This is a genomic window from Streptomyces sp. NPDC043427 (assembly GCF_056436655.1).
This window is the reverse complement of sequence record NZ_JBWKCC010000002.1, coordinates 249,367-363,398: the sequence shown is the minus strand read 5'-3', so window position 1 is coordinate 363,398 and position 114,032 is coordinate 249,367. Positions and strand designations below refer to the sequence as shown.

The 114,032-nt window shown below is 70.2% G+C and carries 102 protein-coding genes and 1 pseudogene (1 of these 103 running past the window's edge); 59 read left to right on the top strand and 44 right to left on the bottom strand.

The genetic code is table 11. From position 1 onward, the window contains the following. The 3 genes in view from AC067M_RS05520 to AC067M_RS05510 are tightly spaced (at most 42 nt apart) and all read left to right on the top strand, a layout consistent with a single transcriptional unit that may run on beyond the window. Window positions 1-575 carry the 3' portion of a MarR family transcriptional regulator gene (locus tag AC067M_RS05520; protein WP_478695655.1) on the top strand. 328 nt of this gene lie to the left of the window's left edge, so only the last 575 of its 903 coding nucleotides appear in the window; its start codon lies off the left edge, out of view; it ends in the stop codon at window positions 573-575. Window positions 576-617: 42 nt separating this feature from the next. After that, window positions 618-1,004, top strand: coding sequence for a roadblock/LC7 domain-containing protein (locus AC067M_RS05515; protein ID WP_478695654.1), 387 nt, complete (start codon window positions 618-620; stop codon window positions 1,002-1,004). Window positions 1,005-1,008: 4 nt separating this feature from the next. Continuing rightward, window positions 1,009-1,437, top strand: coding sequence for a hypothetical protein (locus AC067M_RS05510; protein WP_478695653.1), 429 nt, complete (start codon window positions 1,009-1,011; stop codon window positions 1,435-1,437). Between the two features lie 82 nt (window positions 1,438-1,519). Here the strand turns inward: AC067M_RS05510 and AC067M_RS05505 are convergent, their stop codons facing one another. From AC067M_RS05505 to AC067M_RS05485, 5 genes are all read right to left on the bottom strand, one after another. Next, window positions 1,520-3,850 (bottom strand): ABC transporter permease, encoded by a 2,331-nt coding sequence (locus AC067M_RS05505; RefSeq protein ID WP_478695652.1) that lies wholly within the window; start codon window positions 3,848-3,850, stop codon window positions 1,520-1,522. After that, window positions 3,847-4,536 carry an ABC transporter ATP-binding protein gene (locus AC067M_RS05500; protein ID WP_478695651.1) on the bottom strand — a complete coding sequence of 230 codons (690 nt, stop codon included), beginning with the start codon at window positions 4,534-4,536 and terminating at the stop codon, window positions 3,847-3,849. The genes AC067M_RS05505 and AC067M_RS05500 overlap by 4 nt, the downstream gene beginning before the upstream one ends. Next, window positions 4,533-5,057 carry a PadR family transcriptional regulator gene (locus AC067M_RS05495; RefSeq protein ID WP_478695650.1) on the bottom strand — a complete coding sequence of 175 codons (525 nt, stop codon included), beginning with the start codon at window positions 5,055-5,057 and terminating at the stop codon, window positions 4,533-4,535. The genes AC067M_RS05500 and AC067M_RS05495 overlap by 4 nt, the downstream gene beginning before the upstream one ends. A 104-nt stretch (window positions 5,058-5,161) precedes the next feature. Then, on the bottom strand, window positions 5,162-5,410 hold the full coding sequence (locus AC067M_RS05490; protein WP_478695649.1) for a type II toxin-antitoxin system antitoxin: 249 nt from the start codon (window positions 5,408-5,410) through the stop codon (window positions 5,162-5,164). After that, on the bottom strand, window positions 5,407-6,330 hold the full coding sequence (locus AC067M_RS05485; RefSeq protein WP_478695648.1) for an SPFH domain-containing protein: 924 nt from the start codon (window positions 6,328-6,330) through the stop codon (window positions 5,407-5,409). The genes AC067M_RS05490 and AC067M_RS05485 overlap by 4 nt, the downstream gene beginning before the upstream one ends. Window positions 6,331-6,573: 243 nt before the next feature. Here AC067M_RS05485 and AC067M_RS05480 point away from each other — a divergent pair, with 243 nt between their 5' ends. Then, window positions 6,574-8,940: a transglycosylase domain-containing protein gene (locus AC067M_RS05480; RefSeq protein ID WP_478695993.1), complete on the top strand. Its 2,367-nt coding sequence runs from the start codon at window positions 6,574-6,576 to the stop codon at window positions 8,938-8,940. A 68-nt stretch (window positions 8,941-9,008) separates the two neighbouring features. Here the strand turns inward: AC067M_RS05480 and AC067M_RS05475 are convergent, their stop codons facing one another. The 4 genes from AC067M_RS05475 to AC067M_RS05460 all read right to left on the bottom strand — a co-directional run bounded on the left by AC067M_RS05475 (window position 9,009) and on the right by AC067M_RS05460 (window position 15,645). Continuing rightward, on the bottom strand, window positions 9,009-11,228 hold the full coding sequence (locus AC067M_RS05475) for a SpoIIE family protein phosphatase (RefSeq protein ID WP_478695647.1): 2,220 nt from the start codon (window positions 11,226-11,228) through the stop codon (window positions 9,009-9,011). 295 nt (window positions 11,229-11,523) lie between these two features. Beyond that, window positions 11,524-12,213, bottom strand: coding sequence for a cytidylyl-2-hydroxypropylphosphonate hydrolase (fomD, locus tag AC067M_RS05470; RefSeq protein WP_478695646.1), 690 nt, complete (start codon window positions 12,211-12,213; stop codon window positions 11,524-11,526). Between the two features lie 83 nt (window positions 12,214-12,296). Beyond that, window positions 12,297-13,703 (bottom strand): class II fumarate hydratase, encoded by a 1,407-nt coding sequence (locus tag AC067M_RS05465; RefSeq protein ID WP_478695645.1) that lies wholly within the window; start codon window positions 13,701-13,703, stop codon window positions 12,297-12,299. Window positions 13,704-13,953: 250 nt separating this feature from the next. Continuing rightward, window positions 13,954-15,645, bottom strand: a complete 1,692-nt coding sequence (locus tag AC067M_RS05460) for a fumarate hydratase (protein WP_478695644.1) — start codon at window positions 15,643-15,645, stop codon at window positions 13,954-13,956. 230 nt (window positions 15,646-15,875) lie between these two features. Between AC067M_RS05460 and AC067M_RS05455 the strand changes: the two genes are divergently transcribed. Both AC067M_RS05455 and AC067M_RS05450 read left to right on the top strand, forming a co-directional pair. Continuing rightward, complete coding sequence (locus AC067M_RS05455; protein ID WP_478695643.1) at window positions 15,876-16,571, top strand: DUF1707 SHOCT-like domain-containing protein; 696 nt, start codon at window positions 15,876-15,878, stop codon at window positions 16,569-16,571. Window positions 16,572-16,685: 114 nt separating this feature from the next. Further along, window positions 16,686-17,063: a WhiB family transcriptional regulator gene (locus AC067M_RS05450; protein ID WP_478695642.1), complete on the top strand. Its 378-nt coding sequence runs from the start codon at window positions 16,686-16,688 to the stop codon at window positions 17,061-17,063. A 201-nt stretch (window positions 17,064-17,264) separates the two neighbouring features. Here the strand turns inward: AC067M_RS05450 and glpX are convergent, their stop codons facing one another. Next, window positions 17,265-18,299, bottom strand: a complete 1,035-nt coding sequence (glpX, locus tag AC067M_RS05445) for a class II fructose-bisphosphatase (RefSeq protein WP_478695641.1) — start codon at window positions 18,297-18,299, stop codon at window positions 17,265-17,267. A 127-nt stretch (window positions 18,300-18,426) separates the two neighbouring features. Between glpX and AC067M_RS05440 the strand changes: the two genes are divergently transcribed. Further along, window positions 18,427-18,951, top strand: coding sequence for a DUF4245 domain-containing protein (locus AC067M_RS05440; protein ID WP_478695640.1), 525 nt, complete (start codon window positions 18,427-18,429; stop codon window positions 18,949-18,951). Window positions 18,952-19,035: 84 nt separating this feature from the next. Here the strand turns inward: AC067M_RS05440 and AC067M_RS05435 are convergent, their stop codons facing one another. From AC067M_RS05435 to xseA, 3 genes are all read right to left on the bottom strand, one after another. Further along, window positions 19,036-19,626, bottom strand: coding sequence for a malonic semialdehyde reductase (locus AC067M_RS05435; protein ID WP_478695639.1), 591 nt, complete (start codon window positions 19,624-19,626; stop codon window positions 19,036-19,038). A 140-nt stretch (window positions 19,627-19,766) separates the two neighbouring features. Then, entirely contained in the window at window positions 19,767-20,000 is a 234-nt protein-coding gene (locus AC067M_RS05430; protein ID WP_478695638.1) for an exodeoxyribonuclease VII small subunit, read from the bottom strand. Window positions 20,001-20,009: 9 nt separating this feature from the next. After that, the gene (gene xseA / locus AC067M_RS05425; RefSeq protein WP_478695637.1) at window positions 20,010-21,218 is read right to left on the bottom strand and encodes an exodeoxyribonuclease VII large subunit; all 1,209 of its coding nucleotides are present in this window, start codon (window positions 21,216-21,218) and stop codon (window positions 20,010-20,012) included. 71 nt (window positions 21,219-21,289) lie between these two features. Here xseA and AC067M_RS05420 point away from each other — a divergent pair, with 71 nt between their 5' ends. Continuing rightward, window positions 21,290-22,315 carry a 4-hydroxy-3-methylbut-2-enyl diphosphate reductase gene (locus AC067M_RS05420; RefSeq protein WP_478695636.1) on the top strand — a complete coding sequence of 342 codons (1,026 nt, stop codon included), beginning with the start codon at window positions 21,290-21,292 and terminating at the stop codon, window positions 22,313-22,315. Between the two features lie 29 nt (window positions 22,316-22,344). Further along, on the top strand, window positions 22,345-23,091 hold the full coding sequence (gene ppgK / locus AC067M_RS05415) for a polyphosphate--glucose phosphotransferase (RefSeq protein ID WP_478695635.1): 747 nt from the start codon (window positions 22,345-22,347) through the stop codon (window positions 23,089-23,091). Window positions 23,092-23,384: 293 nt separating this feature from the next. Here the strand turns inward: ppgK and AC067M_RS05410 are convergent, their stop codons facing one another. Beyond that, window positions 23,385-23,798, bottom strand: a complete 414-nt coding sequence (locus AC067M_RS05410; RefSeq protein ID WP_478695634.1) for a DUF6542 domain-containing protein — start codon at window positions 23,796-23,798, stop codon at window positions 23,385-23,387. Window positions 23,799-24,425: 627 nt separating this feature from the next. Here AC067M_RS05410 and ychF point away from each other — a divergent pair. Further along, complete coding sequence (gene ychF, locus AC067M_RS05405; protein WP_393620590.1) at window positions 24,426-25,514, top strand: redox-regulated ATPase YchF; 1,089 nt, start codon at window positions 24,426-24,428, stop codon at window positions 25,512-25,514. A gap of 154 nt (window positions 25,515-25,668) precedes the next feature. On the opposite strand, the gene AC067M_RS05400 is transcribed toward ychF, so the two are convergent. Together AC067M_RS05400 and AC067M_RS05395 are read right to left on the bottom strand one after the other, a co-directional pair. Then, window positions 25,669-26,310, bottom strand: a complete 642-nt coding sequence (locus tag AC067M_RS05400; protein WP_478695633.1) for a DedA family protein — start codon at window positions 26,308-26,310, stop codon at window positions 25,669-25,671. A 39-nt stretch (window positions 26,311-26,349) separates the two neighbouring features. Then, on the bottom strand, window positions 26,350-26,493 hold the full coding sequence (locus AC067M_RS05395) for a hypothetical protein (RefSeq protein ID WP_478695632.1): 144 nt from the start codon (window positions 26,491-26,493) through the stop codon (window positions 26,350-26,352). A 243-nt stretch (window positions 26,494-26,736) separates the two neighbouring features. Here AC067M_RS05395 and AC067M_RS05390 point away from each other — a divergent pair, with 243 nt between their 5' ends. From AC067M_RS05390 to AC067M_RS05375, 4 genes are all read left to right on the top strand, one after another. Then, window positions 26,737-27,897, top strand: a complete 1,161-nt coding sequence (locus AC067M_RS05390) for a sensor histidine kinase (protein WP_478695631.1) — start codon at window positions 26,737-26,739, stop codon at window positions 27,895-27,897. Further along, window positions 27,894-28,562, top strand: a complete 669-nt coding sequence (locus AC067M_RS05385) for a response regulator (protein ID WP_478695630.1) — start codon at window positions 27,894-27,896, stop codon at window positions 28,560-28,562. Before AC067M_RS05390 ends, AC067M_RS05385 begins: the two co-directional genes overlap by 4 nt. Window positions 28,563-28,760: 198 nt before the next feature. After that, on the top strand, window positions 28,761-28,976 hold the full coding sequence (locus AC067M_RS05380; RefSeq protein ID WP_478695629.1) for a hypothetical protein: 216 nt from the start codon (window positions 28,761-28,763) through the stop codon (window positions 28,974-28,976). An 8-nt stretch (window positions 28,977-28,984) separates the two neighbouring features. Continuing rightward, window positions 28,985-31,171, top strand: a complete 2,187-nt coding sequence (locus AC067M_RS05375) for an MMPL family transporter (protein ID WP_478695628.1) — start codon at window positions 28,985-28,987, stop codon at window positions 31,169-31,171. 157 nt (window positions 31,172-31,328) lie between these two features. On the opposite strand, the gene AC067M_RS05370 is transcribed toward AC067M_RS05375, so the two are convergent. The 6 genes from AC067M_RS05370 to AC067M_RS05345 all read right to left on the bottom strand — a co-directional run bounded on the left by AC067M_RS05370 (window position 31,329) and on the right by AC067M_RS05345 (window position 40,791). Beyond that, complete coding sequence (locus AC067M_RS05370; RefSeq protein WP_478695627.1) at window positions 31,329-34,523, bottom strand: RICIN domain-containing protein; 3,195 nt, start codon at window positions 34,521-34,523, stop codon at window positions 31,329-31,331. Window positions 34,524-34,607: 84 nt separating this feature from the next. Then, window positions 34,608-36,371, bottom strand: coding sequence for an amylo-alpha-1,6-glucosidase (locus AC067M_RS05365; protein WP_478695626.1), 1,764 nt, complete (start codon window positions 36,369-36,371; stop codon window positions 34,608-34,610). A 99-nt stretch (window positions 36,372-36,470) separates the two neighbouring features. Then, complete coding sequence (locus AC067M_RS05360) at window positions 36,471-37,313, bottom strand: carbohydrate ABC transporter permease (protein WP_478695625.1); 843 nt, start codon at window positions 37,311-37,313, stop codon at window positions 36,471-36,473. Further along, complete coding sequence (locus tag AC067M_RS05355; protein ID WP_478695624.1) at window positions 37,310-38,293, bottom strand: carbohydrate ABC transporter permease; 984 nt, start codon at window positions 38,291-38,293, stop codon at window positions 37,310-37,312. Before AC067M_RS05355 ends, AC067M_RS05360 begins: the two co-directional genes overlap by 4 nt. A 19-nt stretch (window positions 38,294-38,312) precedes the next feature. Further along, complete coding sequence (locus AC067M_RS05350; RefSeq protein WP_478695623.1) at window positions 38,313-39,557, bottom strand: sugar ABC transporter substrate-binding protein; 1,245 nt, start codon at window positions 39,555-39,557, stop codon at window positions 38,313-38,315. A 163-nt stretch (window positions 39,558-39,720) separates the two neighbouring features. Continuing rightward, a complete protein-coding gene (locus AC067M_RS05345) occupies window positions 39,721-40,791 on the bottom strand; it encodes a LacI family DNA-binding transcriptional regulator (RefSeq protein ID WP_478695622.1) in 1,071 nt (356 codons plus the stop codon). 387 nt (window positions 40,792-41,178) lie between these two features. Between AC067M_RS05345 and AC067M_RS05340 the strand changes: the two genes are divergently transcribed. Beyond that, window positions 41,179-41,769 carry a hypothetical protein gene (locus tag AC067M_RS05340; RefSeq protein WP_478695621.1) on the top strand — a complete coding sequence of 197 codons (591 nt, stop codon included), beginning with the start codon at window positions 41,179-41,181 and terminating at the stop codon, window positions 41,767-41,769. Here the strand turns inward: AC067M_RS05340 and AC067M_RS05335 are convergent. After that, complete coding sequence (locus AC067M_RS05335) at window positions 41,753-42,664, bottom strand: LysR family transcriptional regulator (RefSeq protein WP_478695620.1); 912 nt, start codon at window positions 42,662-42,664, stop codon at window positions 41,753-41,755. The genes AC067M_RS05340 and AC067M_RS05335 overlap by 17 nt on opposite strands. Before the next feature lie 101 nt (window positions 42,665-42,765). On the opposite strand from AC067M_RS05335, the gene AC067M_RS05330 reads away from it, so the two are divergent. Together AC067M_RS05330 and AC067M_RS05325 are read left to right on the top strand one after the other, a co-directional pair. Then, window positions 42,766-43,596 (top strand): oxidoreductase, encoded by an 831-nt coding sequence (locus tag AC067M_RS05330; protein WP_478695619.1) that lies wholly within the window; start codon window positions 42,766-42,768, stop codon window positions 43,594-43,596. A gap of 142 nt (window positions 43,597-43,738) precedes the next feature. Next, complete coding sequence (locus AC067M_RS05325) at window positions 43,739-46,006, top strand: DEAD/DEAH box helicase (protein ID WP_478695618.1); 2,268 nt, start codon at window positions 43,739-43,741, stop codon at window positions 46,004-46,006. 3 nt (window positions 46,007-46,009) lie between these two features. On the opposite strand, the gene AC067M_RS05320 is transcribed toward AC067M_RS05325, so the two are convergent. Then, window positions 46,010-46,489: a hypothetical protein gene (locus AC067M_RS05320; RefSeq protein WP_478695617.1), complete on the bottom strand. Its 480-nt coding sequence runs from the start codon at window positions 46,487-46,489 to the stop codon at window positions 46,010-46,012. Window positions 46,490-46,702: 213 nt separating this feature from the next. Here AC067M_RS05320 and AC067M_RS05315 point away from each other — a divergent pair, with 213 nt between their 5' ends. The 6 genes from AC067M_RS05315 (at window position 46,703) to AC067M_RS05290 (ending at window position 53,281) form a co-directional block, all read left to right on the top strand. Continuing rightward, window positions 46,703-47,914, top strand: coding sequence for a DUF4190 domain-containing protein (locus tag AC067M_RS05315; protein WP_478695616.1), 1,212 nt, complete (start codon window positions 46,703-46,705; stop codon window positions 47,912-47,914). A 147-nt stretch (window positions 47,915-48,061) separates the two neighbouring features. Further along, window positions 48,062-48,814, top strand: a complete 753-nt coding sequence (locus AC067M_RS05310; protein ID WP_133927299.1) for a GntR family transcriptional regulator — start codon at window positions 48,062-48,064, stop codon at window positions 48,812-48,814. 317 nt (window positions 48,815-49,131) lie between these two features. Further along, the gene (locus AC067M_RS05305; protein ID WP_478695992.1) at window positions 49,132-49,323 is read left to right on the top strand and encodes an SPOR domain-containing protein; all 192 of its coding nucleotides are present in this window, start codon (window positions 49,132-49,134) and stop codon (window positions 49,321-49,323) included. Window positions 49,324-49,354: 31 nt separating this feature from the next. After that, a complete protein-coding gene (locus AC067M_RS05300; RefSeq protein WP_478695615.1) occupies window positions 49,355-49,765 on the top strand; it encodes a (deoxy)nucleoside triphosphate pyrophosphohydrolase in 411 nt (136 codons plus the stop codon). Window positions 49,766-49,929: 164 nt separating this feature from the next. After that, entirely contained in the window at window positions 49,930-50,337 is a 408-nt protein-coding gene (locus AC067M_RS05295; protein WP_478695614.1) for an ATP-binding protein, read from the top strand. Between the two features lie 331 nt (window positions 50,338-50,668). Further along, entirely contained in the window at window positions 50,669-53,281 is a 2,613-nt protein-coding gene (locus AC067M_RS05290; RefSeq protein WP_478695613.1) for a SpoIIE family protein phosphatase, read from the top strand. A 168-nt stretch (window positions 53,282-53,449) separates the two neighbouring features. On the opposite strand, the gene AC067M_RS05285 is transcribed toward AC067M_RS05290, so the two are convergent. After that, window positions 53,450-55,009, bottom strand: coding sequence for a hypothetical protein (locus AC067M_RS05285; protein WP_478695612.1), 1,560 nt, complete (start codon window positions 55,007-55,009; stop codon window positions 53,450-53,452). A gap of 95 nt (window positions 55,010-55,104) precedes the next feature. On the opposite strand from AC067M_RS05285, the gene AC067M_RS05280 reads away from it, so the two are divergent. Genes AC067M_RS05280 through AC067M_RS05270 form a run of 3 tightly spaced genes read left to right on the top strand, consistent with a single transcriptional unit; the run spans window position 55,105 to window position 57,728 of the window. Further along, window positions 55,105-56,379, top strand: a complete 1,275-nt coding sequence (locus AC067M_RS05280; protein ID WP_478695611.1) for a glycoside hydrolase family 18 protein — start codon at window positions 55,105-55,107, stop codon at window positions 56,377-56,379. A gap of 45 nt (window positions 56,380-56,424) precedes the next feature. After that, entirely contained in the window at window positions 56,425-57,417 is a 993-nt protein-coding gene (locus tag AC067M_RS05275) for a phosphotransferase family protein (protein WP_478695610.1), read from the top strand. A 5-nt stretch (window positions 57,418-57,422) separates the two neighbouring features. Beyond that, window positions 57,423-57,728, top strand: a complete 306-nt coding sequence (locus tag AC067M_RS05270; protein ID WP_478695609.1) for a hypothetical protein — start codon at window positions 57,423-57,425, stop codon at window positions 57,726-57,728. On the opposite strand, the gene AC067M_RS05265 is transcribed toward AC067M_RS05270, so the two are convergent. From AC067M_RS05265 to AC067M_RS05250, 4 genes are read right to left on the bottom strand one after another with little or no spacing between them, the layout of a single operon-like run. Beyond that, a complete protein-coding gene (locus AC067M_RS05265) occupies window positions 57,709-58,479 on the bottom strand; it encodes a succinate dehydrogenase/fumarate reductase iron-sulfur subunit (RefSeq protein ID WP_478695608.1) in 771 nt (256 codons plus the stop codon). The two genes, AC067M_RS05270 and AC067M_RS05265, sit on opposite strands and share 20 nt — an antisense overlap. Then, a complete protein-coding gene (locus AC067M_RS05260; protein WP_478695607.1) occupies window positions 58,476-60,407 on the bottom strand; it encodes a fumarate reductase/succinate dehydrogenase flavoprotein subunit in 1,932 nt (643 codons plus the stop codon). The genes AC067M_RS05265 and AC067M_RS05260 overlap by 4 nt, the downstream gene beginning before the upstream one ends. A 17-nt stretch (window positions 60,408-60,424) precedes the next feature. After that, window positions 60,425-61,246: a hypothetical protein gene (locus AC067M_RS05255; RefSeq protein WP_478695606.1), complete on the bottom strand. Its 822-nt coding sequence runs from the start codon at window positions 61,244-61,246 to the stop codon at window positions 60,425-60,427. 18 nt (window positions 61,247-61,264) lie between these two features. Next, the gene (locus AC067M_RS05250) at window positions 61,265-61,555 is read right to left on the bottom strand and encodes a hypothetical protein (RefSeq protein ID WP_478695605.1); all 291 of its coding nucleotides are present in this window, start codon (window positions 61,553-61,555) and stop codon (window positions 61,265-61,267) included. A gap of 346 nt (window positions 61,556-61,901) precedes the next feature. Here AC067M_RS05250 and AC067M_RS05245 point away from each other — a divergent pair, with 346 nt between their 5' ends. The 8 genes from AC067M_RS05245 to AC067M_RS05210 all read left to right on the top strand — a co-directional run bounded on the left by AC067M_RS05245 (window position 61,902) and on the right by AC067M_RS05210 (window position 72,973). After that, on the top strand, window positions 61,902-64,016 hold the full coding sequence (locus tag AC067M_RS05245; RefSeq protein WP_478695604.1) for an ABC transporter family substrate-binding protein: 2,115 nt from the start codon (window positions 61,902-61,904) through the stop codon (window positions 64,014-64,016). 138 nt (window positions 64,017-64,154) lie between these two features. Then, complete coding sequence (gene typA / locus AC067M_RS05240; protein ID WP_478695603.1) at window positions 64,155-66,062, top strand: translational GTPase TypA; 1,908 nt, start codon at window positions 64,155-64,157, stop codon at window positions 66,060-66,062. A gap of 212 nt (window positions 66,063-66,274) precedes the next feature. Next, on the top strand, window positions 66,275-67,255 hold the full coding sequence (locus AC067M_RS05235; protein ID WP_478695602.1) for an ABC transporter permease: 981 nt from the start codon (window positions 66,275-66,277) through the stop codon (window positions 67,253-67,255). Between the two features lie 24 nt (window positions 67,256-67,279). Then, the gene (locus AC067M_RS05230; protein ID WP_478695601.1) at window positions 67,280-69,094 is read left to right on the top strand and encodes an ABC transporter substrate-binding protein; all 1,815 of its coding nucleotides are present in this window, start codon (window positions 67,280-67,282) and stop codon (window positions 69,092-69,094) included. An 89-nt stretch (window positions 69,095-69,183) separates the two neighbouring features. Next, window positions 69,184-70,164, top strand: a complete 981-nt coding sequence (locus tag AC067M_RS05225; RefSeq protein WP_478695600.1) for an ABC transporter permease — start codon at window positions 69,184-69,186, stop codon at window positions 70,162-70,164. A 10-nt stretch (window positions 70,165-70,174) separates the two neighbouring features. After that, window positions 70,175-71,257: an ABC transporter ATP-binding protein gene (locus AC067M_RS05220; protein ID WP_478695599.1), complete on the top strand. Its 1,083-nt coding sequence runs from the start codon at window positions 70,175-70,177 to the stop codon at window positions 71,255-71,257. 13 nt (window positions 71,258-71,270) lie between these two features. Next, on the top strand, window positions 71,271-72,425 hold the full coding sequence (locus AC067M_RS05215; protein WP_478695598.1) for an ABC transporter ATP-binding protein: 1,155 nt from the start codon (window positions 71,271-71,273) through the stop codon (window positions 72,423-72,425). 41 nt (window positions 72,426-72,466) lie between these two features. After that, window positions 72,467-72,973: a DinB family protein gene (locus tag AC067M_RS05210; protein ID WP_478695597.1), complete on the top strand. Its 507-nt coding sequence runs from the start codon at window positions 72,467-72,469 to the stop codon at window positions 72,971-72,973. Window positions 72,974-73,122: 149 nt separating this feature from the next. Here AC067M_RS05210 and AC067M_RS05205 read toward each other — a convergent pair whose 3' ends face one another. Further along, a complete protein-coding gene (locus tag AC067M_RS05205) occupies window positions 73,123-74,031 on the bottom strand; it encodes an aldo/keto reductase (RefSeq protein ID WP_478695596.1) in 909 nt (302 codons plus the stop codon). Window positions 74,032-74,293: 262 nt separating this feature from the next. Beyond that, on the bottom strand, window positions 74,294-74,833 hold the full coding sequence (locus tag AC067M_RS05200) for a GNAT family N-acetyltransferase (protein WP_478695595.1): 540 nt from the start codon (window positions 74,831-74,833) through the stop codon (window positions 74,294-74,296). A 132-nt stretch (window positions 74,834-74,965) separates the two neighbouring features. Between AC067M_RS05200 and AC067M_RS05195 the strand changes: the two are divergent. Then, window positions 74,966-75,333, top strand: a pseudogene (locus tag AC067M_RS05195) (transposase); the annotation flags it as partial. 57 nt (window positions 75,334-75,390) lie between these two features. Next, window positions 75,391-76,257 carry a GNAT family N-acetyltransferase gene (locus AC067M_RS05190; protein WP_478695594.1) on the top strand — a complete coding sequence of 289 codons (867 nt, stop codon included), beginning with the start codon at window positions 75,391-75,393 and terminating at the stop codon, window positions 76,255-76,257. A gap of 770 nt (window positions 76,258-77,027) precedes the next feature. Here the strand turns inward: AC067M_RS05190 and AC067M_RS05185 are convergent. The 5 genes from AC067M_RS05185 to AC067M_RS05165 form a co-directional block, all read right to left on the bottom strand. Then, the gene (locus AC067M_RS05185) at window positions 77,028-78,074 is read right to left on the bottom strand and encodes an ABC transporter ATP-binding protein (RefSeq protein ID WP_478695593.1); all 1,047 of its coding nucleotides are present in this window, start codon (window positions 78,072-78,074) and stop codon (window positions 77,028-77,030) included. 26 nt (window positions 78,075-78,100) lie between these two features. Continuing rightward, window positions 78,101-79,135 carry an ABC transporter ATP-binding protein gene (locus AC067M_RS05180; protein ID WP_478695592.1) on the bottom strand — a complete coding sequence of 345 codons (1,035 nt, stop codon included), beginning with the start codon at window positions 79,133-79,135 and terminating at the stop codon, window positions 78,101-78,103. 60 nt (window positions 79,136-79,195) lie between these two features. Further along, entirely contained in the window at window positions 79,196-80,176 is a 981-nt protein-coding gene (locus AC067M_RS05175; protein ID WP_478695591.1) for an ABC transporter permease, read from the bottom strand. A 123-nt stretch (window positions 80,177-80,299) separates the two neighbouring features. Further along, window positions 80,300-82,063: an ABC transporter substrate-binding protein gene (locus tag AC067M_RS05170; RefSeq protein ID WP_478695590.1), complete on the bottom strand. Its 1,764-nt coding sequence runs from the start codon at window positions 82,061-82,063 to the stop codon at window positions 80,300-80,302. Between the two features lie 82 nt (window positions 82,064-82,145). Beyond that, window positions 82,146-83,174 (bottom strand): ABC transporter permease, encoded by a 1,029-nt coding sequence (locus AC067M_RS05165; RefSeq protein WP_478695589.1) that lies wholly within the window; start codon window positions 83,172-83,174, stop codon window positions 82,146-82,148. Between the two features lie 486 nt (window positions 83,175-83,660). Here AC067M_RS05165 and AC067M_RS05160 point away from each other — a divergent pair, with 486 nt between their 5' ends. The 5 genes from AC067M_RS05160 to AC067M_RS05140 are packed head-to-tail and all read left to right on the top strand — an operon-like array spanning window position 83,661 to window position 89,083. After that, window positions 83,661-85,289 (top strand): peptide ABC transporter substrate-binding protein, encoded by a 1,629-nt coding sequence (locus AC067M_RS05160; RefSeq protein ID WP_478695588.1) that lies wholly within the window; start codon window positions 83,661-83,663, stop codon window positions 85,287-85,289. 6 nt (window positions 85,290-85,295) lie between these two features. Continuing rightward, complete coding sequence (locus AC067M_RS05155) at window positions 85,296-86,219, top strand: ABC transporter permease (RefSeq protein WP_478695587.1); 924 nt, start codon at window positions 85,296-85,298, stop codon at window positions 86,217-86,219. Further along, the gene (locus AC067M_RS05150; protein WP_478695586.1) at window positions 86,212-87,126 is read left to right on the top strand and encodes an ABC transporter permease; all 915 of its coding nucleotides are present in this window, start codon (window positions 86,212-86,214) and stop codon (window positions 87,124-87,126) included. Before AC067M_RS05155 ends, AC067M_RS05150 begins: the two co-directional genes overlap by 8 nt. Window positions 87,127-87,132: 6 nt before the next feature. After that, window positions 87,133-88,107: an ABC transporter ATP-binding protein gene (locus AC067M_RS05145; protein ID WP_478695585.1), complete on the top strand. Its 975-nt coding sequence runs from the start codon at window positions 87,133-87,135 to the stop codon at window positions 88,105-88,107. Then, a complete protein-coding gene (locus tag AC067M_RS05140; RefSeq protein WP_478695584.1) occupies window positions 88,100-89,083 on the top strand; it encodes an ABC transporter ATP-binding protein in 984 nt (327 codons plus the stop codon). The genes AC067M_RS05145 and AC067M_RS05140 overlap by 8 nt, the downstream gene beginning before the upstream one ends. 162 nt (window positions 89,084-89,245) lie before the next feature. Here AC067M_RS05140 and AC067M_RS05135 read toward each other — a convergent pair whose 3' ends face one another. Further along, window positions 89,246-91,363 carry a S9 family peptidase gene (locus AC067M_RS05135; protein WP_478695583.1) on the bottom strand — a complete coding sequence of 706 codons (2,118 nt, stop codon included), beginning with the start codon at window positions 91,361-91,363 and terminating at the stop codon, window positions 89,246-89,248. A 178-nt stretch (window positions 91,364-91,541) separates the two neighbouring features. Here AC067M_RS05135 and AC067M_RS05130 point away from each other — a divergent pair, with 178 nt between their 5' ends. The 8 genes from AC067M_RS05130 (at window position 91,542) to AC067M_RS05095 (ending at window position 99,367) form a co-directional block, all read left to right on the top strand. Further along, window positions 91,542-91,736 (top strand): hypothetical protein, encoded by a 195-nt coding sequence (locus AC067M_RS05130; RefSeq protein ID WP_030783885.1) that lies wholly within the window; start codon window positions 91,542-91,544, stop codon window positions 91,734-91,736. 28 nt (window positions 91,737-91,764) lie between these two features. Beyond that, a complete protein-coding gene (gene mshB / locus AC067M_RS05125; RefSeq protein ID WP_478695582.1) occupies window positions 91,765-92,634 on the top strand; it encodes an N-acetyl-1-D-myo-inositol-2-amino-2-deoxy-alpha-D-glucopyranoside deacetylase in 870 nt (289 codons plus the stop codon). Beyond that, window positions 92,634-93,050: a DUF6113 family protein gene (locus AC067M_RS05120; RefSeq protein WP_478695581.1), complete on the top strand. Its 417-nt coding sequence runs from the start codon at window positions 92,634-92,636 to the stop codon at window positions 93,048-93,050. The genes mshB and AC067M_RS05120 overlap by 1 nt, the downstream gene beginning before the upstream one ends. A gap of 156 nt (window positions 93,051-93,206) precedes the next feature. Beyond that, a complete protein-coding gene (locus AC067M_RS05115; RefSeq protein ID WP_478695580.1) occupies window positions 93,207-95,729 on the top strand; it encodes a hypothetical protein in 2,523 nt (840 codons plus the stop codon). A gap of 137 nt (window positions 95,730-95,866) precedes the next feature. Then, on the top strand, window positions 95,867-96,820 hold the full coding sequence (locus tag AC067M_RS05110) for an ABC transporter ATP-binding protein (RefSeq protein ID WP_478695579.1): 954 nt from the start codon (window positions 95,867-95,869) through the stop codon (window positions 96,818-96,820). After that, complete coding sequence (locus tag AC067M_RS05105) at window positions 96,817-97,557, top strand: ABC transporter permease (protein ID WP_478695578.1); 741 nt, start codon at window positions 96,817-96,819, stop codon at window positions 97,555-97,557. The genes AC067M_RS05110 and AC067M_RS05105 overlap by 4 nt, the downstream gene beginning before the upstream one ends. 5 nt (window positions 97,558-97,562) lie before the next feature. After that, complete coding sequence (locus AC067M_RS05100) at window positions 97,563-98,756, top strand: sensor histidine kinase (protein ID WP_478695991.1); 1,194 nt, start codon at window positions 97,563-97,565, stop codon at window positions 98,754-98,756. Further along, window positions 98,753-99,367, top strand: a complete 615-nt coding sequence (locus tag AC067M_RS05095; RefSeq protein ID WP_478695577.1) for a response regulator transcription factor — start codon at window positions 98,753-98,755, stop codon at window positions 99,365-99,367. The genes AC067M_RS05100 and AC067M_RS05095 overlap by 4 nt, the downstream gene beginning before the upstream one ends. Window positions 99,368-99,473: 106 nt before the next feature. Here AC067M_RS05095 and AC067M_RS05090 read toward each other — a convergent pair whose 3' ends face one another. Further along, window positions 99,474-100,340: a transglutaminase family protein gene (locus tag AC067M_RS05090; RefSeq protein ID WP_478695576.1), complete on the bottom strand. Its 867-nt coding sequence runs from the start codon at window positions 100,338-100,340 to the stop codon at window positions 99,474-99,476. Window positions 100,341-100,356: 16 nt separating this feature from the next. Next, window positions 100,357-101,412, bottom strand: coding sequence for a GNAT family N-acetyltransferase (locus tag AC067M_RS05085; protein ID WP_478695575.1), 1,056 nt, complete (start codon window positions 101,410-101,412; stop codon window positions 100,357-100,359). Window positions 101,413-101,552: 140 nt separating this feature from the next. Here AC067M_RS05085 and fdxA point away from each other — a divergent pair, with 140 nt between their 5' ends. Next, window positions 101,553-101,873, top strand: a complete 321-nt coding sequence (gene fdxA / locus AC067M_RS05080) for a ferredoxin (protein WP_030929316.1) — start codon at window positions 101,553-101,555, stop codon at window positions 101,871-101,873. A 114-nt stretch (window positions 101,874-101,987) separates the two neighbouring features. Beyond that, window positions 101,988-103,154, top strand: coding sequence for a bifunctional succinyldiaminopimelate transaminase/glutamate-prephenate aminotransferase (locus AC067M_RS05075; protein WP_478695574.1), 1,167 nt, complete (start codon window positions 101,988-101,990; stop codon window positions 103,152-103,154). Between the two features lie 92 nt (window positions 103,155-103,246). On the opposite strand, the gene AC067M_RS05070 is transcribed toward AC067M_RS05075, so the two are convergent. Both AC067M_RS05070 and AC067M_RS05065 read right to left on the bottom strand, forming a co-directional pair. Next, window positions 103,247-103,681: an ATP-binding protein gene (locus AC067M_RS05070; protein ID WP_478695573.1), complete on the bottom strand. Its 435-nt coding sequence runs from the start codon at window positions 103,679-103,681 to the stop codon at window positions 103,247-103,249. A gap of 274 nt (window positions 103,682-103,955) precedes the next feature. Beyond that, complete coding sequence (locus AC067M_RS05065) at window positions 103,956-104,951, bottom strand: VldE C-terminal domain-containing protein (protein WP_478695572.1); 996 nt, start codon at window positions 104,949-104,951, stop codon at window positions 103,956-103,958. 83 nt (window positions 104,952-105,034) lie between these two features. Between AC067M_RS05065 and dapE the strand changes: the two genes are divergently transcribed. Together dapE and AC067M_RS05055 are read left to right on the top strand one after the other, a co-directional pair. Beyond that, a complete protein-coding gene (gene dapE / locus AC067M_RS05060) occupies window positions 105,035-106,114 on the top strand; it encodes a succinyl-diaminopimelate desuccinylase (RefSeq protein WP_478695571.1) in 1,080 nt (359 codons plus the stop codon). Between the two features lie 92 nt (window positions 106,115-106,206). Continuing rightward, on the top strand, window positions 106,207-106,965 hold the full coding sequence (locus AC067M_RS05055; RefSeq protein ID WP_478695570.1) for an LOG family protein: 759 nt from the start codon (window positions 106,207-106,209) through the stop codon (window positions 106,963-106,965). 97 nt (window positions 106,966-107,062) lie between these two features. Here the strand turns inward: AC067M_RS05055 and folP are convergent, their stop codons facing one another. Further along, a complete protein-coding gene (folP, locus tag AC067M_RS05050; RefSeq protein ID WP_478695569.1) occupies window positions 107,063-107,923 on the bottom strand; it encodes a dihydropteroate synthase in 861 nt (286 codons plus the stop codon). 145 nt (window positions 107,924-108,068) lie between these two features. Here folP and AC067M_RS05045 point away from each other — a divergent pair, with 145 nt between their 5' ends. After that, entirely contained in the window at window positions 108,069-108,419 is a 351-nt protein-coding gene (locus tag AC067M_RS05045) for a DivIVA domain-containing protein (protein ID WP_478695990.1), read from the top strand. Then, complete coding sequence (locus tag AC067M_RS05040) at window positions 108,416-108,994, top strand: DNA-3-methyladenine glycosylase I (protein ID WP_478695568.1); 579 nt, start codon at window positions 108,416-108,418, stop codon at window positions 108,992-108,994. Before AC067M_RS05045 ends, AC067M_RS05040 begins: the two co-directional genes overlap by 4 nt. A gap of 94 nt (window positions 108,995-109,088) precedes the next feature. Here the strand turns inward: AC067M_RS05040 and chcB are convergent, their stop codons facing one another. Further along, window positions 109,089-109,880: a 2-cyclohexenylcarbonyl CoA isomerase gene (gene chcB, locus AC067M_RS05035; protein WP_478695567.1), complete on the bottom strand. Its 792-nt coding sequence runs from the start codon at window positions 109,878-109,880 to the stop codon at window positions 109,089-109,091. A 67-nt stretch (window positions 109,881-109,947) separates the two neighbouring features. On the opposite strand from chcB, the gene AC067M_RS05030 reads away from it, so the two are divergent. Then, window positions 109,948-110,112, top strand: coding sequence for a hypothetical protein (locus tag AC067M_RS05030; RefSeq protein ID WP_478695566.1), 165 nt, complete (start codon window positions 109,948-109,950; stop codon window positions 110,110-110,112). 146 nt (window positions 110,113-110,258) lie between these two features. After that, on the top strand, window positions 110,259-110,426 hold the full coding sequence (locus AC067M_RS05025) for a DUF3117 domain-containing protein (RefSeq protein WP_003966491.1): 168 nt from the start codon (window positions 110,259-110,261) through the stop codon (window positions 110,424-110,426). Window positions 110,427-110,561: 135 nt separating this feature from the next. On the opposite strand, the gene AC067M_RS05020 is transcribed toward AC067M_RS05025, so the two are convergent. Then, window positions 110,562-111,260, bottom strand: coding sequence for an O-methyltransferase (locus AC067M_RS05020; protein ID WP_133927252.1), 699 nt, complete (start codon window positions 111,258-111,260; stop codon window positions 110,562-110,564). 163 nt (window positions 111,261-111,423) lie between these two features. Here AC067M_RS05020 and sigE point away from each other — a divergent pair, with 163 nt between their 5' ends. Then, window positions 111,424-112,197: an RNA polymerase sigma factor SigE gene (gene sigE / locus AC067M_RS05015; RefSeq protein ID WP_478695565.1), complete on the top strand. Its 774-nt coding sequence runs from the start codon at window positions 111,424-111,426 to the stop codon at window positions 112,195-112,197. Continuing rightward, on the top strand, window positions 112,194-113,192 hold the full coding sequence (locus AC067M_RS05010) for an anti-sigma factor family protein (protein WP_478695564.1): 999 nt from the start codon (window positions 112,194-112,196) through the stop codon (window positions 113,190-113,192). The genes sigE and AC067M_RS05010 overlap by 4 nt, the downstream gene beginning before the upstream one ends. Window positions 113,193-114,032 lie beyond the last annotated feature (840 nt).

Below are 114,032 nucleotides of genomic sequence, written 5' to 3'. Positions count from 1 at the left end.
CCGTGGGCCACGTCGACGCCTGCGAGGCCGTCCCCGGCGCCGAGCCGCCCGCCGCCCCGGTCGCCGTCGGCGAGACACCCACCCGGCTGCTCCAGGACACGGCCCGCAAACTCGCCGCGATCGCCGCCCTGCCGTACCCCGTGCGCCCCGACCGCGAACGCCCCGTGCCCGCGTCGGTCTCCTGTGTCGGAGCCCGGCTGACCGCCCTGCAGAACGAGTTGCTCGCGCACGCCGACGGCCGCCGCACCGCCCGTGACCTCGCCTTCCGTACCGGGCGTGGGGTCTACACCGTCACGGTCGAGGTCGCCCGGATGCTGACCGAGGGGTTCCTGGAGTGCGCGGAGGCGCCCGTGCCGATCCCGGTGCGGCTGCCGGCCGACGGCCACGGCGTACGTCCGCGCGAGCCGGCCCCGCCGCCCGCGCCGGCTCCGGGGCCCGAACCGCCCCTCACCGCCCCCGCCGCGCTGCCTCGGCGGCAACCCGGTGCCAGCGGCATCGGCGAAGCGCTGGACCCGCCGAAGGGCGGGGCCGGCTGGAAGGAGTTCTTCCGCCTCAGGAACCCCACCACGAAGTGACGCATGCCAGTTGCAGCACACAGAACCACGGGAGTTGCGTACATGGACCACAAAGCCCTCGCGCTGGAAATGCGCGGCCTGCGCGAGCAGGTGGCCGGAATCACCGACACGGCGGTCGCCGCCGCCGACGGACTGCTCATCGCGGCCGACACCGCCGACTCCATCGACCCGGAGGGCCTCGCCGCCCTCGCCGCGGCCGGACTCGGGCTCGCCCGCCGTACCGCCGAGGCGACCGACCGCGGCGCCCTGCACCGGACGGTGACCTACGGCAGCCACGGCTGCGCCGCCTTCTACGCCGTCGGCAACACCGCGCTGATGGTCGTACTCGGCGACGAGGGACTGGATGTGGAGCGCCTGCACCGGGCGACCCAGCCGGCCCTCGACCGGATCGGATCGATCCTCACTCAGAGGGCCCCCGAGGGGGTGTGAAGGGATGGCGACGAAGCGAATGTCCACCGGTTTCTCCGACCAGGTGATGAGCCTGGTCAAGTCCCTGCGCGCCGACGCCCCCGACTGCGTGGCCGCCGGCCTGGTCGACATGTCCACGGGCATGCTGCTGTCGTACGAGACCGTCGACACCCACCCGCCCGAGGTGCTGGACCTGCTGGCGGGCGCGACCCTCGACCTGTTCCAGGGCCGTACGGTCGTGATGATCGAGGACGTGTTCAAGGAGCGTCGCGGGATCACCAGCGACAACCACTTCTTCCAGGAGATCCTCGTCAACAGCGACAACCTCACCCACCTGTTCGTGAGGATGAACGATCAGCAGGACGTCGTCGCCGTGGTCGTGTGCCGCAAGTCGGTGAACGTGGGCATGCTCTTCGCCCAGGTACGGCGCGTGGTGAAGGAGTACAGCTTCTGAACGGGCCGCTGAAGCGGGCCTTGCGAAACGGGCGAGGGCCCCTCCCGGCGTCAGGGGGAGGGGCCCTCGGCTCACTCGGTGCTCACTCGGTGCGCAGGCCTTCCGGCCGCATCAGCCGCAGCAGCGGCGGCAGGCTGAGCAGGGTCACCACCAGGACGACGGTGGCGCCGATGCCGGTCATCGACAGCACGCTCGCCCAGTCCACACTCACCGCGGTGTTGGTCATCCGCAGCAGGACCGCGCCCAGGGTGAGACCGACCGTCGAGGCCAGGGCCAGGCCGAGGCCGATGGGGATCGCCGTCTGCCACAGCACCGACAGACTCAGCGTGCGGCGCCGGGTGCCGAAGGCGACCAGCGACGACAGCAGCTTCTTGCGCTCGCGCAACTGCTCCAGCTGCGACACCAGCAGACTCGCGCCGATCAGCGCCAGCACACAGGCGGCGCCGACGAAGAGGCCGGTGCGGATCTTGTCGAAGGACTCCGCGCGCGTGCTGGACGACCACATCATCGGGTCGGTGGCCGGGCCGATCCGCTGGGACGTGTTCCGTACGTACTCGGGTGCGTCCGCCAGCGCCTGGTCGAGCCCGAGGTAGATCTGGCCGCGGACGCCCTGGTCGGCCCCCGCGGGCAGCGCGCTCGGCGTCAGCAGGAAGCCGCCGCGTTTCATCCCGGTCGGGTCGTCGATCGGTCGCGCCTTCTTCACGTCCGCCGGCACCTTCCAGGCGACCGGTTTCTCGCCGCCGTCGCCATCGACCGGGTCGAACCACAGCGTCGTGCCGGGCTTCGCCAGATCGGGCGTCTCCGCTTGGTACCCGTCGTACGGCACGGCGAAGGCGTCACCCTCCTCGCACGAGGGCAGGGAAGCCACCTCGCGCAGGGACGCGCAGTCGGCGACGGTGACCGGGGTGAAATCGTCGGCGTCCTTGCGCCGGTCGCCGAGGTAGCCCTCGTCGAAGGCGAAGACCTTCTCCACCCCCTTGGTCGCCTCGAACGCGGCCGCAGCCTTGGCGAGCGGGGTCCCGTCCGGCAGGGACACCTGCATCTGGGCGCGGTTGAGGTCGTTGGTGGACTGCTTGGTGTACTGGCCCTCCACCCCGGAGAACAGCATCTGCAGCGCGATGGCGCCCGCCACCGCGACCGCGATGCCGTTGACCATGCGGGCGGCCGTGCCGCTGCTCAACTGAAGCCGTCGGATGGCCAGTTGCCAGGCGACCCCGCCCGAGTCGAGCCGGGCGACGACCGCCTCCACGACCCACGGCAGCAGCGCGGTCACCCCGATGAGCAGCAGCAGGACGCCACCGGTGACCAGGTATTCGTTGAACTCCCCGCTGTCCCGGCCGTTGCCGATCATCGGGTAGAGCAGCCCGAGCCCGCCCAGCGGCAGCAGCAGCCGCCACCACAGCCGGCGGCGCGGGGGCTTCGCCGTACGCACCACGCCGAGCGGCTCGATCACCACGCCCCGCAGCGCGAAAAGGGTGACCAGCACGGCGGCGGCCGGGACCGCGACCGCGACCAGCAGGGCCAGCGTGGGGGAGGGGTTCAGATAGCTGGGGAACACGCTCACGTCCTCCAGCTCCATGGAGCCGGCGGCCTCCCGGCCGATCAGGAAGAAGACCGTGCCGAGGACCAGGCCCACCACGGAGCCCGCGAGGGCCTCGCCCGCGGCGATCCGCCGGGTCATCCGGCTGTCCGAGCCCACCAGCCTGAGGGCCGCGAGCCGCCGGTCCCGCCGCTCGCCGCCGAACCGCACGGCCGCGGCGATGAAGACGCCGACCGGCATCAGCAGCACCACGAACACCACGAGGACGAGCAGGAGAAGGACGGGGTCCGTCCGCTCCTCAGTCCGCTCGATGTCGCCGAAGTGGTCGATGCGGGCGATCCGGTAGGTCTCGTCCGAGAGCGCGAGGTTGTCCACGCCGCGGAAGAAGGCGAGTTCCTGGGAGCCGATCAGGCCGGGCTCGCCGATGGTGCCGACGATCCGGTCCGACAGCCGCTCCCGCAGCAGCTTCCCGTCGTCCGACTCCAGCAGCCGCTTCAGCGCGGGGGAGACCACCATCTCGCCCACCCCGGGGTACTTCGCGACTCCCGGCGGCAGCGGCGTCCGGGGGCCCTCGGGCTGCACCTCACGCCCGCGCACGTTCTTCTCGCGGAAGGTCGTGGGAACGTCGGCGACCAGCAGCGTGTTGTCCGCCTTCGGTATTTTCGCGTTGTTGTAGGTGACGTCCGTGCGCGCCTCCTCCCGGTCGTGCCGGACGGCCAGTGCGTTCGGGATCGCGGTGGTGAGCAGCAGCAGTGCCACGCCGAGTCCCACACCGACGGCGGTGAGCAGCATCCGCGCCCACCCCTCCCGACCGCCGGCGAAGGCGAACCTGGCCCCCATGCCCAGGTCCCTGGACCACAGGCGCAGTCTCATACGACGCGCTCCATGTCCCGGGACTTGCCGTCCCGTACGACGATCTCGCGGTCGGAGTAGGCGGCGACCCGCGCCTCGTGCGTGACGAGCACGACGGCCGCGTTGGTGGAGCGGGCCGCGTCCGTCAGCAGCTCCATCACACGCTCGCCGTTGAGCGAGTCGAGCGCGCCGGTCGGCTCGTCGGCGAACAGCACCCGCGGGTTGGTGACCAGCGCCCGGGCCACGGCCACCCGCTGCCCCTGACCGCCGGAGACCTCGCCGGGCCGCTTCTTGCGCAGGTCGTCGACATCGAGCCGCTCCATCCAGGTGAGCGCGGCCCGTTCGGCTTCCTTGCGGGAGGTGCCGTTCAGCCTGAGCGGCAGCGCCACGTTCTCCACGCAGGTCAGCTCGGGCACCAGCTGCCCGAACTGGAAAACGAACCCGAACTCGGACCGGCGCAGCGCACTGCGCTGGGCGTCGCTCATGGTGGCCAGCTCGCGCCCGTTGTACATGATCGACCCGGAGTCGGGCGTCACGATCCCTGCGAGGCAGTGCAGCAGCGTCGACTTGCCGGACCCGGAGGGGCCCATCACGGCGACGACCTCACCGGGGTGGATGGAGAACGCGGCGCCGTCGAGTGCGGTGGTCGGCCCGTACGCCTTGCGCAGGTCCTGCGCGGCGAGCAGGGAGCCGGGGGGAAACGTCATTCGGAAACCACCTCACGGAGCTTGTCGAGACGCGCGGCTGTCAGCTCCAGCCAGCGCAGGTCCGCCTCCAGGTGGAACAGCGCGTGGTCGCAGATGAGCTGGTCGGCGAGATCACCCTTGCGCTTGCGGTCGGTGAGGATGCGCATGCTGCGCAGGTGCTCCGAGCGCTGTGCGTCGAGGATCTCGGCCGCGTTGCGCTGGGTGAGCAGCGCGAGGACGACCTTGGTGTACAGGGTCGACTGGAGGTACGGCTCGGGCTTCTCCGGCGTCGCGAGCCACCGCTCCACGTCGGTGATCCCGGCGTTGGTGATGGCGTAGCGCTTCCGCTCCGGGCCGCCGCCCGCCTCGATCCCGTCGACCTCGACGAGCCCGTTCTTCAGCAGTCGCGACATCGTCGAGTAGACCTGGCCGTAGTGCAGCGGCCGGTCGTGACCGAACTTCTCGTCAAAGGCCCGCTTGAGGTCGTAACCATGGCGGGGCCCGGACTCCAGGAGTCCCAGGAGGGTGTGACCGATGGACATGGGAGCACCGTACACACGGTGTATACGCCGTGTGTATACGCGGGGTGTGCAGGGGGTGGCGTGGCGTACGACCGCGCAGGTGGCAGCCGTTTGTCACGGTTCTGCTACATGCCGCCGCCGCCGTCGCTCGGCGGTCGGCCGCGCCGGGGCAGTGGACCGGCGTCCCCCGGCAGGCGCCCGGCCTCCTTCAGGGCCTTGCGCAACAGAAACTCGATCTGTGCGTTCGCCGAGCGCAGATCGTCCCCGGCCCACCGGGCCAGTGCCTCGTACACCAGCGGGTCCAGCCGCAGCAGCACCTGCTTGCGCTGCTGCGGCCGACGCTGAGGGCCGCCGCCCTCGGAAGGAGCCGTCACTGGTAGAGGGTCCCGGTGTTCAGCACGGGCTGCGGCGCCCGGTCCCCGCACAGCACGACCATCAGGTTGGACACCATCGCTGCCTTCCGTTCCTCGTCCAGTTCCGCGATGCCCTGCTCGGTGATCCGGGCCAGCGCGGCCTCGACCATCCCGACCGCCCCGTCCACGATCTGGCGCCGGGCCGCGACCACCGCACCGGCCTGCTGGCGCTGGAGCATCGCCGAGGCGATCTCGGGAGCGTACGCGAGGTGGGTGAAGCGGGACTCGATGATCTGTACCCCGGCCGCCTCCACGCGCGCGTGGAGTTCGACGGCGAGCTTCTCGGTGATCTCCTCGGCGTTGCCGCGCAGCGAGAGTCCGTCCTCGTCATGGGCGTCGTAGGGGTACTCGATGGCGATGTGCCGCACGGCCGCCTCGGTCTGGGTGGAGACGAACTCCAGGAAGTCGTCCACCTCGAAGCTGGCCTGAGCGGTGTCCTCGACCTTCCACACCACGACCGCGGCGAGCTCGATCGGGTTGCCGTAGGCGTCGTTGACCTTCAGGACGGCGGTCTCGTGGTTGCGGACGCGGGTGGAGATCTTCGTACGCGAGGTGAGCGGGTTCACCCAGCGCAGCCCGTCCTCGCGGATCGTCCCCCGGTAGCGCCCGAAGAGCTGCACCACCCGCGCCTCGCCCGGTGCCACGGTGTTCAGGCCGCACATGGCTATGAAGGCGGCGAGGGCGACCAGGGCGCCCAAGGTGATCAGTCCGACCTTGACGCCGGTCGCTGCGACAGTCGAGCCGACGACGAACAGCCCCGCCGCCACTGCCAGTCCGACCAGGCTCAGCAGCAGGGCGAGTCCGCCGCCGATGCTGTGGGCGGCGAACTCCCGCACACGTGGGGCGGGCATCTCGGGTGCGTCGGATGCGTGAGTCGACATGGTGTCCCCCGTTTCGTTCACTAGCTTGTCTCTAGCTAAGTGATATCACATTAACGCTCGGGGCAACCCTCTGTCCTCCTCACTCGTCGGTTCCTTTGGGCGGGGTGCTGATTGTCACGCCCGCAAAACACGTGATCGACGGACCTTTGTCACATCTCCCGGTGTTAGCTTTCTGAGCTGACCTGACGGGCGAACCTGTGTGACACATGAGCACACATGAACGAAGCGGAGCAGATCGGACTCATGGGACGAGCGGAAGAGAGAAGAGCGCGACAGCGTGGTGGCCGCCGCGCGGCGCCCAAGAACCGCCGTTCGTCGCGGGCAGCGGTCGCGGAGACGAGCACGCAGAGTGCGGAGAGCGCGGGCAGGAGCGCCAAGAGGGGCGCGGAGAAGAAGAGCCTCATACGCCGGCTGTTCACCTGGAAGAAGATCCTCGGCACGTTCCTCGGTGTGTGCCTGCTCGGCATCGGCGGCTTCATCGTGCTGTACCTGCTGACGCCGATCCCCCCGGCCAACGCCGAGGCCAAGCTCCAGAGCAACATCTACAAGTACAGCGACGGCTCGATCCTCACCCGCGACGGCGACGTCAACCGTGAGGTCGTGGACCTCGCCGAGATCCCCAAGCCCGTCCAGCACACCTTCGTCGCCGCCGAGAACAAGTCCTTCTACAACGACTCCGGCGTCGACCTCAAGGGCACCGCCCGCGGTCTGCTCAACACCCTCTCCGGCAAGGGCGCCCAGGGTGGTTCGACCATCACCCAGCAGTACGTCAAGAACTACTACCTGACGCAGGAACAGACCGTCACGCGCAAGCTGAAGGAACTGGTCATCTCGCTGAAGCTGGACCGGGAGGAGTCCAAGGACTACATCCTCGCCGGCTACATCAACACCAGTTACTACGGCCGCAACGCCTACGGCATCCAGGCCGCCGCCCAGGCCTACTACGGCGTCGACGCCGACAAGCTCTCCGTCGAACAGGGCGCCTACCTCGCCGCGCTGCTCCAGGCGCCCAGCCAGTACGACTGGCAGGCCGCCGGCCCGGTCGGCAGGAAGCTGGTCAAGCAGCGCTGGAACTACGTCCTGAACAACATGGTCGAGAAGGGCTGGCTCGACAAGACCGAGCGGGAGTCCATGACGTTCGAGGAGCCGAAGGATCCCAGGCCCTCGCCCGGCATGAAGGGCCAGATCGGCTACCTGGTCAACGCCGCCAACACCACCCTGGAGAAGCAGCTCGTCGCCCAGGGCGTCGCCGAGAACACCAAGCAGGCCGAGGCCATGGTCGGCGCCGGCGGCTGGACGATCACGCTCAACATCGACAAGAAGAAGCAGGCGGCGCTGGAGAAGTCCGTCAAGCAGCAGCTCACCAGCAAGCTCGACCCGAAGAAGCGCAAGGTCGACGGGGACGTCCAGGCCGGTGCCGCCTCGGTCGACCCGAAGACGGGCGCGGTCGTGGCGATGTACGGCGGCACGAACTACTTCGACCACTACACCAACAACGCCACCCGCCGTGACTACCAGCCCGCGTCCACCTTCAAGCCGGTGATCCTCGCCGCGGCCTTCGACGAGGACGCCAAGACCCAGGACGGCGACCCGATCACGGCGAACACCATCTACGACGGCACCAGCAAGCGGCCCGTCGTGGGCAGCGACATCGGCTTCGCCCCGGAGAACGAGGACGACCGCGACTACGACGACGTCACCGTCCAGACGGCGATGAACAAGTCCATCAACTCCGTCTTCGCGCAGATGGGCGTCGACGTCGGCATGGACAACGTGCTGAAGGTCGCCAAGGACCTCGGCATGGACACCGAGGGCCTGAAGGCGGTCCCGGCGCAGACCCTCGGCACCATGGGCGCGAGCCCCCTGGAGATGGCCGGCGTCTACGCGACCCTCGACAACCACGGCAAGAAGGTCACCCCGGCCCTCATCAAGTCGGTGGAGAACAGCGCCCACACGGTCACCCAGCCGAACCCGATCGGGGACGAGGTCATCAGCCGGGACGCCGCCGACGGAGTCACCTCGGTACTCACCGGGGTGGTCGACGACGGTACGGCGCAGGAGTCGGTCCGGGACAACCCCGAGCGCAACGGCCAGAAGGTCGCCGGCAAGACGGGCACGTCCGACAACAACAAGTCCGCCTGGTTCACCGGCTTCACACCGAGCCTGGTCACCTCCGTCGGCCTCTTCGGCGAGGGCGCCAAGCCCCCGCACGCCCAGGTCACCCTGACCGGCGCCACCGGCCTCATCCAGAGCCCCGGCCGCATCAACGGCGGCGGCTACCCGGCGAAGATCTGGGCGCAGTACACCTTCGGTGTCCAGACCAAGGTCACCAAGTTCGACCTGGAGACCGACCAGGGCGCCGCGGTTCAGCAGCCCTCCAAGTCGCCGTCTCCCTCGGCGACGCCCACGGAGTCCGAGAAGCCGTCGCAGTCACCGTCGCCACAGTCCCCGTCGCCCTCACAGTCGTCACCGTCGCCCTCGGTGTCACAGTCACCCCAGAAGCCCTCACAGTCTGCGTCCCAGTCCCCCCAGCCCCCCTCCCCGTCCCTGCCGTCGCCGTCGGACTCGGAAGAAAACCCCTTGGACCCCCAGAACAGAGAGCAACAGTGACCTGAGCACGCGAGAGGGGCGCCCGGTGATTTCCACCGGGCGCCCCTCTCGCGTTGCTCAGGGGCGTCTCACCCCCTGTTGAGCTCGAACCACACAACCTTCCCCGTACTCAACCGAGTGGCCCCCCACCGCCGGGCCAACCGATTCACCAGGTACAGCCCACGCCCACCCTCATCAGTCGCCCGAGCCTGCCTCAACCGAGGCAGCTGCGGCACATCGTCTCCGACCTCGCACCGCAGCACATCCGTCCGCAGCAACCGCAACGTGATCGGCCGAGAGGCATACCGCACCGCGTTGGTCACCACCTCACTGACCAACAGCTCCACCGAGTCACTCATGTCTTCAAGCCCCCACCGCGACAACGCCCGCCGCGCCAACCGCCGCGCACGCCCCGGTGCCATCTCCTCCGGCTCCAGGAACCAGTACGCCACATCACTCGGCGCGATCCCGTCGAAACGCGCGGCAAGCAGCGCGATGTCGTCGTCCCGGTCACCAGGACCGAGCATGTCGAGCACCTCGTCGCACAGGGCCTCCAGGGGCGGCGGATGGTCCGGCCCGGTCAGCTGCGCGGTCGCGGCCAGCTTCTCGCGCAGCTGCTCTATGCCGGTCCACACGTCCCGCAGCCGCGACTCGACGAGCCCGTCCGTGTACAGCAGCAGCGTCGCCCCGGCGGGCGCGTCCAGCTCCACCGCCTCGAAGTCGACGCCGCCCACACCGATCGGCGCGCCCGGCGGCACCCGCAGCACCTCCGCCCGGCCGCCCAGGTGCAGCAGGACGGGCGGGGGATGGCCGGCGTTGGCGATCGTGATGCGGTGCGATACGGGGTCGTAGACGGCGTACAGGCAGGTCGCCATGCGGTCGGTGCCCAGCCGCTGGGCCTGCTCGTCGAGGTGGTGCAGCACCTCCTGCGGGGGCAGGTCGAGCCCGGCGAGGGTCTGCGCGGTCGTGCGCAGCTGGCCCATGATCGCCGCGGACGTCATGGAGTGACCCATGACGTCGCCCACCACCAGCGCCACCCGGCTGCCCGGCAGCGGGATCGCGTCGTACCAGTCGCCGCCGACCCGCGCGGTCTCGGCGGCCGGCAGATAGCGGGACGCCAGCCGCACACCCGTCGGCCGGGGCAGGGTCTCGGGCAGCATGGTGCGCTGGAGCTCGTCGGCGATGTACGCCTCACGTCCGTACAGCACCGCCTTGTCGATGCCGAGCGCGCTGTGCGTGGCGAGCTGGGCGGCGACCAGCAGGTCGTCGGCCTCGAAGGCCATGCGCTCCGGGCGGCGCAGGAAGACCGCGGCACCGATGACGCGGCGTCGGCCGCGCAGCGGCGCGAGGATCGCCCGCTGGCCCTCGGGAACGACGAAGTCGGGGCTGTCGCCGAGGAGTTCCGGCAGCGCTGCCAGGGCGCCCGGGGAGTCGGCGAAGACCGGCCGCACCCCGCGCAGGACCTCCGCGAGCGCTCCGCCGTTGCGCACCTCGCACAGCTCGGCGGTGACGGCCGACAGCTCGGACGGCTCCGGCTGCGGCGCGGGCAGCGCGAAGCCGAGTTCGGTGTCCCGTTCGGTCGGGATGCGGTCGGTGCGGCGCAGCCGCAGCAGAAGGGGGCCTGTGGGCCGTTCGTCGCCGACCGGCAGCGGGTCGCGCAGATAGACGAGGATCGCGTCGGAGAAGGTCGGCACGGTGGCCCGGCACAGCCCCATCACGATCTCGTCCAGGTCGATGCCACGGGCGATCCGGCGGGTAGCGGCGCCGACGAAGCGCAGCCGGTCGCCGTCCCGGCGCATAGGCGTGGGCCAGCCGGGCGGCAGCCCCTGCCCGGTGCGCCGCTCCTGCGCCTCCTGCGCCTCCAGTTCGTCCTGCCCGTCCTGGATGTTCAGACCGTCCCGTCCGTCGTGGATGTTCTGTTCACCTTGTTCATCCCGCCTGCCCTGTCCGTCCTGCTTCGGTTCACCGCCCGCGGTCGCCTGCGCGCCGTCGGCCGGCTGGGCCGGGATCGTCTCGGGCGCGGGGCGCGGCCGGTGGGTGTCGGGTTCGACGACGGCGGCCGGCTGGGAGTGCTCGGGGCCGGCGGCGACCGGGTCCGCACCCGTACCGCCCGGTGTCGTCGTACCGGAGGGCTCACCGGTACGGGCCTGTGCTGTCTGCGAGGTCTGCGAGCACGGTGCGGCCTGTGGTGGTAAGGCGGCCGCGCCGGGCGCGTGCGCCGGCGTGGAGGTGTGCAGGAGCGCCCCGCGGGGGTCCGTGGGGTCGACGCCCGCCTCGGGGCGTTCGTAGGAGATGGGGTGCTCCGTCACGCGTGTCGAATCCGTCCGTCCGGGGCTGCGCGCCGTGCGTGCAGTTGGTCCCGCAGAAATCCCGATACCCGGAATGTATGCCCCAGGAACGGAATTCCCGCGTGGTCAGAGGTTGTTCCTGTGCCGCCGGTGGACCGGGCGCGGCCCGTACCGGTGTTGCCCTCGTACCCGTCGCTCACGTCCTGCCGCCCCTCGGTGACGTTAGGTCAGACTCGGCGCTTGCTCCGGGAGTTGCCGCTGTGCGCCCTTGCGGAGGACGATCCTACGTTTGTTGCCCCGGGGCGCATCAAGGGTCTCATGAGGACACGTGCGCGGGCGTACGGTCCCAGTCCTCCGGCAACAACGGTACGTCCCAGGACGGATCCGGGCGCCAGTGCTGCCAGCCGTCCGAGAACGGCTGGCCCCAGGCGCGGATCACCTCCACCGCGGCCCGCCCCGCCTCCCGCACCCGTTCGGCCAGTTGTTCGTCCACCAGTCCGTCCCGCTGGGCCTGCGCGAACTCGTCCTCGTCACGCCAGTGCCAACTGCGGTCCGGGTGGACGGAGATGTCCAGGAAATGGTCCTCGGAATCGACCCCGCCCTCCCAGCGGACCAGCGGTTCCTCCAGGTTCACGTACCAGTTCTTGAACCGCCAGCCCGGGTCCCAGAACAGCCACACCGACCACGGCTCACCGGGCCGCGCGACCTTCAGCACACCGGTGCCGAACCACCGGTCGCGCTGCACCGTGCGCGGCTTGGTGTACCGCGTCTCCAGCGGTTCCAGATGCACGGGCGTACCGTCGGCGAGCACGGGCTTCATGCACTCCGTCCCCGGCGCCAGCCACACCGCGAGCAGTTCGTCGTCGTCGCGGACGACGGTCACGGGACGCGCGATGTGGAACCGCTCACCGGCGTTCTCCCGGTACCGCCACAGGATTTGACTCCCTGGCGCCCACTGGTGCGCAGGACCCGCTTCCACTCGTCTCACCGCTCCGCCGTCTGCCATGCACAGATATTAGGTGCCATGGGCATACGACGCTGCGGTGCGTGTCACGGTTCACGCCGGGGGCGTACGGATGACATCAACGGTCACGGGTGCGTCATCCGCAGGACATCCAGGGCCTCGTCGAGCTGCTTGAGGGTGAGGTCGCCGCGCTCGACGTACCCGCTCTCCTGGACCACCTGACGGATCGTCTTCTGCTCGGCGAGCGCCTTCTTGGCGACCTTCGCGGCCTCCTCGTACCCGATGTACTTGTTGAGCGGGGTCACCACCGACGGCGACGACTCGGCGTACTCGCGGGCCCGCTCGCGGTTGGCGGTGACACCGTCCACGGTGCGGTCGGCGAGGAGCCGGGAGACGTTGGCGAGCAGCCGGATCGACTCCAGCACGTTCTTGGCGATCACCGGGAGCATGACGTTGAGCTCGAAGTTCCCGGCGGCTCCTGCGGTGGCCACGGTGGCGTCGTTGCCGATGACCTGCGCGCACACCATGAGGACGGCCTCGGGGATGACGGGGTTGACCTTGCCGGGCATGATCGAGGACCCCGGCTGGAGGTCGGGGAGGGCGATCTCGGCGAGGCCGGTGCGCGGCCCCGAGGACATCCAGCGAAGATCGTTGGCGATCTTCGTCAGGCCCACGGCGATCGTGCGCAGCTGCCCGCTGGTCTCCACGATGCCGTCCCGGGCACCCTGCGCCTCGAAGTGGTCGCGCGCCTCGGTGAGCGGCAGCCCGGTGGTGCGGGCGACCTCCTCGATGACGGCGGCGGAGAAGCCGGGGGGCGTGTTGATGCCGGTGCCCACCGCCGTGCCGCCCAGGGGCAGCTCGGCGAGCCGGGGGAGGGAGGCCTGGAGCCGTTCGATGCCGTATCGCACCTGGGCCGCGTAACCGCCGAACTCCTGCCCCAGGGTGACCGGCGTGGCGTCCATGAGGTGGGTGCGCCCGGACTTCACCACGTCGGCGAACTCCTCGGCCTTGCGCGTGAGGGAGTTGGCCAGCTGGTCCAGGGCCGGGACGAGGTCGCGGGCGACGGCGGCGGTGGCGGCGATGTGGATCGACGACGGGAAGACGTCGTTGGAGGACTGCGAGGCGTTCACGTGGTCGTTGGGGTGCACGCCCCGGCCGAGCCGCTCGCTCGCCAGCGTGGCGATGACCTCGTTGGTGTTCATGTTCGACGAGGTCCCGGAACCGGTCTGGAACACGTCCACGGGGAAGTGCTCGTCCCACTTCCCCTCGACGACCTCGGCCGCCGCCTCCTGGATCGCCTCGGCCACGTCCTTGTCGAGCACGCCGAGCCGCGCGTTCACCTTCGCGGCGGCGGCCTTGATCCGGGCGAGCGCCTCGATGTGGGCCCGCTCGAGACGCTGCCCCGACACGGGGAAGTTCTCGACGGCACGCTGCGTCTGCGCCCGCCACTTGGCATGCGCCGGGACGCGGACCTCGCCCATGGAGTCGTGCTCGATGCGGTACTCGGCCGCCTTGTCCTGCTCGTCGCTCATCGACGATCACCTCCACGTCTCACAGCACTCGCGATGCGATCACTGTTCCCCCCGGAGGCGAATCGTCACAGGAGGAGGACAGGGAAGGCGGACCGGGCGAGCCGGTGTGTGATCCCGGAGTCGGCTCCGGGCCGAAGCACCCAGGGGTCCATGAGGCGGAGAACCCGGCGGGGCGAAGGGGCGCGGACCCTGGGGATGGGACGGGCAGGGGCGGCGGGGGCGAAATCCATCCCCGCCGCCACCGAAGGCACTACGCCAGCCCAGGCCCGCGCACCGGGATCGACGTGAACGTCGGCGCGGGTGCCGGGTCCTTGAAGAAGTCGTTGCCCTTGTCGTCGACGACGATGAACGCCGGGAAGTCCTCGACCTCGATCTTCCAGACGGCCTCCATGCCGAGCTCCTCGTACTCGACGACCTCGACCTTCTTGATGCAGTCCTGGGCGAGACGGGCGGCGGGCCCGCCGATGGAGCCGAGGTAGAAACCGCCGTGCGTGCCGCACGCGTCGGTGACCTGCTGCGAGCGGTTGCCCTTGGCCAGCATCACCTTGGAGCCGCCCGCGGCCTGGAACTGCTCGACGTAGGAGTCCATGCGCCCGGCGGTGGTCGGACCGAACGAACCCGACGCGTAGCCCTCGGGGGTCTTGGCGGGGCCGGCGTAGTACACCGGGTGGTCCTTGAGGTACTGCGGCATCTCCTCGCCCGCGTCCAGCCGCTCCTTGATCTTGGCGTGCGCGATGTCACGCGCCACGACCAGCGGGCCGGTCAGCGAGAGCCGGGTCTTCACCGGGTACTTCGTCAGCTCGGCGAGGATGTCGTCCATCGGCTGGTTCAGGTCGATCTTCACGACGTCGCCGGCCCCCGCGGCGGAGCCGCTGTTCGACTCGGTGAGGTGCTCGTCCGTCGTGTCCGGCAGGAAGCGCGCCGGGTCCGTCTCGAGCTGCTCGAGGAAGACGCCCTCCGCCGTGATCTTCGCGACGGCCTGGCGGTCGGCCGAGCAGGACACGGCGATGGCGACCGGGCAGGACGCGCCGTGCCGGGGGAGGCGCACCACCCGCACGTCGTGGCAGAAGTACTTGCCGCCGAACTGCGCGCCGATCCCGATCTTCTGCGTCAGCTCGAAGACCTTCTCCTCCAGCTCCTTGTCCCGGAAGCCGTGACCGAGCGGCGAACCCTCGGCCGGGATCTCGTCCAGGTAGTGCGCGGAGGCGTACTTCGCGGTCTTCAGGGCGTACTCGGCGCTCGTACCGCCGACGACGATCGCCAGGTGGTACGGCGGGCAGGCCGCCGTGCCCAGCGAACGGATCTTCTCCTCCAGGAACTTCATCATGGAGGCCTCGTTCAGGACGGCCTTCGTCTCCTGATAGAGGAACGACTTGTTGGCGGAGCCGCCGCCCTTCGCCATGAACAGGAACTTGTACGCGCCGCCGTCGGTGGCGTACAGCTCGATCTGGGCCGGGAGGTTGGAGCCGGTGTTCTTCTCCTCCCACATGGTGAGCGGAGCCATCTGCGAGTAGCGCAGGTTGAGGTTCAGGTACGCGTCGTAGATGCCCCGGCTGAGCGCCGCCTCGTCGCCGCCCTCGGTCAGCACGTTCTGCCCGCGCTTGCCCATCACGATCGCCGTGCCGGTGTCCTGGCACATCGGCAGCACGCCCGCGGCCGCGATGTTCGCGTTCTTCAGCAGGTCCAGCGCCACGAACTTGTCGTTGCTCGACGCCTCGGGGTCGTCGATGATCCGGCGCAACTGCGCGAGGTGGGCCGGGCGCAGGTAGTGCTGGATGTCGTGGATGGCCTCCTCGGCGAGCTTGCGCAGTGCCTCCGGCTCGACCTTGAGGAACGTCCGTCCGTCGGCCTCGAAGGTGGAGACACCCTCGGAGGTCACCAGCCGGTAGGGGGTGGTGTCCTCTCCCATGGGGAGCAGATCGGTGTACTCGAACTCAGGCATCTCAGCCCATTCCTCACTCGACAGACGGCGGCCCGCCTCCGTTGGCGGGCGCCCACCAGCGTAGAACCTGCCGCCGACGGGGAGCTTGTGAGGTAAGGCTCAGTTCTGGGCCTCGGACTTGTCCACAGCCCTAGGGCCTCTCGTCTGGGTCATGCCGGGCTCGCGGGGTCCGGCCTGATTCAAACGAAAGACCCTAGTCGCGATCTATCGCGTTTGGGTACGCTGCTGCCGTGGACCTTCACAAGCAAGCCCAGCAGCAGGACACGGCGGCGCGCCCCTCGGAACTGCGCGCGTCGGACGCCGACCGTGACCGCATCGCCGACATCCTGCGCGACGCCCTCGCCGAGGGCCGCCTGACCGCCGAGGAGCACGCCGAGCGCGTCGAGGGCGTGCTGGCCGCCAAGACGGTCGGCGAGCTGGAGGTGTTCATACGGGACCTGCCCGCCGCCCACCGCACCACCCCGGCGTACACGGCCGCACCCCACCGCCCCACGGCCGGCGCGATACCGGCCGACCCGGACGAGAACGTGGTGGCGGTGTTCAGCAGCGCGATGCGCAGGGGCCGCTGGCGCGCCGGGCGCCGCATCCACGCGTACGCGATCTTCGGCAGCGTCGAGATCGACCTCAGCGAGGCACTGTTCGAGTACCAGCAGGTCGTGATCAAGGCGATCTCGGTCTTCGGCAACGTCGAGGTGCGCGTCCCGGAGAACGTGTCGCTGCGCGGCACCGGCGGCGGAGTCCTGGGCAACTTCGAGGTCGACACGATCGACGCGCCCGACCCGGACGCCCCGGTCGTCTATCTCGACGGCTGGGCCGTACTGGGCAACATCGAAGGCAGGCCGAAGCGCGGCAGGCTCGTCGCGGACATCCTCGATCGTGTTCAGCGCAAGGTCGACAGGAGTTTGCACAAGCATCTGGATCGTTGACGGTTGCGAATCCTATAAAACCAGCGGTTGGGAACTCAGTGCATAGGCGCGCGCACAGCGGGTAGGGCTTGCTCCATCGTCTCTCGCTCGCGAAGCCGTCGTCAGGAGTAGACCGTGCTGCAACCGCCGCATTCGTCCCTGCAGGTAGCCGCCGTTCCGGCCCAGCGGGTGCCAGCGCGAGAAAGGGACCAAGACGCCCCCTGGCACACCGAGGCGGTGTGCCGCCGCGACGAGGCCGGCCTCTTCTTCGCCCCGTCCAAGGAGCCCACCGCCGCCCGTCTCTCCCGCGAGGAGGCCGCCAAGCGGGTCTGTGCCCAGTGTCCCGTGATGGTCGAGTGCCGCGAGCACGCCCTGCTCCAGCCCGAGCCCTACGGCGTCTGGGGCGGCCTCACCGCCGCCGAGCGCCGAGTGGTCCTGGCCAGGCGCCGCCGCCGTGACCTCGAGTTGAAGAAGGCGTCCCGCTCAGCTGACCGCATAGCGGCAGCGGGCTGACCACGAACACAGACGGGGCGCCCCCTCCGCACCGGGGGCGCCCCGTCTTCGGTGGACGCCGGGGCGTCCTTGCATCAGGGGGCGCGGTGAGCCACCTCAGGGGCGTGGGACCGTGTTGGACATGCGGCTCCGCCGCGTGGGCGCGACCAGCCACCCACACCCCGCACGATCCGTACACCCCTGGCGCTTGCGCGAACCGAACTACTTCGCCCGGTCGAAGTCGATCGCGCTGTAAGCCCGCAGCTTGCTCAGCCGATGCTCGGAGTCAATCCGCCGAACCGTGCCGGACCTCGACCGCATCACGATCGAATCAGTCGTCGCCGTCTCCGACCGATACCGCACCCCCCGCAGCAGCTCCCCGTCAGTGATCCCGGTGGCGACGAAGAACACGTTCTCCCCGGTCACCAGATCCTCCGTGGTGAGCACACGCCCCAGATCGTGCCCGGCGTCGATCGCCCGCTGCCGCTCCTCGTCGTCCTTGGGCCACAGCTTGCCCTGGATCGTCCCGCCCAGACACTTCACGGCACAGGCGGAGATGATGCCCTCCGGCGTACCACCGATGCCCAACAGCAGGTCGACGCCCGTGCCCTCGCGCAGCGCCAGGATCGACCCGGCCACATCACCGTCGGAGATGAGCTTGATGCGCGCGCCGGTCTCCCGGATCTCGTCGATGATGCCCGCGTGGCGCGGCCGGTCGAGGATGACGACGGTGACGTCCTCGGGCGTGGCCCGCTTGGCCTTGGCGACCCGGCGGATGTTGACGGACACCGGCGCGTCGATGTCGACGAAGTCGGCCGCGTCGGGGCCGGTGACCAGCTTGTCCATGTAGAAGACGGCGGACGGGTCGAACATGGCGCCGCGCTCGGTGGCCGCGAGCACCGCGATCGCGTTCGGCATGCCCTTGGCTGTCAGCGTGGTGCCGTCGATGGGGTCGACGGCGATGTCGACCTCGGGCCCGGTCCCGTCGCCGACCCGCTCCCCGTTGTAGAGCATCGGGGCCTCGTCCTTCTCGCCCTCCCCGATGACGACGACACCGTTCATGGAGACGGTGGAGACGAGCGTGCGCATGGCGCGTACGGCGGCGCCGTCGGCGCCGTTCTTGTCGCCGCGTCCGACCCAGCGCCCGGCGGCCATGGCGGCGGCCTCGGTCACCCGCACCAGTTCCAGGGCGAGGTTGCGGTCGGGGGCCTCGGAGGGGACATCGAGCTCGGACGGCAAAGAATGATGCTCGGTCATCGGAGCGCACCTTTCTGATACGACGACGGCCGGATGAGGGTGTTGTGCCCGACTCTATCGTCAGGTCGACAAAATGAGCAGGGGACCCCACGGATGAGCGGGCCGGGCACCTGCGACGATAGGGGGCGTGGCAGGTTCGAACGGCAAACAGAAGACGGTCCGGGACATGGTCCTCTCCCTGGGCCTCATCCTGGTCGCGGGCTGGGTGATGTACCTCTTCATCCCGCACGAGGATCACGCTCCCGACGTCAAGCGGGTGGACTACCGCGTCGAGCTCCTCACGGCCCGCCGCGCGGCGTCGTACCCGGTGGCCGCGCCCGAGGGCCTGCCCGCCGAGTGGAAGGCGACCTCCGTCCGCTTCAAGGGCGACGACTTCGACGCCTGGCACCTCGGCTTCCGTGCCCCCGACGGTGAGTACGTCGCGATCGAGCAGTCCACTCAGAAGCGCGCCACGTTCATCGACGAGGCGAGCCAGGGCGCGAGCGAGACGAAGACCACCGAGGAGATCGGCGGCCGGACGTGGACCCGCTACACCGGCGGCCGCTACGACGCTCTCGTCCTGCGGGACACGGACGGCTCGACGACCGTGGTGACGGGTACGGCGTCGTTCGCCCGGCTGACGGAGATGGTCAAGTCGCTCAAGACGGCGTGAGCGTTGCCCGGGTGTCCGCCCGGGCGCACGACGAAGGCCCCCGGCGATGTGCCGGGGGCCTTCGTCGTGTGTCGGCGGTGCGGGTCAGACGGTGGTGACGACCTCGTCGAACGCCAGACGCGGGGAGCGCGGGTAGGAGGCGTTCTCACCGGGCTTGCCGATGTTGACGACGATCAGGGGGGTGTGGTCGTCGTCCAGGAACTCCTTGCGGATGCCCTCGGCGTCGAAGCCGGTCATCGGACCCGCGGCCAGGCCGGCGGCGCGGACGCCGACGATGAAGTACGCGGCCTGCAGGGCGGCGTTCAGCGTCGCGGAGCCCTCACGGGCCGAGCGCTCGCCGAAGAAGACGTCCTTGGCCTGCGGGAAGGCCGGGAAGAGGGTCGGCAGCTCCTCGTGGAACTCGTTGTCCGCGGAGAGGATCGCGACGAGCGGGGCGGAGGCCGTCTTCGGCTGGTTGCCCTCGGCCATGTGTGCCACCAAGCGCTCACGGGCCTCGGCGGAGCGGACCAGGGTGATGCGCAGCGGCGTCTGGTTGAAGGCGGTGGGGCCGAACTTGACCAGATCGTAGATCGCCTGCACCTGCTCGTCGGTCACCGGCTCGTCGGTGAAGGTGTTGGCGGTGCGGGCCTCGCGGAAGAGCAGGTCCTGGGCGGCGGGGTCAAGAACGAGAGACATGTGGGGACTTTCCTCCGGTGTGCGTCCGGATCCGGGGCGCCGGACCGGCTGACGACTACGACCGTACGACAGGGAAGTTCAACCTTCAACAAATTCCGGGGCGCGGTGATCGGCCTCACACACACCCCGGACCTCCCCGCCTACTCGCCCCCGGCGTCGCCCTCTTCCTCGGCCTCCTCGGCCAGCGCCGCGTCCAGCCGCGCCCGCGCCCCTTCGAGCCACCGCCGGCACACCCTGGCCAGCTCCTCCCCGCGCTCCCACAGGGCCAGGGACTCCTCCAGCGTCGTACCGCCCGCCTCCAGCCGCCGTACGACCTCGATCAGCTCGTCGCGCGCCTGCTCGTAGCCGAGCGCCTCATCCACCTTGCTGGTCATCCACCCACCCTAGTTATCGACTCGTACGGAGAACTCACCTTCGGCGACCCGGGCGCGCAGCGCCTCGTCCGCCGTCACCTCGCCCGGATCCCGGACCACATGCCCGTCCGCCTTCTGCAGCACCGCGTACCCCCGCTTCAGGGTCGCCGCGGGGGAGAGGGCCACCACGCGCGCGTGCGTGTGCGTCAGCTCGGAGTCGGCGCGGTCGAGGGCATGGCCGAGGCAGCGCCGGGCGCGCTCCGTGAGCGAGACGACGTGATCGGCCCGCTCGTCGACCATCCGGTGCGGATCCTCCATCACCGGCCGGGCGAGCGCATGGGCCAGCCCGCGCTCCTCCCGCTCCACGAACGCCCCCACGCACCGCCGAGCCCGGTCCCGCAGCATCCGCACCCGCTCGTACTCCTCGCCCACGTCCGGTACGACCTTCTTCGCGGCGTCCGTGGGCGTCGAGGCGCGCAGATCGGCGACGTAGTCGAGGAGTGGGGTGTCCGGCTCGTGACCGATGGCCGACACGACGGGCGTACGACAGGCCGCGACCGCCCGCACCAGCTGCTCGTCGGAGAACGGAAGCAGATCCTCCACGCTGCCCCCGCCCCGCGCGACGATGATCACGTCCACGTCGTCGATCGCGTCGAGGTCCTTCACGGCCTGCACCACCTGCGGAACGGCGTGCACCCCCTGCACCGCGACGTTGCGCACCTCGAAACGGACGGCGGGCCAGCGGTGCCGGGCGTTCTCCAGCACGTCACGCTCCGCCGCGGAGGCCCGCCCGCACACCAGCCCGACCAACTGCGGAAGGAACGGCAACCGCTTCTTGCGCTCGGCCGCGAACAGCCCCTCCGCCGCGAGGGACTTCTTCAGCTGCTCCAGCCGCGCGAGCAGCTCCCCGACGCCGACGGGCCTTATCTCCACGGCCCGCAGCGACAGCTGCCCCCGAGGCGCGTACCACTCCGGCTTCGCCTGTACGACGACCCGGGCGCCCTCGCCGACCACATCGGCGACCGCGTCGAACACCTGCCGGAAACAGGTGACGCTCACGGAGATGTCGTACGACGGATCCCGCAACGTCAGGAACACGACGCCCGCACCCGGCCGCCGCGACAGCTGAGTGATCTGCCCCTCCACCCACACCGCACCGAGCCGATCGATCCACGACCCGATCAGCCGTGAGACCTCAACGACGGGCAGGGGCGCTTCGGGCGACGTATTGACAGCCATGCGGCGAGGGTAACGGCCGGGACTGACATCCCCGACGCGGCGAACTCGGGCGCCTCCGGCGCGGCCTTACGATGGGGTGCATGACTGCTTCGCCTGGCCGCCGTGTCCTGCTCGCCGCTCCCCGTGGCTACTGCGCGGGTGTGGACCGCGCCGTGATCGCCGTCGAGAAAGCCCTCGAGCAGTACGGAGCCCCGGTCTACGTCCGCCACGAGATCGTGCACAACAAGTACGTCGTGCAGACCCTGGAGAAGAAGGGTGCCGTTTTCGTGGAGCGGACCGAGGAGGTGCCGCCCGGGAACATCGTCATGTTCTCGGCGCACGGCGTCGCCCCCGTCGTCCACGAGGAGGCCGCGCGCGGCCGGCTCGCCACCATCGACGCCACCTGCCCTCTGGTCACCAAGGTCCACAAGGAAGCCGTCCGGTTCGCGGACGAGGACTACGACATCCTGCTGATCGGGCACGAGGGCCACGAGGAGGTCATCGGCACCTCCGGTGAGGCCCCCGACCACATCCAGCTCGTCGACGGCCCCACGGACGTCGCCAAGGTCGAGGTCCGCGACCCCTCCAAGGTCGTCTGGCTCTCCCAGACCACGCTCTCCGTCGACGAGACCATGGAGACCGTCGACGCGCTCAAGGAGAAGTTCCCGCAGCTCATCTCCCCGCCCAGCGACGACATCTGCTACGCCACGCAGAACCGTCAACTGGCCGTGAAGCAGATGGGCGCCCAGGCCGAGCTGGTGATCGTGGTCGGCTCCCGCAACTCCTCCAACTCCAAGCGGCTCGTCGAGGTCGCCAAGCTCGCCGGCGCGCGCGAGGCGTACCTCGTGGACTTCGCCAGCGAGATCGACGAGGCGTGGCTGGAGGGCGTGACCACGGTCGGCGTCACCTCCGGCGCCTCCGTGCCGGAGGTGCTGGTCGAGCAGGTCCTGGAGTGGCTCGCCGGACGCGGCTACGAGGACGTCGAACTCGTCAAGGCGGCCGAGGAGTCCATCACCTTCTCGTTGCCCAAGGAGCTGCGCCGCGATCTGCGCGACGAGGCGGCCGCCCTGGTCGCCGAGCGCGGCGGTGCGGGTGCGGCTGACGCCCCTGCGGAGTGACAGTCCGTCGTCCGTCGTAACGTGGGGCCATGCAGATCTTCGGCGTGGACATCGGTGGTTCCGGGATCAAGGGCGCCCCTGTGGACCTGGACAGGGGCGACCTGACTGAGGAGCGCTTCAAGGTGCTGACCCCGCACCCGGCGACGCCGGACGGCGTCGCCGACGGCGTGCGGCAGGTCGTCGAGCACTTCGGCTGGACGGGACCGGTCGGGCTGACCTTCCCGGGGGTGGTCACCGGCGGGTCCACGATCCGCACCGCGGCGAACGTCGACAAGAGCTGGATCGACAGGGACGCGCGCGCGATGTTCAGCGAACGCCTGGGCGGTCTCCCCGTGACGGTCGTCAACGACGCGGACGCGGCAGGCGTCGCCGAGATGCACTTCGGCGCGGGCAAGGACCGCCCGGGCACGGTCGTCCTCCTCACCTTCGGCACCGGCATCGGCAGCGCCCTCTTCGTCGACGGCGCCCTCGTCCCCAACACCGAGCTCGGCCACCTGGAACTGCACGGCCACGACGCGGAGAAGCGCGCGTCCAGCAAGGCCAGGGAGGACGAGGAGCTGACGTGGGAGCACTGGGCGCGCCGCGTCCAGAAGTACCTCGCCCACGTCGAGATGCTCTTCTCACCCGAACTCTTCATCATCGGCGGCGGTGTCAGCCGCAAGTCCCACAAGTTCCTCCCCCACATCGAGGGCATCAAGGCAGAGATCGTCCCCGCCCAGCTCCAGAACAACGCGGGGATCGTGGGGGCGGCGATGCGGGCGGCGGAACACGGCTGAGGCCCGCAGGGGCGGCCGGTGACCGTCGGTGGTCGGCGCGGCGGTGGGCCGACCGACGGCCGGCGACTGACGGCCGGGGAGGGGTGCGGGCCGCCGCAGCAGCGGCTGGCGGGGCAGCCCGGCCCTGAGCGGGGCGGTGAGGCTTCGCGGCCGGCGGCCGATGGCCGGAGTACGGCGGGCAGCCCCCGCCCAGCTGCTGGAGTGCGGCCGGTGAGGGCCGCCCGGCCGCCGGAATGACTCCGGCGGAGCCCCGCCTGGCCGACGGATGTCCTGTGCCCGGCGGCGGAGGAGGGTCAGCGGAAGTCGCGGACCGGGCGGTGGTTCATCAGGCGCACCTTCCGTACCGTCGCGATCAGGGCGGCGACGAGTGTGCCGCCGTACAGCCAGCCCGCCTGGGTGGCGAGGGCGGTGAGGAGGCCGACCAGCCAGCCGCTGAATCCGTCACCGCCGCCGGCCACGGGCAGCAGCCCGACGGCGAAGGCGATCGGCACGACGACCGGCGCGGTCAGCAGGTCGGCCCGCCGGATCCAGAGCGCCGTCAGCACGCACACCGGCAGGAACAGCACGGCGTACGCGGTGAGCGAGCCGAACAGCAGTTGGTCGAGACACCCGAGCAGGAACATCACCAGCATGCAGAAGAGTCCGCCGCCCAGACCCGTGAGCCGGGGGTTCGGCAGCCGCCGCACCGACTGGACGACGGAGGGCACGGCCTTCTGCCCCGCCGACGGCCGCCGGGGAGGCCTGGGCTGCACGGGGCGCGGGGAGCGGCCGGGCTTGCCGGGCCGAGGAGCGGGCTTCCCGGAGAGAGGAGCGGTCCGCTTGGAGGCGCTGCCCGCGCCCTCGCGGACCGGACCCGTGCCTTCCCGAGCCGGACGCGAGCCCTCGCGGACCGGACCCGTGCCCTCCCGGGCTCGACCCGCACCGTCCCGGCCCGACCCCGCACCGTCCCGGCCCGACCCCGCACCGTCCCGGCCCGACCCCGCACCGTCCCGGCCCGGACGCGAGCTCTCCCGGACCGGACCTGAGCCCTGCCGAGCGCGGCCCGCACCGTCCCGCGTCGGTCCGTCGCCTCTCGTGCCGTCGCGCCGCCCTGCCTGCGGGGGCAGGGGCGGCCGGCCGTCGCGTCGTGTTCCGGGCTGCGGGGGTCGCGTCCTGTGTTGCTCCACCGGACCAACTTAGGTCGGTTTATGTGCCGAATGGGGCCTCAGACACGCCGAGGGACAGAGCTTGGCCAAGCGTTCGACGCGTCGCCGTAGGGGCACGGGACACGCCGTAAACTGGGGGATCGGCCAGCCCCCTGGCCCCCTGGCCCTCTCACTACGGGAAGTCGCAACGTGTCGCTCACGATCGGAATCGTCGGTCTGCCGAATGTCGGCAAGTCGACCCTGTTCAACGCCCTGACCAAGAACGACGTGCTGGCGGCCAACTACCCGTTCGCCACGATCGAGCCCAACGTGGGCGTGGTCGGCGTCCCCGACCCCCGCCTCGACAAGTTGGCCGAGATCTTCGCTTCCCAGCGGATCCTCCCGGCGACCGTCGACTTCGTCGACATCGCCGGCATCGTGCGCGGCGCGAGCGAGGGCGAGGGCCTGGGCAACAAGTTCCTCGCGAACATCCGCGAGTCGGACGCGATCTGCCAGGTCATCCGCGCCTTCAAGGACGAGAACGTCGTCCACGTCGACGGCAAGGTCTCGCCGAAGGACGACATCGAGACCATCAACACCGAGCTGATCCTCGCCGACCTCCAGACGATCGAGAAGGTCCTGCCGCGCCTGCAGAAGGAGTCGCGGATCAAGAAGGACATCGCTCCCAAGGTCAAGGCCGTCGAGGAGGCCAAGGAGATCCTGGAGAAGGGCGACACGCTCTTCGCACACGGCATCGTCCAGGGCAGCGAGCGCGCGGAACTCCTCCACGACCTGCACCTCCTCACGACGAAGCCCTTCCTCTACGTCTTCAACGTCGACGAGGACGAGCTGACCGACGACACCTTCAAGGACGAGCAGCGCGCCCTGGTCGCCCCCGCCGAGGCGATCTTCCTCAACGCCAAGCTGGAGCAGGACCTCGCCGAGCTCGACGAGGAGGACGCCCTGGAGCTCCTCCAGTCCGTCGGCGCGGAGGAGCCCGGCCTCGCCACCCTCGCCCACGTCGGCTTCCGGACCCTCGGCCTGCAGACCTACCTCACGGCCGGCCCCAAGGAGTCCCGCGCCTGGACCATCAAGAAGGGCGCCACCGCCCCCGAGGCCGCCGGAGTCATCCACACCGACTTCCAGAAGGGCTTCATCAAGGCGGAGGTCATCTCCTTCGAAGACCTCGTCGAAACCGGCTCCGTCGCCGAGGCCCGCGCCAAGGGCAAGGCCCGCATGGAGGGCAAGGACTACGTGATGCAGGACGGGGACGTCGTGGAGTTCCGCTTCAATGTGTGAACTCCACCATGTCGCTGACCTGGGGAAATGAGATTCCTAAGTACTTCCGTGACGGCCTCGAAAGTGAGGCCGTCACGGACCTGAAAGAGTCGGTCGGAAAGAGACTCGATCGCGGGCGCTCAGTTGATCGCGTCCTTGTGGGCTGTGGTTGTGCCTACTGGACACTGCTCCGTCGCCGTTCGCGTATCCGGACCGCCACGAACACGACGACTGCCAGTGTGACGACTGCGATGACCGCCTTCTGGAAGATGCCCGCGTACTCGTCCACGACCCGCCAGTTGTCGCCCAGCAGGTAGCCGGCCACGACGAAGCCCGAGTTCCAGATCAGGCTTCCGAGCGTGGTCAGGGACAGGAACTGCCACATGGGCATCCGTTCGACGCCCGCTGGTAGCGAGATGAGGCTGCGGAACAGGGGCACCATCCGGCCGAAGAACACCGCCTTCGTGCCGTGTTTGAGGAACCAGCGTTCGGTGCGGTCGAAGTCTGACGGTTTCATCAATGGCGCGCGGACGATCAGGGAGCGGACGCGGTCGCGGCCGAGCCACGCGCCCAGCCAGTAGGTGAGCAGGGCCCCGGCGACGGAGCCCAGGGTGGTCCAGAACAGTGCCATGAACAAGCTCATGGTGCCCTGGCTCGCGGCGAAACCGGCCAGTGGCAGCACCAGTTCGCTCGGTATCGGCGGGAAGATGTTGTCGATGCCGACGAGTAACGCCGCTCCCGGCCCGCCCAACTTGTCCATGATGTCTACCGCCAGGCCGGCGAGACCTCCTGGCTGTTCGGCGGCTGCCACGTACATGCTCTGACTCCCTCGGGTTGGCTGTGGATGATCGCCGCGTCATGTGTTCTGGTGTGGGCGCACCATGAGGTGGTCGGCCGCGACCGCCATGAGCGCAGCGAGGATCCGGAACTCCAGGCTGGGCGCGTACTGCTTCGGCATCTGGTCCGAGATGGACCCGAGCTCGGGGTGTCCGTCGGGCAAGGGAAGGCTGGTATCGCCAGAAGGGGGCCGGCCGGTGATCATCGCTCCTGGCGGGTCTCCCGGAGGCGACGAACCCGACGGATTCCGATGCTGCTGACACGCTGCGACCGTAGAGCCCGTTTGAGTGAAGCCTAGTAAGTCTCCATCATGCGTGTTTGCCTGTGGTGTTCGACCGGGGATGCGGTGCGTGTGTGGACATGCGGCAAGTGCCGTGCCCGCGAGCGGAGTTGGCAGAATGGACGCGTGCCGCCTCTTGAGCAGACCCGTTTCCGGCCGCCTCGTGGCGTCCACGCCGACGCCGTACTGGCCTTCGGGACGTTCGTGTTGGTGGCGATCGCCGAGGGGCAGCGGCTGAGCACGGGCGAGGGCTCGGTGCCCTCCCGGATCGCGTCCTGGATGCTGATCGTCGCGGTGTGCGGAGCGCTGTTGTTCCGGCGCCGGTTTCCGGTGGCGGTGGGCTGGTTCACGGCGCTGGCCACGGGCGGCTACTACCTCCTGAGCGCCATCGACGGTCCGCTGGTCGTGGTGCCGATCGTGGCGCTGTACGCCATCGCGGCCCACGGCAGGCTGCGGGCGGCTGTCGCCATGGCATCGTCGATGGTGATCGGCGTGTACGCCGGCACGCTTGTGGGCAACAGCGATGTCACCGGCACGGCGGTGTTCATGCTCACCGGCTGGCTGGTCGCCGTCGTGGCTCTCGGCAGTGTGCGGCACGGCCGGGTGGCCTATGCCGAGGAGGAGGCGCGGCTGCGGGCCACCGAGGAGCGGCTGCGTATCGCCCGCGAGCTGCACGATGTGATCGGGCACAACATTTCGATGATCAACGTGCAGGCGGGTGCGGCGCTGTACCGGTTGAAGAAGGATCCCGCCCAGGCCGAAGAGGCGCTCGGCGCGATCAAGGCGAGCAGCCGGGAGACCCTGCGGGAGCTGCGGGCGACGCTCGGCGTGCTCCGCCGGGTCGATGAGGAGGCGCCCACGTCACCCGCGCCGGGGCTGGCCCAGGCCGACGAACTGGTGGCCTCCGCGAAGCTGGCGGGGCTCGAGGTGCGGATCGAGCGGACCGGGGCCGAACGCGCGCTTCCCGCTCCGGTCGACCTGGCCGCGTACCGGATCGTGCAGGAGTCGCTGACCAACGTCGCCAAGCACAGCGACGCCGGACAGGTCACGATCCAACTCGCCTACGGGGTCGAGAAGCTGACCGTGACAGTCGAGGACGACGGCGAGGGTGCGGAGGCCGGCCCGGTCGGACCCGGTAGCGGCAGCGGGGTCACCGGCATGACGGAACGGGCGCGGGCACTGGGCGGTGAACTGACCGCCGCCCGGCGGCCGGAGGGCGGATTCGCGGTGCGGGCCCGGTTACCGTACGAGACCGTGGGAGAGCCGACGGAGCGGAGCGATCGATGATCAGGGTCCTGTTGGCAGATGACCAGCGGCTCGTGCGGGCCGGGTTCCGGTCGATCCTGGACGACCAGGACGACATCGAGGTGGTGGGGGAGGCCGCGGACGGGAAAGCCGCGGTCTCGGCCTGCCGCGAACTCCGGCCGGACGTGGTCCTGATGGACATCCGGATGCCGGGGACGGACGGCCTGGAAGCCTCTCAGGAGATCGCCGGGGATGAGCGGCTGGCATCGGTGAAGGTGGTCATCCTGACGACCTTCGATGAGGACGAGTACGTGTACGGGGCGCTGCGCGCCGGGGCGACGGGCTTTCTGGTGAAGGACACGGAGCCGGAAGAACTGCTGCAGGCGGTACGGGTCGCCGCCCGGGGCGATGCCCTGATCAGCCCGTCGATCACCCGGCGCCTCATCGCCGATTTCGCGGGCCGGGTGCACCAACCGGTGCCGCATCCCCGGCTTGATGTCCTCACCGACCGCGAGCGCGAGGTCATGCAGCTGGTGGCCGCAGGGCTGACGAACGACGAGATCGCGGCACGGCTCGTGTTGGCCCCGTCGACGGCGAAGACGCATGTCAGCCGGATCATGGCGAAGCTGGGGGCACGGGACCGGTCGCAGGTCGTGGTGGTGGCGTACGAGTCCGGCTTGGTCAGCCCGGGCTGGCTGGGGGACTAGGGTCTTTCGTTTGGATCAGGCCGGACCCCGCGAGCCCGGCATGATCCAAACGAGAGGCCCTGGCCCGGCCGGCGCGGTGAACGGCACACCCGGCACTCCTGGGGTACGACGCGGCGGCAGTCTGCATCCACTGGGGTACGCCCCAGTGTCAGCCGCAGGCTGACGATTCGGCCCCCTCGCGAAGGCACGCTCGAGGGCATGAACGCAACCCCCTTCCCGGGACGGGCCACGGCCGCGTTCGTCGGCGCGCTCGTCGGGGCCGCCGCCGGAACGCTGCTGGTCACCGCTGCCGGGGCCCTGGCCTTTGAGGTCAACGGCGTGTTCGCCGCTCTGGGTATCGGCGTGCCCGCGCTGGGCGGCGCCGTGGTGGGTGCGCTTCTTCAGCCAGGCCACTCACGCTCGAATTCGAGGTAATCACACCCATGTCTCCCACCCGCGGCGCAGCCGCGTCCCTTGCCCCGCCCGCACCACCGGACCGGCCGGATCTGCCGCGTGGCGGCCGGTTCGGAGCCCTGGCCGGCTGGGCGCAGCGTCACCGCTGGGCCGCCCTGCTGATCTGGGTGGCCGTCCTGGCCGCCGTCACGCTGGGCTCGCAGGCCGCAGGCTCCGCGTACAAGAACGACTTCGCCCTGCCGGGCACCGACTCACAAGCGGCCACCGACCTGTTCACGAAGCACGGTTCCGCCCAGGCCGGCGACAGCGTCGACATCGTGCTCAAGGACAGCCAGCGCATCGACGGCCGCAAGGCCGTTGTCGACAAGATGCTGGCCGAGGTGAAGGGACTGCCGGGCGTCGCCGATGTACGCAGCCCGTACACCGACGCCTCCGCCGTATCCAAGGACGGCACGATCGGCTACGCCACCGTCACGCTCGACGCCAAGGCCGAGGCCATTCCGAAGGAGGACGTCACCGCGATCATCGACACCGCCAAGGGTGCTGAGACGGACCGTCTCCAGGTCGAGGTCGGCGGCGAGGCCGTGCGCGGCGCCGAGGAGAAGGGCAGCCCGACAGCGGAATTGGCGGGCATCGTGGCCGCCCTGGTCATTCTCGGGTTGCTCTTCGGCTCCCTGGTGGCGGCCTCGGTGCCGCTGCTCACCGCCCTCTTCGCGGTCGGCAGCGCCCTCGGCCTGATCGTGCTCGCTTCGCACGGCTTCACCATCGCCGACTTCACCCCGCCCATCACGATGCTCGTCGGACTCGGTGTCGGCGTCGACTACGCCCTGCTGATCTTCTATCGATACCGGCAGGAACTCACCGACGGCGCCGACCCGGCCCAAGCCGGCCGCAAGGCCCTGGACGCCGCGGGACGCACGGTCTTCTTCGCCGGCTGCACCGTGATCATCGCTCTGCTGGGCCTGGTCGCGCTCGGCCTCGGTTCACTGCAGGGCGTGGCCCTCGCCCTGGCCCTGACCGTACTGACCACGATGGCCGCCTCGCTGGTCCTGCTGCCCGCACTGCTGGCGCTCTTCGGCAAGCGCATCCAGCGCCACGTGCTCAAGAACGCCGCGAGGACCGCGGCCAAGGGCAAGACCGAAGGCCGCCGCTGGCGGGCCCTGGCCTCGGCCGTGCAGCGCCGTCCGCTGCCGTCACTGCTGGTCGCCGTCCTCGCCCTGCTGGCCCTGTCCGCACCGGCCCTCGGCATGCGCCTCGGCTTCGCGGACGCGGGAAACGATCCGAGGACCACGACCTCCCGGCAGGCGTACGACCTGCTCGCCGAGGGCTTCGGCCCCGGCTTCAACGGTCCGCTGGTCGTCCTCGCGCAAGGAGACGAAGCCGCCGGCAAGGCCGTCCAGTCGGAGCTGGCAAAGACCGAGGGCGTGGCCGCGGCCAGTCCCGCGATGGCCTCCGAGGACGGCGCGCTGTCCACCGTGATCGTCTACCCGAAGACGTCACCGCAGGCCGAAGGCACCGCCGACCTCGTGCACCACCTGCGTGACGACGTGGCCCCGAAGGTGGAGCAGGACACCGGCGCCACGATCCTGGTCGGCGGAGCCACCGCCGCGTCCCAGGACTTCGCGGACACCGTCTCGAAGCGGCTGCCGCTCTTCGTCGCGGTCGTCGTCGGCCTTTCGTCACTGCTCCTGATGCTGGTCTTCCGGTCGATCCTGATCCCCGTCAAGGCAGCCCTGCTCAACCTGCTCTCGATCACCGCCGCGCTCGGCGCGATGACCCTCGTGTTCCAGCACGGCTTGTTCGGGGTGCAGCCAGGCCCGATCGAAGCCTTCCTCCCGGTGCTGATCTTCGCGATCGTCTTCGGGCTCTCGATGGACTACGAGGTATTCCTGGTCTCGCGCATGCACGAGGAATGGGAGCGTACAAAGGACCATTCCCTCGCGGTACGGGAAGGACTGGCCTCCACCGGCAAGGTGATCACAGCGGCCGGGGCCATCATGATCGTCGTGTTCGGCGCCTTCATGCTGAGCGCCGACCGGATGCTCCAACAGTTCGGCCTCGGCCTCGCGGTCGCGATTCTGATGGACGCACTGGTCATCCGCTGCCTGATTGTCCCGGCCCTCATGCAACTGATGGGCAAGTGGGCCTGGTGGCTGCCCGCCCCGCTCGCCCGGCGCCTGCCCGAGGTGGCACTCGAACGCCCCACGGGAAGCTGACAACCGGCCCGGAGGAGTCCGACCCCGGGCGAGCCGTGCTGACTCTGTGTTGACGTGGATCTCTCAGATACTCGTTTCCGCAGTGAAGGGCATCGGCCCGCCGGACTGTGCCGGCGGGCCGATGCCCCTCATGTTCCGTTGTCGGTGGTGGGTCAGGTCAGTCCTTGCCGGAGAGCCGCCAGATCTGGTTCTTCTTGGTGGTCAGGGTGCTGCCGGTGTCGCATGTCCATTGGTGGATGAGGGCGCCGGGTGCGGTGGAGATGGTGCTGACGTCGACGCATTTGCCGCTGTGGACGGCGACGAGTTGGTAGTCGTGGCTGTTGCCCAGCGCGGTCACCGCGCGCAGGGTGAACCGCTGGTTGGTGCCGCCGGTGCAGGTCCACTGCTGGACGGCGGCCCCGTCGGCCGTGGAGAGGGCGGAGACGTCCAGGCACTTGCCGCTGACGTGGTTGACGAGGGTGTAGGTGCCGGCCGCGCCGCTGACGGGGTGGAAGTCGAAGCGCTGTTCCTGGCCGGTGCCGCAGGTGTTCTGCTGGTACTGGGTGCCGTTGGCGGTGGACTTGCCGGGGTCTTCGAGGCAGAGCCCGCTGTGCTGGGCGACGGCCGTGGAGGAGAAGCCGGACGAGGCGCCGATGTGCAGGCTCGCGGGTGCGAAGGAGACCTGGTCGATGTGGGGTGCGGAGCTGGAGCGCATGGGCTGTCCGATGTCGGACCCGCCGCCGGAGTACACCACGCCGATGGTGGTGCCGTCCCAGTTGTAGAGCTGTGAGGCGGTGAACTTGACGGTGTTGGCGCCCTTGGTGAGGGTCACGGGGACCGTGTAGTCCTCGAACTGGTTCCAGTGCAGGGTGCTGGCGAAGTTGACGCGGGTGGAGGTGCCGCCGTTGACGCTGACGTCGGCGTGCTCGGCGTACAGGTCGGGGTTGTAGTGGTTGGAGGGCAGTTCCTCGGCGTTGGCGTAGCGCATGGTCATGGCGTACGTGCTGGCCGAGGGCGCGTTGACGTTGAGGGTGAGGGAGTTGGCGGTTCCGTTGCCGATGCCGGTGACGACGCCGCCGTTGGCCTGGCTGTAGGTGGTGTCGGTGGCCGCGGTGCCGGTGAGGGTGCCGTTCTCGGCCTGGTAGGTGACGACGTTGCCGGTGGTGACGGCGTCGGTGGCGCCGAACGGGGTGACGGCCAGGTTGTCCAGGGCGAGGGTGCCGCCGGCGCCGGTCACCTTGACCTTGTTGATGCCGCCGTTGAGGTAGACCCGGTTGGTCGAGGTGGACCAGGCGCCGGTCGTCGCGCCGGAGAGGGTCTGGTCGTCGGCGGTCTTGCCGTTGACGGTCAGGGTGGCCTGGCCGGTGTTGCGGTAGCGGGCGGTCAGGTCCGCGTATCCGTCCCGCGGTGAGTAGACCCAGAACGTCGCGGCCTTGCCGGAGGTGAGGTTCACCGCGCCCGCGCCGGACTGGCCCTGGGAGGCGTAGGTGGCGGTGCCGCTGTCCGAGAGGTTGGCCTGCTCGGCCTCGTAGAGCGTGGTGCCCTGGACGGTGGCGTCCCTGTACCGGAGGTCGATCTTGTCGATGAGGGCGTCGCCGACGGTCTTCGCGCCGTTGTCGCCGGTGGTGGCCAGGGTGATGGTGTGGCTGCCGGCGGTCAGGTGCACGGTGGTGTCACTGTGCCCCCACACCACCCACTGGAAGCCCACCGGTATGTCGATCCTGGTCGACGCTCCGCCGTCGACCCGCGCGTACACGTTCGTCGGGCCCTTGACATCGGCGTCCTTGGCGTAGCTGTTGCCGAACACCGACAGGTCGTAGTCGCCGGTGGTGGGGACGGAGACGGGGAAGGAGATCACCGTGGTCGAGCCGGTGCGCAGGCCGCCGACGTCCTTGGTGCCGGAGGTGGCGAACTTGCCGACGTTGCCGGTGGTGCCCTCGGTGTTGATGTTGTAGCCGCTGCCGCTGAGCGTGGCGTTCTCGGCCTCGTACGTGCCCGTCCAGGTGCTGTCGGAAGCGGTGGTGCTGCCGGTGCCGCCCGGGGAGACGATCACCTGGTACGCGGACATCGCGTCGAGGGTGATGGGGACGGTGATCGAGCCGTCGGTTCCCACGGCGACGTCGGCGTCGGAGAGCCGGGTCGGGGTGGCCGCCGCGCCGATGTAGCCGCTGTAGCGGTCCTGGAACACGCTGACGTGCACGGTACTGCCGAAGACGGCGGGGTCGATGTTATTGATGACGGTGTCGGAGGCGCCGCTGGTGCCGCCCCCGGCGAGGATGACGCGGGCCTGCTTCTTGGCCGTGTCCAGACTCGCCAGGCCCTGGAGGGTGTACGCGGCGTTGGACGCGGCGCCGGTGACCTTGACGGTGTTGCCGCCGCTCATGGAGCTGTACCAGTTGTACAGCCACCACTGGGCGTTGGGGGTGTTCTGTGCCGCCGCCGAGTCGCCGAGGTTGCCGTTGATGTTCCAGTACGGCAGGTTGCCGTCGACCTTCTTGTCCTCGATGGCCCCCATCCACTGGACCATCTGGCCGGGGTCGGTCAGGTGGTAGCGGTGGGCGTACTCGTTGAGGTTGACGGTGATCGGGGAGGTGACCCCCGCGGCGGTCTCCGCCGAACGGTAGGTGTCGACGGTGCTACGGACCTCCGCCGGACTGCCCAGGGTGTGCCAGGTCGCGACGTCGGGCAGGCAGTTGTTGGCCTTGCAGTAACTGAGGAAGCCGTTGAAGGCGAAGGAGCTGTAGCCGGCGAGGTTGGGCCCTGCCAGCCGTGCCGCGGGCCAGATGCCCTTGATGAAGTTGTAGGTCTGGCGCCACTCGGCGTTGAAGTTTGCCAGCACGGTCGAGTCGGTGCGCATGCCTTTGAACCAGCCTACGTCGGGCTCGTTGTAGGGCACGAAGACGATGTGGCTCGCGTAGGGGCTGGCCATCGCCTGCTCGACCTGCGTCTTCATGGTCGCCTGGTAGGCCGAGTAGCTCTCGCGCTCGTAGTTGGCCCGGTAGACGTCCGTCATGTAGATGAGGATGTCTCCGCCGCCGCTGTCGGTGAACGGCTTGGCGATCTCCAGGGCGTCCGAGCCGGGGTGCTGCTGTCCGTCCTGGTACTTGGTGTTGGTGGTCTTCAGCCCCATCCCCTCGATGAGGTTGTTCGTCGGTACGTCCGGGCCGTACAGGCCGTACAGCGCCCCGGAGGCGCCGCCCCGGAAGGCTCCGGTGCTGGTGCCCAGGTCGACGGTGAGGGTGGGGGTGGCGGCGGAGGCCGGCGTCGCCATCACGGTGGTGGCGCCGGCTACGACGGTCAGCGAGAGCAACGACTTGGCGATGCCGTGGAGAAGGCGTCTCTTGGTCGAGCGCCTTTGCCCGAGTCTTGGCATGTGCTTATGTCCCTTCAGGGATAGGACTTCTTGTTGCTGCGCCGGCCCCCGTGCCGGACGTTTGGGCGGGTTGTCGCGTGCGGTTCAGGCGAAGGTGGCTGCGGTCTCAGCGTCCGCGCCGCGCCGGTGGTGGTCGCGGGCGAGCAGCAGGTAGCTGCTGGCGGTCCAGGTGTAGGCGCGGTCGCGTAGTCCCTGGCCGGTCAGTGCGTCGAAGTTCTCGGCGAATCCGGAGGTTTCGCACAGGGCGCGGAAGCGGGCGCTGATCTCGTCCGCGAGGCGTGCGTGCCCGGCGCGGCGCAGGCCGTCCTCGATGAGCACGGTGGCGGGGGCCCAGATCGGGCCGCGCCAGTAGCCGTCGGGCTCGTAGTGGGGGGAGGCGGGGTGTTCGGTCGCCAGGCCGAACGGGGTGAGGTGGGCTTCGATCCGTTCGGCCAGCCGGTCGCGGACCTCGGTGGGCAGGCGGTCGCCGAGCACGATCGGCATCAGGTCGAGCAGGCTGGAGCTCGGGGCGGCGGGGGCTCCGCCGTGGGCCGGGCGGCTCAGGAACCGTTCGCCGTCCCACAGCTCGTCCAGCAGGGCGGCCTGGAGGGCGTCGGCTGTCTCGGTGCGGCGCCGGGCGTCGTCAGGGAAGCCCAGTTCGGCGGCCAGCCGGGCCAGTTCGTCGAGTTGCAGGATCAGTACGGCGGCGAGGTCGGCGGTGACGGCCACGCGTGCGGGGTCGAAGGTGGTGGCGTTGTCCCAGCCGCTGTCGTTGCCGTGCTGGTAGTGGGGCAGGACGGCCGCGGGTGCGCGCCGGGCGGTGAGCCAGAAGTCCGTCCAGCGGGTCAGTCTGACGTACGCCTCGTTCAGCTGGGCCGGGGTGAGCGGCTCGGGGAGCCGTCGGCGCAGGTGGCCGAAGGCCCAGCCGTGGATGGGCGGTTTGACGAAGTTGTACAGGACCTCGGAGTGGGTGACGGAGTCGGGCAGCGCCCCCGTCTCGTCCTGGTGGTCGAAGGGTAGCGAGAACTGGTCCCAGGCGAGACCGGGGGAGCCGGGGGCCAGGGCCAAGGCGTTGAAGCAGTGGTCCCAGCTCCAGACCTTGTCCATCCAGTGTTTGGACATCAGCACCGCGGGCCGGGTGACCAGGCCCGCCGGGAGTACGGTGGCGGACCACACCACATACGCGGCGAGTTCGGCTGCCGGGGTGCCGGCCGAACGCCACGGGGCGACCGCGTCGGCGAACTCGGCGAACGATCGCCGTGCGGCCTCCGTGACCTCGCCGAACGCCGCCGACGAGCGGTAGGGCCGTCGCGCACTGTCGAGTTCCTCGACCGCGACCTCCCACGATCCGTCGGCCTCGGCGGTGACCGTGAGCCCGCGGTCACCGGCGCCCAGGACCTGGGAACCGGACACCTCGGCAACCGTGCCGGACAGCACGGTGATCCGGTAGCGGCGGCCGGTCTCGTAGGAGGTGAACGTGTGGGCACCGTCCACCGGGTCGCGGTAGAAGTAGGTGCCGCCGAAGGGGGTCAGGGCCCTCGCCGCCGCGGTGACGCGCAGGTCCAGCCCTTCGCCGCGCAGACGGACGGTGTCCGGTGACGCGTAGGCGAGTTCGACGCGGCCGTGCGCACCGGTCCAGCTGAGCAGGCCCGGGGTCGCCTCGACGCGGGTCTCGGCGCGGTCGCCCGTCGCCCGGTCCAGGGGGACCAGGCTCAGGACGGCGTGCATGCCGTTCTGGTGCGAGACGAGGTGAAGGTCCTCGGCGTATGTCTTCTCCGCCAGCACGGGAGAGATGCCGAACCAGGATCCGTGTGTGCTGAAGGGGATGTCGTGAACGGAGAAGGCCGGGCCGGACGGAGCGGCGGTCATGGAGGTGGTACTCGTTTCTTGAGCAGGGGTGATCGGCGGTCGGCCGGGCGGGGCGACGGCCCGTGGACGGCGCGGCTGCGTGCGGGCGGTGGTCCGGCGTCAGTCCTTGACGGCTCCGGCGGTGACGCCGGCGGCGACGTAGCGCTGCGCGAGGACGAGGATCACCGTGGCGGGCAGCGAGGCAACGACGGCGGTGGCCATGATGGCGTTCCACTGTTGGTTGTTGTTGCCGATGTAGTGGTAGATGCCGAGGGTGATCGGCTCGTGGGCGCCGCCGTTGACCAGGGTGCTGGCGAAGACGAAGTCGGACCAGGACCACAGGAACGCGAACAGGGACACCGTGACGACGGAGTTGCGGCTCATGGGCAACACGATCGACCGGAAGGTGCGCAGGGGTCCGGCTCCGTCCATTTTCGCGGCCTGGAGCAGTTCGCCGGGGATGCCGGACATGAACGCGGTGAAGATCAGTACCGCGAAGGGGACGGCCAGGGTGGAGTCCGCGACGATCAGGCCGGGTACCGACTGCAGCAGCCCCAGCTGGAGGTAGATGGCGTAGAAGCCCATCGCCATGATGATGCCGGGGATCATCTGGGCGGCCAGCAGGACGAAGCTGAGGAGTCCGCCGCCGCGCGGGCGGAGCTTGGCCAGCGCGTAGCCGGCGGGCGCGGACAGGACCACGGTCAGGACGACGGTGCCCAGGGCGACGACGAGGCTGGTGCCGAGGTAGGGCAGCTGCTCGTCGAGGACGGCACGGTAGCCGGCCAGGGTGCCGTGGACGGGGAACAGGTCCGGTGGGCTCTTGCGCATGTCCTGGTCGCGGGTGAACGACACGTTCAGCATCCAGTAGACCGGGAACAGCATGACCGCGGTCAGAAGGACACCCGCAGTCGTTTTCCCCCACGCGCGGCGGCGCCGGTTCAGGACCAGCCGGGGACTCGTCATGACAGCGCCTGCTTTCGCTGGACCTTCAGATAGATCAGGCCGAACACCAGGGCTGCGACCACGAGGAGGTTGCCGACGGCCGCGCCGGGGCCGAAGGCGGGCAGGAGGTTGCCGAAGCCGAGCTGGTAGGACCAGGTGGCGAAGGTGGTGGACGAGTTGGCCGGGCCACCCTTGGTCATGATCCAGATGATGTCGAAGACCTTGAGCGTGTAGACGAGGCCCAGCAGCAGGGTGATGGCGGACACCGGGCGCAGCAGGGGAAAGGTGATGCTCCAGAAGCGGCGCCAGGCGCCCGCCCCGTCGAGGGCGGCGGCCTCGTACAGGCCGGCCGGGATGGACTGCAGGCCGCTGTAGAGCACGACGAGGTTGAAGGGGACGCCGATCCAGATGTTCGCGATGATCACCGAGGCGAGGGACCACGACGGTGAGGTCAGCCAGTTCACCGGGCCGATGCCGACCGCGTGCAACACGGAGTTGACGACACCCGAGTCGGAATTGAGCATCCACGACCAGGTGGACGCCGACACGATCAGCGGCAGCAGCCACGGTACGAGGAAGAGGGCGCGCAGGGTGGCGGAGAGCCGGAAGTGCTGGTGGAAGAAGACCGCGAGGGCCAGCCCGATGGCGTACTGGAAGACCAGGCACACGGCGGTGAACACCGCGGTGTGGAGCAGGGCGGGGCCGAAGGTCGGGTCGTCGAAGACGGTCCGGTAGTTCTCCAGGCCCGTGAAGGGCGCGTCGCCCTGGACGAAGGAGCGAACGGTGTAGTTGCGCAGGCTCAGGTCGAGGTTGCGGTAGAGGGGATAGGCGTAGAAGAGGGCGAGGTAGAGGGTGACCGGGGCGAGGAACGCCCAGGCGGCCCATTGCTGGGAGGCGGGACGGCGCCGGGTGGTGGTGCGGGCCGGGGGCGGGGCGGCGGTCGCCGCCCCGCTCCGGTCGAGCACCGGCCGGCGGTCCGCCAACGGTGTCGTGTGCTTCATCGGCTGGTCGGAGTCCTGATTACTTGACGGCGGACTGGGCCGAGCCGAGGGCGTCCTTCGGCGACGCCGACCCGCTGAGGGCGGACTGGACCGCCTTCCACATCTGCTCGGAGATCTTGGGGTACTTGGTGCCCAGGTCGTCGCTGGTGCGTCCCTTGGCGGCCTGGACCGCGTCGACCCAGGGCTTGAGCTTGGGGTTGGCAGCCACCTGCTTGTCCTGGACCTCGGTGGTGGGGGCCACGTAGGACAGCGTCGTGTCGGTTTCGAGCAGGTTCTGGCTGTTGCTCAGGCAGGACACGAGCTTCTGCGAGGTGGCGTAGCGGCCGGTGTCACCCTGCACCGGGATGGTGACGAACTCACCGCCGGTCGGGGCCGCGGCGTCGCCTCCCGTGGCGGCGGGTATGGGCAGCACGCCGTAGTCGAAGCCGGCCTTGTCGGCATTGGCGAGCTGCCAGGTGCCGTTCTCGCTGAACGCGTAGTCACCGCTGGCGAATTCCTGCCAGCTGGTCGTCTGGGTGTTGTTGATCACCGAGTTGGGGGCGTACCCCTTGTCCAGCCAGTTCTTCCACAGCGACAGCGCGGAGACCGCCTGGTCGGAGTCGAGTGCGGTCAGCTTGGCTCCCGCGCCCCAGAACCAGGGCAGGAACTGGAAGCTGCCCTCCTCCGTGCCGATCGCGGAGAAGGTGATGCCCTTCTTGCCCGCCTTCTTGACCTTCGCGAGCGCCGCCGTCAGCGACTTCCAGTCCTTGACCGAGGCGATGTCCACGCCGGCCTTCTTCAGCACCTTCTTGTTGTAGTAGAGGGCGAGGGTGTTGGCACCGATCGGCGTGCCGTACGTCTTGCCGCCTGACTGGCCGGCCGCGAGGAGGTTGGGGTTGACCTTCGAGGTGTCCAGCTTGTTGTCGTCGGTCGTGGCCAGCACGCCCGCCTCCGCCAGGGTCGACACCACCGGGTTGTCGACGATGAGGACGTCCGCGGAGTTGTCCTGCTGCGCCGCCAGCAGTGCCTTGTTGGTCAGGTCACTGGTGTCGAACGCGGTCCGCTTGATCTTCACCCCGGCCTCGGTGCCGCAGTCGTCCAGCAGCTTCGCCCACGCCGAGTCGTTGTCGAACTGCGGGTAGGGGTCCCAGATCGTGTACGTGCTGTTGTCCGCGGCCTTCGTGGAGGTGTCGCTTTGGCCGGAGGAGCACGCGGTGGCGCTGGTGGTGACGGCGACGACGGTCAGGACTGCGGCGGTGAGACGCCGTCTGGCAGATCGGTTCATGGCGTATTCCTCGTGGTTTTCGGCACAGGTGTGCCCTCGGATCGGCACAGGTGTGCCCTGAGAGGGGTGATCGCGGGTGGTCGGCTCGCCGAGCCCGGGCGGTGAGCCGCTCAGCCGTCCGGTACGGGGGGCGGCGGGTGCAGGGGAGCGTGCGGAGGGAGAGTCAGAGGTTCGTACGGGCCCCTAAGCCCGTGGCCGGGTCGGTCGGCATGGTGTCCGCGGGTGCGGTGCCGGCGGGTGCGGTGCTCGCTCGCAACGAGATCGGCGGCGCGAGGAGGTGGTGCCGGGCCGGTGCGTCGGGGTGGTCGAGCCGCTCGACGAGCAGCTCGACGGCGAGGCGGCCCATCTGCTCCGCCGGTACGTCCGCCGCGGTGAGCTGCGGGGTCACCGTCTCCGCCCACCGGCCGGCCACGACCCCGGTGACCGAGAAGTCGCGTGGCACATGACGGCCGGCCTGGGCCAGCCCTCGGTAGAGGCCACCGAGCGCGGCCTCGTTCAGTGTGACCAGGGCCGTGGTGGCGGGGTCGTCGTGCAGGATCCGCTCCAGACAGGCGAGGCCCGAGGCGGCGTCGTCCCCACAGCAGTACGTCCGCACCGTGAGGCCGCGTTCGGCCGCGGCCTTGGTGAACCCTTCCAGTCCCCGGTGGGCGGACTCGTACCCGGCCCGCAGGAGCTGCTCCGGCCGGTTGACGAGGGCGACCCTGCGGTGGCCCAGGTCGGCGAGGTGGTGCACGCACGCCGCCGCGAGTGCCGTGTGGTCCAGGCCCACCCACCAGCTGCCCTGCGGGTGGGCGGTGCGGCCGATGGCGACGGAGGGGAAATCCACCGCGGTGAGGTGGTCGAGCCGGTCGTCCTCGAGCCGGATCTCCATCAGGATCGCGCCGTCGACCCGGCGCTCGCCCAGCAGCCGCTGGAACGAGCGGTCGCTGTCCACACCGCTCGGAGACAGCAGCACGTCGTAGTCGTAGGACGCGGCGGCCTCGGTGACGCTGCCGATGAAGTCCAGCTGCATGCCGGTGTAGTGGTTCCCAGCCGGCGGGAAGACCAGGCCGATGGTGCTGGTCCGGCCGTTGGCCAGGGCCCGCGCACTCGCGTTGGGCTGGTATCCCAGCTCGTCGATGACCCGCTGGATGTTCTGGCGGGTGTCCTCGGACACGGGGCGCTTGCCGCTGAGCGCGTACGACACGGTGCTCCGCGAGACACCAGCCCGCTTGGCAATCTCACCGATGTTCACGGAACTCCTTGCTGAGCTGTCGAACCGATTCGATGTTTCCAGAGAGTGAGATGGTCAGGCGTCGCCCGTTGAATCGGTTTCCTGACTCCAGGGGTGGGAACCGTTCAGATGTCGAGCGTCGAACCGGTTCGCGTGAAGTGAAGGTAGGAGCCCCCCGGGCCAGTGTCAACGCCTCGCTCCGAAAATTTCGTAACGGCCCGGAAACGTCAGTGTGCGGGGGCGAGGGACCTGGCCCGCCCGGGCTCGCACGCGCTCACCAGCAGGCCAGGTGCCGGATCGGCACGACCCGGGCGGCGGAACCGGAACGGCTCGTCACCGGTCGCGCCACCGATACCTGGTGAGCCCGACGGGCGTGGAACGGGATCTGCGGCGGCCGACAATGAGTGCGTGGACGTCGTCGCGATACTTGAGGCCGCTTCGCTGCTGGTGCCGGAGGGGACCGCCACCGGCAACGACATCACCGTCACGGATGTCTGGGACTACCTGGCCCACGACGACTGGGAAGTGGCGCTGGATCTTCTTCAGGAACTCGGCGGAGCGTGGACCGCGCCGCCGGGCTTCTGGGAGGAGCTGGGGCGGGCGGCCGAGATGCTGGGGCTTGAGCGCAGCCGGGAATGGTGCTGGTGGCGGGGCGCCGAGACACAGGTGGGTGTCATCCGGGCGGAACTCGCGCTCGACCCGGCCGGGGTGTCGTTCCGGCGCACGCCGATTCCGGGTGCCGGGGTGCTGCGGCCGATGTGGGACATCGGTCATCGTGTGGAGGGCGGGAGCAGCGAGTTGGACATCGCGCGGGTGTGGGTGGAGTTCGCCCCCGACCTGCCGCCGGGCGGGCGCGCCGCGGTCCGGCTTCTGCCGCTGACCCCGTCCCGTTGGACACACCTCGGCCCCGGCGACCGGATCACGATGTACGAGTGCGCTGTGGCTGGAGGAAGCGCGACGGTCCTGGAGGTGTGCCCCCCGGTCACCCTCCGCCCGTAGCCCGCCGACACGCCTCCGCGTACGCCCGTACCAGTGGGCGGTGTTCGTCCTCGCGGCGCCAGGCCAGCACGTAGCGGCTGGGGGTGACGCCGTGGACGGGGCGGGTGGTCACGCCGCCGAGGGTGAGGAGGGGGACGTTGCCCGTGGCGACCAGGCAGATGCCGAGGCCGGCGACCAGTGCTTCGTACGTCTCCTCGGTGCCGGCGATCTCCGCGCCGATCCGGGGTGGGCGGCCACCGCGGGCGTCCAGGGCGAGCCAGTAGTCGCGCAGGGGGCCCGAGCTCTTCGGGAGGGCGAGGAACGGCTCGTCGAGCAGGTCCGTGAAGTCGATCTCGGTGCGGGCGGACAGGGGGTGAGTTTCGGGGAGGGCGACCTGGAGAGGTTCCTCGGCGACCACCGTCCAGGCGTACCGGTCCTGGTCGGGCAGCGGCAGCCATACGAAGGCCACGTCGGCGTCGCCGTCGGCGAGGCCCGCCGACGGGTCGTCCCAGCTCACCTGGCGCAGCCGGACGGCCGCCTCCGGGTGCGCGGCCGTGAAGCGGGAGCGGATCGCGGGCAGGAGGCCGCCGCGACCCGGGCTGGTGCTCATACCGACGACCAGCGTGCTGCGTTCCGTCGTGCGAGCCTCCTCCACCGCGGCCGCGGCCTCCGCCCAGGTGTCCAGCACCCGGCGCGCGTGCGGCAGCAGGGCCGTGCCCGCCGGGGTGAGCGCCACGCCGTGCCGGTCGCGCCGGAACAGTTCCACACCCAGCTGCCGCTCCAGCGCCCGGATCTGTTTGCTCAGCGCGGGCTGCGACACGTACAGGCGCTCGGCCGCACGCGTGAAGTGCAGGTCCTCGGCGACCGCGGCGAAGTAGCGCAGGTCGCGTACATGGACGTCCTTCGTCATAGCCATCGGTTATCACCATATGTCTTGGACGGGCCGTCGCGGTTGCCAGCAGGCTTGTTTCAGAGACGGGTTACTGCTGATGGACGCGAGACGGACGAGGAGCGGTCATGAACAAGGTGTGGCTGGTGACGGGTGCGAGCAGCGGTTTCGGGCGGGCGATCGCCGAGGCGGCGCTGGCCGACGGGGATGTGGTAGTGGGCGCGGTACGGAGAACCGACGCGCTGGCCGACCTGGTCGCGGCCCACCCCGACCAGGTGGAGGCGCTGTCCCTGGACGTCACCGACACGGCGGCGGCACAGGCGGCCGTACGGGACGTCGTGGACCGGTACGGGCGGATCGACGTGCTGGTCAACAACGCGGGGCGCACCCACGTCGGTGCCTTCGAGGAGACCACGGAGGAGGAGCTGCGGGAGCTGTTCGACCTGCACGTCTTCGGGCCGGCGGCCCTCACGCGCGCGGTGCTGCCGCACATGCGCGAGCGACGCTCCGGGGCGATCGTGCAGATGAGCAGCATGGGCGGGCAGATGTCCTTCGCGGGCTTCTCGGCGTACAGCGGGACGAAGTTCGCCCTGGAGGGCCTGTCCGAGGGACTCGCCGACGAGGTGCGGGAGTTCGGGATCAAGGTGCTGATCGTGGAGCCGGGCGCCTTCCGCACCTCGCTGTTCGCGAACGGCCGCGCCGGGAGCAGCTCCGACAGCGGTGTGTACGCCAGGGTGAGCGAGACCCGGGGCTTTGTCTCCGGCAGCGACGGCAGCCAGCCCGGCGACCCCGCCAAGGCCGCGGCCCTCATCCTGGCCGCTCTGAACGCCGAGCACACCCCGCTGCGTCTCCCGCTCGGTGACGACGGCGTCACGGCGGTCCTCGGCCACCTCGACCAGGTCCGCGAGGACGTCGAGGCGTGGGAGAAGCGGACGCGGGCGACGGGCTTCGACGACTGACCTGAGCCCGCGGGGCGCAGGCGACCGGCGCCTCCACGCTCCCCGTTCCTCCGCCTGTCGCAGCCCGCTCCGTTGTCAGTGCCGCGTGCCACGATGGACATCCTTCGGGGCGGATGCGGGACTGACGCGGGAGGGGGGTGGCATGGAGACGGATGTACCGCGGGTCGGGCGGCGGGTGCGGGATCTGCACGGGGAGAGCGTGCGGCTGTACGACGCCGCGCGCACCCTCCTCGCCGACCATCAGCGCGCCCTCGACGCCGTCCGCTCCGCCCTCGCCCCGCTCAGGGACGAGCTCGTGGCGAAGGAGCTGGAGTCCATCCCGGTCTCCCGGCTGAAGGACGTCACCGAGGGGAGGCTGCGGCTGGCCGCGATCGAGGCGGCGGGGCTCGGCTCGGTGCGGGCGGTCTACGAGGCGAGCCGGTTCGAGCTGCGGGAGATCCCCGGCGTCGGTGCCCAGACCGCCGACCAGGCACTCGCCGCGGCCCGGCAGATCGCGCGGGCGGTCGAGGAGACCGTGTCCGTGCGGATCGACGTCGACCGGCCCGAACCCCGGACCGCCGCCCTGGTCGGTGCGCTGTACCGGCTGGTCGAGGCCGGCCCCGAGCTGCGGCGGGCCGTGGACACCGCTGAGCGGTTCGAGGGCAGGCTCGCCGAGCTGTTGCCCGCGGCCCGGCCGGCGACCGGCAGACTGCGGCTGGCGCTCGCCGGCCGGCGCCGTCGGGAGGACGCCCTCGCGGCGGTCGCGGAGCTGCGCGCGCTCACGGCCGAGGCTGCCGACACGGACGTACGGCTGCGGCTCGCCCAGGCGTCGGCCGACCTGCTGCGGGAACCGGCCTCCGAGATCGAGGCCTGGGTCGACTTCGAGGTGCGCTCCGCCGAGTACTACAGCCAGCTGGCGGAGGTCTGCGCGCAGCGCACGGACGTGGCAGCCGCCGAGGGCTTCGTGCCGTCGGAGGTCGCCGAGCGGGTGCACGCCCAGCCGCTGGACGACACTCACCGCCGGGTCGCGCTGCGCGGTTACCAGTCCTTCGGCGCCCGTTTCGCGCTGGCCCAGCGGAGGGTCGTGCTGGGCGACGAGATGGGGCTGGGCAAGACGGTCCAGGCGATCGCAGCGCTCGCCCACCTCGCTGCCGAGGGGCACAGCCACTTCCTGGTCGTGTGTCCGGCCAGCGTGCTGATCAACTGGACGCGGGAGATCCGCGCCCGCAGCACGCTCAGAGCGGTGCCGGTGCACGGGCCGGACCGGCGGGACGCGTATGCCGAATGGCGCGAGCGCGGCGGTGTCGCCCTCACCACCTTCGACGTCCTGCACACCCTGCCCCAGCCCGACGATGACGGCCCCGGCCCCGCCATGCTCGTCGTCGACGAGGCCCATTACGTCAAGAACCGCGACACCCGCCGCGCCAGATCCGTCGCGGTGTGGACCGAGCGCTGCGACCGCGTGCTGTTCCTCACCGGAACCCCTATGGAGAACCGCGTCGAGGAGTTCCGCACCCTGGTCCGCTACCTCCAGCCGGACCTTGTCCCCGTGATCCGCGAGAGCGACGCGGTCGCCGGACCGCACTCCTTCCGCAAGGCGGTCGCGCCCGCCTACCTGCGCCGCAACCAGCGGGACGTGCTCACCGAACTGCCCGCGCTGCTCCAGGTCGACGAGTGGGAGGAGTTCAGCGCCGCCGACCAGGACGCCTACCGCGCGGCGGTCCTGCAGGGGAACTTCATGGCGATGCGCCGGGCCGCGTACGCCGACCCCGAGAAGTCCGCGAAGCTGCAGCGTCTGGGCGAACTGGTCGCGGAGGCCGCGGAGAACGGACTGAAGGTGGTCGTGTTCTCGTACTTCCGCGGCGTGTTGGAGACCGTGCGGGCCGCCCTGGGGGACGGTGTGCTCGGGCCGATATCGGGCACCGTCCCGGCCGCCCGTCGCCAGCGGCTCGTCGACGACTTCACGGCGGCCGACGGGCACGCGGTGCTGCTCTGCCAGATCGAGGCCGGCGGGGTCGGTCTCAACCTGCAGGCCGCGTCCGTGGTCGTCCTGTGCGAGCCACAGGTCAAGCCGACCCTGGAGCACCAGGCCGTGGCCCGTGCCCACCGCATGGGCCAGGTCCGGCCGGTCCAGGTGCACCGGCTGCTGGCCACGGACAGCGTGGACGACCGCCTGCTGCGCATCCTGGAGAACAAGAACCGCCTCTTCGACGCGTACGCCCGCCGCAGCGACACCGCGGAGGCGACCCCGGACGCGGTCGACGTCTCGGACGACGGCCTCGCCCGCCGCATCGTGGAGGAGGAACAGCGCAGACTGGCGGGGGAGCAGGGCAGGCCCGCGGGGGAGCAGACGGACGAACAGAAGACGGACCAACAGCAGACGGCCCGACAGCCGACGGACCCCAGCAGACCGAATGAACGCCGTTTCTGACCCTCAGTCGGCGACCGGAGCCTCCTCCGGCCAGTCGTAGGCATCCTCACGGAAGGGCTTGGGCTCGCTCACCCAGCCCGCCGCGAGGACGAGGCGGGTCTCGCGGTGGACGGTGAGGAAGCCGAAGGGGCGGTCGAAGCTCACGCGGGCGGTGACCGTCTCGTGCTGCGGCTCGGGTCGTTCCTCCCAGCTCAGCCACACGGCCTCCATCGCCGTCACGGCCGCCGCCCGGAAGCCCACGGCCGTGTCCAGGCCGGGCATCGCCCCCATCCCGGTCAGCAACTCCCGTGCCGTGGGCCCCGCTTCGTCGGCGGGCACCCCCAACGCCTCCTCGAGCTCGGCCCGCGCCGCGCCCCCGGCGCCGTCCGCCAGGAAGGCCAGCAGGGGCCAGACCCCGGCGGCCGTGTACACGGTCTGGCCGTCGAGGGCGTCGGCCCAGCGCGTGGTCAGCCGGTTGACCGCCCGGATCGTCGCTTTCGTCACCCACATTCCGCCCCCGCTCCCCCCACGCTTACGATGCGCCCAGTCGTACGTCAGTTCAGCCGCTCCCGCACCCGAAAATCCGCGGCACCCACCCGGAACCAGAAGCACCCGGAACCAGAAGCACCCGGAACCAGAAGCACCCGGAACCAGCAGCACCCCGAACCAGCGACGCCCACCCCCAACCAGCAGCACTCACCCAGGAGCACGGCAACCGTGTCCATACCCCCGCCCCCCGGGCCCCAGCAGCCCTCCGACGCCCAGGGCCCGTACCAGGTTCCCTACTCGCAGGGCCCGTACGGGGTTCCGCACTCGCAGGGTCCGTACGGGGGGCCGCCGTACCAGACGTGGGGGCAGGGTTACAGCCCGTACAACCGGCCCACGCCGGTCAACGGGATGTCCATCGCCGCGTTCGTCACGGGCGTCCTGTGCTTCCTGCCGGCCGTGGGGCTGATCCTGGGCCTGATCGCGCTGGGGCAGATCAAGAAGCGGGGCGAGCGGGGCAAGGGGTTCGCCGTGGCGGGGGTGATCCTGTCGTCCGTCGGCATCGCGCTGTGGGTCCTCACCCTCGCGACCGGCGCCCTGCCCGCCGCCTGGGACGACATCAAGGAGGGCTCGGGCGACTCCTCCAGCTACTCGCTCGCCAAGGGCGACTGCTTCAACGACCCCTCCGGCTCACTGGAGGGCGTCACGTACGACGTCGACAAGGTGCCCTGCGAGAAGACGCACGACGGCGAGGTGTTCGCCGCCTTCAAGTTGACCGGCGCCACCTACCCCGGCGACGACAAGGTCACCGACACCGCCGACGACAAGTGCTACGAGCTCCAGGACACCTACGCGATGGACGCCTGGGCGCTGCCCGAGTACGTCGACGTGTACTACTTCACGCCGACCGAGCAGAGCTGGCGTCTCGGGGACCGCGAGATCACCTGCGTCTTCGGCAACACGGACGCCAAGGGCACCCTCACCGGCTCGCTGCGCAACGACGCCACGACGCTCGACGCGGATCAGCTCGCGTACCTGAAGGCGGCGCACGTCCTCAACGCGGCGATGGACACGGCGCCCGAGAAGGAGTACGTCGAGGACGACCTGCCCGGGCACAAGGCGTGGGCGGGCCGCGTCTCCACCGCGCTCACCGAACAGGCGAGGATGCTCGAGGACCACACGTGGCCCTCCGACGCCGAGCGGCCGGTCGCGGGCCTGGTCAAGGACCTGCGGGCTGCCCAGAAGGAGTGGGCGAAGGCCGCCCGCTCCGCCGACGCCGACACGTTCTACGAGCACTACGACAAGGGCTACGAGCTGACCGACCCCGACCGCACCGTCACGGCACGCAAGGCTCTGGGGCTGGCCGGTACCCCTCCGTCGTACGACGAGAACGGCGGCGGCGACGCGGACAGCAGGGAAGGGGAAGTCGGCGCCGAGGTGTGATCGCGGCTATACCGGGGAGAAAGTGCCTGCGTAAAGCCCCTCCCCGGTACATGTCATCACTTCGAGTGATTCTCTGGCCTTTGCTTGCATGGCACAACCGACCGTTGCCACGCTGTAGCTGTCTGTACAACCTGATGGGAGCGGCCAGTGACATTCGGTGAGCAGCCGGCGTACCTGCGTGTCGCGGGTGATCTCCGCAAGAAGATCGCCGACGGCTCGCTGCCCCCGCACACCCGGCTGCCCTCCCAGGCCAGAATCCGCGAGGAGTACGGCGTCTCGGACACCGTCGCCCTGGAAGCGCGCAAGGTGCTGATGGCCGAGGGGCTGGTCGAGGGCCGCTCCGGCTCCGGCACGTACGTGCGCGAGCGGCCCGTGCCGCGCCGGATCGCCCGCTCCGGCTTCCGTCCCGTCGGCGGCGCCACCCCCTTCCGCCAGGAGCAGGCCGACGCCGACGCGCGCGGCACCTGGGAGTCCAGCAGCGCGCAGACCGAGGCGAGCGGCGCCGTCGCCGAGCGGCTCGGCATCAAGCCCGGTGACCGTGTGATGTGCACGCGGTACGTGTTCCGGGAGGCCGGCGAGGCGATCATGCTCTCCACCTCCTGGGAGCCCCTCGCCGTCACCGGACGTACGCCCGTGATGCTGCCCGAGGAGGGCCCCCTCGGCGGCATGGGTGTCGTGGAGCGGATGCGCGCCATCGACGTCATCGTCGACAACGTCACCGAGGAGGTCGGCGCCCGCCCCGGCCTCGCCGAGGAACTCCTCTCGCTGGGTGGCGTCCCCGGCCATGTCGTCCTCGTCGTCCAGCGCACGTACTACGCCTCGGGGCGCCCGGTCGAGACGGCCGACGTGGTGATCCCGGCCGATCGCTACCGGGTCGCGTACCACCTCCCGGTGAAATAGCGCACACCTTTACGGCAGTTGCCCCCTGCACACCCCAACGAGGGGTGGTGCGCGGGTGGTTGCGCTGCCGTCGTTTTCCGGTCGTTCTCGCAGGTCGCCCCGGATGTGGACGGCATGCCGCCGACCCGGTTCGGTCGATTGTGGGGGCGGCGCGTTCGTTGTCGTGCGCCCCCTCAGTTCTGGCTTGTTGCGTACCTCTTTGTGAAAAGCCGGATTCGCTGCGTGAAGGTTAGGCGTAGGCTCGGGCATATGCGGATTGCGGTTTCCTTGGAGGGCGGGACATGGCCCGGGCCGCGGACGGGAAGTGGAGGGGCGCGATGACCGACGGCACCATCTCTCTTCCCTGGCAGGTCATTCGGCAGGACGACAACGGCAATCGCTACCGCGTGGGCAGGTACGCGACCCGCGCCGAGGCCCAGAAGATCGCGGACAGTCTCGACGCGCGCGGACACAAGCAGCTCTACTGGGTCGAGCGCATCAGCCAGAACGGAGACGGCAGCCGCAACTGACGCGCGCTGCCGCTCCCGTAGGCTCCGGGCCATGACGGAACGGATCGTGGTGGTCGGAGCCGCCCTCCTCGACGGCGACCGCCTGCTCGCCGCGCGCCGGAGTGCGCCCCCCGAGCTGGCCGGACGCTGGGAACTGCCCGGCGGCAAGGTCGAACCGGGCGAGACGCCGGAGGCGGCGCTCGTGCGCGAGCTGCGCGAGGAACTCGGCGTCACGGCGGAGGCGCTCGCGCGCGTACCGGGGGAATGGCCTCTGAGACCGCCCTACGTCCTCCACGTCTGGACCGCCCGCCTCCCCGCCGGCTCCGGCGAGCCGAAACCCCTCCAGGACCACGACGACCTGCGCTGGCTGACCCCCGCCGAGATCTGGGACGTACCGTGGCTGGATCAGGACGTGCCGGCGGTGCGAGAGGTGCTGGCGCTGCTTGAGCCGGGGGCGGGCTGAGCGGGCCCCGGGGGCGGGCCGCGCAGGTCGGAGGCATGCCCTGGGCCTTGTACGCCGTTCGTGCCACGGTGCGCCGTTACGGGCGGTAGTGCCTCCGCAATATCGGGTATGTGCCCATTAACCCCACGAAACCGGACAGGGGTGTACCTCGCTGGGCCTGGGAAGTGATCGGCGTGATCGACACCGATGGTGACTGCGCCGAGTGGACGTTCCCCGCGGATCCCGGCGCCGTACGCACCGCGCGCGCGGTCGTCCGGGGCAAACTGCGCGGGTGGGGCCTGGACAGCCTCGGCGACCTCACGGCCCTGCTGGTCAGTGAGCTGGTGACCAACGCGCTGCGGCACGCCACCGGCCCCATCGGTGTCCGCCTGGTCCGCCCAGCGGGTCTGCCCGGCGTCTTGCTCGTGGAGGTCTCCGACCCGCTCCCGGACCCCCCGCGCGAGCGGGCCGCCCAGCCGGAGGACGAGAGCGGCCGAGGACTGCAACTGGTGGCTTCCTCCTCACGCCGCTGGGGTAGCCGCCCCGGGGACACAGGCAAGACGGTGTGGTTCGAACTCGCCGTCCCCGGTTGAAGTGGGACGAGGAGACCAGGAGGCGAGGAAGGCGAGGAAGGCGAGGAATACGAGGAGGAATCGGAGCGCAGTCAGGGCGGTTCGCGCTGTACGTCCGCACCCGTCCTGTCGACCCACTTCTTCCAGCCAGTGGCGATTGCCGGAACGGGTGATTCGACGACGTGTCCCCTGGTTAGAAGACTGGAAGTGTTCTCACGGCGCGGACCGAAAAACGCCTGGACCGTGCTGTGATCGTGAACACCGTGTCGTGCGGCGCCGTAGTGCTGGATACTGCGGGCAGCCGCCGCCGGTGACTGGTGCCGGACGCGGTGAGCTGGAGGGGACGGTTCGCGTGAGCGAGATACCAGCGAAGGCCACGGAGTCCGAGGACCCGTCGGGCGGCGCGAGGCAGGGGGACGTCGATGCGCTTGCCTCCGTGGAGGCGCCGCCCGGTGACGCCATGTGGCAGAGCAGTCCGCCCGGCTCGATCTACGACTACATCAAGGTCGCGTCCTTCTCCATCGGCGCCGACGGTCTTGTCGACCAGTGGAGCCTGCGCGCCGAACAGCTCTTCGGTATCGCCGCCGAACGCGCCGTGGGCATGGACCCCATAGAGGCCTTCATCGACCCCGACCTCCGCGAGCGCGGCCAGCGCAAGATGGCCGAGATCCTCGACGGGCGGGAGTGGACCGGCGTGGTCCCCTTCCGGATGCCCGACACCGCGGAAGGGGAGCGCGGCGAGGAGGGTCTCGCCGAGGTCTACGTCATGCCGACGCGCACCCAGGACGGTGAGAAGGGCGCCGTCTGCATCGTCGTCGACGTCCGCACGCTGCGCAGCATCGAGACCGACCTCGCCGCCTCGCAGGCCATTTTCGGCCAATGCCCCTTCGGTTTCCTGCTGATCGACACCGACCTCAGGGTGCGCCGCGCCAACAACCGCTTCGCCTCCCTCTTCGGCGGCACCCCCGACGAGCACCGCGGCCGCGGAGTCCACGACTACCTCACCCGCCCCGAGGCCGACCGGGTCTCCGCGACCCTGCGCCGGGTCCTGGAGAGCGGCGACTCCATCACGGACATGCACATCACGGGCTTCCTGCCGGGCTCCGACGAGCGCCGGCACTGGTCCATCAACCTCTACCGCGTGCACAGCGGCAGCGGCCGCCCCATCGGCATCGCCTGGCTCGGCATCGACATCACCGCCCGCCGCGCCGCCGCCCGTGAGGCCGCCGCCGCCCGGCGCAACCTCGCCCTCCTCAACGACGCCGGCGCCCGCATCGGCAACTCCCTCGACCTGGAGACCACCGCCCGCGAACTCCTCGACGTCGTCGTCCCCGGATTCTGCGACCTCGCCACCGTCGACCTCTACCAGGGGCTCCTGGCCGGCGACGAGACCCCGCCCGGACTCGCCGACGGCAGCGCGGAACTGCGCCGGGTCGCCTTCGCCAGTGCCGTCTCCGACGCGCCCTTCGTCGGCGGCGGAGCGCCCGTCGCGGTCGGCGCCGTCCACCACTACCCGTTCAACTCGCCCTGCGCCGACGCCCTGCGCACCGCCCGCACCCGGGTCGTGCCCGCCGAGGAGGGCGGCATCGTCCAGTCCACGCTGGCCGTCCCGATGGTGGCCCACGACACCGTCGTGGGGCTCGCGCAGTTCGCGCGGACGAAGGGCAGCGAGCCGTTCGGTGACCGCGACCGGGACCTCGCGGTGGAGTTGGCGGCACGTGCCGCCGTCTGCATCGACAACGCCCGCCTCTACCGCCGTGAGCACGAGCGCGCGTTGATACTGCAACGGTCCCTGCTCCCGCCCGGCGACCCGATCGCCTCCGGCCTCGACATCGCCTGCCGCTACCTGCCCGGCAACGCCTCCACCGACCGCCCCAGCGAGGTCGGCGGCGACTGGTTCGACGTCATCGAACTCCCTGGCCACCGCACCGCATTGGTGGTGGGCGACGTGATGGGCCGCGGCCTGCGCGCGGCGGTCGCCATGGGCGAACTCCGTACGGCCGTCAGGACCCTGGCCCTGCTGGACCTCGAACCCGCGGAGGTCCTCTCGGCGTTGGACGAGATCGCCCGCGGTCTCGGCACGCCCGGAGGCGTCCAGCAGGCCACCCGCGCCGCCCGCCGCCCCCGGGAGGCGGACCTGTCGGAGGTGTACCTCGCGACCTGCGTGTACGCGGTCTACGACTCGGTGACGCGCCGCTGCACGTTCGCCAACGCCGGCCATCTGCCGCCGGTCCTGGTCGAGCCCGGCGAGCCCGCCCTGATGCTCGACGTACCGCCGGGCATGCCGCTCGGCGTCGGCGGCGAGCCCTTCGAGGAGGTCGAGGTCGAACTACCCGAAGGCGCACTGTTGGCGCTCTACACGGATGGACTGGTCGAATCGCGCGACCACCCGCTCGACGAGGGCCTCCAGGCGTTCGTGGGCGCGCTGACGGATCCGAGCAGCCCCCTGGAGGACGTCTGCGACCACGTCCTCAACACCCTCGACTCCCATCACGGCGAGGACGACATCGCGCTGCTGATGGCACGTGTACAGGGCCTGCCCACCGAGTCCGTCGGCGACTGGACACTGCCGCGCGAGCCGCGCAGCGTCGGCCGCGCCCGCGAGTACGCGCGCGGCCAGCTGCTCAGCTGGGACCTGGAGCCCCTGGTCGACACGGCGGAGCTGCTGGTCAGCGAGCTGGTGACGAACGCCCTGCGGTACGGCGAGGGCGAGATCAGACTGCGGCTCCTCCTCGACCGCACCCTGGTCTGCGAGGTCTGGGACTCCGGCCTGGTCCAGCCCCGACGCCGCCGGGCCCGCGACACCGACGAGGGCGGCCGCGGCCTGCAACTCGTCGGCCTCCTCAGCGCGGCCTGGGGCTCACGGCGCACCCCGCACGGCAAGACGGTGTGGTTCGAACTGCCCCTCCCGGACGGGGAGACGACAGTGGCGGACCCGGCGGAGGCGTTGCTGAGCCTGTTCTGACCGGCCTTGAGGGGCCCTTGCACCATGCCCGCCCGAGTCGCGCGGCCTGGCACCGCACCTCGCCGCGTTGCCGAAAGGCCCGAGTGGCTCCTGGTGCAAGGACCCCTAGGGTCTTTCGTTCGGATCAGGCCGGACCCCGCGAGCCCGGCATGATCCAAACGAGAGCCCCTAAGGCCGCTGCGAAGGATTGCGCCGGGCACGGGTGACAGGCCCGCCGAAGCTCGCCGGCGGCCCGCCGTCGTCGGCGCCGCCCAGCAACACTCCGCCGAGGACGGCCCCGACGACACCGCTCGCGTACCCGGCCGCCGTACCGGCGTACGGATTCCCATGCGTGCGTACGTCCTGCTCGGCGAGGTCCCGGGCCGTCCGGGCGAGCGTGTCCGCGCTCAGGAGGTCCGCCATGCCTCCGCCCTCCGTCGCCAGGAGCCGCTCGGCCTCCGCGAGCCGGGTGCGGGCCGTGCCGCCCACCGCGCTCCGGTGCGTCGCGACGAAGTCGGCCGTGGCGGCGGTGGCGGAGCGGGCGGTGAGCAGGGCGGCGGCCGGCAGCACACCGGTGCGCCCGGTGACGAGCGGTGCGGTCGCCCGTACGACCCGGCGCAGGACGTCGAGCGGGTCGTACGGATGCCCGGACGTCAGCTCCTGCCGTACGGCGGACAGGACGGCGTCGGCGTGGAGCACCCGGGCGCGCAGCTCACCGACCGTCACGTCCAGCCCGAGGGTGTCGGCTGCCGCGATCTCCGCCTCCGCGCCCGTGAGCGCGGCCGGAACCATCCGCGCGGCCTCGTCCAGCTCGGCGGCGAACCGGTGCACACCGTCGACGAGGACGCCGGCCTGGGCCACGGCACCCTCGGCGGCCCGCAGATGTGCGGCGGCGTGCGCGTTCTCACCCCGGTCGGCGGCCTGGCGGGCGAAGTTGAGACGGGTGGTCGCGAACACGAGGCGGTCCTTGGCCTGTTCGACGGAGCCGGTGACGGCGCCGGACGCGAAGGGGGAGTACCGCGTACGGAGGGCCGCGAGACGGGTGTCGGCCGCGCCGGTACGTCCTGCCAGCTCACGGAAGCGTGCCTCGGCGACGCCCGACGTTTCATCGGTGCTTTGCTCCAGCCCCCGCATCCGGTCGAACCCGGGGACCTCGGCATCCAGCCGCCGCCCCGCCTCCTCGCACCTCCCCACGATCCCGGCGAGCGCGTGCCGCCGCGCGGTCTCGTCGGCCGGCACGCCCTCGTCGTACAGCTGCCGCATCCGAAAGGCGGCGGCGAGTTCGGCGGCGGCCGCTTGGACGACCCGAGCGGCCGACTCGACACCCACCGCCCCGGCCACGGCCTCGAACCGCGCCTCGGCGAAGCGGAGTTCCTCCCGACTGGTGCGCACACAGTCATCCGCCTGAGCGAGCAACGCGAGCGCCCGCGAGTCGGGCTCGTCGGGCACCGGCGCCACGGGCACCGCTTCCCCGCGCCCCCCGCCCGGCGTTGTCCGCTCCCGCGCCCTTCGAGTGCGCCGCACATACCCGTACCCGGCGAGCACGACCGCCGCCCCGACGGCCACCAGCGGCAGCACAAGATCAGCGACGGGCGCCCCACCCTCCACGGCCGCACTCGCACCGGGCCCCTCGTCCATGATCGCAACCGCGGGCTCCGCCCACACCGTCCTCCCCAGCAACAGCAGCCACACGAAGCCCACCAGCGCATACGCCCACCACAGTCGGCCCCGATCCAAGGATGGCGTCACATTTGGCAGCGTATGGCCGAGATTGCGTCCACGCGACCTCTGCACACCCGACCCGGGACACGTGAGGCAGACCGACGACTGAGGGGGACACGGCGATGAACGACCCGCAGGAGCAGGAGCAGGAGCAGGAGCAGGAGCAGGACCAGGGGCAGGGGCAGAAGCAGGAGCAGAAGCAGGACCAGGACCAGGGGCAGGGGCAGGAGCAGGGGCCGGGGGAGCGAGCCGCGGAGTCAGCGTCCACCGAAGAACCCGGGGCGGGGGAGCCGGGGCCTGTGGAGGCGACAGGCGCGGTGAAGGGAGGCGGCAGGGAGCCGCTTGCGGCGGAGTCCGATGCCGCGAGGGGCGAAGGCGAAGCCGAGTCGCGAAGGCCCCGCCGCCGGGGCAGACGCATCGCCCTCGCCGTCGCCCTGATCCTGCTCCTCCCCCTCCTCGCCACCCAGCTCGCCCTCCGCCTCAACTACACCGGCGACCCCGCGGACGGCACGTACACCCGTGACCGCGACGCGATATGGCTCGGCCACGCCTGGGTCGACGGTCGTAAGAAGGCCGCCGACATCACCGCCCTCGCCGCCCGACTGCAAGGCACCGGCATCCGGGACCTCTACGTCCACGCCGGCCCCCTGGAACACGACGGCACGCTCCCCAGGTCGGCCTACTCCAACGCCCGTTGGTTCATAGACGCCGTACACCGGGAAATACCCGGCGTCCGCGTCCAGGCCTGGCTCGGCGACGTCCTCGCCACGGAGACCCCCGACGGCCTGCGCCTGGAGCACAAGAAGACCAGGGACGCCGTCGTGCGGTCCACCCGCGAGATCCTGACCACCGGCTTCGACGGCGTGCACTTCGACCTGGAGCCCCTCCACTCAGGCGACCGCGACTACCTCACCCTTCTCGACGCCCTGCACCGCGTCACCAGCGCCCAGCACGCGCCCCTCTCCGTCGCCGCCCACCAGATCGACCCCCTCCCCGGCTTCCACTCCATCTGGGCCACGCTCACCAACCACCCCAAGTGGTGGTCCCAGGAGTACTTCGGCGAGGTCGCCCGCCGCGTCGACCAGATCGCCGTCATGTCGTACGACACGATCCAGCAGTTCCAGAGCACCTACGGCGGCTACGTCGCCCAGCAGACCTCCCTCGCCCTGGAGGTCACCCCGCCCTCGACCGACCTCCTCATGGGCCTGCCCTTCTTCCACGACAACCGCTTCGGCCACCGCGAGTCCGCCGAAACGGTCCCCGCCGCCGTCCGAGGCGTCCGACTGGGCCTGTCCCGCACGGACAAGGACCGCCCCCGCTTCGGCGTCGCCCTCTACGTGGACTTCGCGGCGACGGAGGAGGACTGGAAGGCGTACCGGGACGGCTGGGTGCGCTGAGAAAACGGCCTGCGCCCGCCCGCGGTGGGTGCGAGCATCAGCGAAATGACCGCTACCGCCCGCACCCCCCTCGGCCGTCACGACCTCGCCCCCCTCACCCGCGCCGCCTTCGGCGCAACCCGCACCCTCACCGCCGTCACCCGCATGAGAGGCGGGAGCAAGAAGGGCGTCTACCGCCTCACCCTCGACGACGACTCCACGGCGATCGCCTACGTCTGGTCACCGGACGAGGACTACTGGGACGCCGGCCCCAGTGACCCCCGCGACCCCTTCTCCCACGGCACGGGCCTCGACCTGTTCACCGCGGCGTACGACCGCCTGACCGCCGCCGGTGTCCGCACGCCCCGCCTGCTCCACGTCGACTCCACGCACACACGGCTGCCCGCGGACGCGGCGATCGTCGAGGACCTCACCGGCGGCAGCCTGGAGGAGGCACTGCGCCGGGGCCCGGCCACCGCGAGCCCGGCCCTCGCACGGCTCGCCGAGACCCTCACCGCGCTCCACGCCCACGAGGGCCCGGCCTTCGGCAAGGTCGCCCTCGTCGACAACGGCGGGCTGCCCTCCGCCGACTCCTGCGAGCAGCGCGTCACCGACGGCGCCCTGCGCGACATCGCGGCGACCGCCGTAAGGGACGCACGGATCGCCGACGTGCGGGACGACCTGGAGGCCCGGGTGCGGGAACTGGCCGCCCGGGTCCGCCCCCGCGCCCGCCACACCCTGATCCACGGCGAACTGGGCCCGGACCACGTCCTGCTGGACGCCGACGGCCACCCCGCCCTGATCGACATCGAGGGCCTGATGTACTTCGACGCCGAGTGGGAGCACGTCTTCCTCCGCATCCGCTTCGGCCCGCACTACGGCGCCCTGCGCGTCCCCGGCCTGGACGACGACCGCCTCCGCCTCTACCGCCTCGCCATGCACCTGTCCCTGGTCTCCGGCCCCCTCCGCCTCCTCGACGGCGACTTCCCAAACCCTGGTCCGATGCAGGCCATAGCTGAGTCAAATCTCTTGCGGGTGCTGGAGTTGCTGAAAGGATGACGGGCATGCACGAGGTGTCGGTGGCAGCGGGACTAGTGGTGTTGACGGCCGGAGCCGTGTGCGGCGCGGCCGCGATCATCACCGGCTGGATCCCGCCCGGACCGGGGCGCGCCAAGGTGCTCCGGCCCAAGGTGTGGGGGTACGGAACGCTGATCGGTCAGGCCGGTTTCGGCACGTTCCTCTTCCTCGGCCCGCTCCGGGGGCCGGACATCCGCAACGCCCCCTTCGCGCTGACCGGCACGGCCGTGGCGTTGGTCGGCCTGTACGTACAGCGGCAGGCCATGAAGCCGGCTACGAAGACCTCCTTCTGATCTTCGACCCCAGCCACACCAGCGGGTCGTACTTGCGGTCCACCGCCCGCTCCTTCAGGGGAATCAGCGCATTGTCCGTGATCTTGATGCCCTCGGGGCAGACCTCCGTGCAGCACTTGGTGATGTTGCAGTAGCCGAGCCCGTGCTCGTCCTGGGCGGTCTTCTTGCGGTCGAGGCCGGTTTCGGCGGCGGCGTCCAGCGGGTGCATGTCCAGCTCCGCGACGCGCATCAGGAAGCGCGGGCCGGCGAAGGCCGTCTTGTTCTCCTCGTGGTCGCGGACCACATGGCAGGTGTCCTGGCACAGGAAGCACTCGATGCACTTGCGGAACTCCTGCGGACGGTCCACGTCCTCCTGGAACATCCGGTACTCGCCCGGCCCGACCCCGGCGGGCGGCACGAACGACGGGACCTCCCGCGCCTTGCGGTAGTTGAAGCCGACGTCCGTCACCAGGTCCCGGACCACCGGGAAGGCGCGCAACGGCGTGACGGTGATCGTCTCGTCCTGGTCGAACACCGACATACGGGTCATGCACATCAGCCGCGGCCGCCCGTTGATCTCCGCGGAGCACGACCCGCACTTGCCCGCCTTGCAGTTCCAGCGGACGGCCAGGTCGGGCGCCTGGGTGGCCTGGAGGCGGTGGATGATGTCCAGGACCACCTCGCCCTCGTTGACCTCGACCTTGAAGTCCTCCAGGCCGCCGCCCTGCTCATCGCCCCGCCACACCTTGAAGCGGGCCTCGTAGCCGCTCATTCGTAGAGCTCCTCTTCGGCGAGGTACTTGACCAGCTCCTCCTTGTCGAAGAGGGCGAGCAGGTCCCGGCGGATGGGTTCGGTGGTCTCCCGTGCGAGGGTGATCTGGCCGCGCACCGGGTCGGTGGCCGCGAGTCCGCCCGTGGGGTCGGTCAGCCGGCACAGCAGGTTGATCCGGCGCCACTCGCGGTCCATCGACGGATGGTCCTCGCGGGTGTGCCCGCCGCGTGACTCCGTGCGCTCCAGCGCGGCCCGCGCCACGCACTCGCTGACCAGCAGCATGTTGCGCAGGTCCAGGGCGAGGTGCCAGCCGGGGTTGAACTGGCGGTGGCCCTCCACACCGGCACGACGGGCCCGTACCCGCAGGTCGGCGAGGCGCTCCAGCGCCTCCGCCATCTCGGCCTCGCGGCGGATGATGCCGACCAGGTCGTTCATGGTCTGCTGGAGTTCCTGGTGCAGGGTGTACGGGTTCTCCGGCGGCCCCGCGGACGGCTCCTCGCTCTCCGCGGAGAAGGGCCGCAGGGCCTCCGCGGCGGCGGCGTCCACCTGGACGTCGTCCACCGGCGGCCGGTCGCCCGCGCCCGCCGCGTACTCGGCCGCGTACCGGCCCGCCCGGCGCCCGAACACCAGCAGGTCGGAGAGCGAGTTGCCGCCGAGCCGGTTGGAGCCGTGCATCCCGCCGGCCACCTCACCGGCCGCGAACAGCCCCGGCACCCCGCGCGCGGCGGCCGTGTCGGAGTCGACGGCGATGCCGCCCATCACGTAGTGGCAGGTCGGCCCGACCTCCATCGCCTCGGCGGTGATGTCGACGTCGGCCAGCTCCTTGAACTGGTGGTACATCGAGGGCAGCCGACGCCGGATCACCTCGGCGGGCATCCGCGTCGACACGTCGAGGAAGACGCCCCCGTGCGGGGAGCCGCGGCCCTCCTTCACCTCGGTGTTGATCGCGCGGGCGACCTCGTCGCGGGGGAGCAGCTCGGGGGGACGCCGGTTGCGGTCGGGGTCGTCGTACCAGCGGTCCGCCTCGTCCTCGGACTGGGCGTACTTCTCCTTGAAGACGTCCGGGATGTAGTCGAACATGAACCGCTTGCCGTCGGAGTTCCTGAGCACTCCGCCGTCGCCGCGCACCGACTCGGTGACGAGGATGCCCTTCACCGACGGCGGCCAGACCATGCCCGTCGGGTGGAACTGCACGAACTCCATGTTGAGCAGGGGCGCGCCCGCGAGCAGCGCGAGCGCGTGACCGTCGCCGGTGTACTCCCACGAGTTCGACGTGACCTTGAAGGACTTGCCGATGCCGCCGGTCGCGATCACGACGGCAGGGGCTTCGAGGACGAAGAAACGGCCGGTCTCGCGCTCGTAGGCGAAGACGCCGCTGACGCGCGAGCCGTCCTTGAGGACGCGGGTGACCGTGCACTCCTGGAAGACCTTCAGGCGGGACTCGTAGTCCCCGGTCTCCTTGAAATCCTCCTGCTGGAGCGCGACGATCTTCTGCTGGAGGGTGCGGATGAGCTCCAGGCCCGTGCGGTCGCCCACGTGGGCCAGGCGCGGGTACTCGTGGCCGCCGAAGTTGCGCTGGGAGATCCTTCCGTCCTTGGTGCGGTCGAAGAGGGCGCCCCAGGTCTCCAGCTCCCACACCCGGTCGGGCGCCTCCTGCGCGTGCAGCTCGGCCATCCGCCACTGGTTGAGGAACTTGCCGCCGCGCAGCGTGTCGCGGAAGTGGACCTGCCAGTTGTCGTGCTCGTTGACGTTGGCCATCGCGGCCGCGATGCCGCCCTCGGCCATCACCGTGTGGGCCTTGCCGAACAGGGACTTGCAGATCACGGCCGTACGGGCGCCGCGCTCGCGTGCCTCGATGGCGGCGCGCAGGCCCGCGCCACCGGCGCCGACCACGACGACGTCCCACTCCTGACGGTCGACCACGGACATCACAGGGCCCCACTCAGCTAGAAGAAGCGCGGATCGTCGAAGACACCGGACGCGACGAGATAGACGTAGAAGTCGGCGAGCGCCACGCTCACCAGCGACGCCCAGGCGAGCAGCATGTGGCGGGCGTTGAGCTTCCCGACGAACTGCCACATCCGGTAGCGCACGGGGTGCCGCGAGAAGTGTTTGAGCTTGCCGCCGACGATGTGCCGGCAGGAGTGGCAGGAGATCGTGTACGCCCAGATCAGCACGATGTTGACCAGGAAGACGAGGGTGCCGAGGCCCATGTGGCCCCACGCGTAGTGCTCGTCGCGGAAGGCCAGCACCGTGTCGTAGGTCAGGATGCCGGCGACGAGGATCGCTGCGTAGAAGAAGTACCGGTGGATGTTCTGCAGCACCAGCGGGAAGCGGGTCTCGCCGGTGTACTTGCTGTGCGGCTCGGCGACCGCGCAGGCCGGGGGCGAGGCCCAGAAGCCCCGGTAGTAGGCCTTGCGGTAGTAGTAGCAGGTCAGGCGGAAGCCGAGCGGGAAGATCAGGATGATGATCGCCGGGGAGATGCCCCACCAGCTGCCGAAGATCTCCCAGTTGGGGCCGCCCCGCATCGTCTCGCAGTTCTCCGCCAGGCAGGGCGAGTAGAACGGCGAGACGTACGGCGCCGCGTAGTAGTCCGCGTTCGCGAAGGCCCGCCAGGTCGAGTACACGACAAAGGCGAGCAGGCCGGCCGCGGTGATGGCGGGCGCCAGCCACCAGCGGTCGGTCCGCAGATGCGGTGCGTCGATCGCGGCGCGCGTACGGGACCGCACGCCGCCGCTGTTCACATGTGGTTCCGTACCAGTGGCCAACGCAGGACTCCGGTCGGGTCAGGGGGCGTGCCGGTCGCGGGCGCCCAGACCCTCGTCGTCCGAGTCGACCCACAGGCTGTCGTCGTAGGGGGTGTCCGGGATGGTGACGAGCTCGGGCTTGCGGGGCGAGGCCGGATGGGAGGCCGCCTCGCGCAGCAGCGCGACACTCTCGCGCAGGTGATTGGCGTCGGCGCGGACGCGGCGGATCTCCAGGTCACCGCTGCCGAGCTGCTTCTCCAGGCGGCCGACGGACCGGGAGAGGTCGTCGAGGCAGCGCTGGACGGCTGTCAGGTCGTCGTGCACGGACATGACGTGACCTCACTTCCTCGGGCCGTTCGGCCCTGGACGGCGACGTTCATGCGCCTGCGAGTGTTGCGCGTCACACCGGCCGATGTGAAGGCGTGTGCAGCGATTGGCGGATTGCGTGCCCTCGGTGCACGCCCGCGGGCGCTCTGTGTGCGCCGGGGGCGTGCGTTGCTCCGCACGGGTGGGCTTGCACGCCCGTGTCGCCGTGTCGCCCTCGGCCGGCGAACCCTTTCCTCTTCAGTGGGGCCGTAGATCTGGGCCGTAGATCTGATCAACTCCAAAATACCGCCAAATGTGAACAGAACGCACCTGTGTCACCGGCGGGATCCGCTCCCCGGAGGTACCAGAGATGTCCTACGACGGTGTCGGACCGCGCGCGGTCATGCGCTCGGTGGTCTTCCTCACCACGGGCGCACTCGCGGTGCTCGCACTCGCCGGCTGCGGCTCCGAGGACCAGGCGGGCAAGCCGCTGGCCAAGCAGGACGTCGCCGGCGCGGCCCGCGTCAAGATCGCCGACGGCGGCACCCTGCGCTGGGCCGTGGACGCCGTGCCGGACACCCTGAACACCTTCCAGGCCGACGCCGACGCCACCACCGGCCGCATCGCCCAGGCCGTCCTGCCGTCGATGTACCGGATGAACACGAGCGGACGGCCGGAGCGCAACGCCGCCTACCTGGAGTCGGCCGAGGTGATCGAGACCGAGCCCAAGCAGGTCGTCCTGTACAAGCTCAACCAGCAGGCCGTCTGGAGCGACGGGCGCGAGATCGGCGCCGCCGACTTCGCCGCCCAGTGGCGCGCCCTGTCGGGCAAGGACTCCGCCTACTGGACGGCCCGCAACGCCGGCTACGACCGCATCGAGGGCATTGAGCGCGGCGCCAACGACCTGGAGGTCCGGGTCACCTTCGCCAAGCCCTACGCGGACTGGCGGTCGCTGTTCTCGCCGCTGTACCCGAAGGACGTCATGGGCACCCCGGACTCCTTCAACGACGGTGCCCGCCGCAAGCTGAAGGTCACCGCCGGGCCGTTCACCGTGCAGAAGGTCGACACCAAGCAGGACCAGGTCCGCCTCACCCGCAACCCCCGCTGGTGGGGGAGGACCGCCAAGCTCTCCGAGATCGTGCTGCGCGCCGTACCGCACGACAAACGCGCCGCCGCTCTGGCCGCCGGCGAGCTCGACCTGGCCGAGGTCGACCCCGCCGTCGCCCGGCGCGTCCGCAGCGGGGCCGACGGGCTGCGCGGGTTCGAGGTCCGCAAGTCGCTGGAGCCCGCCTACACCCAGCTCGCCCTGAACGGCGCCGACGGCCCGCTCGCCGACGAGCGGGTCCGGCGGGCGGTGGCCCGCGCCCTGGACCGCAAGGAGCTCGCCGAGGTCGTGCTGAAGCCGCTGGGCCTGCCCGCGGTCCCCGTCGGCAGCCACCTCGCCCTCGCCGGGCAGGCCGCCTACGCCGACAACAGCGGCGCGCTCGGAGGCCAGGACACCGACGAGGCGCGGGCGCTGCTCGCGGACGCCGGATGGGTGTCGGGCGGACCGATCAAGGAACAGAAGAAGGAGGAGGAGGCGGCCGGCCCCAAAGGCACGAAGTCGGACGAGAAGAAGTCCGACCAGAAGAAGTCCGACCAGGACCAGTCCGACGAGGACCAGTCCGAGGGCGGCGACGACGGCACGTACATCGTCGGCGAGGACGACAAGGCGCAGGCGCCCCACGAGAGCGCCCGGGACCACGCCGCCCGGGACCACGAGGACAAGCGCGGCGAGAAGCACGCCCACAAGCACGCCGAGGGCGGAGGCAGACACCTCGCGCAGGACGGCGCCTACCCGCACGCCCGGCAGGGCGGCGCCCCCGGCGCGTACGCCCCCAAGGGCACCGCCGCCCCGGCCGGCACCGCCGTCAAGGCGCTGGCCAAGAACGGCAAGCCCCTCACGCTCCGTTTCGTGCTCCCCTCCGGCGCCGGCTCGGAGCCCCTGCGGGCCGTCGCCGACCGGGTGACGAGCATGCTGAAGCGCGTCGGCATCGGCACGGAGATCACGAAGGTCTCCGACGAGAGCTACTTCAAGGACTACATCGCCTCCGGCCAGTACGACCTCGCCCTGTACTCCTGGCCCTCCTCCGCCTTCCCGGCCACCGACGCCCGCCCCATCTACGCCAAGCCGGTCCCGGCCGCCGACGGCTCGCTCAGCGTCGAGCAGAACTACACTCGCGTCGGCACCGACCAGGTGGACCAGCTGTTCGACCAGGCGATCGCCACCCTGGACGAGGACGAGGCGCACTCCCTGATCCGCAAGGCCGACTCGCGCATCTGGGCGGCGGCCGGCTCCATCCCGCTGTACCAGCGGCCCCAGCTCACCGCCGCGTGGAACAGCCTCGTCAACGCCGGTTCCTTCGGTTTCCGGACACCGGTCTTCGAGGACATGGGCTTCCTCAAGAAGGGGGCGAAGCTCACCCCGAGCCCGTCGGCGTCCTGAGCCGCGCGGGGCTGTGGAGGCTGCTCCTCGCCGAGGCACGTACCATGGGGTGAGGCCGTGGCATGTCAAGCCCGGCAGGGCCCGCGTAACACAGACGTACGCGTCGGCCTTCCTCACACTCCGGGAGTACGCCGCAATATGGCCACGCGCCACGACATCCGTAACGTCGCCATCGTCGCCCACGTCGACCACGGCAAGACGACCATCGTCGACGCCATGCTCAAGCAGGCCGGCGCCTTTGCCGCGCACCAGCTCGACTCCGTCGACGACCGCATGATGGACTCGAACGACCTGGAGCGTGAGAAGGGCATCACGATCCTGGCCAAGAACACGGCGGTGAAGTACCACCCGAAGGACGGGGGGGACGTCATCACCATCAACATCATCGACACCCCCGGCCACGCCGACTTCGGCGGCGAGGTCGAGCGCGGTCTGTCGATGGTCGACGGTGTCGTCCTGCTCGTCGACGCCTCCGAGGGACCGCTGCCGCAGACCCGCTTCGTGCTGCGCAAGGCGCTCCAGCAGCGGCTGCCCGTCATCCTCTGCATCAACAAGACGGACCGCCCCGACTCCCGGATCGACGAGGTCGTCAACGAGACCTACGACCTCTTCCTCGACCTGGACGCCGACGAGGAGCAGATCGAGTTCCCGATCGTCTACGCGTGCGGCCGTGACGGCATCGCCTCGCTGACCAAGCCGGACAACGGCACGGTCCCGGCAGACTCCACCAGCCTGGAGCCGTTCTTCTCCACGATCCTCGAGCACATCCCGGCCCCGACCTACGACGAGGCCGCCCCGCTCCAGGCCCACGTCACCAACCTGGACGCCGACAACTTCCTCGGCCGTATCGCGCTGCTGCGCGTCGAGCAGGGTGAGCTGCGCAAGGGCCAGACGGTCGCGTGGATCAAGCGTGACGGCTCGGTCAGCAACGTGCGCATCAGCGAGCTGATGATGACCGAGGCGCTCACCCGCAAGCCCGCCGAGAAGGCCGGCCCGGGCGACATCTGCGCCGTCGCCGGTATCCCGGACATCATGATCGGTGAGACGCTCGCCGACACCGAGAACCCCATCCCGCTGCCCCTGATCACGGTCGACGAGCCCGCGATCTCCATGACCATCGGCACCAACACCTCGCCGCTGGTCGGCCGCGGCGGCACCGGCAAGGGCGCGGACGCCAAGGCGGCGGTCAAGGACCGCAAGGTCACCGCCCGCCAGGTCAAGGACCGCCTCGACCGCGAGCTGATCGGTAACGTCTCGCTGCGCGTGCTGGAGACCGAGCGTCCGGACGCCTGGGAGGTCCAGGGCCGTGGTGAGCTGGCGCTCGCCATCCTGGTCGAGACCATGCGCCGGGAGGGCTACGAGCTCACGGTCGGCAAGCCGCAGGTCGTCACCAAGGACGTCGACGGCAAGGTCTACGAGCCGGTCGAGCGCATGACGATCGACGTGCCCGAGGAGCACATGGGCGCGGTCACGCAGCTCATGGGGGTGCGCAAGGGCCGTATGGACAACATGTCCAACCACGGCTCCGGCTGGGTCCGCATGGAGTTCGTCGTCCCCTCCCGCGGTCTGATCGGCTTCCGTACGGAGTTCCTGACCCAGACCCGCGGCACGGGCATCGGCCACTCCATCCACGAGGGCTTCGAGCCCTGGTTCGGCGCCCTGCAGACCCGTAACAACGGCTCGCTGGTCGCCGACCGCGCCGGTGCCGTCACCGCGTTCGCGATGACGAACCTCCAGGAGCGCGGCGTGCTCTTCACGGAGCCGGGCACCGAGGTGTACGAGGGCATGATCGTCGGTGAGAACTCCCGCTCCGACGACATGGACGTCAACATCACCAAGGAGAAGAAGCTCACCAACATGCGGTCGTCCACGGCCGATGTGACGGAGTCGATCGTCCCGCCGCGCAAGCTCTCCCTCGAGCAGTCGCTGGAGTTCTGCCGCGACGACGAGTGCGTCGAGGTCACCCCGGAGGCCGTGCGCATCCGCAAGGTGAACCTGGACGCCCGCGAGCGCGCCCGCGCCGCGAGCCGCGCCAAGCACGGCTGATCCTCGGCCACTTGAGCCCGGGTGCCCCCAAGGCGGGGGTGCCCGGGCTTTCTTGTGCGCCCGAACAGACCGTGGCGTCAGCTGTGACTGAATCGAGATTGGAAGACGACTGGCCGGTAGTTGCCCGATAGCAGATAGTTAGCGGCGTACCGCTCCGGGGGAGTCACGCACGTGCCCCGACGTCCACATCCAAACGGTGAAATGGGCGAACTGTGACGAGTGCTACGGACATTGAGGGTGCCGGGCAACTGATCGGCCGGTCTCCCGGTCAGTTGATGTGGATCCGCTTCAAGCGCGACCGCACCGGAGTGATCTCGGCCTGTGTGGTCGTCTTCTTCTTCCTGATCGGACTGCTCGCCCCGCTGATCTCCAAGCTGTACGGCAAGGACCCCTACACGGTGTACGCCGACGAGCGCCCCGAACTCTTCGACAGCGCGGGTGTGCCGGTGCAGCCCAACGGCGGCATCAGCGGGGAGTTCTGGTTCGGGCTCGAGCCCGGCAACGGCTACGACGTCTTCACCAAGCTCATCTACGGCATCCGGACCTCGCTGATGATCTCGGTCGTGGTCACTCTCGCGACGGTGCTCACCGGCATCCTGCTCGGCGTCACGGCCGGCTATCTCGGCGGCAGGGCCGACTACTTCATCAGCCGGGTCATCGACTTCCTCCTCGCCTTCCCGGCCCAGCTGTTCTTCATCGCCAGCATGCCGGTCGTGGTCTCGCTCTTCGTGAGCCCGAGGGACGAGACCCCGGTCTACGTCCGGGTGGTCGCCCTCATCGCCGTGCAGTGGTTCCTGGGCTGGATGAGCCTCGGACGCATCCTGCGCGGGACCACCCTCGCCCTGCGGGAACGGGAGTTCATCGAGGCGGCCAAGGTCAGCGGAGCCCCGCCCTGGCGGATCATCCGCAGGGAGATCCTGCCGAACGTGGTCACACCCATTCTCGTACAGGGCACCTACATGCTCCCCAACTTCGTGACCGCCGAGGCCGGGCTGTCCTTCCTGGGCGTCGGCATCGTCGAACCGACCCCGGACTGGGGACAGATGTTCTCCAAGGCGTCCACCGAACTCGTGATGCAGAACGACATCACCTACATGTTCTTCCCCGGCGTCTCGATGATCATCTTCATCGTGGCGTTCAACCTGCTCGGGGACTCGGTCAGGGATGCCTTCGACCCCAAGACGGCTCGATGACACACAGATGGGTGGGATTGAGTGATGGGTAAGGGTGGACGCCCAGCGCACACCGCGCTCTTACTGCTCGCGGCCGGAGCCCTGGTGCTCACCGGTTGCAGCGAGGGCGGCAGCGACACCGGCGGCAAAGACAGACGGGACAACGACAACGCGAACGCCCGGCGGCAGCAGGCGACGATCGACTTCGGCGACGCCAAGGACTCGCAGGGGCCCGCTCCCGAAGTGCCGGGAGCCAAGAGCGGCGGCACCATCCAGGTACCGGCACGCGACAGCTACGCCCATCTCGATCCGGGCCAGATCTACGTCCAGAACGAGATGGCGGTCGCCCTGCTGCTGCACCGCGGGCTCACCGGCTACAAGTCGATCAGCGACGACGGCAAGCGGCACGAACTCGTCGGCGACCTCGCCACCGACGCCGGCACCACGACCGACGGCGGCAAGAGCTGGAAGTACACGCTCAAGGACGGCATCAAGTTCGAGGACGGATCCCCGATCACGTCCGCCGACATCCGCCACACCTTCGAGCGGCAGTTCGCCTCCTTCATCAACCAGGGCCCGCCCTACATCCAGCAGTGGCTCGCGGACACCCCCGGCGCCGACTACCGCAAGCTGCTGCCGGACGGCCCCTTCAAGGGCAAGCACCTGCCCGACAGCATCCTGGAGACGCCGGACGCGAAGACGGTCGTCTTCCACTTCAAGAAGCCCCACGCCGACTTCCCGTACGCCCTGGCCATGGCGGGCTACGCCGTCGTCTCGCAGAAGGGCGACACCAAGGAGAAGTACGACAAAGACCCACTGGTGAGCGGCCCGTACAAGATCCAGTCCTTCAAGTCCGGCAAGTCGATGGTGCTCGTCAAGAACACCAACTGGGACGCGAAGACGGACCCGCTGCGCCACCAGTACGTGGACCGGTTCAACATCACCTTCAACCAGCAGTACGAGGACTCCACCAAGGCGCTCCTCGCCGACACCGGCGCCGACCGGACCGCGGTCAGCTTCCAGAACTCCGTGGACGCGGGCAACCTGTCGAAGGTCCTGAAGGATCCGAAGATGAAGTCCCGCACGGTCCTCGGCTACCAGCCGTACGTCGGCCAGATGAACATCAACATGAGCCACCCGGCCATGAAGGACAAGAAGGTCCGCGAGGCCATCGCGTACGCCCTGCCCGTCTCCCCGTTCGTGCGGGCCTACGGCGGCACCGACGCGATGGAGGTCGCCGGCGGCATCATCAGCCCGACCGTCAGCGGCTACGACCCCGCCTTCGACCCATGGGGCAAGAAGAAGAAGCCCGCCGGTGACCCGGCCAAGGCCAAGAAGCTCCTGGAGGAGGCCGGCAAGGTCGGTCTGAAGTTGACCTTCGGCTACATCAACTCGGCGGAGGGCCAGGCGTACTCCACCGCCATGGCGGCGGGCCTGAAGAAGGCCGGCTTCGACGTCCAGCGCCAGGAGGTCCCGGCCGAGACCTACTACGACCAGGTCAGCAAGCTGAAGAACAACTACGACATCTTCAACACCAACTGGGGCGCCGACTGGCCGTCCGCCTCGACCGTCATCCCGCCGTGCTTCGACGGCCGGGCGATCGCCGAAGGGGCGCAGAACTACTCCCAGGTCAACGACACCAAGATCAACAGTGAGATCGACCGCATCAACAAGATCACCGACCCGGCCAAGGCCGCGGCCGAGTGGGAGAAGCTCGACAAGTACATCGTGAAGGACGTCGTCAACGTCGTCCCGACCGGCTACTTCAAGCAGACCCAGATCGCCGGATCGAAGATCGGCGGCCTCGTCTACGACGACATCATCGCCTCCGTCGACCCGCGTCGCCTGTACGTCAAGTAACCACGCCACCCGGTACCCGGTGCGTCCGCGCTTCCCACGGCGGCGCACCGGGTACCGCCCGGCCCGCTGACGTCTGAGAGCTGCCTGCCATGCTGCGCTTCCTTCTGCGTCGGTCGCTCGGCGCCGTCGTCATCCTCTTCCTGCTGAGCATCGTCACGTTCCTGCTGTTCTTCGGAATGCCCCGGGACCCGGCGCTCCTGATGTGCGGCAAGACGTGCACCCCGGCCAACCTCGAGAACCTCCACCACGTCCTCGGCCTCGACAAGTCGATCCCCGAGCAGTACGGGATCTTCCTGCACAACCTGGTCCTGGGAAGTGACCAGTTCGCCCAAGGCCCCTGCCCCGCCCCCTGCTTCGGGTACTCGTACCACACCAACGAGCAGGTCTGGGGCACCCTGATGGACCGGCTGCCCACCACCGTCTCGCTCACCCTCGGCGGGGCCGTCTGCTTCCTGATCATCGGCCTCGGCACCGGCCTGATCGCCGCCTGGAAGCGCGGCACGCTGGTCGACAAGACGTTCACCGCGGGCGCGATGGTGATCAGCTCGATGCAGATCTACTTCCTCGGCCCGCTCGCTCTGGCGATCCTCGTGTACCAGAGCCACCTCTTCGAGAAGCCCGCCTACAACGAGTTCACCGTCGACCCGGCCACCTGGTTCACCGGGCTGATCATCCCCTGGGTGGTGCTGTCCACGATCTTCGCCTCGCAGTACACGCGTATGGCGCGCTCGTCGATGATCGAGCAGCTCCAGGAGGAGCATGTGCGCACCGCCCGCGCGAAGGGCATGTCGCGCCGGTACGTCTTCTTCCGCTACGCCTGGCGCGGCTCCCTCATCCCCATCGTCACCATCTTCGGCATCGACCTCGGCTCGCTGCTCGGCGGAGCCATCATCACCGAGTACACCTTCGGCCTTCCGGGACTCGGCCGGCTCGCGGTGGAGTCCGTGTTCTTCAGCGACCTGCCGCTGCTGCTGGGTGTGATGCTGTTCTCCGCCACCATGATCCTGTTGTGCAACATCGTCGTCGACGCCGCGTACGCCTACATCGACCCGCGCGTGCGGCTGGCCTAGGAGCACTGTCGTGACCACTGTGACCAAGGAGGCCGGTGCTGGGGTGCCGGCCGGCGAAGGCACCTTCCTCTCGGTGCGGGACCTGCACGTCAGCTTCAAGACCGAGGACGGCGTCGTGCAGGCCGTCGACGGGCTCTCCTTCGACCTCGCCAAGGGCAAGACCCTGGGCATCGTCGGTGAGTCGGGCTCCGGCAAGTCCGTCACCAACCTGACGATCCTCGGCCTGCACAACCCGATGTTCACCACCGTCGAGGGCGAGATCCTCCTGGAGGGCCAGGAGCTGACCACCGCCCGCGAGTCCGAGCTGGAGCGGCTGCGCGGCAACAAGGTCGCGATGATCTTCCAGGACCCGCTGACCGCGCTGTCCCCGTACTACACCGTCGGCCGGCAGATCGCCGAGCCGTACATGAAGCACACCGGCGCCTCCAAGAAGGCCGCCTGGACACGGGCGGTGGAGATGCTGGGCAAGGTGGGCATCCCCCACCCGGCGCAGCGCGCGAAGGACTACCCGCACCAGTTCTCCGGCGGTATGCGCCAGCGCGCGATGATCGCGATGGCCCTGGTGTGCGACCCGGACCTGCTGATCGCCGACGAGCCGACCACCGCCCTCGACGTGACCGTGCAGGCCCAGATCCTCGACCTGCTGAAGGACCTCCAGCAGGAGTTCGGCTCGGCGATCATCTTCATCACGCACGACCTGGGCGTCATCGCCGACATGGCCGACGACATCATGGTGATGTACGCGGGCGGCGCGATCGAGCGCGGCACGGTGAACGAGGTCCTGCGCGCCCCGCAACATCCGTACACCTGGGGCCTGTTGAACTCGATGCCGCGCCTGGACTCGGACCTCGGCGCCCCTCTCACGCCGATCCCCGGCACCCCGCCGTCCCTGCTCACCCCACCGTCCGGCTGCCGTTTCCACCCCCGCTGCACCTTCCAGGACCGGATCGGCGGCAACCGCTGCGTCACGGAGCGGCCGCTCCTGGCCCCCGACCGGGCCTCCGCCTGCCACTTGACGGCGCAGCAGAAGCGCACCATCTTCATCGACGAGATCAAGCCCCGTCTCGGCCAGGTCCAGGAGGACAGCGCATGACAGAGGACACGGCATGACAGAGGACCTCGCGCTGCCCGCCCCGCGTGAGGCCGCCGACGAGGCGGCCGGAGAACCGCTGCTGGTCGTGGAGGGCCTCACCAAGCACTTCCCGGTCAAGGGCGGCTTCCCGATCCGCCGTACGGTCGGCCAGGTCCAGGCCGTCGACGGCATCGACCTGACCGTGCACGTCGGCGAGAGCTTCGGCCTGGTCGGCGAGTCGGGCTGCGGCAAGTCGACGACCGGGCGCCTGATCACCCGTCTGATGGAGCCGACGGCCGGGACGATCACGTACCGCGGGCGGGACATCAGCCACGCCTCCCGCAAGCAGCTCGCGCCGATCCGGTCCGAGATCCAGATGATCTTCCAGGATCCCTACTCCTCACTGAACCCGAGGCAGACGGTGGGCAAGATCGTCTCCGGCCCCATGGAGATCAACGGCATTGACCCGGACGGCGGCCGCGAGAAGCGGGTCCGCGAACTCCTGGAGATCGTCGGCCTCAACCCCGAGCACTACAACCGCTTCCCGCACGAATTCTCCGGCGGGCAGCGCCAACGTATCGGGGTTGCGAGGGCGTTGGCGCTCGAACCCAAGCTGATCGTGGCCGACGAGCCGGTCTCCGCGCTGGACGTGTCCATCCAGGCGCAGGTCGTCAACCTGCTCCAGAAGGTGCAGCGGGAGCTCGGCATCGCGTTCCTGTTCATCGCCCACGACCTCGCCGTCGTACGGCACTTCTCGCAGCGTGTCGCGGTCATGTACCTCGGCAAGGTGATCGAGGTCGGCGACCGCGACTCCCTCTACACCCGCCCCCGCCACCCCTACACCCACGCCCTGCTCTCCGCCGTCCCCGAGGTGAACGTCACCGACGGCGAGGGCGCCTCCGGCAGGCGTGAGCGGATCCGGCTGGCCGGTGACGTGCCGTCGCCCATCTCGCCGCCCTCCGGCTGCCGCTTCCGTACGCGCTGCTGGAAGGCACAGGACAAGTGCGCCACCGAGGAGCCTGCGCTGATCCGGCTCTCCGGCAACCACGAAGGCCACCTGACGGCCTGCCACTTCCCGGAGGAGCCGACGACCGAGGCGCGCGAGGAGGACATCGTGCTGGACCCGGCGCTGGCGGCGCTGGAGGAGGGGCCGAGGACTGACGGGCTGGATGTCCCCGGGGCCAAGTAATGCCTCGACAGCGGTCGTTGTGATGGGCGATGCTCAGCGCGATGACCAGAACAGACGACACTCCTCCCGCGTGGGACGAGCGCACCCAGCTCACCACGTTCCTCGACTACGCCCGTGACACCGCCCGCGCCAAGTGCGAGGGCGTCTTGGCGGAGAACGCCAGCAAGGCACCCCTGCCGGGCTCCCCGCTGATGACCCTGAGCGGACTGATCAACCACCTGCGCTGGGTGGAGTACTACTGGTTCCAGGTGGTCTTCCTCGGCGAGGAGGACGAGGGCCCCTGGACCGACGAGGACCCCGACCGCGAGATGCGCATCGCCGTCGACTTCCCGCTGGCCCAGCTGCTCGACGAGTACGCCGCACAGAGCGCCCGCTACCGCGAACTGGTCGCCGCGAACGACCTGGACACCAGGGCCAAGCGCCCCGTCCGCGACGGCCTCCACGTCGACCTGCGCTGGATCCTCCTCCACCTCACCGAGGAGACGGCCCGCCACAACGGCCACCTCGACATCCTGCGCGAGCTGCTCGACGGCACGACCGGCGTGTAGAGCAGAGCTGAGAACGAGCGAAGGCCCGCGCTGGGGCCGGCGGGGCGACTCCGTCGCCTCGCCGGAACTACTTAGAGGGTCCGTCAGTAGGGGACTGACGAACCCTCTAAAGTGCGTGCCGTGGCCCATGGACGGATGGCAACGGCTCGTTAGGCGCCGACCGGCCGCAGCGAGGTGAGGCGCACCATCTCCTCTTCCGAGAGCCGTAGCGCGCCTGCCGCCACGTTCTGCGCGAGGTGGTCCAGATCACCTGTCCCGGGGATCGCAAGCACGTGCGGCCCCTGCTGCAAGGTCCAGGCCAGCCGGACCTGTGCGATGGACACACCGTGCGCGCGGGCGACGGCGCACACCGCCTCGCTGTCACCGGCAGCCGGGCCCGCCTCCCGCCCGGGCCCGGCGATCGCGAAGAACGGGACGAAGGCGAGGCCGAGTTCACCGCAGAGCCGTAGGAGTGCCCGGTCCTCCCTCAACGCGCCGATCCCGTAGGGGTTCTGCACGCAGACGACCGGGGCGATGGCCCGGGCCTCGGCCAGTTGCTCAGACGTGACGTTGGAGATGCCGAGGTGGCGGATCAGCCCAGCATCGCGCAGCTCGGCCAACACGCCGAAGTGCTCGCCGATCGAGCCGGTCCGACAGCTCGGTGGCACGCGTAGGTTCACCACGTCCAGGTGGTCGCGGCCGAGTTGGCGGAGGTTCTCCTCGACCTGGCCGCGCAACTGCGCCGGCGTGGCCCACCACCACGCGCCCGAGGGATCGCGGCCCGGCCAGACCTTGGTGGTGATGACCAGATCCTCCGGGTACGGCGCCAGCGCCCGGTTGATCAGCTCGTTGGCGGAGCGCGTTGCCGAGAAGTAGAACGCGGCGGTGTCGATGTGGTTCACACCTAGCTCGACCGCCCGCCGGAGCACGCCGATCGACCGCTCTCGGTCACGCGGCACGCCGCTGTCGAAGGGCGCGGTACCCGTCAGGCGCATCGCGCCGAACCCGACGCGGTTGACGGTCAGGTCACCGAGTTGCCAAGTCCCCGCGGCTGCCGCGGTGTTCGTCCGTGGGCTCATGACTGGGATCTCCTCTTGCGGTGGGGAACGGAAACCGATGGGTGGGCGCGACACGTTCAGGCCGCTCGGCGGGGCGAGCACCTCGAAGTGAATCCACCAGTGCCGGGACAGGCGGGCCCCGGGCATGAAAAAAACCTCCCCGGCGGATCGGAATCCGCACCGAGAAGGCTGGCGTGATGGCCAGCATTCTAGTGGCTCATCTCAGAATGTTGAACGGCCATGGACACGGCGTTCGGTGAGGTCTGCCCGTGTCCGGGGCTGCTCAGTTCGGCAGCCTTGCTGCATAGATCCAGTCGAGGCCGTCGTATCCGGTTTCGTCGAGATGCTCTGCTCGGGTCAGGCCAGCGCGCACTGCCACGCGTTGCGAGGCGATGTTGGCCGGCCGGACGCGGGCGATCAGTGGGAGGTCGGAAACGTGGCGGGATGCCCAGGTAGTCACCGTCGCTGCGGCCTCGCTCGCGAAGCCCTGGCCCCAGGCCGAGGCGGCGAAGCGGTAGAAGAGGTTGAGGACTTTCACGCCGTGCAGTTCCATAGGCTTGATTCCGCAGAATCCCAGTTGCAGGGCGGAGCCGTCGCGCCGGACGACCCAGTACCCGTATCCGCACCGCTGCCACTGGTCGTTCCAGCGGCGATACAGTTCCCTGGCCTCGTCGAGCCGGGTGAGCGCGTCGGAGGGGTTGTGCAGGCAGGTTTGGGGGTCACGGTGAATCGCGAAGATCGCGTCAATGTCGGCCTCAGTCGGACGCCGCAACGACAGTCGGGCGGTCTGCAGCTGTTCGTCTGCCGAGTTCAGGTCACTCATATGAAGATCGTAGAAGTGCGTTAGCGGTCCTGGCAGGGTAATCGGTCCAGTTGCGGACCGGTGAGTCCGGCGCGAAGTTCGTCTTCGGCTTGGCTCGGGCGTTGCGCCACCGGACGTAGGAGGCGATGGGGCGAGCGCCGCAGCTTGTCCGAGCGCGACTGCATCGGCCTCGTCGACGGCGTGTACCAACTGGTCAAGGCGCCGATCGTGCTCGTGTGGGACCGCCTGAACACCCACGTCTCCCACAAGATGCGCGACCTGATCGACGCACGCAGCTGGCTGACGGTGTTCACCCTGCCTACGCACCCGAGCTGAACGCGGTCGAGTACGTGTGGGCCCACGTGAAACACAGCCTCGCGAACCTCGCCAGCGTTGCCCTCGACCGACTCGCCGCGCTCGTGCGCAACCGACTCAAGCGCTTCCAGTACCGCCCAGACGTCCTCGACGGCTTTCTAGCCGGGACCGGACTCGCCATCGACCTCCCGCCACCATCACCCTGAAGGGCTTGGTCAGTTAATCGGTTGCACGCCACCGAGACGGGGTGTCAGATCCCGGCTATGACGATTGTGCTGAGTACGCCGACGGCCGACGGGGTGCGCGAGGCTATTGCGGCGCTGCGGGAGTGGCAGCATGACGAAGCGCCGATGCAGCTGCATCCCGGGGACATCGGCTGGAATTACCGGTTCGGAACCGCCGAGACGGCCGCGGTGGTCCGGACCTGGAGCCGGGACGGACGGATCCTCGCTGTCGGGATGCTGGATTCGCCGACGGTGGTGCGGATGACGGTCGCTCCCGACGCTTTCCAGGACGAGGACTTGGCGCGGCGGCTCGTCGAGGACTTCTCGCTGCCTGAGCGCGGCGTGCTGCCGGAAGGAGCGGTGTCCATCGAGGCGCCGCAGGGCCTGCTGCTCCACGACCTGTTGACCAAGGAGGGCTGGGGTGTCGACGAGCCGTGGACGCCGCTCTTCCGCGACCTCGCCGAAGCGGTGGAGGACCCCGGCGTGCGGATCAAGGCGATCGGCCTGGAGCAGGCACAGGACTTCGCCGACGTCCTGCGGTCCGCGTTCAACACCACGAAGCCCACGCGCGAGTACCGGCACGAGATGTCCGCGGGACCGTTCTACGCCGACGCCCGATGCCTGGGTGCTTACGACGACCAGGGCAACCCCGTGGCGGTGGTGACGGTCTGGTCAGTCGGCCCGGGGAAGCCGGGACTGGTCGAGCCGATGGGCGTCCATGCGGACCACCGCGGCCGCGGCTATGGCCGGGCGATCACCGTCGCCGGGGCGGCCGCACTGCGGGAGATGGGCTCATCGAGCGTGCGCGTGTGCACGCCGAGCTCTAACGTCGGCGGCGTCGCGACGTACAAGGCGGCCGGGTTCGCGGCGAGACCGGAGATCGCCGACCGGATCCGGAAGGTCTGACGTCGGGGTCTCCGGACCTTCTCACCATGCGGCAGCAGCTCGTACGGCGGCCGTGCGCGGCAGAGCCTCGTGCGGTAGCCGTACGAGGTGCTCTGCTCTCGACTCGATCGAACATCCACTGCTCCAACTCCGAGGGAGTCCGGCCGACGAGGGCGGTTCCATCCGTCATCCGCATAGCGCATACCAACGACGTACCGCGCAAATGACCGTCCTGCGATCATCTGCCTCTCGCGTTGTGCGTCGCGGGCTCCTGGATCGGTGAGCGCCCCGGTAGCATCCGCGCCTACGTCCGCGACCTCGCCGAGCGCGGTCGGTTGGCGCGACTGCACATCGAGGGCGAGGAGAGCGTCGCCGTAAGAGCAGCGCTCGAGCTGTCATATGCCGGGCTGCCGGACGAAGCCAGCCGTGCCTTGCGCAGCCGGGTGGCGTGGATGTATAGCGCGTCCCGCGGATGCTGAGGTCTGCGCTCCGGCCATACGCGTTCGATCAGCCCCTCGTCGTACACGAAGGTGTTGGGGGTCCAGGCCGGCGCTGCCAGCAGCAGTCTTGCGCCGTGCGGCAGCGGCAATCTGTCGCTGGAGTGAGCGGCTCCGGTGCGAAGGTACGTTCACCGCCCTGGAAGTCACCGGGAGGTTCACGAGTTGAGGGCCCGCACACCTGCCATAGGCGTACGGGCCCTCGCCTCCCTGGATCGGACGATCACGGGCTCGAGTCAATGGGCCGGTGAAAGTCCGTTCCGTAAAGGGGTGGCTGACGAGAAAGGGGTGTTGTCAGATCGCCGCCTCGGAGTCCTTGGCGAGACGGGGAGCCGGCACGGTCTCGGCCGTCTCGGGGTAGTGGCAGGCGGTCAGGTGGCCCGGCTTGTTGCCCTCGACCTGCACCAGCGGCGGAGCCTCGCTCGCGCACTTCTCCGTCGCCTTCCAGCACCGCGTGCGGAAGCGGCAGCCGGAGGGCGGGTTGATCGGGGAGGGCACGTCGCCGGTCAGACGGATGCGCTCACGGGCCGGGGTGTCGTCCGCTTTGGCCTCGGGCACGGCCGACAGCAGGGCCCGGGTGTAGGGGTGGCGCGGGTTGCCGTACAGGTCGTCGCGGTCGGCGATCTCCACGATCTTGCCGAGGTACATGACCGCGACACGCTGCGAGAAGTGCCGTACGACGGCGAGGTCGTGGGCGATGAACACGAACGCGATGCCCAGGTCCCGCTGGACCTTCTGGAGCAGGTTGACGACCTGCGCCTGAATGGACACGTCGAGCGCGGAGACCGGCTCGTCGGCCACGATCAGCTTCGGCTCCAGGGCCAGGGCGCGGGCGACACCGATGCGCTGGCGCTGGCCGCCGGAGAACTCGTGCGGGAAGCGGTTGAAGTGCTCGGGGTTGAGGCCCACGATCTCCAGCAGCTCGCGCACCCGCGCCTCCCGGCCGCCCGCCGGGTTGATGTCGTTGATCTCCATCGGGCCGGAGATGATCTTGCCGACCGTCTGGCGGGGGTTCAGCGACGCGTACGGGTCCTGGAAGATCATCTGGATCTCGGACCGGATCGGCGCCAGCTGCTTGCGGTTGGCGTGGGTGATGTCCTTGCCCTGGTACGAGATCTTGCCGCCGGTCGGCTCCAGCAGGCGGGTGATCAGACGCCCGGTCGTGGACTTGCCGCAGCCGGACTCGCCGACCAGGCCCAGGCTCTCGCCCTCGGCGACCTGGAAGTCGAGGCCGTCGACGGCCTGCACGGCACCGACTGTGCGCCGGATCGGGAAGCCGCCCTTGATCGGGAAGTGCTTGGTCAGCCCGGAGACGTCCAGGAGGGGAGTGGTGCTGCTCATGGTGGTGAAATCCCGTCTCTTGTACGTCAGTTCGCCGCGCCGGCGAGGTCGGAGAAGTACCCACCGCGCTGTTCGGCGGTCAGGTGGCAGGCGCTGCCGCGGCCGTCCACGATCTCCAGGAGCGGACGCTCCTTGGAGCACTTGCCGCCCTCGACCTTCTCGGCGAACGTGCACCGCGGGTGGAAGCGGCAGCCCGACGGCGGGTTCAGCAGCGACGGCGGCGAGCCCGGGATCGGGTTCAGCGGCACGTCGACCGGGTGGTCCAGGCTCGGCATGGAGCTCAGCAGGCCCCAGGTGTAGGGGTGTTGCGGGTCGCGCAGCACCTCCTGCTTCGTGCCGCGCTCCACGCACCGGCCGCCGTACATCACCAGTACGTCGTCGGCGATGTCCGCGATCACGCCCAGGTCGTGCGTGATGAAGATGATCGCGGTGCCGAATTCCTTCTGGAGGTCCTTGAGCAGGTCCATGATCTGGGCCTGCACGGTCACGTCGAGGGCCGTGGTCGGCTCGTCGGCGATCAGCAGCTCCGGGTCGCAGACCAGCGCCATGGCTATCATCGCGCGCTGGCGCATACCGCCGGAGAACTGGTGCGGGTAGTCGTCCACCCGGGTCTCCGGCTGGGGGATCCCGACCCGCCTCAGCATCTCGATCGCGCGTACCCGGGCCTGCTGCTTGGAGCAGCCCGTGTGCGTGCGGTACGTCTCGGCGATCTGCCGGCCGATGGTGTGGTACGGCGACAGCGAGGCCAGGGCGTCCTGGAAGATCATCGCCATCTTGTTGCCGCGCAGCTTCTCCAGGGTCTTCTCCGGCGCCCCGTTCAGCTCCTGGCCGTCGAGGACGATCGAGCCCTCGACGTGGGTGTTGTCCGGGTTGTGCAGGCCCAGGATGGTCAGATTGGTGACCGACTTGCCGGACCCCGACTCACCCACGATGCCGAGCGTCTTGCCGCGTACGAGGTCGAAAGAGAGGCCGTCGACGGCCTTGACGGTGCCGTCCTCGGTCGAGAAGTGCACCTTCAGGTCCTTGATGGACAGGAAGGGCTGCTGATCGGTGCTCGTCACGGGGACGCTCCAGAGGGGGTGATGCGAGGGGTAGCTGGCGGGGCGGGCGGGTGCGCGCGGTCAGGCGAGCCGGATCCGCGGGTCGATGAGGGCGTAGCAGGCGTCCACGATGATGTTGGCGATCACCACGAAGGAGGCGGTGAGCACCATGACGCCGAGCAGCATGGGCAGGTCGCTCGTGATGACGGACTTCACGGCGAGCATGCCGATGCCCTGGAGGCTGAAGGTGCTCTCCGTGATCATCGCGCCGCCGAAGAGGACGCCCAGGTCGATGCCGAAGATGGTGACGATCGGCCCCATCGCGCCGCGCCAGGCGAAACGGAAGAAGACGTTGCGCTGGGACAGACCCTTGGCCCGGGCCGTACGGACGTAGTCCTCGGTGAGCGTCTCGACCATCTGGGAGCGCGTCATACGGGTGTAGTTCGCGGTGAAGATCAGGGCGAGCACCAGCCAGGGGAGCAGCAGTCCGCTGAACCAGGCGCCGGGATTGTCGCTGAACGGCGTGTAACCCGGCTGGTCCATGATGTGCCACTGGTACACGAAGAAGTACAGGGCCAGCGTGCCCACGAAGTAGATCTGCATCGACGAGGCGACCAGCGAGGCACCGGAGGCGATCTTGTCGGTGAGCTTGCCCTGCTTCACCGCGGCGATCATGCCCATCCCGACACCGAAGACGAGGAAGACCACGGCGGCACCCATGCCCAGGGAGAACGTCGTCGGGAAGCGGTCCATGACCGTGGCGAGCACGGGCTCGCGGTTGACGAAGGAGTAGCCGAGGCACGGCGCGTCGCAGTTGCCGAAGCCCGGGTAGTCACGGCCCAGGAAGATGCCGGTGAGCCAGTGCCAGTACTGCACCGGCAGCGGGTCCGAGATCCCCATGTTGTGGCGGATGAGCTCGAGTGTCTCGTTCGTGCAGAGCTTGCCGCAGGCCAGCCGGGCCGGGTCGCGTGGCACCGAGTAGAACAGCATGAACGTGACCGCGCTGATGATCAGCAGCGTGATCACGGCGCCGAGGACTCGGCGGACGAGGAAGCGAAGCATGGGGAGTGGCTTTCCTGGGAGGGCCGTCGTGCGGAACGGGCCGGGCCGGGGTGACCGGGGGCCCGGAGGACGAGAGCCGAGGGTGGGGGCGGCGTGTGGCCGCCCCCACCGCTCAGTGATGGGTCAGGACTTGACGTACATCTTGTAGAGCATGCAACCGTCGAAGTTCGGGTCCATCTTCACGTTGCCGAGCTTGGAGCCGTGCATGTAGATGCGCCGCATGTACACGTCGGGGATGAAGGCGCCGAGCTCCGTGACCTGCTTGTCCAGGGCGGCCCACATCTCGTTGGCCTTGTTCTGGTCGGTCTCGGCGGTGGCGGCCTTGATGGCCGCGTCGACCGCCGGGTCCTTCAGGTGCGAGTAGTTCTGGCCCTGGTCCTTGACCTGGTCGCTCTGGAACAGCGGCTGGAAGACCGAGAAACCGGTCGGCCAGTCGGAGGACCAGCCGCCCCAGTAGACGTCGAAGCCGTTGTCGAGCTTGCCGACCTGGTCGTACCAGGTGGTGGAGTCGATCGGCTTGGTGACGACTTCGAAGCCGGCCTTCTTCAGGGCCTGCTCGACGACGACCTTGATCTTGGCTTGGGTCGGGTCGTTCTGGTACGCGTAGACGATCTTGGTGCCGGTCTTGCCGGCCTTCTCCAGGATCTTCTTCGCGGCGGCGGGGTCGCCCGCGGGGTTCTTCAGCTTGCCCCAGACGTCCTGAGACTTGTAGCCGGCGACGAGCGGGCTCATGATGCCGGTCGCGTACTCACCGCGGTTGGCGCCACCCTGCAGCTGACGGATGTTGGCGGTCGGCCAGGCCTTGATGAGGGCCTCGCGGACGGACTTGTCCGTGACGCGGGTGGTGTTGATCCAGTAGACGCTGACGCCACTGCCGAGCTCCGAGAAGACGCGGTCCTTGGCCTCCGCGTTCGCCTTGGCGACACGCTCCACCGGGATCGTGCGCCACGACACGGCGTACTGGTCGGGACCGGAGTCGGCGAGCAGACGGTCGGCCGCGGTGAGCGCCTCGATGCCGAAGGTGAAGTCGAACTCGTCCGGGTAGGCGTTGCGGATCGGGTCGGTCGCCGGGTCCCAGTGCTCGTTGCGGACCAGCACCATCGACTTGTCGGTGACGTGCGACTTGATCTTGTAGGGACCGTTGGAGACCGGCTTCTTGTCGTAGTTCTCCTTGGTGTCCTTCTTCACCGGGGTCGGCGCGTAGGAGTGCATCGCGAGGACGTAGTTGAAGTCCGGACGCGCCTCGGAGAGACGGAAGGTGATGGTCTTGCCGCTGGTCTCGATCGACTTCAGGTGCTTGCCCTTGTAGGGGCCCGGGTACGACTTGCGGTAGTCCGCGGAGCCCGTCAGCCAGGTCTGGACGTAGAAGGCGCCCTCGGTGATGAAGTTGGCGAAGGCACGCTCGAAGCCGTGGCGGACGTCGTCGACGGTGACGTCGGAGCCGTCCTCCCACTTGATGCCGTCCTTCAGGGTGAAGGACCAGGTCTTGCCGCCGTCCTTCATCGTGCCCGTGTCGGTGGCGAGGTCGCCGACGAGGGTCATCGAACCGTCGTCGCCGATCTTGTAGCCGGTCAGGGTCCGGGAGAGGACGATCGCGGCCAGCGAGTTCCAGGCGTAGTAGATGCGCTGCGGGTCGAGGTGCGAGAAGTCGTCGTCGTTCAGGAGGGAGACCTTGCCGCCCTTCTTCGCGCCGGAGACCTCGGGAGCCGGGCCCTTGGAGTCCTCCGCGGTGCCGATCTTGACCACGGTCGCCTCGGCCTTGGCGGCGTCCTGCTTGCCACCGCCCGTGTTGCTGCTGGAGTCACCGCTGCTGCACGCGGTCAGGACGGATCCCGAAGCGGCGGCCACACCGGTGGCTATCAGGAAGTTTCTGCGCGAAAAGGACATCGCATCCTGCCTAGGAAAGAGAGTTGATGAGAGAGGTTCCGGCACCCCGGCACCTTTGCCGTGGTCCTGAAAAGGGCCGGAGTCAGCGCTTGGTCTTCGGGTCGAGCGCGTCGCGTACCGAGTCACCGAGCAGGTTGAACGCCAGTACGAAGATCACCATGGCCACGCCGGGGAAGAGCAGGAAGGTGATGTCGTCCTGGTAGAACTTCGCGGCGTATCCGATCATGACGCCCCAGTCGGGGGTCGGGTCCTGCAGACCGACACCGAGGTAGGCGAGACCCGCCTCCGTGGTGACCATCAGCGGGAGGTTGAGGGTCGCCTGGATGAGGATCGGCGTCCACAGGTTGGGCAGCAGCTCCTTGAAGATGATGCGCGCCGGTGATGCGCCGGTGACCTTGGCGGCCTCGATGAACTCACGCTCGCGCAGGGCCAGTACCTGGCCGCGCAGCAGTCGCGCGATGGAGGCCCAGCCGAAGACGGTGAGCAGGCCGATCAGGCAGACGACGGTCAGCCAGACCGGCGTGTTGTCCTCGGGGTCCACGAAGAGGGCGATCACCACCGGGGTGAAGGCCACGAAGAAGAGCTGAGACGGGAAGGCCAGCAGGATGTCGATGACACGGCCGAGGAACCAGTCCGTCTTGCCGCCGATGTAGCCGGCGGTCACGCCGATCACCACACCGATGATCACGACGAGGATCGTGATGCCGGTCGCGATGAGCAGCGAGTTGCGGATCGCGTAGAGCAGGAAGGTGAAGACGTCACGGCCGAGCTGTGGGTCGATGCCGAACCAGAACTCGCCGCTCATGCCGCCGTTGGCCCCGGTGGGGAAGCCGTTGTCGCCGAGCAGGCCCGGCGTGTTCAGGCCATAGGTGTCGTACGGGTTCTTCCCGTACAGCTTGGCGATCAACGGGGCGCACAGTGCGACCACGAAGAAGAAGATCACGACATAGGCGGATATGACGCCCGTGCGGTCGCGTTTGAACCGGCGCCACGCGAGCTGCCCGGGGGACCGGCTCTCGTTGGCCTTCGGGGCGGGAGAAGTGATCGACTTCTCGACGTCCTCGTCGGTCACCTCGAGCGGGGCAGCCGCGGATGGAGTAGGGGGGGTCATGGTGCTCCTGGCCCAGGGAGGGTCTGAATGACTCCGCAGGGCACTCCCCTACGGGCTACGCGGGACTTTTTCAACGCAATTCGTTCAAGGTCAATAAAAACTAGCCTGCCTTGGTCTTCTATTTACCTTCTTTGCCTTGCCTTTGCCGTACTGTAGCTACGCGTGTAGCGCGTTGTAATCGTTCCGTGTCCCGAATCCGGCCAATCCGGCGAAACGGGCAACGTGTTCGTTATCCGGATACCTCAGCGTCGAAATGCGTACATGGAGGGGTAGCAATTCAACGGTTCGGCATCGGATGGCAATGATCCATTGCGCCCCCCGACGGAGATCCATTGTGGGGCACGGGGGAGATCCTCCGGTATCCCTCCAACGGCCCCGCGACGCGCGGGGTCCGTGTGCGGTATGCACCTCTTGAGTCGATATTGGCCGGTAACGGATCGGCCGGTAATGGACCGGCCGGTGACGGATTCTCAGGAGGAGACACCCATGCGCGGAGCCACGCGTGCCAAGTGGGCCGTATGTGCGGCGGCGGCGGCCCTCGTGGCCGCGGGCTGCGGAACCGAGAACAGCGGCAGCGGTGCCGGCGGGGCGGTGCTCACCTCCTCCTGGGGTGACCCGCAGAACCCGCTGGAGCCCTCCAACACCAACGAGGTGCAGGGCGGCAAGGTCCTCGACATGATCTTCCGGAGCCTCAAGCGGTACGACCCGCGCACCGGCGAGGCCGAGAACATGCTCGCCGAGCGCATCGAGACCCCGGACTCACAGCACTTCACCGTCACCCTCAAGGACGGCTGGACCTTCAGCAACGGCGAGAAGGTCACCGCCAGATCCTTCGTCGACGCCTGGAACTACGGCGCGAACCTGAGGAACAACCAGAAGAACGCGTACTTCTTCAGCTACATCGACGGCTACGACGCCGTCCACCCCGAAGACGGGGGCAAGCAGAGCGCCGACACGCTCTCCGGGCTGAAGGTCGTCGACGACCGCACCTTCACCGTCCGGCTGAGCCAGAAGTTCTCGGCCTTCCCCGACACCCTCGGCTACCCCGCCTTCGCCCCGCTGCCCCGGGCCTTCTACGACGACCACGACGCCTGGTTGAAAAAGCCGGTCGGCAACGGGCCGTACAGCGTCGAGTCGTACACCAAGGGCGCGGAGATGGTCCTGCGGAAGTGGGACGGCTACCCCGGCGAGGACAAGGCGCGCAACGACGGCGTGACCCTCAAGGTCTACACCGACACCAACACCGCCTACACCGACCTGCTGGCCGGCAACCTCGACCTAGCCGACGACATCCCGGCCGCGCAGCTCACAAACGTCCGCGGCGACCTCGGCGACCGCTACCTCAACACCCCCGCCGGCATCATCCAGACCCTCGCCTTCCCCTTCTACGACAAGGACTGGAACAAGAAGGACTCGGTCAAGATCCGCAAGGGGCTGTCCCGGGCGATCGACCGCAAGCGCATCACCGAGACGATCTTCCAGAAGACCCGCACCCCCGCCACCGACTGGACCTCCCCGGTCCTCGGCAAGGAGGGCGGCTACAAGGAGGGGCTGTGCGGGGAGTGGTGCGAGTACGACGCCGCCGCGGCCAGGAAGCTGATCGCTCAGGGCGGCGGGCTGCCCGGCGGCCAGGTCAGGATCACCTACAACGCGGACACCGGCTCGCACCGGCTCTGGGTCGACGCCGTCTGCAACTCCGTCAACAAGGCCCTCGGCAACGACCGGGCCTGCGTCGGCAACCCGGTCGGCACCTTCGCGGACTTCCGCAACCAGACGACGAAGCAGAAGGTCCAGGGCCCCTTCCGGACCGGCTGGCAGATGGACTACCCGCTGAGCCAGAACTTCCTCCAGCCGCTCTACTACACCAACGCCTCCTCCAACGACGGCAAGTGGTCCAACCAGGACTTCGACCGGCTCGTCGACCGGGCCAACGCCGAGACCGACACCGCCAAGGCCGTCGACCTCTTCCAGCAGGCCGAGGAGATCGTCCGCGACGAGATGGCCGCCATCCCGCTCTGGTACCAGAACGGCAGCGCCGGCTGGTCCGAGCGGCTGTCGAACGTGGCGCTCAACTCCTTCAGCGTCCCCGTCTACGACGAGATCAAGGTCGGCTGAGCCGCCATGGGACGCTACGTCGTCCGGCGCCTGTTCCAGATGGTCCCGGTGTTCGTCGGCGCCACCCTGCTGATCTTCCTCATGGTGAACGTGATGGGCGACCCCGTCGCGGGCCTGTGCGGCGAGCGGCAGTGCGACGCGGCGACCGCCGACCGGCTCAGGAAGGAGTTCGGTCTCGACCAGCCCGTGTGGCGGCAGTACCTCACCTACCTGGGCAACGTCCTCACCGGTGACTTCGGTACGGCGTTCAACGGGCGGCCGGTCACCGAGCTGATGGCGACGTCCTTCCCCGTCACGGTCCGCCTGACGATCGTCGCCATCCTCTTCGAGGCCGTCGTCGGCGTCACGCTGGGCGTCGTCACCGGCCTGCGCCGCGGCCGGCCCGTCGACACCACCGTGCTGCTGTTCACCCTGGTCGTCGTCTCCGTGCCCACGTTCGTCACCGGCCTGCTGCTCCAACTGCTCCTCGGCGTGGAGTGGGGCTGGATCAGACCGTCCGTCTCCACCGAGGCCGGCTTCGGGGAGCTGATCGTGCCGGGCCTGGTGCTGGCCTCGGTCTCCCTCGCCTACGTCACCCGTCTGACCCGTACGTCCCTCGCGGAGAACCGGCGCTCCGACCACGTCCGCACGGCCGTCGCCAAAGGGCTGCCCCGGCGCCGGATCGTCACCCGGCACCTGCTGCGCAACTCCCTCATCCCCGTGGTCACCTTCATCGGCACCGACATCGGCGCCCTGATGGGCGGAGCGATCGTCACCGAGCGCATCTTCAACATCCACGGCGTCGGCTACCAGCTCTACCAGGGCATCCTCCGTCAGAACACCCAGACCGTCGTCGGTTTCGTGACCGTCCTCGTCCTGGTGTTCCTGGCGGCCAACCTGCTGGTCGACCTCCTGTACGCCGTGCTCGACCCGAGGATCCGCCATGCCTGAGCTCCTCGACCCGGTCGTCGGCGCCGGGGGAGGCGCGGACGCGGCGGCGGGCCGCCTCGGCAGACCCCGCAGCCTGTGGTCCGACGCCTGGCGGGACCTGCGCCGCAACCCCGTCTTCCTCGTCTCGGCGCTGGTCATCGTCTTCCTCGTCCTCGTCTCCCTGTGGCCGTCGGCGATCACCTCCGGCAACCCCCTGGCGTGCGACCTCGCCAAGGCCCAGCAGGGCCCACAGCCCGGCCACCCCTTCGGCTACGACGGCCAGGGCTGCGACGTCTACACCCGCACGGTGTACGGCGCCCGTACGTCCGTCACGGTCGGCGTCTGCGCCACCCTCGGGGTCGCGCTCCTCGGCTCGGTGCTCGGCGGGCTCGCCGGTTTCTTCGGCGGGGCGTGGGACGCGGCGCTGTCCCGGATCACCGACGTCTTCTTCGCCATCCCGGTCGTCCTCGGCGGACTCGTCCTCCTCTCCGTGGTGACCAGCGACACGGTCTGGCCGGTCATCGGGTTCATGGTCCTGCTGGGCTGGCCGCAGATCTCCCGGATCGCCCGCGGCTCGGTCATCACCGTCCAGCAGAACGACTACGTCCAGGCCGCCCGCGCCCTGGGTGCCTCGAACTCCCGGATCCTGCTGCGGCACATCGCACCCAACGCCGTCGCCCCGGTGATCGTCGTGGCGACCATCGCGCTCGGCACCTACATCGCCCTGGAGGCGACCCTGTCCTACCTCGGCGTCGGGCTGAAGCCGCCGGCCGTGTCCTGGGGGATCGACATCTCCGCCGCCTCGCCCTTCGTCCGCAACGCCCCGCACGCGCTGCTGTGGCCGTCCGGGGCGCTGGCGGTCACCGTCCTGGCCTTCATCATGCTCGGCGACGCGGTGCGCGACGCCCTCGACCCGAAGCTGAGGTGAGCCGCCGTGCTGCTCGAAGTACGCGACCTGCACGTGGAGTTCCGGACCCGGGACGGGGTCGCCCGGGCCGTCAACGGCGTCACCCTCGGCGTGGACGCGGGCGAGACGCTCGCCGTGCTCGGCGAGTCCGGCTCCGGCAAGTCGGTCACCGCCCAGGCAGTCATGGGCATCCTCGACACACCACCGGGACGGATCACCGGCGGCGAGATCCTCTTCCGCGGCCGGGACCTGCTGCAACTGACGCGGGAGGAGAGGCGCCGGGTCCGGGGCGCCGAGATGGCGATGATCTTCCAGGACGCGCTGTCCTCGCTCAATCCCGTCCTCACCGTGGGCGACCAGCTCGGCGAGATGTTCGTCGTCCACCGGGGGATGTCGAGGCGGGACGCACGTGCGAAGGCCGTGGAGCTGATGGACCGCGTCCGCATCCCGGCCGCGAGGGAGCGGGTGAGGCAGTACCCCCACCAGTTCTCCGGCGGTATGCGCCAGCGCATCATGATCGCGATGGCGCTGGCCCTGGAACCCGCCCTCGTCATCGCCGACGAACCCACCACCGCCCTCGACGTCACCATCCAGGCCCAGATCATGGAACTCCTCGCCGAGCTGCGGCGCGAGACCGGCATGGGGCTCGTCCTCATCACCCACGACCTGGGCGTGGTCGCCGACGTCGCCGACCGGATCGCCGTGATGTACGCGGGCCGCATCGTGGAGTCGGCCCGGGTGCACGACCTCTACAAGGCCCCCGCCCACCCGTACACGCGTGGCCTGCTGGACTCCGTCCCGCGCCTGGACCACAAGGGCCGGGAGCTCCACGCCATCCGGGGCCTCCCGCCCAGCCTCATGGACATCCCGCCCGGCTGCGCCTTCCACCCCCGCTGCCCCATGGCCCGGGACGAGTGCCGCACCGACGTACCGCCCCTGCACACGGTGGACGCGGGGCGCGGCAGCGCCTGCCACCACTGGAGGGAGTGTCTGCATGGCTGAGCCGATCCTGGAGGTCAGCGGCCTCGTCAAGCACTACCCGCTCACCCGTGGCGTCCTCCTCGGGAGACAGGCCGGCTCGGTCAAGGCCGTCGACGGCGTCGACTTCACCCTCGGCCGGGGCGAAACCCTGGGCATCGTCGGGGAGTCCGGCTGCGGCAAGTCCACGGTGGCCCGGATGCTGGTCAACCTGGAGAAACCGACGGCCGGTTCGATCCGCTACAAGGGCGAGGACATCGGCAGGCTCTCCGGCCGCGCCCTGCGGGCCGTGCGCCGCAACATCCAGATGGTGTTCCAGGACCCGTACACCTCCCTCAACCCCCGTATGACGGTGGGCGACATCATCGGGGAGCCGTACGAGATCCACCCCGAGGCGGCCCCGAAGGGCGAGAGGCGCAGACGGGTCCAGGAGCTGCTGGAGGTCGTCGGGCTCAACCCCGAGCACATCCACCGCTATCCGCACCAGTTCTCCGGCGGCCAGCGCCAACGCATCGGCATCGCCCGGGGGTTGGCGCTGCGCCCCGAGATCGTCGTCGCCGACGAACCGGTGTCGGCCCTGGACGTCTCGGTGCAGGCGCAGGTCGTCAACCTGCTGGCCCGGCTGCAGAGCGAGTTCGAGCTGAGCTACGTCTTCATCGCCCACGACCTGTCGGTCGTGCGGCACATCTCGGACCGGGTCGCGGTGATGTACCTCGGGCGGATCGTGGAGACCGGCACGGACACCGAGATCTACGACCGCCCCTCGCACCCGTACACCCAGGCGCTCCTGTCCGCGGTGCCGGTGCCCGACCCCGAGGGCCGGGAGACCCGGGAGCGGATCATTCTCACGGGTGACGTACCGTCCCCGGCGAACATCCCCTCGGGGTGCCGCTTCCGCACCCGCTGCTGGAAGGCCCGGGAGAGCTGCGCGGGGGAGGCGCCGGAGCTCCGGCTGATGGGCGGATCCACGGCCCACGAAGTGGCCTGCCACTTCGCATAGCCCCACAAACCCACAGCAACCGCGTTAACACACAGGCAACTTGGCCGACCCGATTCCGATATACGGACGCGTCAGGCTGAACAGCGTACGGCCGTGCGGGTGCCGTAAACGGGCCGGGAGCGCCATGTCTCCCGGCCCGTTTCTCTGGGCCCCTGCCGTTGCTCAGCCCAGTCCGAGGGAGCGCCGAAGGAAGTCCACCTGGAGCAGCAGCAAATTCTCCGCGACCTGCTCCTGCGGGGTCATGTGGGTCACGCCGGACAGGGGCAGCACCTCGTGCGGGCGGCCCGCGGCCAGCAGGGCGGAGGACAGGCGCAGGGCGTGCGCGACCACCACGTTGTCGTCGGCGAGACCGTGCACCACCATCAGCGGGCGGTGCGGCTCGGCGGGCGAGGAGAGCCCCTCGTCGGTGACCAGCGAGCTGTTGGCGTACGACTCCGGGGAGGCGGCCGGGTCGCCCAGGTACCGCTCCGTGTAGTGGGTGTCGTACAGCCGCCAGTCCGTCACCGGCGCGCCCGCGATGCCCGCGTGGAAGACGTCCGGCCGGCGCAGCACCGCGAGGCCCGCCAGCCAGCCGCCGTACGACCAGCCGCGGATCGCCACCCGGGACAGGTCGAGAGGGTGGCGCCGGGCCAGATCCTGGAGCGCGTCGACCTGGTCCTCCAGGGACACCGTCAGGTCGTGGTGGATCGCCTTCTCCCAGGCGGGAGAGCGGCCGGGAGTGCCTCGGCCGTCGGCGACGAGCACCGCGAAACCCTGGTCGGCGAACCACTGCGAGGTGAGGTGCGCGTTGTGCGCGGCGAGCACCCGCGGGCCGTGCGGACCGCCGTAGGGATCCAGGAGGACGGGGAGGGGAGTGTCGCCGTGGTAGTCCGTTGGCATAAGCAGGGCGCACGGGATACGGCGTGCGCCCCCCTCGGTGAGTGTCACGCGCGGGGAGAAACCGGGATCCTCGGCATACGACGCCACGGACGCCACCGGCTTCCCGTCGCGCAGCACCTGCACCCGGGCTCCCGGCCGGTCGAGCGCCGCCGACACCAGCACGGTCACGCCCCCGGCGCGCACCGCCGAGTGCACGCCCGGCTCCTGGGAGACACGCTCGACCCCCAGTTCGTTGACGCGATACACGTGCATCTCGCCGGTCTCCGGAGCGGCCGCGTCCGTACCGGCCGACGCCGAGACCAGTACGTCCTCGTCGGAGACGTCCAGCACCGCCCGTACGTGCAACTGCGCTCCCGTCAGCGGACGTTCGCCGACCGCGAGGACCCGTGAGCCGCCCTCGTCGGCGATCCGCACCAGCCGGCCCGAAGGGGTCCAGCACGGCACGCCAGGGAAAAGATCAAGCCAAACTGGATCTTCGTCCGCGTGTACCATCCGGGTCGCCCCGGACTCCGGCTCCACCGCCAGGTACAGCTGGCTGCGCTGGTCGCGGGCCTGTACGAGCAGCAGTGGCGCACCCGCCGCTGACCAGTGCACTCGCGCCAGATACGGATAGCGCGCCCGGTCCCAGACGACCTCCGTGCGCGCTCCGTCCAGATCGATCACGAACAACCGGACTTCGGCGTTCGCGGTGCCCGCCGCGGGATAGGCGACGTGTTGTGGATCACGTTCAGGGTGGGCCGGGTCGGAGATCCACCACCGCCCCACCGGCGTGTCGTCCACCCGCGCCACCAGCAGCCGGTCGTTCTGGGGCGACCACCAGAAGCCGCGTGACCTCCCCATCTCCTCGGCCGCGATGAACTCGGCCGTGCCGTACGACACCCCCTTCGACTCCGGTGCGGCCAGCGCCCGGTCACCCTCGCCCTCGGCGCCCACGACCCGCAGGGCGCCGCCGACGACGTAGGCGATCCGCCGCCCGTCGGGGGAGGGGCGCGGGTCGATCACCGGCCCGGGGGTGGGGAGCTCGCGGGCGGTGCCGGCCCGCAGCTCCGCCGCGAAAAGCCGCCCTGACAAGGCGAAAGAGGCCAGCTCGACGCCCGCGTCGGTCGCGTAGCCGATGATGCCGGCGCCGCCCTCGCGGCTGCGCTCGCGCCGGGCCCGCTCCTCGGGGGACAGGTCCTCCGAGGCGCCGCCCAGCAGGGCGTACGGGTCGGCCGCCAGGCGCTCGCGGCCGTCCGCCGGATCGAGGACCCACAGCGCGCCCGCCCGGTCCGTGCCGGAGCCGGACCGCAGGAACACGACACGGGAACCGTCGGGAGCCACGGTGAACGAACGCGGCGCGCCGAGCGAGAACCGCTGGGTGCGCGCGTGCCGACGGGGGAAGGAGTCAGGCTCGGTCGTCATGCCTTGACCATATTGGCCGTGCGCCCCCTTGTGCGGCTGTGCGCCGACCGATGCGCGCGTACTCATAGTTATGATCACTAGCGCTGTGTGGGTATGAACCTGCTGCCCGATGTATGGATTTACAAGTTCCCTCGCACTGTATTCCCCACGTTCCCGGGTTCTTGGAGGTGAGCCGCCAATGGCACTCTCGATTTCGGCGGTGGTGCTGCTGGCGATCATCGTCTTCTTGTTGATCAAGAAGTCAGGACTGAAGGGCGGCCACGCGGTCGTCTGCATCCTGCTCGGCTTCTATCTCGCCTCCTCGACGATGGCGGGAACGATCAACGACCTGACGACAAGCGTGGCGAGCATGATCGGCAGCATCAAGTTCTAGGGTCCGTCCGGCCCCGTACGCTGGGGTCATGACGGAACTGCCCGCCCGTCGTCTGCTGCTGGTGCACGCGCACCCCGACGACGAGTCGATCAACAACGGCGCGACGATGGCCAAGTACGCCGCCGAGGGTGCACATGTGACCCTGGTCACCTGCACCCTCGGTGAGCGGGGCGAGGTCATCCCGCCGGAGCTGCGACACCTGACGGGCGACGCCCTGGGTCGTGAGCGGATGCGGGAGCTCGGCGCGGCCATGGCTCACCTGGGCGTGCGGGACCACCGTCTCCTCGGCCGGCCCTCTCGCTATCAGGACTCCGGGATGATGGGCCTGGCCGACAACGACGACGAGGGCAGCTTCTGGCAGGCCGACGTGGACGAGGCCGCCGGGTGCCTCGTCGAGGTGATCCTCGAGGTGCGCCCCCAGGTCCTCGTCACCTACGACGACAACGGCGGCTACGGCCACCCCGACCACATCCAGGCCCACCGCGTCGCCATGCGCGCCGTCGAGCTCGCGGCCGAGCGGGGCTGGGAGATCGCCAAGGTCTACTGGAACCGCGTCCCGCGCCCGGTCGTCGAGGACGCCTTCGCCCGCCTCCGTGACGACCTCCCCGGCCTGCCCTTCACCAAGGCCGCCGCCGTGGACGACGTACCCGGTGTCGTGGACGAGGGCCGGATCAGCGCGGAGATCGACGGCACCGCGTACGCCGCTGCCAAGGCCGCCGCGATGCGCGCGCACGCCACGCAGATCGAGGTCGCCGAGCCGTACTTCGCCCTCTCCAACGAACTCGCCCAGCCACTTCTCACCACCGAGTACTACGAGTTGGTGCGCGGAGAACGGGCGGCCCAGGAGCGGGAAACCGAGCGGGAGACCGATCTGTTCGCCGGGATCGAGGAGGCCTGATGAAGACCGACGGTGGGGGCTCCATGCTCGCCCAGCCGCTGCAACGTCCTTCCGGTGGGCGGGCCGCCGCGCTGCTGGGGCTCTTCGTGCTCGGCGCGGTGGTCGCCCTGGCCGGGTCGCTGGTCCAGGCAGGTCTGTTCCCGGGCGGGCTGCTGCTCGCGCTCGTGGGCGCGGCCGGGCTCTTCCTCGGCGGGGCCCGCGCGACGAACAGCCGGGGCGGCGCCGTCGCGCCCGCCGCAGGCTGGATGGTCACCGTCGTCCTGCTCACCGCCAGCCGCCCGGAAGGCGACTTCCTCTTCGGTGCCGGAGGCGGTTCGTACATCTTCCTGCTCGGCGGAATGGCCCTCGCTGTGATCTGTGCCACCCTTGGCGGAGGGCGGCAACCTGGGGGTCCCGGCGTCCGACTTGGCAAGTGACGTACCACTTCGCCGGACGTTCCGCGTGCGAGTCCCGTGCGGGTTTCCCCAGCGGTCGTGGGATAAGCGCCAGTAGTGGCCAGTATGGTGGTGCGCGCCGCCGAGGTGCCCGCGTGAGGTCGTGACGGGCGGCGGAGCCAACCGGGAGAACCTGCCTTGAGTCGTGAAACTGACACTCCGTCCACCGGGCCCAACGGGCGCGGCGGAGCCGCATACCCCTCGGGCACGCCGCCGTACGGGACCCCCATGGCTTCCGACGCCGGTACGGACGCGGCCCGTTCGGCCGCGCAGCCGGAGGAGCGCAAGACCGAGACCACGCTGACCACCAGGATCCGGATCAACATCCCCGGATCGCGGCCCATTCCACCGGTCGTCGTGCGCAAGCCCGTCGGGGACTCCGACGGCGGCGGCGAGGACTCGGGTGCCGAGACGCAGACGGCGAGTGCCGCCACGTCCACCGGCACGGTCGAGGCACCGTCCGCCGATCCGGCGGGCCCGGCCTCGGCCGAGGACAAGACCAGCGACTGGTTCGCGCCCCGCAAGTCCGGCGCCCCCAAGGGCGGTCCGGGCGGCGGCTCCGCCAACGGGGCCGGTCTGCCGGGCGGTTCGGGCGCGGCTGCCTCCGGCGGTTCGGGCACCGGCGCGTCCGGTACGTCCGGCGGTGCGGGCGCGTCCGGCGGTGCGGCCGGTGGCGCGCGGCCCGGTGCCGGTCGTCCCGGTGGTGTGGTCGGCTCCATGGGCGCCCCGGGCGGTGCCAAGGGCGGCCGTACGAACGGTGCGGGGCTTTCCGGTGCCACCGGCGGTCCGGTCGCGCCCGGGCACGGCGGCGGCACCGGTTCCTTCGACGTGACCGAGGCGCTGGCCGCGGGACCGCGGGGCGGCTCGCGTCCCGGCGCCACGGAGCCGCGTCGCGACGAGCTGCCGTACTTCTCGGAGGGCGAAGGCGGGCAGAACGGCTTCAGCGGTACGAACGGTCTTGGCGGCCCGGGCGGCAACGGCGGCCAGGGCGGCCCGGGTGGTCCGGGTGGTCCGGGTGGTCCGGCCGGTTCAGGCAGCCAGGGTGGCTTCGGCGGGCCGAACGAGCGCGGCGGACAGCGCGGGCCGCAGGGCCCCGCGGGCCCGACCGGCGGTCCGGTCACGGGAGACGGTCCGATGGTGCCGCCGGTGGGCGGCGTGATCGGTGCGGGTGGCCCCGGTGGCGGTCCGGGTGGCCCTGGCGGCGGTCCGGGTGCCCCGGGTGGCGGCCCGGGCGGCGCGATCGGTCGGGGTGGCCCCGGTGCCCCGGGTGGCCCTGGCGGCGGTCCGGGTGGCCCGGGTGCCCCGGGTGGCGCGATCGGTCGAGGTGGCCCCGGTGCCCCCAGCTCGGGCGGTCCCGCAGGCCCGCGTGTCCCTGGTGGGCCCGGTGTCCCTGGTGGGCCCGGTGGTCCTGGCGGCCCCGGCATGGTCCCCGGCGCCGGTCCGCAGGCCGGGCGCCCCCCGGCCGCCGGTCTGAGCGACGACACCGCGATCCTCACGCCGCAGAAGCAGGCCCCCGAGCCCGCCGCGGGCGGCTACGGCAGGCCCGCCGACAACGTCTCCGGGCACACCCTGACCAGCGGTATCCCCGTCGTGCCCGCGGGCGGCCAGCAGAGCCCGTTCGGGCCCGGCGCGCACACCGACGGCCCGCTGCCGCACACGCCCGCGAAGCCCGAGCCGGCCGCGCAGAGCAAGCCCGCCGCCCAGGCCAAGAAGAAAAAGAAGGGCCGCAGCAAGCTGGTCCTGCTCGGCGCCCTCGTGGTCGTCGCCGGGGCCGGTGTCTACGGCGCCGGGCTGCTGATGAACCACTCCGACGTGCCCAAGGGCACCACCGTGCTCGGTGTCGACATCGGCGGCGGCACCCGCGACGAGGCCGTCAAGAAGCTCGACAGCGCCTTCGACGGCCGGACCAAGCAGACGCTGAAGCTGTCCGTCGACGGCAGCACCGTCGCCCTCAAGCCGGAACAGGCGGGCCTGCAGTTCGACATGCAGGCCACGGTCGACGCGGCCGCCCAGAGCGACTACAACCCGGTCTCCGTGGTCGGCTCGCTGTTCGGCCAGCACCGGGTCGTCGACCCCGTCATGCCGGTCGACGAGGAGAAGCTGCGGGCGGCCCTGCAGAGCGCTGCGGGCGGCTCCGGCTCGGTCACCGAGGGAACGATCAAGTTCGAGTCCGGCAAGGCCGTCGCCGTCTACGGCAAGCCGGGCAAGGGCATCGCCGTCGCCCAGGCCCAGACGTCGGTCGTGCAGGCGTACCGCACCCTGGTGGAGACCGGCTCGCCCACGCCGGTGAAGGTCCCGACGACCACCCAGCAGCCGACGATCTCCAATGCCGAGGTCGACCGGATGATGAAGGAGTTCGCCGAGCCGGCGATGTCCGCCCGGGTCACGGTCCAGACCGACGCCGCCCACACGGTTCCGTTCAGCCCGCAGAACTCGCTGTGGAAGTTCCTCGGCGTGAAGGCCGTCGACGGCAAGCTCGTCGAGAGCTACAACGAGACCGCGCTGAAGGAGCTGTACGGCAGCGCCTTCGACGGTGTGCTGATCACCCGCGGCACCGGCCAGAAGACGCCGGTCACGGTCCAGGACGTCATCCAGGCCCTGCGCCCGGCCCTGAAGAGCAAGGCCGACCGCGTCGGCGTCATCGACACCACGCCGAACTGACGGCCCGCACGAGCGAGGGGGCACCCGGCCGACGCCGGGTGCCCCCTCCGCGTCGTGCGGAGCATGACATCTGTCATACGGCACTCAGGACCGCCGACACTGCCGGGCCACCGGCCGCCGCGGCCACGATGGCTCCCATGACGACGACAGCGGCGACGACCACCACCCCGGTGGTCGGCTTCGATCAGGTGACCAAGACGTACGGGAGTGTGCGGGCCGTCGACGGGCTCTCGCTCCGGCTGTACCCGGGCGAGACCGTCGCCCTCCTCGGGCCGAACGGGGCCGGCAAGTCCACCACCCTCGATCTGCTCCTCGGCCTGAAGCGCCCCGACAGCGGCACTGTCTCTGTGTTCGGCACCAGCCCGCGCGAGGCCATCGTCGCCGGACGGGTGGGCGCCATGCTGCAGAGCGGCGGGCTGATGGACGAGGTCACGGTCGCCGAGCTGGTGAAGCTCGCCTGCGCCCTGCACCCGAAGCCGTACAAGGTGGGCGACGTCCTCGCCCGCGCCGGCATCTCGCAGATCTCCGACCGCAAGGTCAACAAGCTCTCCGGCGGCCAGGCCCAGCGAGTCCGCTTCGCCCTCGCCACCGCCGGCGACAGCGACCTGATCGTCCTGGACGAGCCGACCACCGGCATGGACGTCTCCGCCCGCCAGGCCTTCTGGGCCACCATGCGCGAGCAGGCCGACCAGGGCCGTACGGTCCTCTTCGCCACCCACTACCTGGAGGAGGCGGACGCCATCGCCGACCGGGTGCTGGTGCTGCACCGGGGACGGCTGCTCGCCGACGGCACGGCCGCCGAGATCAAGGCGAAGGCGGGGGCGCGGCGGGTGTCGTTCGACCTGGAGGGCACGATCGACGAGGCACCGATCCGCGCCCTGCCGTTCCTCACCTCCATCACTGTGTCCAACAGCGGCTCCGCCGCGGGAAGCGGCGGCCAGACCATCCGCATCCAGTCCTCCGACGCCGACGCGACCGTCCACGCCCTCTACGGGCTCGGCCTCTACCCCCGCAACCTCGAAGTCGCCGGGCTCGGGCTCGAGCAGGCCTTCGTCGCCATCACCGAGGCCGAGGAGGCCAAGCAGTCATGAACGGTCTCATCAAGCTCGAGCTCGCCCGCGCCCTGCGCAACCGCAAGTTCCTGTTCTTCTCGGTGATCTACCCCGCGATCATCTTCCTGCTCGCCTCGAACCAGGGCGGGACCGACGACAAGGTCGACGGCACCGGTCTGACCGTCGCGGCGTACGTCATGGTCTCCATGGCCTCCTTCGGCGCCCTGACCGCCGTCCTGATGGGCAACAGCGAGCGCATCGCCAAGGAGCGCGAGAGCGGCTGGGTACGGCAGCTGCGGCTGACCCCGCTGCCCGGGCGCGGCTACGTCCTCGCCAAGACCGCCAGTGCCGCGGTGATCAGCCTGCCATCCATCGTGGTCGTCTTCCTGGTCGCCGCCGCCGTGAAGGACGTACGCCTGGAGGCCTGGCAGTGGCTCGCCCTCACCGGCGCGATCTGGGCCGGCAGCCTGGTCTTCGCCGCGCTCGGCGTCGCCATCGGCTACCTTGCCTCCGGGGACGCGGTCCGCCCGATCACGATGATCATCTACTTCGGCCTGTCGATCCTCGGTGGCCTGTGGTTCCCGTCCTCCACCTTCCCGGCCTGGCTCCAGAACATCGCCAAGTGGCTGCCCACGCACGCGTACGCTGACCTGGGGCGGGCCATCGAACAGAGTTCCGCCCCGCAGGCCCAGGACATCGCCGTGCTCGCCGTCTCCTTCGTCCTGTTCGCGGGCGGCGCGGCCTGGCTGTACCGGAAGGACACGCTGAAGGCGTGAACGCGATGACGCAGGACCCGCGGTCCGAGGAGCAGAGAGCGGAGCGGCTGACGCTGATGGGGCAGCCGCCCCGCAATCGGCGTGAGCGGCTGCGCAAGAGCGCGTGGATCGGCGTCTGGCTGGTCTTCCTCAGCTCGCCCGTGCACGACCTGGTCTCCGGCAACCACACGACCGGCGCCACCGTGGCCGGCTGGACCGGCCTCGCGGCCTTCGTCGGGCTCTATCTGGCGCTGGTCTTCCGGAACATGGGCCGGCCCTACGGCCGACGGCTCGTCGGCTGCCTGATCCTCGGCCTGGCCGCGCTCGCCATCCTGCTCTGCCTGACCTTCGGCCCAGCCTGGTTGGGCCTGTTCTGCTACGTCTCCGTGGCCTGCGGGATCATCCTCCCGCTGCAGCTCGCGTACTGGGCGATCCCCGCGACGGGCGGCGTGATGATGCTGGTGGGCCTCCACGGCGGCGAGGAGGAGGCCGGCAACCTGCTGCTCCTCGTCCTGCTCATCGGCTACGCGATGACCGGCGTCGGCCAACTGGTCCGTACGACGATCGAGTTGCGCAAGGCTCGCGCCACGGTTGCCCAGCTCGCCGCCAACGAGGAGCGGCTGCGTCTCGCCCGTGACCTGCACGACCTGCTCGGCCACTCGCTCTCCCTGATCACGCTGAAGAGCGAGCTGGCGGGCCGTATGCTGCCCGACCACCCCGACAAGGCGGCCCAGCAGGTCGCCGACATCGAACAGGTCAGCCGCCAGGCCCTCGTCGACGTCCGCGAGGCCGTCACCGGCTACCGGCGCCCCCGCCTGGCCGCCGAACTCGCCGGCACGCAGGTCGCCCTGACGGCCGCCGGCGTCACCGCGGAACTGCCCGCCGAACCCGACCTCACCGGCATCTCCGAGGACAGCGAGGCCGCCCTCGCCTGGGCCCTGCGCGAGGCCGTCACCAACGTCGTACGGCACAGCGGCGCCCAGCGCTGCACGGTGGAGCTGCTGCGCCGCCAGACCCTCGACGGCCCCACCCTCGAACTCTCCGTCGAGGACAACGGCTCGGGCGGCTCCGGCAAGGCCCCCGGCAACGGCCTCACCGGCCTGTCCGAGCGTCTGGAGAAGGCGGGCGGCACGCTGGAGGCGGGCCGCACCAAGCACGGTTTCCGCCTGGTCGCCCGCGTGTCGGTCCCCGCCGCCGCGGACGTAGGATCCGCGTCATGAGCCGTACGATCAAGGTCCTCCTCGCCGAGGACCAGTCGATGGTCCGCGAGGCCCTGGCCGCCCTGCTCGGCCTCGAGGAGGACATCGAGGTGGTCGCCCAGGTGTCCCGCGGCGACGAGGTCCTCGCGGCCGCCCGGGAACACGACGTGGACGTGGCCCTCCTCGACATAGAGATGCCGGGCGCCACGGGCATCGAGGCGGCGGCCCTGCTCCACCGCGAACTGCCCGCCCTCAAGCTCGTCGTCCTCACCACCTTCGGCCGCCCCGGCTACCTCCGCAGCGCCATGGAAGCCGGCGCCGACGCCTTCCTCGTCAAGGACGCCCCCGCCGCCCAACTGGCCGCCGCCATCCGCAAGGTCCTCTCCGGCGAACGCGTCATCGACCCCACCCTCGCGGCAGCGGCCCTGGCGGGCGGCGCGAACCCTTTGACAGACAGGGAGCGCGAGGTCCTGAAGGCAGCGGCAGACGGCTCCACGAACGCGGAACTGGCGGCGACCCTGCACTTGTCCCAGGGGACGGTGCGCAACTACTTGTCGACGGCCATCCAGAAGCTGGCGGTACGCAACAGAGCGGAGGCGGTCCGGGTCGCACGCGAGAAGGGCTGGCTGTAACCCCCCAGGGGCGCAGGGCTGTAGCCGATGTGCGGCTCCGCCGCGTGGGCGTGATCAGCCACCACGCGTCCGCACCCGACAACAGGAGAACCCCGGACGGCGCTCTTCAGTTGAGCCGCGCCCGAGCCGCCAAGGCCTGCCCCCGCACCTTCTCCGCCGCCGCCTCGTCAACCGCCCCGACCACCTCCGCGTACGCCTCCAACTCCAACGCACCCCCCACGAAATCCCCCCTCTGCACCAACAACTGCGCCCGCTCGTACCGCAGTCGAGCCGGATGCGAGGGCACCTCCAACGACAACTCCACCGCCCACAACGCCACATCCGACCGTTCGGGCCGGGCCGCGGCCCACGCCCGGATGTTGTTCAGGATCCGCACCATCACCTCGACCGGATCCGCGGGCTCCAACATCGACGGCTCCAACGACGCCCCCGTGGCCCCCGCCACCAGCGTCTCCGCGTCCGACCCCGTCAACACCCGCCCCCCGTCGTACGGATCCACGAGCACCTGGGCGTCCTCCGGCCCGAACCCGACGACGAAGTGCCCGGGCAGCGCGACCCCGTACACCGGCGCCCCCGCCCGCCGGGCGACCTCCACCCACACCACCGACAGCAGGATCGGCAGCCCGCGCCTTTGCCGCAGCACCTCGTGCAGCAGCGAGGACTCCAGCCGCTGATATGCGCCGGGGGTGCCACGGAACCCCAGCCGGCCGCCGAGCAGCTCCCGCAGCGCACCGGCCCAGGAGCGCGGCCCGCCGGGCCGGAACGGCAGTCGGCCGGCCAGCTCGTCCAGCTCCACCTGGGCCGCGTCCATGCCCGCCTCGTCGAGTGTTCCGTCGGCCGCCGCACCCACCAGCAGGCACAGCGTCGACAGATCGGGCCGCTCGGACCGCACCTCCTCGGCGAACCGCCGCCGCACCTCGGCGGCGCGCTCGGGCGGCGGGGGGCAGGGGGAGGGCGCAGGGGGCTCGTACATGGCGGTTCGTGTCCCCTCAGCCGAGGTCGGAGCCGGAAGCCGGTGGCTGCCGATAGTGGTGGTAGGCGTGATGCGCCGCGAAGCCCATCTCGGCGTACAACGCCCGCGCCCCCGCGTTGTCCGCCTCGACCTGGAGCCAGGCGGCCGACGCACCCTCGTCCAGGGCCCGCCGGGCCAGCGCGACCATCACCGCGGTGGCCAGCCCGCGCCGCCGCAGCGCCGGGTCGACCTCGACCGCGGCGAACCCGGCCCACCGCCCGTCCACGACACACCGCCCGATGGCGGCGGGCGGCGCCCCGGCCGTCGCACCCGGGACGGACGCGAACCACACCGAGGGCCCTCCCCGACTCCCGGCTTCGCTCGAGCGGGGGGACCCCCCTCCCAGCACCTTCAGGGCCACCTCGCTCATCCCCTTGCGCTGGTACCGCGCAAGCCACGACTCGCCGGCCTCCCGCGCCACGGAGACCTCGACCGACGCCTCCTGGTCGGCGACGGCCGCGAGCCCCCCGATCCACAGCTCGGCGGTCACCTCGCGCACCCAGCCGCGCCGCTCCAGCTCCGCGCACAGCAGCTCCTGCGTGCCCTCGGCACCGGTCGCGGTCTGCACGTACGCAGGCAGGCCGCGCTCGCCGTACCAGCGCGTGACGGCGGCGAGGGCCTCGCCGAGCGGCATCCCGGGGTCACCGAGCGGCAGCACCGAATTGGCGCGCCGGGTGAACCCCTCGGCTGCCCGCAGCTCCCACTCGCCGAGCCGTTCGCTCTCCACCGGCGGCCAGGCGCGCGCGGCGACGCGGGCGAGTTCCTCGTACGAGGCGGCGGGCCCCCGGCGCCGCGCCGGGGCCGCCGGTACGACCTTGCCCGCGACCAGCGACGACTCCGGGATCAGGACGCTCGCCCCGCTCTTTCGTGTGATCACCAGCACACCGTTGTCCCATGATGTGAGAACACCCACCGTGTCAGTGAACTTCTCCGTTGACGCACCAGGTTCCCTCAAGCACCGTACGGAGACTCGTTTACCCACGTCAGCAGCGGTGATACGGACCTCGAGGCGTCCGGTGGCAGAGATTTCCACAGGTCAGTTCACCCCTCCTGTTCGGATCATGCCCAAGAACGGAGATACTAGGGGCGGGCATCGACGACGCCGCGCTCCCGCGCGCCAGGCGGCGGAGCCTGAGGAGGCCCGCCAGCGCCCTATCGAGGAGGAACGACAGCGTGACCTACGTCATCGCGCAGCCTTGTGTCGACGTCAAGGACAAGGCGTGCATCGAGGAGTGCCCGGTCGACTGCATCTACGAGGGCCAGCGGTCCTTGTACATCCACCCGGACGAATGCGTCGACTGTGGTGCCTGTGAGCCGGTCTGCCCGGTCGAGGCGATCTTCTACGAGGACGACACTCCCGAGGAGTGGAAGGACTACTACAAGGCGAACGTCGAGTTCTTCGACGAGCTGGGCTCCCCGGGCGGCGCCAGCAAGCTGGGGCTGATCGAGCGCGACCACCCCTTCATCGCCGCGCTGCCGCCGCAGGCCGAGTAGGCCGGACGGCGGTCCCGCATGCGCCGCCTCGGTCCCGTACGGCCTGATCGCTCGTGATCAGCGCCGTACGGGACCGAGGCGTTTGCCGTAAGAACGCAAGAAAGTGAGCCACCCGTGTCCGCAGTCCCCGACCGCCCTCCCGTCGCCCCCCACCACGCTTCCACAGGGTCGCTTCGCGACCGCCTTCCGACCTTCCCCTGGGACAAGCTGGCGCCCTACAAGGCGACGGCCGCCGCTCACCCGGACGGCATCGTCGACCTCTCCGTCGGCACGCCGGTCGACCCGGTGCCCGAGCTGATCCAGAAGGCGCTGATCTCGGCGGCGGACTCGCCGGGCTACCCGACGGTCTGGGGCACTCCCGAGCTGCGCGACGCGATCACCGGCTGGGTCGAGCGGCGCCTGGGCGCGCGTGACGTCACCCACCGCCACGTCCTGCCGATCGTCGGCTCCAAGGAACTGGTCGCCTGGCTCCCCACCCAGCTGGGCCTCGGCCCAGGCGACAAGGTGGCCTACCCGCGCCTGGCCTACCCGACGTACGAGGTCGGCGCCCGCCTGGCCCGCGCGGAGTACGAGGTCTACTCGCTGACACCAGGCGATGACGCGCCGGGCCCCACGGACCTGGACCCCACGAACCTCCGGCTTCTCTGGCTGAACTCCCCCTCCAACCCGACGGGCAAGGTCCTTTCGAAGGAGGAACTGACCAGGATCGTCGCCTGGGCCCGCGAGCACGGCGTCCTCGTCTTCTCCGACGAGTGCTACCTCGAGCTGGGCTGGGAGGCCGACCCGGTGTCCGTCCTGCACCCGGACGTCAACGGCGGCTCCTACGACGGCCTGGTCGCGGTCCACTCCCTCTCCAAGCGTTCCAACCTCGCCGGCTACCGGGCGGCCTTCCTCGCCGGTGACCCGGCGGTCCTCGCCCCGCTCCTGGAGATCCGCAAGCACGGCGGCATGATGACGTCGTCGCCCACCCAGGCGGCGGTGGTGGCGGCCCTCGGCGACGACACCCACGTCCACGAGCAGCGCGAACGCTACGCGGCCCGCCGCACCCTGCTGCGCCAGGCCCTCCTCTCCCACGGCTTCCGCATCGAACACAGCGAGGCCAGCCTCTACCTCTGGGCCACGAGGAACGAGTCCTGCTGGGACACGGTCTCCCACCTGGCCGACCTCGGCATCCTGGTGGCGCCGGGCGACTTCTACGGCGAGGCGGGCGCGAGTTTCGTACGGGTGGCTCTGACGGCGACGGACGAGCGGGTACAGGCGGCGGTAGCGCGCCTGGCGTGACGTGAAAGCCACGTCGGCACGGCTGCGGACGCACCAAAGGGCGACGGGGCCCAGGAACCGTCCTGAACCCCGTCGCCCGGCGAAACCGGCCATCAGCCGCCCAGCGGCAGCCCACCCGGCAGGCCGCCCTTCGCACCCTTCGTGAGCGAGTCCGTCGGCAGCCCACCCTTCGTCGCCTTGGACGTGGTGTCCCCGACGACGTCCCCGGCGGAGCCCGCCACCTCGCCGGCCGTCTTCTGCGCGTCCGGCGCCGCCTTCTTCAGGGTCTTGCCGGTCTTGCCCGTGTCGGGAACCATCTTCTTGACCGCCTTGCTGCCGGTGTCGCCAAGCCCGGTGACGTGCTGCGTCGCCCCGCCGAGGGTCTTGCCGGCGTTCGCCCCGTCCAGGGGCGCGACCCCGCCGAGGTTGGGGGTGGCGGGCAGTTCGGGGGCCGCGCTGGCGGAGCCGGCCGCACCGATCCCGGCGGCCGCTCCCGCTGCGACGATCAGCGCGGCTTGGGCGATCCGACGGGTCAGGGGGAGGGACATGATGCTCCTTTGACGGAAGGGAACGTTGACGTGTCCGACCTCGGACGCAGTGACTACCGCTCGAACTCCGTGAAGGTTGCGGCGCCCCGACGTAAAGAGTTGGCAATGCGTCGCGGAATCAGCTACGGATAAAAACGGGCAAAGAACCCCCCGCCCGAAAGCCCGCTGAATCCTTCCGGCCCACTGTTCCCAAGGGGTCCGACGTCGCGGGGCCGAGTGCGCCACACCCCGCGCACGTCGCCGCCCAGGTGACCCTTGCGGGGGAGGGCTCGTACTACTGCGCGGTCACGATCCGCACGGAACCCGCCCCGGCACCCGCCGACTGCCCCGCCCCGGCCGCGTCCTGCGTACGGGTCGCCCGCCACCGGCTGTCGGTGTTCCCGGCGGTCCACTCCCGGCCGGCGTACGACACGCGCTCGATGTGCAGCGCGGAGGCGTTGGCCACCGCCCAGTGCGCCAGCTGCCAGCCCCGCTCCCGCGCGCTGCGCCCGGACGCGTCCTTCGGGTCCTCCGGCACCGGCACGGTGACCGTCCGCCCGTCGGTCGTGGCGGTCGGGACAGTGCTCGCCGACGGCGTGGGCGACGCCTTGTCCCCGACTTCGGCGCCCGCCTTCTGCACAGCGCCCTGCCCGAAGTCCCGTACGAGCGCCAGGCGCACCGCGTCCGGCCCGTCGGTCGGGGTGGCGCCGGGGCGCCCCTCGCAGGTCAGCGTGGCCGCCGCCTGCCCGGTGAGAGCGGCGGCGAGCAGCGTGGCGTCCGGCTCGTGCTTGGCGTACGCCTCCGGGTAGCCGCTGCGCTGCACGCGCTGCGCGGCGACGGTCAGGGGGAGACGGGTGTAGTCGCGGACCTTGGTGAGGTGCTTGTAGAAGATGTCCGCCGAGTAGATCGGGTCCATGATCTCGTCCGGGGTGCCCCAGCCCTGCGAGGGCCGCTGCTGGAAGAGGCCCAGGGAGTCGCGGTCGCCGTGCTCGATGTTGCGCAGGCCCGACTCCTGGAGCGCGGTGGCGAGCGCGATGGTCACGGCCCGCTGGGGCATACCGCGGTTGGTGCCGACGGCCGCTATCGTCGCCGCGTTCACCGCCTGCTCGGGCGAGAACTCGTAGGTCCCGGCGCCCTTGCCGGCGACGACCTTGCAGCCCGGGTCGCCCGCTCCTCCGGTGACGTACTGCACCGCGAGGTAACCGGCTACCGAGGACAGTGCGACGAGCGCCGCCCCGTAACGGAGGAGACGGCCGCGACGCTTGGGGGAGGAGGGGGACGGCTCTGGCACGCGTACAAGGTACTGGACGGTACGGTTTCCGCCGAGCCGGGTTCGGACCATGCGCTCAGGTCTGGCGCGTTAGGGTCGTTGCCATGGCCGACACCTCGCTTGACCTCACGCTGGATGCCGCCGCGCTCACGGCGCGTCTCGTCGACTTCCCCTCGGAGAGCGGCACCGAGAAGCCGCTCGCGGACGCCGTCGAGGCCGCGCTGCGTACGCTGCCGCACCTGACGGTGGAGCGGTACGGCAACAACGTGATCGCCCGGACGAACCTGGGGCGGTCCGAGCGTGTGATCCTCGCCGGCCACATCGACACCGTCCCGATCGCGGACAACGTCCCCTCCCGGCTCGACGAGGCCGGCGTCCTGTGGGGCTGCGGCACCTGCGACATGAAGTCGGGCGTGGCGGTGCAGCTGCGTATCGCGGCGACGGTCCCGGCCCCCAACCGCGACCTGACCTTCGTCTTCTACGACAACGAGGAGGTCGCCGCCGACCTCAACGGCCTCAAGCACGTCGCCGAGGCGCACCCGGAGTGGCTGGAGGGCGACTTCGCGGTGCTGCTGGAGCCGTCGGACGGCCAGGTGGAGGGCGGCTGCCAGGGCACCCTGCGCGTGCTGCTGAAGACGAAAGGCGAGCGGTCCCACTCGGCGCGCAGCTGGATGGGCTCGAACGCGGTCCACACGGCGGCCCCCATCCTGGCCCGCCTGGCGTCGTACGAGCCGCGCTACCCCGTCATCGACGGCCTGGAGTACCGGGAGGGCCTCAACGCGGTGGGCATCAGCGGCGGAGTCGCCGGGAACGTGATCCCCGACGAGTGCGTGGTCACCGTCAACTTCCGCTACGCGCCCGACCGGACGCCCGAGGAGGCGATCGCGCACGTCGAGGAGGTCTTCGCGGACTGCGGGGTGGCCGAGTTCGTGGTGGACGACCACAGCCCCGGTGCCCTGCCCGGACTCTCCCACCCGGCCGCGGCCGCCTTCATCGAGGCGGTGGGCGGCATCCCGCAGCCCAAGTACGGCTGGACGGACGTGTCGCGGTTCTCGTCGCTGGGCGTTCCGGCGGTCAACTACGGCCCCGGCAACCCCCACTTGGCGCACAAGCGGGACGAACGGGTGGACACGGCGAAGATCATCGCGGGGGAGGAGCGGCTGCGCGCCTGGCTGACGGCGTGACGGCGCTGGTACGGCAGACATGCCGACGTCCCCCGTACGTAACCCGCGTAGATCTACGCTGAGGTGGAAACAGGCAAGCGGAGGGAGCGCACATGGCTACCGGTAACCCCGAAGGGAAGAAGCAGCCGCCGGAGGAGCAGCGGCTGGGACCGGTCCTCCGGCGACGAGGCCAGGTCACGGCGAGTACGACGGACCAGCGCCTCCTGGACGCGGGCGGCCCGTCGGACTGGGTGCACACGGACCCCTGGCGCGTGCTGCGCATCCAGTCGGAGTTCATCGAGGGGTTCGGCACGCTCGCCGAACTCCCCGCCGCGATCAGCGTCTTCGGCTCGGCGCGTACGTCTGTGGAGTCGCCGGAGTACCAGGCGGGCGTCCGGCTGGGTCGCGGTCTGGTCGAGGCCGGGTTCGCGGTCATCACCGGTGGCGGTCCCGGCGCGATGGAGGCCGCCAACAAGGGCGCGAGCGAGGCGGGCGGCATCTCGGTCGGCCTCGGCATCGAGCTCCCCTTCGAGCAGGGGCTCAACCCGTACGTCGACATCGGCCTGAACTTCCGTTACTTCTTCGTGCGGAAGATGATGTTCGTCAAGTACGCGCAGGGCTTCGTGGTCCTCCCCGGCGGTCTCGGCACTCTCGACGAACTCTTCGAGGCCCTCACCCTCGTCCAGACCCAGAAGGTGACCCGCTTCCCGATCGTCCTGTTCGGCACCGACTACTGGGGCGGCCTCGTCGACTGGCTCAAGAACACCCTGATCGCCCAGGGCAAGGCTTCGGCGGACGATCTCCTGCTGTTCCACTTGACGGACGACGTGGACGAGGCGGTGGCGCTGGTGTCCAAGGAGGCGGGCCGCTAGGGCCGTGGCCGGAAAGGTTTCAAGCGCCGGACGGGCTGAGAACGCCCGGCCGGCGTCGGACGGCGGGGCGGGGTCCCGGGGCGTTGAGCCGCCTGGACTACGCCAGCCCGCGTCGGGCCACCGCCGGAGGGCGGTGGCCCGCGATGGAGGCGACCATGTCGAGGACCTGGCGGGTCTCCGCGACCTCGTGGACGCGGTAGACCTGGGCTCCCAGCCAGGCGGACACGGCGGTCGTGGCGAGGGTGCCGACGACGCGTTCCTTCACGGGGCGGTCCAGCGTCTCGCCGACGAAGTCCTTGTTCGACAGGGACACCAGCACGGGCCATCCGGTGGCGACCATCTCGTCCAGCCGCCGGGTCGCCTCCAGGCTGTGCCGTGTGCTCTTGCCGAAGTCGTGCCCGGGGTCGATCAGCACCGACTCCCTCGGCACCCCCAGCGATACCGCCCGCTCGGCCAGAGCCACGGTCACCCGCAGGATGTCGGCCATGACATCGTCGTACGTCACCCGGTGCGGCCGCGTCCGCGGCTCCGCGCCGCCGGCGTGGGTGCACACCAGCCCCACCCCGTACCGCGCTGCGACCTCCGCCAGCCGGGGGTCCACCCCGCCCCACGCGTCGTTCAGCAGGTCCGCGCCCGCCTCGCACACCGCCTCGCCGACGTCGGCCCGCCAGGTGTCCACGCTGATGACGACGTCCGGGAAGCGCCGCCGGACCTCCGCCACGAAGCCGACCGTCCGCCGCGCCTCCTCCTCGGCGGTCACCTCCTCGCCGGGCCCCGCCTTCACCCCGCCGATGTCGATGATCGCGGCTCCCTCGGCCACCGCCTGCTCCACGCGCGCGAGGGCCGGCTCGTCGCGGAACGTGGCCCCCTGGTCGTAGAAGGAGTCCGGGGTCCGGTTCACGATCGCCATGATCACCGGCTCGTGCGGTGCGAACTCCCGCCTGCCCAACCTGAGCATCCCGTGTGCACTCTCCTAGTACGACCTGTGGTTCGTCCTGCTCTTCGCCCGCCTGTGACCCTAACTGTCGGAGGCTCATGGCACGATCGGACCCTGACACATTCGACTTTCGAGCACACAGAGCGTGGGGCCTCAAGCCATGGTTATGTTCCTGTTCCTGGTCGTCGCGCTCGCCGTCGTGGTCGCCGCGGTGACACTCGCCGTGGTGGGCGGCGGCGAGGGCACCGGCCCGTTGCCCGAGGCCCCGCCCGAGCGCCTCCACGACCCGCTGCCCGTGGACCGGCCGCTCAACCGCGCCGACATCGACCACCTCCGCTTCCCCCTCGCCGCCCGCGGCTACCGCATGAACGACGTCGACGACGCGCTCAACCGCCTCGCCGCCGAGCTCACGGAGAGAGACGCCCGCATCGCCGACCTGGAGTCCGCGCTGGCCGGCGCCCAGGCCGCCGCGTCCCACGTCTCCATGGAGAAGCACGCGCCGGAGGACCACCAGTGAGCGACGGCACCGCCCTCGCGGGCCCCGACGGCGCGCTGCGCTGCCCCTGGGCCCTGTCCACACCGGACTACATCACGTACCACGACGAGGAGTGGGGCCGCCCGGTCCACGGCGACGACGCCCTCTTCGAACGCCTCAGCCTCGAGGCCTTCCAGTCCGGCCTCTCCTGGATCACCATCCTGCGCCGCCGCCCGGGCTTCCGCACCGCCTTCGCCGATTTCAAGATCGCCTCGGTCGCCGCCTTCACCGACGAGGACCGCGACCGCCTCCTCGCCGACCCCGGCATCATCCGCAACCGCGCCAAGATCGACGCGACGCTCACCAACGCGCGGGTGCTGGCCGAGTGGGCGCCGGGCGAGCTGGACACCCTCATCTGGTCCCACGCCCCCGACCCGGCCACCCACGCGGTCCCGAAAACCCTGGCCGACGTCCCCGCGATCACCCCGGAGTCCACGTCCCTCTCCAAGGCCCTGAAGAAGAGGGGCCTGCGCTTCGTGGGCCCGACGACGGCATACGCCCTGATGCAGGCGTGCGGCTTGGTGAACGATCACCTGAAAACCTGCGTGAGCCGCTGAGGGGCGCGGGGGCGTATCGCCATGCGGCTCCGCCGCGTGGGCGCGACGAGCCACGACGAACCCGCACCCCCCGACAGTGCTGAAGCCCCCGGACTCACCGGCCCAAGTACTTCGGCTTCTCCTTGTTCACAAAGGCCCGCACCGCGATCCCGTGGTCCTCCGACGCCCCCGCCCGAGTCTGCAGCTCATCCTCCTTCTCCAGGGTCTCCGCCAGCGAGTGGGACAGCCCGAACGCCACCGCCTCCTTGAGCGCCGAGTAGGCCACCGTCGGCCCCTCGGCCAACGCCCGCGCCACACGCTCCGCCTCGCCCCGCAGTTCCGCCGCAGGGACGACGACGTTGGCGATCCCCAGCTCGTACGCCTCTTGAGCCTTCACGCTCCGCGGAAAAAGCAGCAGGTCAGTAGCGCGCCCAGGCCCGACCACCCGCGGCAGCGTCCACGAGACGCCCGAGTCGGCCGTCAGGGCCACCCCGGCGAACGACGTGTTGAAAGCCGCCGTGTCCGCCACCACCCGATAGTCCGCGGCGAGCGCGAATCCGAAGCCGGCGCCCGCCGCGACCCCGTTCACCCCGGCGACGACGGGCTTCGCCATCTCCGTCAGCGCCCGCACGACCGGGTTGTAGTGCTCCTTGACCGTGCTCATGACCTGCCCCGAGCCCTCGGCCAGCAGCCCGATGTGTTCCTTGAGGTCCTGGCCCACGCAGAACGCCCGGTCCCCGGCGGCCGTCAGCAGTACCGCCCGTACGGCGTCGTCGTCCGCCGCCGCGCGGACCGCGTCCCGGAGGGCGACCTTGGTCGCGATGTTCAGCGCGTTCATCGCCTCGGGGCGGTTCAGCGTGATCGTCGCGAGCCCGTCGTTCACCTCGTAGAGCACGGTGTCGGCCATGGCGCATCCCCTCCGATGTCACGGTTTCGACGTACTGGTCGGTACGTCGTCTGTATGAAGGAACAGCATGGCGGAGTTCGCCGTCCACAGCCCGGACGCGACGTGTGACCTGCGTCAAAGAGTCATCGAAGGTTTTCGGTGGGCGGAACTCCGTGCGGCCGCGCAGTATCGCAGTCACATCGCCGAATTGAGTGGTTTTGCTCGCGCGCGTTGCCCAAGTGATGCCGACTGATGTTGGTCATCGGGTCCTGAGATGCGGGATAATGGCCTGGAAGCAATGTGTTCGATGCCGGTGTCGCGTGTCCCTCTCTGGACTGCGCGTGCCCTTCGGGGGCCGTCGGCCTTGACGATGAGCTGGTTTCAGGAAGGGGAACGAGCATGGCGGCCATGAAGCCGCGGACGGGCGATGGTCCGCTCGAGGTGACCAAGGAGGGGCGGGGCATCGTCATGCGCGTTCCGCTCGAAGGCGGCGGACGGCTCGTTGTCGAGCTGACTCCAGACGAGGCCGACGCCCTCGGCGACGCTCTCAAGAAGGTTGTCGGCTGACGCGCAAGCGACCATACCCTTTCAGTGCCCCGGCATCGCATTCCGATGCCGGGGCGGCTGATTTTCCGGGCGGCACCACTGCTTTCCCGCTTGCCTCGGCGGTTTTTTCGAGGGCCTGTCAGCGCCTCTCGGCGCTTATCGCTTGACCGCGCACAGCAGGCCGTCACCCACAGGGAGCAGTGACGGCACCAGTTCCTGGCTCTCGCGCACCGCGCGCAGCAGCTCCCGGATCCTTATGACCTCGGTCGGCTGCGGGCCGGAGTCCACCGTGCGGCCGTTGGCGAAGACACCCTCGAAGACGACCAGGCCTCCGGGCCGCAGAAGACGCAACGATTCAGCGAGGTAGTCGAGGAACTCCAGGCGGTCGCCGTCGCAGAAGACCAGGTCGTAGCCCGCGTCCGCGAGCCGGGGCAGTACGTCGAGCGCGCGGCCCGGGATGAAGCGGGCGCGATTGCTGGCGAAGCCGCAGGCGCGAAAGGCCTGCCGGGCGAACTGCTGGTGTTCCGGCTCAGGGTCGACGGTCGTCAGGACGCCGTCCGGTCGCATGCCGTACAGCAGGTGGATGCCGGAGACGCCGGTACCGGTGCCGATCTCCGCGACCGCCTTGGCGTCCACGGAGGCGGCGAGCAACCGCAGCGCGGCGCCCGTGCCGGGCGACACCGAGCGCAGCCCTGCCTCGCGGGCCCGGTCACGGGCCCACCGCAGCGCTTCGTCCTCGGCGACATAGGCGTCGGCGAACGCCCAGCTCGTCTGCCGGTTGCCGGTAATGACCCTCTCCTGTCCCCGTGGTTGCCTCGGCGTGACTGTATCCGTTGCCGTCGGGAACCCGCAGATGGGACCGGGCGTTTAGAAGGGTGGGAGACAGGACGGGGGGACACAGTTGGATCACGATGACGGGCGGGACGCCGAGCAAGTGCTGACGCAGCCGCATGAGCCGTATCAGCACAGATCAAATTCTCGTAAAACCGCTTATCCGGAGCTAACGGGCGAGGTGGCTATGGTAGGGGCTCCACTGGACACCACCAGAGCCGACAGGGGAGGTGCGGCTGCGCCTGTGGATCGGAGAGGAGCGCTGCTGCGCTTCCTCGGATCGGCGGGTAGGCCGAAATCCGTGAACGACACCGCTGCTGACCACAGCCACGCCGCTGACCAGACCCAGACCGCGACCTTCTCCACCGACGCGGACGGGCAGGCGTGGACTCCGCCCACCTGGGAGGAGATCGTCAGCACGCACAGCGGGCGGGTCTACCGGCTGGCATACCGCCTCACCGGCAACCAACACGACGCGGAGGACCTCACCCAGGAGGTCTTCGTCCGTGTCTTCCGCTCCCTGTCGACCTACACGCCGGGGACCTTCGAGGGCTGGCTGCACCGCATCACCACCAACCTCTTCCTGGACATGGTCCGCCGCAAGCAGCGCATCCGCTTCGACGCCCTCGGCGAGGACGCGGCCGAGCGACTGCCCAGCCGCGACCCCTCCCCCCAGCAGGTCTTCAACGACGCGCACTTCGACGCGGACATCCAAGTGGCCCTCGACACCCTCGCGCCCGAGTTCCGCGCCGCGGTCGTCCTGTGCGACATCGAAGGACTGTCGTACGAGGAGATCGCCGCGACCCTCGGCGTGAAACTCGGCACGGTCCGCTCCCGCATCCACCGCGGCCGCTCCCAGCTGCGCAAGGCCCTGGCGCACCGTTCGCCGGAGGCCCGCGCCGAGCGCCGCTCCTTCGTGCCTCGTGTCCCCGCACTGGGGGGAGGGGGCGCGACCGCGTGAACGGATCACGGCCGAAACCCGGCGAGGGGCACCTCGCGGAACAGCATCTGGGAGACCGACTCTCCGCCCTGGTGGACGGAGAGCTCGGTCATGACACGCGTGAGCGCGTCCTGGCGCACGTGGCCACCTGTCCGAAGTGCAAGGCGGAGGTCGACGCGCAGCGCCGACTGAAGAACGTCTTCGCGGAGGTCGCTCCGCCCACCCCCTCCGAGAGCTTCCTGGCCCGTCTCCAGGGGCTGCCCGGGGGAGGTGACCCGGACGGTGGTGGCTCGCCGCTCGGCGGGGGAGGCCTCGGCGGGTTCTCCGGACCGCCCGGGGCCGGCGGGATCTTCGGGGTGAGGCGCAGGGACCACTTCGAATTCGGCTACGTCCCCGTCGGCGGGCACGACTCCGTCCTGGCGCCCTCCTCCCCGGACCGCGGCTTCCGCATCCACGCCGTGGGGCGCGGCGACGCCGAGCGGTCGCGCGGAATGCGGTTCGCCTTCGTCGCCGCCGGGGCGGTGTCGCTGGCCGCGATCGCGCTGGGCGGCATGACCAACGGCCTCCCCGCGGACACCGAGGCACGCGGCAGCACCGGCGGCAGCAACGTGACGCCCGCGCGGACCCAGGGCACGACCCAGGGCACGGGGGCCGCCGCGGTGCCCGAGACCCTGCGCCGCCGTCCCGTCGGCCCCCTGGTCGCCCAGGGCGGCCAGGGCACCCTCGGTGAGACGCCGGTTGCCCCGACGGAGGTCTCCGCACCTCTGCTGCCCGGGGGGCCTTCCCCGGTCGCCGGCCAGTACCACGAGGGCACGCTGCACGCGCTCACCGCACCCGTGGTGGCCGGCGCGGCCGCGGTGTCCCCTCTGATACGTCCGCTCACCGCGACCCCGCCGGTCGCCCTGACCGCGTGGACCCCCACCCCGGCACCCGAGGCCACGGGCGCCAGCCTGCTCGCCGCACCTGTCCCCGACGCGACCTCCGCTCCCTCGCCGCCCTCCGATCGGGCCCGCTGACCCGGCCCCTGCCGTGGTACCCCGTGAACCTGGTTGAATCCAGGGTGAGCTGCGCCCACGACACTGCGTCGGGCGCGCCGAGCAGATCATCTGCGGCCAACGCCGACGTGCCGTGCCGCGGCCAGCTGTGGGGAGAGCATGAACGAGGACACCTCCGCCGAGGTGACACCCCGGAACCCCTCCGGGGACCGGGCCGCACACGACGGCGACTACAAGCTGAGCGAGCCGTCGGTACGTGCCGGCGCCGGTGCAGGTGAGGAGGGGGGCGTCGACGCGGGGGCAGACATCGCCGTGAGCGACTCGCCGTCGGGTCCTGGCGGTGGTGCCGGGGCGGCTGTCGGGGACGAGGGTGAGGGCGATGACGAGTTGAGCGAGGCCCCGGTGCGTCCCGGCGCAGCGGCCGAGGACGAGGGCGACTACGTGCTGAGTGTGCCCTCGGCTCGCGCGGGCGCCGAGGGCGGGCGCGACGCCGGTGACGAGTCGCGTACCGCTGCCGCGGCGCCCGCGGTGTCCGGTTCCGTCGTTGCGTCGGCCTCCGAGCGGCCCAAGCCCCTGCACGACCCCGATCCCTACAGCACCCCGCCGTACGGCGAGCCCGGGCCTTGGGCCCCGGCCCCGCCGGTGCAGCACCCCGCGGCCACTCCGGCGCAGGGCACGGCGGCACCGGCGGCACCGGCGGCGGGAACGGTCGGGGAGCCCCACGGTACGGGGACGCCTGCGCCCGGCACCGTGGCTTCGCCGCCCCGGGGGGGGGGGGGGGGGGGGGGGGGGGGGGGGGGGGGGGGGGGGGGGGGGGGGGTAGAGGGGGGGGGGGGGGGGGGGGGGGGGGAGGGGGGCGGC

What these genes read in the sequence shown, in the direction of transcription:
- glpX (WP_478695641.1), bottom strand. Translation starts at nt 18,299, where the DNA reads ATGACCGAGCATCATTCTTTGCCGTCCGAGCTCGATGTCCCCTCCGAG.
- AC067M_RS05430 (WP_478695638.1), bottom strand. Translation starts at nt 20,000, where the DNA reads ATGACCAGCAAGGTGGATGAGGCGCTCGGCTACGAGCAGGCGCGCGAC.
- AC067M_RS05495 (WP_478695650.1), bottom strand. Translation starts at nt 5,057, where the DNA reads ATGTCCATCGGTCACACCCTCCTGGGACTCCTGGAGTCCGGGCCCCGC.
- AC067M_RS05190 (WP_478695594.1), top strand. Translation starts at nt 75,391, where the DNA reads ATGACGATTGTGCTGAGTACGCCGACGGCCGACGGGGTGCGCGAGGCT.
- AC067M_RS05260 (WP_478695607.1), bottom strand. Translation starts at nt 60,407, where the DNA reads ATGTCCGTGGTCGACCGTCAGGAGTGGGACGTCGTCGTGGTCGGCGCC.
- AC067M_RS05025 (WP_003966491.1), top strand. Translation starts at nt 110,259, where the DNA reads ATGGCGGCCATGAAGCCGCGGACGGGCGATGGTCCGCTCGAGGTGACC.
- AC067M_RS05505 (WP_478695652.1), bottom strand. Translation starts at nt 3,850, where the DNA reads ATGAGACTGCGCCTGTGGTCCAGGGACCTGGGCATGGGGGCCAGGTTC.
- AC067M_RS05090 (WP_478695576.1), bottom strand. Translation starts at nt 100,340, where the DNA reads ATGTACGAGCCCCCTGCGCCCTCCCCCTGCCCCCCGCCGCCCGAGCGC.
- AC067M_RS05070 (WP_478695573.1), bottom strand. Translation starts at nt 103,681, where the DNA reads ATGTCCCTCCCCCTGACCCGTCGGATCGCCCAAGCCGCGCTGATCGTC.
- AC067M_RS05210 (WP_478695597.1), top strand. Translation starts at nt 72,467, where the DNA reads ATGACCAGAACAGACGACACTCCTCCCGCGTGGGACGAGCGCACCCAG.
- AC067M_RS05360 (WP_478695625.1), bottom strand. Translation starts at nt 37,313, where the DNA reads ATGACGAGTCCCCGGCTGGTCCTGAACCGGCGCCGCCGCGCGTGGGGG.
- AC067M_RS05140 (WP_478695584.1), top strand. Translation starts at nt 88,100, where the DNA reads ATGGCTGAGCCGATCCTGGAGGTCAGCGGCCTCGTCAAGCACTACCCG.
- AC067M_RS05335 (WP_478695620.1), bottom strand. Translation starts at nt 42,664, where the DNA reads ATGGCTATGACGAAGGACGTCCATGTACGCGACCTGCGCTACTTCGCC.
- AC067M_RS05300 (WP_478695615.1), top strand. Translation starts at nt 49,355, where the DNA reads ATGACGGAACGGATCGTGGTGGTCGGAGCCGCCCTCCTCGACGGCGAC.
- AC067M_RS05200 (WP_478695595.1), bottom strand. Translation starts at nt 74,833, where the DNA reads ATGAGTGACCTGAACTCGGCAGACGAACAGCTGCAGACCGCCCGACTG.
- AC067M_RS05230 (WP_478695601.1), top strand. Translation starts at nt 67,280, where the DNA reads ATGGGTAAGGGTGGACGCCCAGCGCACACCGCGCTCTTACTGCTCGCG.
- ppgK (WP_478695635.1), top strand. Translation starts at nt 22,345, where the DNA reads ATGCAGATCTTCGGCGTGGACATCGGTGGTTCCGGGATCAAGGGCGCC.
- AC067M_RS05275 (WP_478695610.1), top strand. Translation starts at nt 56,425, where the DNA reads ATGACCGCTACCGCCCGCACCCCCCTCGGCCGTCACGACCTCGCCCCC.
- AC067M_RS05030 (WP_478695566.1), top strand. Translation starts at nt 109,948, where the DNA reads ATGGCGGAGTTCGCCGTCCACAGCCCGGACGCGACGTGTGACCTGCGT.
- AC067M_RS05305 (WP_478695992.1), top strand. Translation starts at nt 49,132, where the DNA reads ATGACCGACGGCACCATCTCTCTTCCCTGGCAGGTCATTCGGCAGGAC.
- mshB (WP_478695582.1), top strand. Translation starts at nt 91,765, where the DNA reads ATGACGGAACTGCCCGCCCGTCGTCTGCTGCTGGTGCACGCGCACCCC.
- AC067M_RS05465 (WP_478695645.1), bottom strand. Translation starts at nt 13,703, where the DNA reads ATGAGCGACGAGCAGGACAAGGCGGCCGAGTACCGCATCGAGCACGAC.
- fomD (WP_478695646.1), bottom strand. Translation starts at nt 12,213, where the DNA reads ATGGCAGACGGCGGAGCGGTGAGACGAGTGGAAGCGGGTCCTGCGCAC.
- AC067M_RS05130 (WP_030783885.1), top strand. Translation starts at nt 91,542, where the DNA reads ATGGCACTCTCGATTTCGGCGGTGGTGCTGCTGGCGATCATCGTCTTC.
- AC067M_RS05365 (WP_478695626.1), bottom strand. Translation starts at nt 36,371, where the DNA reads ATGACCGCCGCTCCGTCCGGCCCGGCCTTCTCCGTTCACGACATCCCC.
- AC067M_RS05375 (WP_478695628.1), top strand. Translation starts at nt 28,985, where the DNA reads ATGTCTCCCACCCGCGGCGCAGCCGCGTCCCTTGCCCCGCCCGCACCA.
- AC067M_RS05325 (WP_478695618.1), top strand. Translation starts at nt 43,739, where the DNA reads ATGGAGACGGATGTACCGCGGGTCGGGCGGCGGGTGCGGGATCTGCAC.
- AC067M_RS05185 (WP_478695593.1), bottom strand. Translation starts at nt 78,074, where the DNA reads ATGAGCAGCACCACTCCCCTCCTGGACGTCTCCGGGCTGACCAAGCAC.
- AC067M_RS05110 (WP_478695579.1), top strand. Translation starts at nt 95,867, where the DNA reads ATGACGACGACAGCGGCGACGACCACCACCCCGGTGGTCGGCTTCGAT.
- AC067M_RS05350 (WP_478695623.1), bottom strand. Translation starts at nt 39,557, where the DNA reads ATGAACCGATCTGCCAGACGGCGTCTCACCGCCGCAGTCCTGACCGTC.
- AC067M_RS05170 (WP_478695590.1), bottom strand. Translation starts at nt 82,063, where the DNA reads ATGTCCTTTTCGCGCAGAAACTTCCTGATAGCCACCGGTGTGGCCGCC.
- chcB (WP_478695567.1), bottom strand. Translation starts at nt 109,880, where the DNA reads ATGGCCGACACCGTGCTCTACGAGGTGAACGACGGGCTCGCGACGATC.
- AC067M_RS05045 (WP_478695990.1), top strand. Translation starts at nt 108,069, where the DNA reads ATGTTCCTGTTCCTGGTCGTCGCGCTCGCCGTCGTGGTCGCCGCGGTG.
- AC067M_RS05420 (WP_478695636.1), top strand. Translation starts at nt 21,290, where the DNA reads ATGGGGTGCATGACTGCTTCGCCTGGCCGCCGTGTCCTGCTCGCCGCT.
- AC067M_RS05370 (WP_478695627.1), bottom strand. Translation starts at nt 34,523, where the DNA reads ATGCCAAGACTCGGGCAAAGGCGCTCGACCAAGAGACGCCTTCTCCAC.
- typA (WP_478695603.1), top strand. Translation starts at nt 64,155, where the DNA reads ATGGCCACGCGCCACGACATCCGTAACGTCGCCATCGTCGCCCACGTC.
- AC067M_RS05155 (WP_478695587.1), top strand. Translation starts at nt 85,296, where the DNA reads ATGGGACGCTACGTCGTCCGGCGCCTGTTCCAGATGGTCCCGGTGTTC.
- AC067M_RS05500 (WP_478695651.1), bottom strand. Translation starts at nt 4,536, where the DNA reads ATGACGTTTCCCCCCGGCTCCCTGCTCGCCGCGCAGGACCTGCGCAAG.
- AC067M_RS05280 (WP_478695611.1), top strand. Translation starts at nt 55,105, where the DNA reads ATGAACGACCCGCAGGAGCAGGAGCAGGAGCAGGAGCAGGAGCAGGAC.
- AC067M_RS05435 (WP_478695639.1), bottom strand. Translation starts at nt 19,626, where the DNA reads ATGTCTCTCGTTCTTGACCCCGCCGCCCAGGACCTGCTCTTCCGCGAG.
- AC067M_RS05460 (WP_478695644.1), bottom strand. Translation starts at nt 15,645, where the DNA reads ATGCCTGAGTTCGAGTACACCGATCTGCTCCCCATGGGAGAGGACACC.
- AC067M_RS05380 (WP_478695629.1), top strand. Translation starts at nt 28,761, where the DNA reads ATGAACGCAACCCCCTTCCCGGGACGGGCCACGGCCGCGTTCGTCGGC.
- AC067M_RS05150 (WP_478695586.1), top strand. Translation starts at nt 86,212, where the DNA reads ATGCCTGAGCTCCTCGACCCGGTCGTCGGCGCCGGGGGAGGCGCGGAC.
- AC067M_RS05175 (WP_478695591.1), bottom strand. Translation starts at nt 80,176, where the DNA reads ATGCTTCGCTTCCTCGTCCGCCGAGTCCTCGGCGCCGTGATCACGCTG.
- AC067M_RS05120 (WP_478695581.1), top strand. Translation starts at nt 92,634, where the DNA reads ATGAAGACCGACGGTGGGGGCTCCATGCTCGCCCAGCCGCTGCAACGT.
- AC067M_RS05095 (WP_478695577.1), top strand. Translation starts at nt 98,753, where the DNA reads ATGAGCCGTACGATCAAGGTCCTCCTCGCCGAGGACCAGTCGATGGTC.
- AC067M_RS05480 (WP_478695993.1), top strand. Translation starts at nt 6,574, where the DNA reads ATGGGACGAGCGGAAGAGAGAAGAGCGCGACAGCGTGGTGGCCGCCGC.
- AC067M_RS05055 (WP_478695570.1), top strand. Translation starts at nt 106,207, where the DNA reads ATGGCTACCGGTAACCCCGAAGGGAAGAAGCAGCCGCCGGAGGAGCAG.
- AC067M_RS05135 (WP_478695583.1), bottom strand. Translation starts at nt 91,363, where the DNA reads ATGACGACCGAGCCTGACTCCTTCCCCCGTCGGCACGCGCGCACCCAG.
- AC067M_RS05245 (WP_478695604.1), top strand. Translation starts at nt 61,902, where the DNA reads ATGTCCTACGACGGTGTCGGACCGCGCGCGGTCATGCGCTCGGTGGTC.
- AC067M_RS05160 (WP_478695588.1), top strand. Translation starts at nt 83,661, where the DNA reads ATGCGCGGAGCCACGCGTGCCAAGTGGGCCGTATGTGCGGCGGCGGCG.
- folP (WP_478695569.1), bottom strand. Translation starts at nt 107,923, where the DNA reads ATGCTCAGGTTGGGCAGGCGGGAGTTCGCACCGCACGAGCCGGTGATC.
- AC067M_RS05250 (WP_478695605.1), bottom strand. Translation starts at nt 61,555, where the DNA reads ATGTCCGTGCACGACGACCTGACAGCCGTCCAGCGCTGCCTCGACGAC.
- AC067M_RS05485 (WP_478695648.1), bottom strand. Translation starts at nt 6,330, where the DNA reads ATGTCGACTCACGCATCCGACGCACCCGAGATGCCCGCCCCACGTGTG.
- AC067M_RS05225 (WP_478695600.1), top strand. Translation starts at nt 69,184, where the DNA reads ATGCTGCGCTTCCTTCTGCGTCGGTCGCTCGGCGCCGTCGTCATCCTC.
- AC067M_RS05270 (WP_478695609.1), top strand. Translation starts at nt 57,423, where the DNA reads ATGCACGAGGTGTCGGTGGCAGCGGGACTAGTGGTGTTGACGGCCGGA.
- AC067M_RS05265 (WP_478695608.1), bottom strand. Translation starts at nt 58,479, where the DNA reads ATGAGCGGCTACGAGGCCCGCTTCAAGGTGTGGCGGGGCGATGAGCAG.
- dapE (WP_478695571.1), top strand. Translation starts at nt 105,035, where the DNA reads ATGGCCGACACCTCGCTTGACCTCACGCTGGATGCCGCCGCGCTCACG.
- AC067M_RS05515 (WP_478695654.1), top strand. Translation starts at nt 618, where the DNA reads ATGGACCACAAAGCCCTCGCGCTGGAAATGCGCGGCCTGCGCGAGCAG.
- AC067M_RS05105 (WP_478695578.1), top strand. Translation starts at nt 96,817, where the DNA reads ATGAACGGTCTCATCAAGCTCGAGCTCGCCCGCGCCCTGCGCAACCGC.
- AC067M_RS05385 (WP_478695630.1), top strand. Translation starts at nt 27,894, where the DNA reads ATGATCAGGGTCCTGTTGGCAGATGACCAGCGGCTCGTGCGGGCCGGG.
- AC067M_RS05355 (WP_478695624.1), bottom strand. Translation starts at nt 38,293, where the DNA reads ATGAAGCACACGACACCGTTGGCGGACCGCCGGCCGGTGCTCGACCGG.
- AC067M_RS05510 (WP_478695653.1), top strand. Translation starts at nt 1,009, where the DNA reads ATGGCGACGAAGCGAATGTCCACCGGTTTCTCCGACCAGGTGATGAGC.
- sigE (WP_478695565.1), top strand. Translation starts at nt 111,424, where the DNA reads ATGGTAGGGGCTCCACTGGACACCACCAGAGCCGACAGGGGAGGTGCG.
- xseA (WP_478695637.1), bottom strand. Translation starts at nt 21,218, where the DNA reads ATGGCTGTCAATACGTCGCCCGAAGCGCCCCTGCCCGTCGTTGAGGTC.
- AC067M_RS05165 (WP_478695589.1), bottom strand. Translation starts at nt 83,174, where the DNA reads ATGACCCCCCCTACTCCATCCGCGGCTGCCCCGCTCGAGGTGACCGAC.
- AC067M_RS05400 (WP_478695633.1), bottom strand. Translation starts at nt 26,310, where the DNA reads ATGTACGTGGCAGCCGCCGAACAGCCAGGAGGTCTCGCCGGCCTGGCG.
- AC067M_RS05205 (WP_478695596.1), bottom strand. Translation starts at nt 74,031, where the DNA reads ATGAGCCCACGGACGAACACCGCGGCAGCCGCGGGGACTTGGCAACTC.
- AC067M_RS05100 (WP_478695991.1), top strand. Translation starts at nt 97,563, where the DNA reads ATGACGCAGGACCCGCGGTCCGAGGAGCAGAGAGCGGAGCGGCTGACG.
- AC067M_RS05215 (WP_478695598.1), top strand. Translation starts at nt 71,271, where the DNA reads ATGACAGAGGACCTCGCGCTGCCCGCCCCGCGTGAGGCCGCCGACGAG.
- AC067M_RS05330 (WP_478695619.1), top strand. Translation starts at nt 42,766, where the DNA reads ATGAACAAGGTGTGGCTGGTGACGGGTGCGAGCAGCGGTTTCGGGCGG.